Genomic DNA, 115,343 nt, shown 5'->3' with positions numbered 1-115,343 from the left:
CGGTCGCCATGTTGATAAAGTAGCGTTCGTCATTGACCTTCGCCAGATCGATCGGCACCGCACGGCCTTTCGTCGCCAACAGCAGCGCCTGTTCCGGTATCAGCGGAATATTGCAGGCCACGGCGAAGTCATTGGCGGTGCCCAGCGGCAGTATGCCCAGTGCCGGGCGGCTGCCCGCAGGCAGCGCCGTCAGCGCGGCGGCCACTTCGTTGATGGTGCCGTCGCCGCCGCCGGCAATCAGCGTGGCGACCCCCAGTTGGCAAGCTTCCTTCACATAGCGCGCTGCGTCACCCTGTTCCCAGGTAACGCGAACGTGCAGGGTCTGGCCCTCATCCCGCAGCTTCTGCACCGCAAGGCGAACGTCTTCGTTGCCTGCGCCTTTGCCATTAATGATAAGAAGCGCTGACGTGTGTTGACTCATTCCCTCTCTCCCGGCTGACCAATGCTTTGGACTGAAAAAGATAAACTACAAGCGGAGAGCAGACCATCAGAATATTCAGTTAATTCTGATTATCGTCAGCGGGCCAATGATTATTTCTGCATATTTGGCTTAATTTAAGATATAGGTGCGGTATCAGCAGCGAGTTATCGTTAATGGTTTAATTAATCGATGTGATTGGGTATTTATATGGAAATGCGGATTGGCGTGTTATTAAAATAGATAACGCGACAATTTTAACTGTCGAAAAATATTAGGGTTTCATCTGCGGGTATTTTGACGGCACCAAAGAAAAAGCCAGCCCAAGGGAGATTGGACCGGCTAAGGAGGTGGTTCCTAGTATTGCTATGCAAATATTTTTCATTCTTGGTTTTAAGCAGGCTGATGGTAACCAAGCTGCGCGGTAATTGATGTGATCCAATTCTAATATTTGCTAAAAATCGCCACCTAAGGGTGGCGATGGGTGTTTTTACGCGGCGGGACTCTGGGTGTCCGGTAAATTGCGGATCAGCAATGCGTAATTGAGATCGATATCCTGTGGGATCGGCAAATAAACGATGTGCCCGTTGCCCGGTGCCACGTCGATCGCTTCGCCTTTTTTATTTTGCATGCTCTCCAGGGTAAACAACACGTTACCGCCGGGGGTCATCATCTCCACGCCGTCGCCGATCATAAACTTGTTTTTCACGTCCACTTCCGCCCAGCCGTCGCGCCTTACGCCGGTAAATTCGCCGACGAACTGCTGGCGTTCGGACAGCGAGGAGCCGTAATCGTAATTTTGCTGCGCCTCATGCACGTGGCGGCGCAAGAACCCTTCGGTGTAACCGCGGTGCGCCAAACCTTCCAGCGTGGTCAGCAGCGAGGGATCGAACGGCTTGCCTGCGACCGCATCGTCAATGGCGCGACGGTAAACCTGTGCGGTGCGCGCGCAGTAGTAAAACGACTTGGTGCGGCCTTCAATTTTCAGCGAATGCACGCCGAGTTGAGTCAGACGCTCTACGTGCTGGATGGCGCGCAGATCTTTCGAGTTCATGATGTAGGTGCCGTGTTCATCTTCAAAAGCGCTCATGTATTCATCCGGCTTTTGCGCTTCGGAGAGCATGAACACCTTGTCGGTCGGCGCGCCGATGCCCAGCGTCGGTTCGACGGTCTGCACCGGAATTGGCTCATGCAGGTGCACGATGTTGCCGGTGTCATCCTCTTTGCCTTCTTCCGCCTTGTACTGCCAGCGGCAGGCGTTGGTGCAGGTGCCTTGGTTGGGATCGCGCTTGTTGATGTAACCGGACAGCAGGCAACGGCCTGAGTAGGCCATGCACAGCGCGCCGTGGACGAAGATTTCCAGCTCCATCTCGGGGACCTGGCTGCGGATCTCGGCGATCTCCTCCAGCGACAGCTCACGCGACAGGATCACGCGCGTCAGCCCCATCTGCTGCCAGAACTTCACCGTCGCCCAGTTGACCGCATTGGCCTGCACCGACAGATGAATGTCCATCTGCGGGAAGGCTTCGCGCACCATCATGATCAGGCCGGGATCGGACATGATCAGCGCGTCCGGGCCCATATCGATCACCGGTTTAAGATCGCGCAGGAAGGTTTTCAGCTTGGCGTTGTGCGGCGCGATGTTCACCACCACATAGAACTTCTTGCCCAGCGCGTGGGCTTCGTTGATCCCCTGCGCCAGATTCTCGTGATTGAATTCGTTGTTACGCACCCGCAGGCTGTAACGCGGCTGGCCGGCATAAACCGCATCGGCGCCATAGGCAAAGGCGTAACGCATGTTTTTCAGCGTTCCGGCCGGGGAGAGAAGTTCCGGTGTAAACATAATGAGTCTCGGTCTGATTTCAGGTCAGTATACCCGTGTCTTTCAAACTGCAGCGTTGTTGACCGCAACATGAAAGCCAGTGGGTATAACGCACCACCAAATGGCGCAGTAAAAGCGGGGGATTGTAGCGGCAGAGCGGCAAAAAATCAGCAGTTAACCGGATTTATTACAGGGGGATTGATCCCGGTCATAAGAAAAGCGCGCGATGGCGATCATCGCGCGCCGGGTGACGAAGTTACGCGCTTAAATCGCGGACGTCGGTGCTTGGGCCGTTCTTGATCACCGACTGAATGCCGTTTTTCGCGGCAGTTTCAGAACTGTACATTTCACTGACGCCGATCACCTGATGGTTCTTGGCTTTCAGTACAAAGTAAGGTTGATTGCTGGTGCTGTGTTTCAATTCATACTGCGCTTCCTGGGGGGAGTTGGTTTGCACCGAGGCAATGCCATTCTCCGCCGAGGCTTTGCTGGCGTACATCTCACTGCCCAAAATGATTTCGCCATTACTGGCTTTCAGGTTGAAGTGGTATTGCCCATTCTTTGCTTTTTTCAGCTCATAGTGACCGATTGCCATGGTTCCTCTCCTGTGGGTTCCGATAAGTGATGTAAGTGTAGCCAATAGCTTGAAATTGAGCGGCTAATAAACATCCTTTGCGCAGCATAGCTTAAAAAAGACGCAATTTTTTTGCGTTGGCGTTGAATTTCATCAGCAAGGGGCGCCAAAGCACGGGAAGCTAATGGCGATCCCGATGCCCAAATTGCGTAGCTTGCCGCACATTGGATAACGCGGTATTCCGCTGAAGGGCATTGCGCGTTATTGCGCGTTAAGGTTTGCCGCATTGCAAAACAATGCGATTAAAAAACAAGCGAAGCATTTGGATATCGACGCTCAACAGGCATATTCTTGGAAAGGAATTCGTCAAAAGGAGTCAGGGATGGAAAGAAACGCAAAGCAGTTTAGAGACGGCAAAAGCCAGGTTAACCCGGATAATTGGGATTTATTGCTGGCAATGATCGCCAAAACAGAGATGCCCCATGATTTTCTGACGGCTGAGGAACACCGGCAGGAGGTTGTTGACCGCGACCCTTTTCGGAGCGCGGCCAGTTAACCTTCCTTATAGCCCGTTTATCAGCCGACAAGGTTCGGATTCCCAGCGATAGCCCACGCCGTAGACCGAGCGAATAAACGACTTTTCACCGTCGATCAGCTCCAGCTTGCGCCGCAGGTTTTTGATGTGGCTGTCGATGGTTCGGTCGGTGACTACCCGGTAGTCGTCATACAGATTGTTCAGCAACTGCTCACGCGAGAAGACGTTGCCCGGCTGGCTGGCCAGGGTTTTCAACAGGCGGAATTCCGCCGGGGTGAGATCCAGCATCTGGCCTTGATAGCTGGCCTGAAAGCGCGGTTCGTCGATATGCAACTGCGTTTCTTCCTGCTGGTTTTCCAGCGGCCGATAGCAGCGGCGTAAAATGGTTTTCACCCGAGCCACCACTTCTCGCGGGCTGTAAGGCTTGCAGATGTAATCGTCCGCGCCAATCTCCAGCCCCAGCAGGCGATCAATCTCCTCAATCTTCGCCGTTACCATCACCACAGGGACATCGGTAAAACGGCGCAGTTCGCGGCATACCGTCAACCCGTCGCTGCCCGGCAGCATTAAATCCAGCAGGATCAGCGCCGGGGAGTGTTCATGCACCGCCGGCACCACCTCGCTGCCGTTGGTCAGCCAGTGGGTGGCGTATCCCGCGGCCTGCAGATAGTCCACCAGCAGTTGGCCCAGCTTGGGTTCGTCTTCAACAATCATGATTTGCAACGGCTGATTCTGGGATTCCATCATGGCGCCTTATTCATTATCGGGGTGGCAAATTCTACTGTAATCCGCACGCCGCCCAAAGGCGAGTGCGCAGCAAAGATCCGGCCATTGTGGGCTTCCACGATGTTTTGACAGATCGACAGCCCCAGGCCGGAACCGCCGCTGGCGCGGTTGCGCGAGCCTTCGGTGCGGTAGAAGCGTTCGAAAATGCGCGCCAGCTGTTCGTCGGTGACGCCCGGCCCGCTGTCCTGCCAGTAAAGCCGCAGCCGGCCCGGCAACTGTTCTGCGCCAAGCTCCAGCTTACCGCCGGCGTCGGTATAGCGCAGGCTGTTCTCCAGCAGGTTGTTGAACAACTGATTGAGACGATCGGGATCGCCGAACAGCGGCGCCTGTTCCGGCAGCAGGGTGACGATCTCAAGCCCTTTGGCGCGAAAACGTTCGCGGAAGGTGGCGACCGCAATTTGCAGCAAATGTACGCAGTCGACCGACGATTTACGGTAGGCCAGTGCGCCGAGATCGGACAGCGACAGTTGATGCAGATCGTCCACCAGCTTGGTCAGGGTGGTAACTTCCGCCTGCAGCGAGCTGAGTGAAGCCTGCGTCGGCTGGCGCACCCCGTCCTGCAATGCCTCCAGTTCGCCGCGCAGTACCGCCAGCGGGGTGCGCAGCTCGTGCGACACGTCGGCCATAAAAGCGCGCCGCATCTGCTCGTTCTTTTCCAGCGAGGTGGCGAGCTGATTGAAATCCTGCGCCAAGCGGCCAAGCTCATCCTGGCTGTCGACGGTCACGCGGGTGCTGAAATCACCGGCCGCCAGCCGGTGGGTGCCGGCGACCAGCCGTTTGACCGGTGCCAACAGCCCGCGCGACATCAGCCAGGTCACCGCCGCCGCCAGCAGCGTGGAGAGTGCGACTATCATCCAACTGGTGCGTTTTTGCTGCTGATCGAAATTGATATCGGTATTGCGGGTCAGCCGCTCGACCGGCGTGGTGATCACCCAGCCGACGATTTCGTTGTTGTAGCGGATCGGGTGGCGCGGGCCTTCTTTGGGCACCGGGCCGGAATGCCCCACCAGCCGGTTGAATTGATTGTCCACCACCCAAAACTGAGTACGCCAGCCTTTGGGTGGCAGATTATGGCTGCTGTCGCTGTTTTGTTCGAACGAGCGCATGATCTGGAAAACCACCTGATCGTTATTGCGCAGGAAAGCCCAGTTGCCGTGTTGGCTGTACTGCTCTTCCAGCGCTTCGCTCAGCATGTTGGTGCGCTGCTCGTTGCTGTGCTTGATGTAGTCGATGAAGCCGCGTTCAAAGCTGACGCGCACCCCCCAATGCATGGTGATCAACACCAGCATGCAGGTGGCGAAGATGGCCAGGAACAGTTTCCCGGTAATGCCTATTCTCATTTTTGTAACCTCGTTGAGCCGGTGCCCGGCTCTTTGGTCAGCGTACGGTTTGGCGCGCTATCCGGCGGCACGCGGGCAAAGGCCAGCGCGGGCAGGGCGATGATTAGCGCCATACAGCCGTAGCTGTAAATAAATGCGCTGTGTATCGCCGGGCTGTCGGTGACCACCTGGTGATGGGCAAAGCTGCCAATCAGGATCCCGGCGATGCTGACGCCGAGGCTCATGGACAGCTGCATCACCATCGACAGCAGGCTGTTGCCGCTGCTGGCCAGGCGGTCCGGCAGATCTTTCAGCGTCAGGGTATTCATTGCCGAGAAGCGCAGCGAGTTGACCATGCCCTGGAAGAACAACACTACCGGCAGCAGCCAGATCCAGCCGATCATCGCCACCAGCGGGAAGCTCAGGCTGATCAACGCCAGCATCAGCGTGGCGGCCACCAGCACGTTACGGTAACCGAAACGGTTAACCACCCGCACCACGATGCGTTTCATCCCCATGCTGCCGATAATCATCGGGATCATCATCAGCCCGGCGTGGAACGGGGAAAACCCCATGCCCACCTGCATGAACAGCGGGGTCATAAACGGCAGCATGCCGCTGCCGATACGGCCCAGCAGGCTGGCGGTCAGCCCCACCTTGTAGGTCTGGGTTCTGAACAGCCGCAGGGAGAACAGCGCCCGGCTGTTACCGCGCGCATGCCACCAATAGCCTGCCAGCGCCGCAATGCCCATCGCCACCAGCCCGGCGATAGTGGCGATGGACAGCCCCATGCCTTTGTGGCCGTCGAGCGCCAGCGTCAGCGTCGCCATCCCGATCGCCAGCATGATAAAACCGCCGATGTCGAAGCGCCGGGTCTGCATGCGGTAGTTGGGCATCAGCAGCAGCGTGGCGATGGCGCCGGCAATGCCGACCGGGATATTGATCAGGAAAATCCAGTGCCAGCTGGCGTACTGCACCAAAAAACCGCCCAGCGCCGGCCCCATCAGCGGGCCGATTTGGCCGGGCAGGGTGACGAAGGTCATCGCCGCCATATATTGCTCGCGCGGCACGATCTTCATCACCGTCAGGCGGCCGACCGGCACCATCATCGCGCCGCCGATGCCCTGGATCACCCGCGAGGCGATCAGCTCATTCAGGGTCTCCGAACGGGCGCACAGGATCGAGCCCAGGGTGAACAGCACTATGGCGCTGAAGAACACCCGCTGCACCCCAACCCGGTCCGCCAGCCAGCCGCTGGCGGGCAGCATCACGGCCACCGTCAGCACGTAGGAGACGATCACCGACTGCATGCGCAGCGGGTTCTCCCCCAGGCTGACGGCCATCGACGGCAGGGCGGTGTTGACGATGGTGGTGTCCAGCGTCTGCATAAAGAAGCCGAACGCCACGATCCAGAGTTGCCACTGTACTGAGGCGGTGCGTTTTATGATCATCAGTCAACCGGGTTAATCATTAGTGAGGCAGCGGATCCAATTTCTTGCCGCGCCGGAACTTCATCTGCAGCCGGTCAAAATACAGATACACCACCGGCGTGGTGTACAGCGTCAGCAACTGGCTCATGATCAGACCGCCGGCGATGGTGATGCCGAGCGGCTGGCGCAGCTCCGCGCCGTCGCCGCTGGTCAGCACCAGCGGCAATGCGCCGAACAGCGCCGCCAGCGTGGTCATCATGATTGGCCGAAAACGCAGCAGACAGGCCTGGAAAATGGCTTCTCGTGCGCCGATGCCACCGTTGCGCTGCGCATCGAGGGCGAAGTCGACCATCATGATGGCGTTCTTCTTCACGATGCCGATCAACAGCATAATGCCGATCAACGCGATCAGGCTGAAGGGGGCGCCAAACAGCTCCAGCGCCAGCAGCGCGCCTACCCCGGCGGAAGGCAGGGTCGACAAAATCGTCAGCGGATGAATATAGCTCTCGTAGAGTACGCCGAGCACGATATACACCGTGGCGATCGCGGCGGCGATCAGGAACAGCTGGGATTTCAGCGTGTCCTGGAATACCTGCGCGGTTCCGGCAAAGGCGCCGCGCACCGTGGACGGCACACCGAGCGCCGTTATGGTGCGTTCCACCGCGGCGGTGGCATCTGACAAGCTGCCGCCGTCCGGCAGATTAAAGGAGATGGTCGAGGCCGCCGACAGCCCCTGATGGTTGACCGACAGCGGCGCATTGGCCGGCTGCCAGCGGGCGAAATAGGACAGCGGGATCGCCTTGCCGTCTTTGTTTATCACGAACATCTTGTCCAGCGAGCTGACGTCCTGGGTATAGGGCGGCGCCACTTCCATCACCACCTTGTACTGATTGAGCGGCTGATAGATGGTGGAAATCTGCCGCTGGCCGAAGGCGTTGTTCAGCAGGGCGTTGGCGTCGGAGACCGAAATGCCGAGCCGTGCCATGGTTTCACGGTCATAGATCAGATCCATCTCCGAGCCTTTGTCCTGTTGGTCGGAGTTGACGTCCGCCAGCTCCGGCAGCGCGGCCAGCGCGGTACGGATCTTCGGCTCCCATTCGCGCAGCGCGGCGAGATCGTCTGCCAGCAGCGTGTACTGGTAGCTGGCGTTGGATTGCCGGCCGCCGACGCGGATGTCCTGCACCGCCATCAGGAACAGGCTGGCCCCCGGCTCTTTCGCCAGCCGGGCGCGCAGCCGGGCGATCACCTTCTGCGCGTCATCGCTGCGTACCGAAAGCGGCTTCAGCGAGATAAACATCGACCCGCTGTTGGTGCGCGAACCGCCGGTAAAACCGGTGACGTTTTCCACGTCCTTGTCTTCGCGCACGATCTTCATGAAGTCTTCCAGTTTGACGCGCATCGCCTGGAAGGAAATGCTCTGGTCGGCCTGGATAAAGCCCATCAGGCGGCCAGTGTCTTGTTCCGGGAAGAAGGTTTTCGGGATGCTGACATACAGCCAGACGTTGAGCGCGATGGTGGCGAAAAATATCGCCAGCACCCAGCGCGAGTGGCCGAGCACCCAGTTCAACGAGCGGCCGTAGCCCTGTTGCAAGGCCAGCAACATTTTGCCGAAGCCGCGAATGCGCCGCTGCGCGCGCGCCGGCTGGTGGCGCAGCAGGTAGGCGCACATCATTGGCGTCAGCGTCAGCGAGACGATCAGCGACAGCCCGATCGACACCGACAGGGTGACGGCGAACTCGCGAAACAGCCGCCCGGGCAGGCCGTCCATCAGCAGCAACGGGATAAACACCGCCACCAGCGATACGCTCATCGACAGCACGGTAAAGCCGACCTCCTGCACCCCTTGCAGCGCGGCGTTGAGCGGTTTCATGCCGGCCTCGACGTGGCGCGAGATATTCTCCAGCACCACGATGGCGTCATCGACCACAAAACCGGTGGCGATGGTCAGCGCCATCAACGACAGGTTATTCAGGCTGAAGCCGCACAGGTACATGGCGGCGAAGGAGCCGATCAGCGACACCGGCACCGCGACCGCCGGGATCAGCGTGGCGCGGCCGGAGCGCAGGAAGATGAACACCACCAGGATCACCAGGCCGATGGCGATCACCAGCGACTGCTCCACTTCCGCCAGCGAGGCGCGAATGGTCGGCGAACGATCCTGGGCGATATTCAGCTGGATTGACGCCGGGATACTGTCCTGCAACGTCGGCAACTCGGCGCGAATGCGATCGACGGTTTCAATGATATTGGCGTCCGGCGCACGGCTGATCGCCAGAATAATCGCCGGTTTGGCATTGGTCATGCCGGCGTTGCGTACGTCCTGTACCGAGTCTTTGACCTCGGCCACATCCCCCAGCCGCACCGCCGAGCCGTTGTTGTAGTGGATAATCAACGGCCGATAGGCGTCGGCGGTTTTCAGCTCGTCATTGGCCTGGATCTGCCAGCGCTGCTGCGGGTTTTCCACCGATCCCTGCGGCCTGCGTACGTTGGCGCCGCTGATGGCCTGGCGCACGGCGTCCAGCGATACGCCCTGGTTGAACAGGGCGGTCGGGTTCAACTCCACCCGCACCGCAGGCAGCGAGCTGCCGCCGACCGAGACGTCGCCCACGCCTTCGGTCTGGGCGATTTTCTGTGCCAGCTTTGTGGAGGCAAAGTCGTACAGTTGGCCCTGGCTGTAAGTCTCCGACGTCAGCGTCAGGATCATGATCGGCGCGTCGGACGGGTTGACCTTACGGTAACTCGGGCGGTTCGGCATGCCGGTGGGCAGCAGGCTTTGTGCGGCGTTGATCGCCGCCTGCACGTCGCGGGCGGCGCCGTTGATATCGCGATTGAGATCGAACTGCAAGATCACCCGCGTGCTGCCCAGCGAACTCATCGAGGTCATCTCATTGACCCCGGCAATCCGCCCCAACGCACGCTCCAGCGGTGTCGCCACCGATGAGGCCATGGTTTCCGGATCGGCGCCCGGCAGTGAGGCGCTGATCGAAATCACCGGGTAATCGACCTGCGGCAGCGGCGAGACCGGCAACAGGCTAAAGCCAATCACACCGCTGATGGCTATCGCCAGCGTCAGCAGCGTGGTGGCGACCGGCCGGTAGATGAACAGGGCGAAGAATTTCACGGCAACTCCTGCGCATCGGGCTGGCGACGGGTATTGCGCGCCAGTTTGTCAAACAGCAGGTAGATCACCGGCGTGGTGAACAGCGTCAGGATCTGGCTCATCACCAGCCCACCGACCATACAAACCCCGAGCGGGTGACGCAGCTCAGCGCCGGCGCCGGTGCTGAGCATCAGCGGCAGCGCGCCAAGTAATGCCGCCAGCGTGGTCATCAGGATCGGCCGGAAACGCAGCAGGCAGGCCTGATAAATCGCGTCGTACGGCGTCATGCCCTGCTCACGTTCGGCGGCCAGCGCGAAGTCGATCATCATGATGGCGTTTTTCTTCACGATACCGATCAGCAAGATGATGCCGATAATGGCAATCACGTCCAGCTCGCTGCCGGCCATCATCAGCGCCAGCAGCGCGCCGACCCCGGCGGTCGGCAGGGTGGAGAGAATGGTCACCGGGTGAATAAAGCTCTCGTACAGCACGCCCAGCACGATATACATCGCCACCACCGCCGCCAGGATCAGCCACAGCGTGCTGCCCAGCGCCGCCTGGAACGCCAGCGTCGCGCCCTGGAACTGGGTGGTGATGTCTTTCGGCATGTTGAGGTTTTTTTCCGCCAGGGTGATGGCGTCTACCGCTTCGCCCAGCGAATGGTTGCCCGCCACGTTAAACGAGATGGTCGCCGCCGGGAATTGATCGAGATGGTTGACCGACAGCGGCCCGAAGCGCTCTTCGATTTTGGCGAGAGTGCTCAGCGGCACTGTGGTGCCGTTGCTGCTGGTCAGGCGGATATCGTTCAGCGCCGCCAGCCCCGGCGTGGTGCTGACATCGTGCTCCAGCACCACGCGATATTGGTTGGCCTGGGTGTAAATGGTCGAGATCAGCCTCTGGCCGAAGGCGTTGTACAGCGCGTTGTCCACGTCGCTCATGCTGATGCCAAGGCGCGAGGCCGAATCGCGATCGACATTCACGTAAGCCACCAGCCCTTGATCCTGCCAGTTGCTGCTCACGTCCGCCAACTGCGGCGTCTGCTTGAGTTCGGCCATCAGCTGCGGCACCCACAGGCTGAGATCGTCCAACGACATCGCCTGCAAGGTAAACTGGTATTGCGTGCGGCTGACCTGGGTGTCGATGGTCAGATCCTGTACCGGCTGCAGATACAGCTTCACGCCGGGGAACTGTGCGCTCTGCTGTTGCAGGCGGGCGATGATCGCCGGAATGCGTTCACTGCGCTCGCTCAGCGGTTTAAGGTTGATCTGCAAACGGCCGCTGTTGAGCGTGGCGTTGCTGCCGTCGACGCCGACGAACGACGTCAGGCTTTCCACCGCCGGATCTTTGAGGATTTCCGCCGCGACCTGCTGTTGGCGTTCGGCCATATTGCTGAACGACACCGTCTGCGGCGCTTCCACCGTGCCCTGAATAATGCCGTTGTCCTGCAGCGGGAAGAAGCCTTTCGGGATCAGCAGGTACAGCAGCACCGTCAGCGCCAGGGTGCTCAGCGCCACGCCGAGCGTCAGCCACGGGTGGTTCAACACGATTTTCAGCCACTTGCCGTACTGCGCAATCACCCGGTCGAAGAAGCGCTCGGAGGCGGCGGAAAACCGGTTCTGCTTGCGCAGCGATTCGTGGCTCAGCATGCGCGCGCACATCATCGGCGTCAGCGTCAGCGACACCACGGCGGAAATCAGGATCGCCACTGCCAGCGTTACGGCGAACTCGCGGAACAGCCGGCCAACGATGTCCCCCATAAACAGCAGCGGAATCAATACCGCCACCAGCGAGAAGGTCAGCGAGATGATGGTGAAGCCGATTTCGCCGGCGCCTTTCAGCGCCGCATCGAGCGGTTTTTCGCCCTTTTCGATATAGCGCGAGATGTTTTCGATCACCACGATGGCGTCATCGACCACAAAACCGGTGGCGATGGTCAGCGCCATCAACGTCAGGTTATTGATCGAGAAACCGAGAAAATACATGGCGGCAAAGGTGCCGACCAGCGACAGCGGTACCGCGACGCTCGGGATAATGGTGGCCGGCACGTTGCGCAGGAACACGTAAATCACCATCACCACCAGCGCGACCGCCAGCAGCAATTCGAACTGCACGTCGTTGACCGAAGCGCGAATGGTGGTGGTGCGATCGGTCAGTACCTTGACGTCCACCGACTTCGGCAGGCTTTTGATCAGCTGCGGCAGCATTTCGCGAATGCTGTCGGCGGTGGTGATCACGTTCACGCCCGGCTGGCGTTGAATGTTCAGCACTATTGCCGGCTGTTTGTTGGCCCAGGCGGCCAGGCGGGTATTTTCCGCCCCCTGCTCGATGGTGGCGATATCCTGCAACCGAATTGCCGCGCCGTTTTGGTAGGCGACAATCAGCTGGCGGTAGTCGTCGGCGGATTTCATCTGATCGTTGGCGGAAAGCGTCACCGAGCGCGTCGGCCCGTCCAGGCTGCCTTTGGCGGAGTTGACGTTAGCGTTGCCGATGGCGGTGCGGATGGTTTCGCTGTCCAGACCGTAGGCGGCCACCGCCGCAGCGTTGAGCTTCACGCGCACCGCCGGCCGCTGGCCGCCGGAGAGGGTAACCAGACCTACGCCGGTCACCTGGGAAATTTTTTGCGCGACACGGGTTTCCACCATGTCTTCAACCTGGGTCATCGGCATGGCGGTCGAGGTGACGGCCAGCGTCATGATCGGCGGATCCGCAGGGTTGACCTTGCTGTAAATCGGCGGGTAGGGCAGATCGCTCGGCAGCAGGTTGGTAGCGGAGTTGATCGCCGCCTGCACTTCCTGCTCGGCGACGTCGAGCGGCAGCTCGAGCTGGAATTGCAGCGTGACCACCGATGCGCCGCCGGAGCTTTGCGACGCCATTTGTTTCAGGCCGGACATCTGGCCAAACTGGCGCTCGAGCGGGGCGGTAATGGCCGAGGTGACCACGTCCGGGCTGGCGCCGGGATACAGTGTGACCACCTGAATGGTCGGGTAATCCACCTCCGGCAGGGCGGAAACCGGCAGGGAGCGGTAGCCGATAATCCCCGCCAGCAAAATAGCCACCATCAACAGCGTGGTGGCGACCGGGCGCAGAATAAACAGGCGGGAGGGGCCACCGGCGTTAGGTGGCATCGCCTGCATCAGGATTTCCTCTGTGCGAGCGGCTTGCTGCCCGGCGTGGCCGCAGCCGGGGTGGTCTGCGGTGTCACCACTTCAACCTGCATGCCTTCGGTCAGGCGATCGATGCCGTCGGTCACTACGCGGTCACCGGCGTTCAGGCCGGCGCTGATGACCACTTGTCGGCTGTCCTGCACGCCGGTGGTCACGCGGTGCTTGCTGACCTTGTTGTCTTCGCTCAGGGTCCAGACGAAGTTGCCTTCGTTGCCCATCTGCAACGCGGCGGTCGGGATGACAATCGCGTTATGCAGGGTAGCCACCTTCAACCGGGCGTTGACGAACTGGTTCGGGAACAGCGCATCGTCTTCATTGGTGAAACGCGCCTTCAGCTTGATGGTGCCGGTCGTGGTGTCAATCTGGTTGTCCAGACTCAGCAGCGAACCGGTCGCCAGTTGAGTCTGGTTGGTGCGGTCCCAGGCTTCGACGCTGACCGGACCGGCTTTTTGAGCCTTGAGCAAATCGCCGATATTGCCTTCCGGCAGGGTGAACACCACGTCGATAGGGTGGGTCTGGGTGATCACCACGATGCCGGTGGTGCTGCCGCTGGTGATGTAGTTGCCGACATCCACCAGTTTCAGGCCGACGCGGCCGTCAATCGGCGCGGTGATGCGGCTGTAGGTGATTTGCAGTTTGGCGCTGTCGACCGAGCCCTGATCGGCTTTGATCGCGCCTTCGGTTTGTTGCACCAACGAGAGCTGGGTATCCAGATCCTGACGTGAAACCAGGTTGGTTTTCGCCAGTTGCTGGTAGCGCGCCAGATCGCGCCGGGCGTTGGCGAGCGTCGCCTGATCTTTTGCCAATTGCCCCAGAGCCTGCGTCAGTTGCACTTCAAACGGACGCGGGTCGATTTCGACCAACAAATCGCCGGCTTTGACCTGTTGGCCTTCGGTAAAGTGGACGGCCATCAGTTGGCCGTCGACCCGGCTGGTGACGGTAACGGTATTGGCGGCGATGGCGGTGCCCAACCCGGAGAGATAGCGCGGTACCGTCTGTTCGGTGGCGGTGGCCGCCTGTACCGGCGACATCGGCGCGCCGCGTCGGCCACCCGCTGCGGCTTTGCCGCCACCGGCGTGAGGTGCGGCAGAGGCCGTATCTGATGCGGGAACAGCAGTATTGAAGTGACGCCAAATCAGAACGGCGGCAATGACCACTATCACCACAACCAGCAGGCGCGGCAGCAGTGAACGACGTTGGGTTTTTGCATTCATGGTGGCGAAAATCATCTCCAAAAGGCAGGGGTGCGGGCACTCATTGCCACAAAAGTTACACTCCTTACAGAATACTAGTTTAGCCAGTAAAGACGGCATAAAAATGAAGGAAATATGGAGGAAGCGTCAGTATCATCTAAATATATCCGTCATCTTTCAAACCGCAGCGTTGTTGGCTGCACGCAGTTATTCGGCCCATCCATGGGCCTCCCCCTTACGGGGCCGCTGCAAGCAGCGTTCAAATCTGCTTCCGGTAGATTTGTCACCCCAATCACTTACCTAAGTAAGCTCATGGGGACTAATGAGCCTCATCCCTGAGGCCCACCCTTCGGGCAGCACAAGTGCTGTTCAAATCGGTTCCCGACCGATTTGTCCTGCGCTTGCCGCCTGGCTGCAATTTGAAAGCTATAGGATATAAATTGACTATGTTTATAAGTGAGTTATTCCGGCTTATAGCCAATGCGTTTTAACGCTTTCTTGATTCTGCGCTAATAATTACCCTGCAAATTATTTATCCCATGGAGCATGCAATGAGCAAAAGAGAATTGGGCCGTTCGGGCATTCAGGTGCCGGCATTGACCTTCGGCGGCAATGTGTTTGGCTGGACGGCGGATCGCGAGACGTCATTCAGCCTGTTGGACGCGCTGGTGGAAAACCAGCTCAATTTCATCGATACCGCCGACGTCTATTCGAGCTGGGCGCCGGGTAATCAGGGTGGGGAGTCCGAGGCCACGATTGGCGAGTGGCTGAAAAAAAGCGGTAAACGCGACCAGGTGATTATCGCCACCAAGGTAGGCAAGCCGATGGGCGAAGGCAAACAGGGGCTGTCGCCGCGCTACATCCGACAGGCGGTGGAAGATTCGTTGCGCCGCCTGCAGGCCGACTATATCGATCTCTATCAATCGCACGACGATGACCGGGACACGCCGCTGGCGGAAACCCTGGCCGCGTTCGATGCGCTGATCAAGGCCGGTAAGGTGCGGGCGATAGGCGCTTCCAACTATCAGGCCGATCGCCTGGAAGAGGCGCTGAAAGTGAGTGAGCAGGAAGGGCTGGCGCGTTACGAAACCCTGCAACCGGAATACAACCTGTACGCGCGCGAAGGGTTCGAAAAAGAGCTGGCGGCGGTGACGCAACGCCATGGCCTGGGGGTGATCAACTTCTTCTCGCTGGCCAGCGGCTTCCTGACCGGCAAATACCGCAGCGCGCAGGATGAGGGCAAGAGCCAACGCGGGGACCGTATTGTGGCGCAATATCTCAACCCGCGCGGTTTCCGCATTTTGGCCGCGTTGGATCGGGTGGCGGAAAAACACCGCACTTCGCCGACGCAAGTCTCGCTGGCCTGGTTGATCGCCCGGCCGGGCATCACTGCGCCAATCGTCAGCGCCACGTCGTTAAAGCAGCTGGATGAGCTGATCGCCGCTACCCGGCTGCAACTGGATGCCGATGATATTAAGGTGCTAAACGAAGCCAGCGCCGGGTAATAGGGATTACTGGACGGTAATTTTGCTCTATCCTGAATGGGTCAATGTGATCCATTCAGGGAGCAGTAATGCAAAGCGATATTATCAACGATCTTGCCGCGCTGGAGCAGCTGTACGGCAAACCCGCCGCGCCGTCGATATTTAAAGAAGTCAGTTACATTCATCCGGTCTACCGCCCCTTTATCGAAGCTGCACCTTTTGCCGCGTTGTCCACCGTTGGGCCTGATGGGATGGACGTTTCCCCACGCGGCGATCCGCCCGGTTTCATTCATATCGAAGATGAGAAAACCCTGCTGCTGCCGGACCGGCGCGGTAACAACCGTATCGACAGCCTGCGCAATATCTTGCACGACAACCGGGTGGCGCTGCTGTTGCTGATCCCCGGTATCGGCGAAACGCTGCGGATTAACGGCCGTGCGGAGATTGTTGTGGCGCAAGAGGTGCTGCAGCGCTTCGCCCACCGCAAAATGCTGCCGCGCTCGGTGCTGCGCATTCATGTGGAAGCGGTGTTTTTCCAGTGCAGCCGGGCGATATTGCGCTCAGGGCTGTGGGACGAAGCCAGCCACCTTGAGCGTTCGGCACTGCCCAGCACCGGCAACATTCTGGCCGAAGTGAGTAAAACGCAGTTTGACGGCGACGAGTACGACAGCGCACTGCCGCAGCGGCTGCGGGATACGCTGTATTAGCGCGGCGTGGCGCTTAACAACGCCAGCAGCCGGGCGAGGCAACTTTCCACCGGCTGGCCGGCGGTATCGATGCGGGCCACCGGCGTGGCCCAAGGCGTATAGTCATGATCGATAACGCTCTGCCAACCGGGGAGTTTCAGCCCGGCGATATCCCCGTCGCGGGTTTCCACCCGGCGGCGGTGTTCGGCGCTGTCGGAACAGTAGACTTCAATATCAAAGCAAGCGGTGCTGGCGCGTTGCGCCACGCCATGCCAGGCGGCCCGCGTCACCGGCAGCGGATTGACCGAGTCGGCAATCACCCGGTGGCCCAAACGCAGGTTGTCTTCGGCCACGCCATAAGCGGCAAAGTAACCGGCCGGCCCAATGTCGCCCGCCAGCATGCCGCTGTTGCGGATCGCCTGTTCAAGAGTGTCTATGCGCAGATGAATGGCTGGTAGCCTGGCCGCCAGCGCTCGCGCCAGTGTGGTTTTACCGCTGCCCGGCAGCCCGGAAAAAACGATCAGCATTGCTGTGCCCGCCATTGTTGCTGTCCCAGCCGATACACTACATGGTTTTGCAGCGGATGGCCCTGCGGCAAACGCGGGTGCAGGAAGCTTTCGCCGTTGAACGCCATGCCGATACGCGCCATTACCCGACGCGAAGGCTGATTGACGGCGGCAGTAAAAGACACCACTTCATCCAGTTGCAGCGAATTAAAGGCGGTAGCCAGTACCGCCCTGGCCGCTTCGCTGGCGTAGCCGTTGCCCCAATGGGAGGCCGCCAACCGCCAGCCGATTTCCACGCAGGGGGAACAGGGCAGATCGTCCGCCCGCCTCGCCAGCCCGACAAAGCCGATAAAAGGCGCGCCGCCTTTCACTTCCACGGCCCAAAAGCCCCAGCCGTGCAGGCGCATGAACCGGCGGATGTTGTCGGCCTGCGCATCGCTTTGCTCGGCTGTCATCACCGAGGGGAAATACCGCATGACTTGTGGATCGGCGTTGAGGGCGGCAAAAGCCGGCAGGTCTTCGTCGCGCCAGGCGCGCAACCGCAGCCGAGCGCTTTCAGGGGTGAGTATTTCAGACATCACTGGCCTCCAATGGCCGGGGTGCGGCAGGCCGCACCCACGGGCAATTAACGGAACAGCGTTTGCGCCCAGCGCGCCAGCCCGGCGGTAACCGAGCCGAAGTCGTTGCCGCCGACGATAGGAATGCCAGGCAACTGTTGTTGCAACGCGGCGCGCAGCAGCGGTGAGCGTGCGCTGCCGCCGGTGAGGTAAATCACCTCCGGCGCGGTCTGGCTGCTGGCCAGCGCGGCACTGACCTGTTCTTGAATGCGCAACAGCGGCTGAGAGATAGCGTCGGCCAACTGATCCTGGCTGATGGTTTCCGCCAGTTCCGGTTGGACGAACGCCAGCGGTGCGTGGGTGGTTTGCTGTGCGGACAGGGCGATTTTACTCTCCTCCGCCGCGCGCACCAAACGGTAGCTTAACCGTTGTTGGTGTACTTTCAGCAGGCGCTTGACCTTTTCCGGATCGGCGGCGTCGCGGATCAGATCCCGCAGCATACGGCCGTTGGCGGCGCTGTAGAAATCGATCTGCGCCGGCACGTCGTTGGTGGCTACCGCGTTCCAGTAAGGCAGCGCAGGCAGGGCGATGCCCTTTTCGGTTTCGCCGCCCATGCCGAACAGCGGCATCAACTGTTTGAACGCCAGCATGATGTCCAGATCGTTACCGCCGACGCGGCAACCGCTGTGCCCCAGCAGGCTCTGCTGGCGATCGGCGCGATCGCGCCATTGCGGCCCCATCAACAACACCGAACAGTCGGTGGTGCCGCCGCCGATGTCCACCACCAGCACGGTCTTCTCTTCGTTCAGCGTGGCTTCGAAGTCCAGACCTGCCGCTACCGGCTCGAACTGGAATTCAATATCCTTAAACCCGGCGCGTTCGGCGGCGCGCTGCAAAATGCCCTGCGCCTGCCGGTTGGCGTCTTCACCGCCGATGCCCTGGAAGTTGATCGGGCGGCCAATGACCGCCTGGCTGATGCTGCTTTGCAGCACGTTTTCCGCCTGGCGCTTGATGTGGAACATCATGGCGCACACCAGGTCTTCGAACAGCGCGATCTGCTGCGGCTTCAGGCCGTTGGCGCCGAGGAAGGATTTCGGCGAGCGGACAAAATAGACTTCTTCCGGATCTTCAACGTACTGCGCCAGTGCCTGCAGGCCAAACTGCACGCTGTCGTTGCCGACCGGAATGTCCTCTTCGCGGTTGTAGTTGATGGCCCTGCGCAGCAACTGTTGGTTCTCTTCGCTGCCGGTCGGCACCTGCCAGTGGCGGTGCAGGCATTCGCTCACCGCTTCGCGCGTCGGTGCGCACAGCATCGACGGCAGGTAAGGTTCGTTGTTTTCCAGCGCCAGCAGCTCGGGGCCGTTATCTCGCATCACTGCGACGGAACAGTTGGCCGTTCCGTAGTCAAATCCAATAAACATGTCTTTTCTCTAATCCCCATGCCAATGAAGGGGGGCGACTTTACCCGAGTCCCGGCCCCTGGGCAACGTATGCGCGCTTAACTGACGAAAAATTTAGCGGGGCGGGCGGCGCTATGCTTAACTTAGGCTTCCTGTCTTAATGTCCGAATCCCGCACGTCAGCGCGCCAGCCGAGTCGCATAATGAACAAAAAACTGACCCCGAGCGTTGCCATGAAAAACCAGCAACAGGCCCTGTATGACGCACTGAGTGCGCGCGATCGAAAATTTGACGGCCGCTTTTTCGTCGGCGTGTCGTCGACCGGCATCTATTGCCGACCGGTGTGCAGCGCCCGCACGCCGAAAATCGAAAACTGCACTTTTTATCCCAGTGCGGCGGCGGCGGAACTGGCGGGGTTTCGCCCCTGTCTGAAGTGCCGGCCGGAGTTGGCGCCGGGATTGGCGCTGATCGACCTAGGCAATCGTTATGCGCAGGTGGCGGTGCAACTGATTGAGCAGGGCTATTTGTCCGAACACAGCTGCGAGCAACTGGCGGCGCGGCTGGGGATTTCCGATCGCCACCTGCGGCGCATCTTTGCCGATCAGTTTGGCGCATCGCCGATTGATTACGCCCAGTCACATAGGCTGTTGCAGGCCAAGCGGCTGCTGGCGGATACCGATTTGCCGTTGAGCGAGGTGGCGTTTGCCGCCGGTTTCGGCAGCCTGCGGCGGTTTAATGAATTGTTCAAGGCGCGCTACCGGCTGATCCCCTCCGCGCTGCGCAGCAACGGTAGCCGCAATGAGCGCACCGTCGCCAGTGGGTTGGTGTTTCATCTGGCTTATCGCCCGCCGTATGACTGGCCGCGCATGCTGGGTTTTTTACAGACGCGTGCGGTAAGCGGTGTGGAAAAAGTGCAGGATAAACAGTATTTGCGGTCGATCGCCGTCACCCTGGGCGGGGTGGAATACCGTGGTTGGGTCAGCGTGCTGCCGGAAGAGGCGCGTAACCGGGTGCGGGTAGAAATTGCGCCTTCGCTGAGCCGGGTGACCACCGAGGTGCTGCGGCGTATCCGCCAGCTCTTCGATTTGGACGCAGCCCCGGATCTTATCGCCAATGCGTTAGGGGCATTAGCCGCCGATGCGCCGGGCTTGCGGCTACCCGGCTGCGTCAACAGCTTCGAACAGGCGACCCGCGCGGTGCTGGGGCAACTGGTCAGCGTGAATATGGCGGCCACCTTTGCCGGGCGTATGGCCGAACGCTGGGGCACCGCGCTGGAACAACCTTACGACGGCATTACCCATGTGTTTCCCAGTGCTGAACGGGTGGCTCAATTGCAGCCCGAAGATTTGCGCCCGCTGGGGGTGCAGCTCAAACGCGCGGCGGCGCTGATCGCCATTGCACAGGCGGTCACCGAAGGGCGATTGCAGTTGGATAACGTGCTGGATATAGAGCAGGGGATCAAGGTGCTGACCGCGCTGCCGGGTATCGGCAGTTGGACGGCGAGCTACATCGCCATGCGAGCCTGGTCATGGCCGGATGTATTTTTAACGGGGGATTATCTGATCAAACAGCGTTTCCCCGGCATGACGCCGCGCCAGATTGAGCGCTATGCCGAACGCTGGCGGCCGTGGCGTTCCTACGCCACGCTGCATTTGTGGCATAACGACGGCTGGGCACCGCTGACAGAGGCTGCCGGGTAGGGTTACTCTTTTGTGGCGATAAGCGCCAGCAGGCTGCTGATGCCTTCGCGCATCAGAAAGCTCAGCAGCTTTTCGCGTTCGCTTTGCGTCAGGTGGTAGTAATACTCAATCCACACGGCCAGCGGCGGCTGGCGTTCCACCTGGTAGGCAGCCGGTTCTTCTTGCAGCATCAGCAAGCTGCGAGCGCCGATGGGCAGGCTGTCGATATGGTATTCCACGGCTTTGCCCTGTATGCCTTCTCGGCGGCGGCTGATCCAGCCTTCGCGCCGGGCTTTCAAATTGATTCCCTGTGGTGAGGTGGGTAATCCTGCAATGCCTGTAAGCTCCCTGGCGGCGAACCACTCATTTTTCATAGCCATAATCCCTGGGCAATCGTACGCAAAGACGGTGCTCTAAACGGCCTGACTGGCGTTTTTGATCGCCGTCCGGCGATGTCATGTTATTCAAACGATTAATCTTTACCCATTAGTTATACCATTAACTCAAGCTTGGCTAAGCAAAAAAGATCGGCAGGGGGCGTGCGGCCGATGATAAGGCCGCAGTCTGAAAGGCAGGGGAAAGGCCAGGGTTAGCGGATGCCGAAATAACCGCTGCTGAGCAGCTCCGACAGCGGCAGTTCCAGCGCCACGGTGTCGCCGTCGACCAGATCGACGCCGATGGCCTGCAGCGTATTGAGCGTGATCGGCTGGTGCGCCGGGCCGGCCAGCGTCTGGGCCTGTACCCGGTGAGCCGCGCTGTTGAGCATGGACACCATCAGCTCGTCCATCTGATTGCAATGCACGTTGGTGATAAAGCGTTCGTCGATGCGAATATAGTCAATCTTCTGGCCGTGCAACTCGTCGAAGGCATTGAGGTCGTGACCAAAACCGTTGACGATCAGCTTGCAACCCAGCTGCTGCAACTGGTGGATAAAGGGTTTGCAGATGGCCGCATGCTCGAGTAGCGCAGCGTCATCGACCATCAACAGCAGGGCTTCAGGCTGCAATGGGGAAGCGCCGAAAGTTGTCAGCAGATCGCGCTGGAATTGCGCATCGAGCAGGCTGTCGGTCGCCAGCGGCAGCGCCACTGACAGACCCTTGCGGCTAATGTCGGCAGCGTGCTGCGTCAAAATTTGCCCGATGATCCAACGATCCAGTTCCTGCAGCAGATCGTAAAGCTGTGCGGCGGCGATAAATTCGTCGCGGGTCAACGACCGGTCGTCCAGCGGCATGACCTGCAATTTCAGTTGATAAAAACAGACCGCCTGCGGCGTTTTAGGCGGCGCCACGGCCGTGACGTTCAGCACCAACTGCCCCTCGGCGATGATGGTTGTCACTTCCTGCCGCGTCAGCACTTGATGCTGGCGCTCCTGCATCGTTTTCTGGCGCGCTTCGTAGAGGTAAACCTGGCCGCGACCGCGATGTTTGGCGGTATAACAGGCGATATCCGCCTGCGCCAGCAGTTCGCCGCTATTGCCGCTGGCAGCATCGATATGGGTGATGCCTGCGCTGGCGCCGACGTGATAAATTTTCCCTTCCCAAAAAAACGGGTGTTGGCTGATATGGCTAACCAGTTGTTGCGTCAGGGATTTGGCCTGTTCCCGTTGGCAGTCGAACAGGATCAAGCCAAATTCATCGCCGCCGAGCCGGGCCAGGCAATCGCTGTTGCGCAGGTGATGTTTCATCAACTGGGCGATATCCCTCAGCAGCGCGTCGCCTGCGGCATGGCCGGCACTGTCATTGACCGCCTTGAAGCGGTCGAGATCGAGGAAGACCAGCGCATGCTGCTGCTTTTCACCGGCACCAGCGATGGCGGCTTTCAGGCGCTTCTCAAAGCTGGTGCGGTTTGGCAAGCCGGTCAGCGCGTCGTGCGAGGCGCTGTAACTCAGTTTCCGCATCAGTTCACGGGAGGCGGTGACGTCTTGCAATACCATCACTGCGCCCATCACTTCGCCGTCCACCGTTTTCAGCGGCGATACCGACTGCTGAATGTCGAAATGGTGCCCGTCACGGCTGTGCAGCACTAGGGCATAATCTGTCGATAACGCCCGGTTTTCCTGCAGGCAGCACTGGATCGGGTTTTCCACTTCCTCGCCGTCTTTGCCGTTGGTCAGGCGCACCACGCCGGCGATAGGCATGCCGATCGCCAGGCCCAGCGGCCAGCCGCACATCTGTTCGGCCACCGGGTTCATAAAGGTGATATGCATTTCATCGTCGGTGGAGATCACGCCTTCGCCGATGGCGTCTAGCGTAATGTGCAGGCGCTCTTTTTCTTCGTGCAGCGCTCCGGCGAGGTTTCTGACCTCCGTCATGTCGATGTTGGTGCCGATCATGCGCAAGGGGAGGCCCTGTTCGTCCAGAATGACGTTGCCCTGGCCACGAATGTGGCGCACTTTCCCCTGGCGGGTGAGCAGCCGGAATTCCAGAATGAACGGCCGCGGATGTTCCAGCAACGAGGCGATCTCGCGATCGGTGCGCTCGCGGTCCTCCGGCAGCAGCAGCGTGCGCCACAGCGACAGCGTCGGCGTCTGGTCCGGGCTAAGGTCATAAAGCTCATACATGCGTTTGTCCCAGGTGAGGACTTCGCTGTGCATCATCCATTCCCAAACGCCGACGCCGCCTACCTGATTGGCCAGCGTGATGCGCTCCACCAGCCGATGGTTTTCCGCTGCGGTGCGTTTCAGTTCGCTGATATCTTCCACCTGAGAAATAAAATACAGCGGCAGTCCTTCGGGATCGCGTACCAGCGATACCGCCAGTAGCGCCCAGACGTGCTCGCCGTCGCTGCGAATATAACGTTTCTCCAGGGTGTAGCTGCTGATATGGCCGTCGAGCAGGTCGCGCACTTGGGTCAGATCGGCATCCAGATCGTCCGGGTGGGTGATTTCCTGGAACGTCAGCCGATGCAGCGCCTCTGGCGTATAGCCAAGCAGTTTGCACAGCGCCTGGTTGACCTGCAGCCATTTCCCTTGCGGAGACACCAACGCCATGCCGATGGCGGAATATTCCAAGGCGTTGCGAAAGCGGGTTTCGCTCTCGACGATATGCCGTTTTTCCTCGCGGAACGCGTGCATCACCATCGCCATCGAATGCGCCGGGATCAAAATCAATAAAATGGGCAGGTAAATCTCGATGTTGCTAAGGGGGGTTAGAGTCAGATGGACATGCAGCAGCCCGAACGAGATCATCATGGTGACCATCAGCGTGGTGCAAAAACAGATGATGAAGGCTTCCAGCCGCGGCAGCGCGATTGCCGCCCACAGCAGCGGCAGAATAACGAAGGTGAACGGGAAGGGCAGGTAGCTCAGCGCCAGGTAGCTGAAGGCCTGCGCCCCCATCAGCGTCAGCAACAACGAGAACAGACTGAGCGTCTCCAGCATGCGGCGGCGATACGCCAGCCCGATCGGCGTCAGCGACAGCACGCCAACCGCTTCCGAAATAAACCAGGTGCTGAATGGGTACCAGAACGGTTGTCCGGGGTCAGGGGCCCACCAGGCGGCCAGCAGGGCGCTGAACAAGGGGGTGAAAATCACCGCGCAGACCACGAATTTAAGCCAACTGACCAGGCCGTTCAGCGGATCGTCCGCCGACAGCAGGCGGCGCAGCAGCAGCGTGCTGACCACGGCTTCCAGCAGGTTGAGCAGCGCCAGCTTGGCCGGCAGCCAACTGTAGCCGAAAAGGGTAAAACTGGCTGCCACGATGGCCAGCCAGAATGCCAACAGCGGCAATCCCCACAGCTTCGTCGGTAGCCGGTACAGTGCCACGATGATGGCGGCGGTCGGGAACCACAGCGGGGTAAAATGGCTGGATTCACGGGACAGCAACAAGCTCAGCAGCGCCAGGACAAAAACCGCCAGCGTCGCCAGCAGCGTCTGTGTCAGCCAAGTGCCTTTACGCGGGGTGACGTGATTGGGTACGCTAATATCCATAGATAACCTTATCGTGGCATCTGTCACTGAACGAGGTCATGACGTGGATGGAATGAGACGATTTATTGGAAAATGTTAGTATAACGCGGCAATAAAACCTACCGAATCAGGCTGTTTTAGTGAGTGGACGCAAAAGCCGGCGCAGGCGCCGGCGATAAAGGGTCAAAGCAGGAACAGCGTCGCCAGGCCAAGGAAGATAAAGAAGCCGCCGGTGTCGGTCAGCGCGGTGATCAAGACGCTGGAGCCCACTGCCGGATCGCGCCCCATTTTGATCATGGTCATCGGGATCACCACGCCCATCAGCGCCGCCACCAACAGGTTGAGGATCATCGCCAGCGTCATTACGCCGCCCATCGCCCAGTCCCCGTACAGCAGCCAGGTGACCACTCCCATGATGCCGCCCCAAACCACGCCGTTGATAATCGCCACCCCCAGCTCTCTCAACATCAGGCGGGAGATATTACCGACTTCGATCTGGTGCAGCGCCAGCGCGCGGACGATCATGGTGATGGTCTGGTTGCCGGTGTTACCGCCGATACCGGCGACGATCGGCATCAACGCCGCCAGCGCCACCAACTGCGAAATGGTGTGTTCAAACATGCCGATGACGCGCGAGGCGATAAACGCGGTGCACAGATTGATAGCCAGCCATGCCCAGCGAGTTTTTACCGCTTTCATGACCGGGGCAAACACGTCCTCGTCCGGGCTCAGGCCCCCCATGCGGCGCAGGGTGGTGTCGCTTTCCTCGTTGACCACGTCAACGATCTCTTCAATGGTCAGGCGGCCCATCAGCTTGCCCTTGGCGTCGACCACCGGGGCGCTGATCAGGTCATAACGTTCGAACGCGCTGGCCGCCGCCTCGGCTCTGTCTTCCGGCAGGAAGCGGGTGGGATCGCTGTCCATCACGTCCTGCACCGGGGTTTCCGGGTCGTTCAGCAGCACGGCGGTCAGCGGCAACTCGCCCAGCAGGGTATTCTTGCGATCGGTGACAAAGAGTTTGTCGGTAGCCGCCGGGATGGTTTTACGCAAACGCAGGAAACGGTGTACCGCCCCGAGCGTGACGTCCGGACGCACCGTGACCAGCTCAAAATCCATCATCCAGCCCACGGTGTCCTTGCCGTAGTGGATCATCTCGCGTACCTGCGCGCGCTGATCAGGCTCCAGCGAGGTCAACAGGCGGCCCATCAGGTTACGCGGCAGATATTGCGCCAGATAGGCCTGCTCATCGACGTCCAGCGTTTTGATCGCCTTGAGCAGGTCTTTATCGCTCATCTCTTCGATCAGGCTGTCCCACACAGGTTCGGCCACTTCCACCAGCGTCTGGCCGCGCTTGCCGTTGCCTACCAACCGCCACAGCGCCAGGCGTTCGTCTTGCGGCAGGGCTTCCAGCAGGTCCGCGAGGTCAGCGGCGTGCATATCGTCCAGCAGGCCGGTGATTTCGGCGGTCTGGTTCAGCAATTCGGTTTTGCTGAGCGCATTTTCATCCCCCGGCCGACCAAGAATGCCATCGACCAGGTCTTTATTGTTTAACAGCAGCGAAAGAATGCGCTGGCGATATTCAGCGACTTTTTTAACGTTATGCGTTGCGACTGACATGGTATTCCTTACTGGCACTCAGTAGTCCTCACAGACAATCTCTACCCAAGATAGAACATAGTGAATGCAGGCGTCATTTTTATGAAATGGATGCAGGCGCTGAGGAATAAGTAAGGGGCCTGGCATACCCAACAGGCGTTGGCCGGCGGCAGGCTGCTTAACTATTCGGTTGCCCTGAGTGTTGATGGCTTCTTGCCGTTTCAGGGGGAGCCGTCCCGGTTTTCTTGGCGGATCTCCGTGGTGCCCTGAACGGGGGCGAGCTTTTTTTCCTGATGATGGGGAACCGCAACCACGGCGGCATACAGCAGGCGGCCGACTAAAATGATAAAGCTGATCAACAGCACTATCTTTGTCATCTGTCCGGTGGTTTTTTTACGCATATATCACCCGGCATGCCGGTTTCCTGTGCTATCTGGTGTTGGGAATTGTAACCGGAATTCCAGGAGGGGATGACAAAAGTTGTCCATTTATTTCCGGCGTAAGCCGCCGGGCATTTCATCGTCGTTTAGGGTAGGGATTCAGCCGCTTCGGCGTTTAACGTGCCCCCACCGCAGGGTGGGGGCGACGGACTCAGGCAGAGCGTTTCTCGTCCTGCGAGCCTTCTTCTTCAATCATCAGTTTCCAGCCCACTACGTCGTTCCAGTAGGCTTGCTCACGTTCGAAATCCAGCTGTACCAGGTTGTTCAGCGCCAGATAGCCGGCCGGGAAGCGCAGCGTCCAGTGGTTATCGTCGGTGCTAAGACGCAACGTCTCCGGCGTAGTGGTCGACTGGCGCTGGTTGTTGAGCAGGGTGCTCAGGCGCAGCAACTGGATCAGCGGCAGATAATACTTTTTCTTGAACAGGTTCAGGCGCGGCAGCTCTTCGAGCTTGATGCCCTTGCGGTGGAAACGCACCAGCGCCGCCAGCAGCAATTGCTGTTCCTGATGGAAACCCGGCAGGTTGGTGTTCTGCAGAATATAAGCCGAGTGACGATGCATGCCGCTGTGGTTGATGCTCAACCCCACTTCATGCAACATCGCCGCCCACTTCAACAGCGCTTCCAACTGCGGATTCGCCAGCTTGGGGTTTTGCGCCGTCCACTGTGCATACAGCAGCTCGGTGGTTTCGAGCACGCGCTTGGCCTGTTCACGGTCAATATTGTAGTGATCGGCCAGGCTTTTGGCGGTGCGGCTACGGATATCCTGATGGCGGAAACGGCCTTCCATTTCGTACAGCACGCCTTCGCGCAGCGCGCCGTCGGAAAGGCGCAGATCGCGGATCGCCAGCGCATCGAACACGCCGCACAAGATCGCCAGACCCGGCACAAACACCGACTGACGGTCTTCGGACAATCCCGGCAGGCTCAGCGCGCTGAAGTTTTTAAACTGCAGCACCTGTTCCGCCAGCATCTCCAGCCGCTCCAGGGTGATCAGGCCGTCTTTTTCGCCCATCTCCACCAGCACTTCATGTGCGGCCTTGATGGTGCCGGACGCGCCAAGCGCATACTGCCAGCCCTGAATGCGGTATTGCCAGGCCAGGGTCTCGAGCTTCTGCGCCGCCGCCAGGCGTGCGCGCTTGAAGTTGTTCTTGCTGATTTCACCGCCCGGGAAAAACTGTTGGGCGAAGCTGACGCAGCCCATGCGGCGGCTTTCCGCCAGCAGCGGTTCAAAGTCTTCGCCGATCACCAACTCGGTGGAGCCGCCGCCGATGTCGATCACCAGCTTGCGGCCTTTTTCCGGCTGCGTGTGTTCCACGCCCATAAAGATCAGGCGCGCTTCTTCCTGCCCGGCGATGATTTCAATCGGATAGGGGATCACCTTGGCCGCGCGTTTGAGGAACACTTCCGCGTTAATCGCCTGGCGCAAAGTATGGGTGCCGACGATGGTGACGTTATCCGCCGGAAAGCCTTGCAGCCGTTCGGCGAACAGCGCCAGGCAGGCAAGGCCGCGTTCTATTGCCTCTTCACTGAGCACATTGTTGCTGTCCAATCCATCGGCGAGGTGGACCCGCTGTTTTAAACGGCCCAATACCTGTAAGGCGCCGTTGACGACGCGGGCAATCACCATGTGGAAGCTGTTCGACCCAAGGTCGATGGCAGCGATTTCCTGCGGTTTGTTCGTTGCAGTGCTTTTTAGCGGCATAGTGGCTGGCCTACTGTCCTGGTTGTTCCAGAGCTTTTAAATACTCATAAATGGCAACCTGAGCGCGCACTTTACGGCGGTTGCCGCGCGGTACGTACTGGTTGCTCAGTTCTTTATCGAGGTAGCGTGCCTTGACCGTGTCGCTGAACAGGATTTCCAGAATATCCAGAACCCGTTGTTTCAGCGTTGGATCCAACAGCGAGACCGCCACTTCTATACGGTAATCTATGTTACGGGTCATCCAGTCGGCAGAGGACAGATAGACCAGTTTGTCACCTTTGTTGTCGAAAACGTAAACCCGATCGTGTTCCAGATAGCGGTCGACGATGCTGATTATCTGAATATTGTCACTGATCCCCGGCAGGTTGGGAATCAAAGAACACATACCCCGGACCAACAGGCGGATTTTTACGCCGGCGCCGGAGGCGGTATATAACCGATCTACCAGCCCTTTATCCACCAGATTGTTGATTTTCAGCATAATGCCGGCCGAGTGCCCGGCCTGGGCGTTGGCGATTTCCTGATCGATCAATTCGTACAGCTTCAGGCGCGAGTTCTGCGGCGACACCATCAGATTGTCGAAGGTAACCGGCCGGTACGGGTTCTCGATAAAGTTGAACACCCGACGCACTTCATTGGTGATGCGCGAGTCGGCGGTCAGCAGTGAATAGTCGGTGTAAATACGCGCGGTTTTCTCGTTAAAGTTACCGGTACCGATATGAGCATAGCGCACAATATCGTCGCCTTCACGGCGCGAGATCAGGAACAGTTTGGCGTGAATTTTCAGCCCTGGCGCAGAGAAGATCACGTGCACGCCGGCTTCGGTCAGGCGTTTGGCCCAGTGAATATTGGCCTCTTCATCAAAGCGCGCCTGCAGTTCCACCACCACCGTGACCTTTTTGCCGTTGTGCGCGGCGTGGATCATCGACTCGATAATGCGCGAGTCTTTCGCCACGCGGTAAATATTGATTTTGATCGCCAGCACGCTCGGGTCGAACGACGCCTGGCGCACCAGCTCCAGCACGTGCTCGAAGGTATGGTATGGGTAGTAGAGCAGCACGTCCTGTTCGCGGATGGCGTCAAAGCCGTTGCGGAATTTATCGAACCAGATGTGGCGCAGGCGCGGCAGCGGTTTATTGACCAGGTTGGCCTTACCGACGTTCGGGAAGCCAATGAAATCTTTAAAGTTATGGTAGCGGCCGCCGGCGATCACCGAATCATAGTTGGAGATGCCGAGCTTGCCGCGCAGCAGTTCCACCATTTCGTTCGGCATGTCGCGCTGATAAACGAAACGCACCGGTTCGGCGGTGAGGCGTTGTTTCAGGCTGGAGGACATCAGCTCCAGCAGGCTGGATTCCATTTCGGTCACCAGGTCATATTCGGCGTCGCGCGTCATTTTCATCGAATAGGCGTTGAGCGCATCGTAATCGAAGAAGCCCTTGAAGATATCGTCCAGGCAGTAACGCAGAATGTTGTCCAGCAGGATCATCGGTTTGCGGCGGCGCGGCGCTTCCGGCGGCAGGTTGACGAAGCGCGGTACCTTATCGGACGGGATCTCCAGCAACGCGTATTCGATGCGCGTACCGCGGATAATCTCTACCGCCAGATAGGTGTAATCGTCTTTCAGGAACTGCACCAGATTGGTGTCGTGGTTGATCAGGATCGGGGTGATGTGTTGGCGCAGATGCTGCTTGAAGTATTGGCGCAGCCAGGACTGCTGGTTCTCCGACACCTGACGTTCGTTGATCAAGAAGATCTGGTTGCGTGCCATTTCCAGCAGCAGATCGTTATACAGGCTGTCGAATTCCTGATCGGTTTTTAATACCTTGGCCTGGATCTTCTTCAGCAAATGACGTGAAGCGCCGCCGGATCCTTGCTCTTCGCTGATCAGGATGCGCCGCTTGAGATCGGCAAAGCGGACCTTATAGAACTCGTCGAGGTTATTGGAGTAAATGCCCAGAAAACGCATGCGCTCAATCAGGGGATTGCTCTTATCTGCGGCTTCCTGCAACACGCGTTCATTAAAGGATAACCAGCTTAATTCTTTTTCGATGTAGAGCTTTTCCTGACCCATTGCCACTCCAGTTCAATTTTAGAAAAGGACCCGGGACGCCCCCCCAAAGCCCGTACTCTGCGTTGTCGGGCTTGAACGTAGCCCGGCTATGTCCTGCACCCTCAACCTTGATGATGGGCTTTTGAGTCCGCAGCGGCACCGGGACACAGCCTATTGTCCTTCATCATTATTGCGAGAGATTGACAGGAAAGTCCAACATATCCATTGCGTTGGCACGGGGCATTTTGCGGTATAAAAAATATTTTTGCGGCGTTGAAGCCGCTGGTCAATATTGTCCGATATAAAATCTCGAATATTAACCCTTGTTATTTGCTATATGACCGGTATTTTCATCATATTTCAGAAATATACTTGGCATACAGTGGGTTTTATTAGTTGAATAATCCAATTAATAGGTGAGGAACTTTGTCATGCAAACGTCACAAAACTGACATAAGATGCCCGGTTATTCTATGGCGCAAGCCTGATTACATCAGCGACAGCGAGAGACATGGCACAGACTACGGTAAACCAACATCCCCGGGATCGCCTGCGCGCGCGCATCGACCGGAGCGTGCAGGCGGCGGTGACCGTCAGCGGGCTGCTGGTGCTGATGACGCTCATGCTGATCTTCGTTTACCTGCTGTTTGCGGTGCTGCCGCTGTTCAAACCGGCGGCGATGGGCAAGGCGCAGCCGCTGGCGATCGCAGCTTCTGCACCGGCGCTGGCGTTGGGCATGGATGTGCAGCAACGCATCGGTTATCGCATTGATGCGCAGGGCGTGGGCCAGTTTTACCGTTTGACGCCGCAAGAGGGCGCGAAGGCCGGCGAACTGCTGGCGCAGCAACCGGTGCTGGCCAAACCGACGTTGCTCGCCCAGGCTGCGGGCGAACGCGACCTGTTTGCTTTGGCGCAGGCCGATGGCCGGTTTATTGTCGCCAGCGCGGACTTTGCCGCGGCGGGATCGGCGGTGCCGCAGTGGGCGTTTCCACTCGGACAACGGCCACAGGCGCTGGATCAACGGGGCCGGCCGCTGACGCTGCTGACGCTGGCCGAGGCGCGGCGCGGCCAGTACTTGCTGGCCGGCGTCACCGACGATAACCGGTTGGTGTTTGGCCGTTTCGGTAACGAACACCCGCCGCAGTTGAGCGCAAGCGCACTGGACCGTGCGCCGCAGCAGATCGTGCTGACCCCGGACGGGCGCCAGTTGTACCTTTTGACGGATAACCGCCTGGCGCGTTACCAGATTAACGGCACGCAGCTGCAACTGAAAGAAACCCGCATCCTCGGGGAGCATTCGCCTTATCAGCTGACGGCGTTGCCCGGCGGCAGTGCGCTGTTGATCGAAGCGGCTGACGGCAGCGTGCGCGAATGGTTCGACGTGGAAAAGAACCAGCGCTGGCAACTGACGCCGGTGCAGCATTTCGAACACAGTGCCGAATCGCAAGATTTGCTGGTGGCCGAGCCTTATCGCCGGGTATTCGCTACCCTGCGGCCCGATGGCGGTTTCTCACTGTTCTCGAGCATTCAGCCGCAGCCGTTGCTCAACGGCAGGCTGAGCAGTGGCGTTCGGCAGATGGCGTTCTCCCCGAGCGGCGACGGCCTGCTGCTGGAAACGGCGCAGGGCTGGCAGCACTACGCGATTGATAACCCTTACCCTGACGTGACCTGGCGTTCGCTGTGGCACAAGGTGTGGTATGAGAATTACCCTGAGCCGGCCTACGTGTGGCAATCGACCTCCGGCGAGGACAGCTATCAGGCCAAATTCAGCCTGATGCCGGTGATTTTTGGCACCTTCAAGGCGGCGAGTTACGCGATGCTGTTCGCGATCCCGCTGGCGCTGGCGGGGGCGATTTACACCGCTTATTTCATGTCGCCCGGGCTGCGGCGGGTGATCAAACCGGCTATCGAGGTGATGGGCGCGTTGCCGACGGTGGTTATCGGGCTGGTGGCCGGCATCTGGCTGGCCCCGGTGATTGAACATTATTTGCTGGCGGTGCTGTCGCTGCCGGTGCTGCTGGCGGTAGCGGTGTTGGCCTGTGGCGCAGTGGTGAACCGATTTGCGCCGCGGCGGTTACCGCCAGGTTTCGATCTGCTGATCCTGCTGCCTTTGATGCTGCTGGTCGTCTGGCTGACGTTCAGCGTTGGGCCGTGGCTGGAAGTGAAACTGTTCGGGGAACCGCTGCATTTCTGGCTGGGCGATGATTATGACCAGCGCAACGCGCTGGTGGTCGGCGTAGCGATGGGATTTGCGCTGGTGCCGATTATTTTCTCGCTGGCGGAAGACGCCTTGTTCAGCGTGCCGGCCACGCTCAGCCAGGGATCGCTGGCGTTGGGGGCGACCCAGTGGCAAACCGTGATGCGGGTGGTGCTGCCTTCGGCCAGCGCCGGCATTTTCTCGGCGCTGATGATAGGGTTTGGCCGGGCGGTGGGCGAGACCATGATTGTGTTGATGGCCACCGGCAATACGCCGATTATCGACGGCAGCCTGTTCCAGGGCCTGCGTGCGCTGGCGGCCAATATCGCGATAGAAATGCCCGAGGCGGTAGCCGGCAGCAGCCATTACCGGGTGCTGTTCCTGACCGCGCTGGTGCTGTTTATTTTCACTTTCGTGTTCAATACGCTGGCGGAGGCGGTTCGTCTGCGTCTGCGTAAACGCTATACCCTGAATCAGGAGGCGCCATGAAGCACTGGGTGAAAAGCGGTTCGCCGTGGATTTGGCTGACCGCCGGTTCGGTGACCGTCAGCCTGCTGGCGTTGCTCGGTATCATGTTGCTGTTGGCCGGGCAGGGGATGCGCTATTTCTGGCCCAGCCCGGTTTACCAGTTTGAGTTGAATCAGAGCGCGGCCGGCCCGGTGATGATGATCGGCGAGCTGTACCAGCAGCAAAGCCTTCCCCGCCGCCAGTTGCAGGAGTCCGGCGTTGCGTTGCCGCCGGGGAATGCGCAGAACTTCGAACGCTATCTGATCAAAGTCGGCAACCGCGAGAGCGAAGGGCAGGATTTCCGCACGTTGCTGGCCAGCGATATCCTGCGGCAGAGTACGCCGCGTGATCTGCTGGTGCTGGAGCGCAACAGCAACGGCACCGCTTATGGCTATTTGGCGGGGATGCTGGAAGACGGGCAGCCTTTGACCGGGCGCAATATCAACCAGGCGCTGCAGCAGCGTTTGCCGCAGATCGCCGCGCTTTCGCGGCAGGCGCACGACATTCAATTTCGCGATATGGCGCGCATCAACCAAAGGTTCGATGCGCTGCGCCTGCGCGAAAAGAGCCTGCAGCGCGATGACAAGCTCGACGCTCGTTCGCAGGCCTCCATCAGGGCTGAAAGGCTGGAGTTGCAACGCCGGTATCGGCAGTTGTCTGACCGGCTGGAAGGGCTGAACCGCGATCGCCAGCGCGATGCGCTGCTGCTGCGTGACATGCACGGGCAGGTTCATACCATTGCGCTCAGCCAGGTGCGCGATGCCTGGTATCCCAATGCAATGAACACCACCCAGAAGCTGGTGCACTGGGCCGAGCAGGTAAAGAAATTCCTCAGCGACAGCCCGCGTGAGGCCAATACCGAAGGCGGCGTGTTCCCGGCGATTTTCGGCACCGTGCTGATGGTGATCCTGATGTCGATAGTGGTGATGCCGTTTGGCGTGATCGCCGCCGTTTACCTGCACGAGTATGCCGGCAATAATTTGCTTACGCGGCTGATCCGCATTGCGGTGGTCAATCTGGCCGGCGTGCCGTCGATTGTTTACGGCGTGTTTGGCCTGGGGTTCTTCGTTTATATGATTGGCGGTACCCTCGATCAGCTGTTTTACCCGGAGTCGCTGCCCAACCCGACCTTCGGTACGCCTGGCGTGCTGTGGGCGGCGTTGACGCTGGCGTTGCTGACGCTGCCGGTGGTGATCGTCGCTACCGAGGAGGGGCTGTCGCGCATTCCCGCCACGCTGCGCCAGGGATCCTTGGCATTAGGTGCCAGCCGTGCGGAAACGCTGTGGCGTATCGTTTTGCCGATGGCCGCGCCGGCGATGATGACCGGCCTGATCCTGGCGGTGGCGCGCGCCGCCGGGGAAACGGCGCCGCTGATGTTGGTGGGTGTGGTGAAATCCGTGCCGGTGCTGCCGGTGGACGATATTTTCCCGTATCTGCATCTGGAGCGGAAGTTTATGCATCTGAGCTTCCAGATTTACGATATGGCCTTCCAGAGCCCGAGCGTGGAAGCCGCCCGGCCGCTGGTGTTCGCCACGGCGTTTTTGCTGGTGGCGATTGTGGTGGGGTTGAATCTGGCGGCGATGGGCATCCGCCATTCGTTGAGGGAGCGGTACAGAGCATGGTCGCAGTAACAATGACGTTATTTCTGGGGAGTGCGTAATGGGTTTGATGACGCCAGGCAGTTTGCCCCGGCTGGATGTCCAGCATCTTGATGATGAACATACCGCGCTGGCGGTGAACGGCCTCAACCTGTTTTATGGCGAGAAACAGGTACTGCACAATATTTCGCTGCGTATTCCCAAGCACCGCGTTACGGCGCTGATCGGCCCTTCCGGTTGCGGTAAGTCGACGCTGCTACGCTGCTTTAACCGCATGAACGATTTGGTGGATAACTGCCGGATCGAAGGTGAGCTGCAACTCAACGGGCAGGGCATTTCCGGCACGCAGATCGACGTGGCGGCGCTGCGGCGGCGGGTCGGTATGGTGTTCCAGCGCCCGAACCCGTTCCCGAAGTCGATTTATGAAAACGTGGTCTATGGCCTGCGGCTACAGGGCGTGCGCGACCGGCGGATCCTGGACGAGGCGGTGGAGCGTTCGCTGCGCGCCGCAGCGCTGTGGCATGAGGTCAAGGATCGGTTGCGCGAGAATGCGTTCCGCCTTTCCAGCGGCCAGCAGCAGAGGTTGGTGATTGCGCGGGCGATAGCCATTGAGCCGGAAGTGTTGTTGCTCGATGAACCGACCTCGGCGCTAGATCCGATCTCCACCCTGACCATCGAAGAGCTGATCTCCGCGCTGAAACAGCAGTACAGCGTGGTGCTGGTTACCCACAACATGCAGCAGGCGGCGCGGGTGTCCGATTACACGGCGTTTATTCACCAGGGGCAACTTGTGGAATACAACGCGACCGACGATATCTTTACGTCACCGCGTCAGCGCCGCACCGAGGATTATATTACCGGGCGTTACGGTTAAGGATTGTTGGGCGCAGTTCAATGCTGCGCCCCGTTCCACTGGAGCTCGTTAGCTTCAATGCCCTTTAGTTCATTACGCCGCTCGTCCTGCCGCTCCTTCACGGTTATCCCCTGAACTTTCGCTATTTTCTGCACTTTGAATAAAAACAATTCTCATTCGTATGGACGAGAAGGGATAAATGTTTATAATTCGCTAATCTATGTAAATTATCGTAAATGGATGTTTTTAAATGTGTGCATGGAAGCTATGCATCTGGGCTTTGGTGTTTATGGCCAGTGTCGGGCGTTTTCATTGCGTTCAGGCAGCGGAAATTGCCAGCCCGGTCGACCGCGACAGCATTACCCAACAGCAAAAAACGTTGCTGGAACAAGCGCAGCAGCAGCGTGAAGCACTGCAAAGCAATGTCGCGTTGCCTGCATTACCGCTGCCTGTGGAGAGTGCGGGCGAGGGAACCTGCCACAACGTGCAACGCATTGTATTTCAGGGGGCGGAACACCTCTCCTGGTCGGTGAAAGAAAAACTGGCAAAACCCTACCAGGGCCGTTGCCTGACTTTGAACCACATCAATCGCCTGGTGCGAGAAACCACCAATGCCTATCTGCAACGCGGCTATATCACCTCGCAGGCCTTCCTGCAGGATCAGGATATTGCCGGCGGTACGTTGATCGTCAGCGCCAATGAAGGACGTGTGGAATCCATTACGCTTGATGGAGAAAACACGCTGGCGTTACGAATGGCGTTCCCCGGCAGGGCCGGTGAGGTATTGAACCTGCGGGATATTGAACAGGGGATGGAACAGCTCAATCGGTTGCTCTCAAAGCAGGTGAGCATCGATATCCAGCCTGGAACGCATTCTGGTTATTCAAACGTGGTATTGCGGCGCAGTTCCGCGCGTTTGCCCGTTGCACTTTCTTTTGGTGCAGACAACAGCGGCCAGAAAAGTACGGGCACCGGGCAGATGAATGCCGGCATAACGTTGGATAATCCGTTGCGCCTTGCCGAACAGTGGTCATTTTCTGCGGCACGTAACAGCGATTTCAGCCATAGCCATCGCAGCCGCAGCCTCAACGGCGGCGTGACCTTGCCCTACGGCTACTGGCTATTCAGCTATCAATATGCCTGGAATGATTTTTTCCAGAACGTGCCGTTCAATGGCGACGCTTACCGCTATAAGGGAAATAGTCAAACCCAGCGTTTGGGTGCCAACCGCACGCTGTTGCGGGACGGTTCGCGCAAGTTTTCTGTCGACATAGGGCTGACGCGCAGGCGTACAGAGAACCAACTGGCGGGCGAACGTCTGGCTATCAGCAGCCCGACGCTCAGCGTATTTAGCCTCGGCGGGAATTACAGCGCGGTCGCCGGGCGCGGCTATCTGACGCTGAACCCGACGGTAAGCCACGGCCTACGTATGTTGGGTGCCACCACGGATGACCCGGAGCATACCAGTGCGCCGCGCAGCGAGTTTCGCAAACTTAGCCTCAGCGCCAGTTACTTCTATCCTCTGACTCCCTCTTTGTACTACCTGACATCAGCCTACGGGCAAACTACACCGGATAACCTGTACTCCAGCGAGCGCGTCTCCGTTGGCGGGCAGTATTCGGTTCGCGGCTTCAAAGAGCAATACCTGACCGGCAATCGCGGTGGGTACTGGCGTAACGAGCTCAACTGGCAATGGATGACGCAACCGGGGCTGGGGGACCTCTCTCTGATTGGCGCGTTGGACACCGGCTGGGTGCAGGGGCGCGCCGGGCAAATCGACGGTGGAAACGTCAGTGGCGTGGCGCTGGGCGCTTTGCTGAATGGGCGATGGTTCAATCAGTCGTTCACCGTCGGTAAACCCCTGAAGCACCCTGGCAGCTTGCAACCGGATCATTGGGTGGCCTACTGGCAAGCCGCCTTCACGTTATAACGTCAGCACAGGGTAAGACGCCCGCAGATGTCTAAAACCAACATCATTTCAAAGGAGTGAATAATGGATAAGCTCAACCACCCGTTACCCCGGAGTATCAGCTATCTGCTGATTTATCTGACGGCGCTGCAGCCATTGCACCCCGCCTTTGCCGCGGGTATCAACGCCGCTAACGGCAACACTCAGGTGGTCATCAAACCGGGTAACGTACCGGTGGTGAATATCGCCACGCCGAACGGTGCGGGCATTTCTCATAACACCTATAAGGATTTCAACGTCGGGGCTCCGGGTGCTGTGCTGAACAATGCGACACAGGGCGGAAAAACGCAGCTAGGTGTCGATATTATCAACGGCAACCCTAACCTCAAGGGTAAACCGGCCGATTTGATCATCAACGAAGTCACCGGCGGCAGCCGTTCCGAACTGCAGGGCAAGCTCGAGGTGTTCGGCAACAAGGCCAACGTGATGATCGCCAACCCCAATGGTATCAGCTGCGACGGTTGTGGTTTTATCAACGCTCCCGGCGTCACCCTGACTACCGGTAAACCGCAGTTCGACAAGCAGGGCGCGCTGGAAGCGCTGGAGGTGAAAAAGGGTGGCGTCACCATCGGCGGCAAAGGGCTGGACGGCAACAGCGCCGACTACGTCGACATCATCAGCCGCGCTACCGAACTGAATGGCAAGATCAACGCCAATAATCTGTCGCTGACCCTGGGGGCTAACCGCGTCAGTTTCAAAGACGGCACCATCAAGCCTATCGCCGGCGAAGGCGCTAAACCTGTGCTCGCGGTGGACACCAAAGCATTGGGCGGCATGTATGCCAATAAGATCCGTCTCGTGGCCAATGAGGATGGGGTCGGGGTCAACCTAAATAATATCAATAGCATGCAACGGGATGTCACACTTACCGTTAATGGACGTATTGAACTGGGACAAGCGCATGCACAAACGGATTTGAACGTCAGTGCCAGAGAGGTTCATATTGCCTCCGGCGTTAAGGTCCGTGGCGAACGCGACGTGACGCTGGCTGCCGATACGCTCAACAACAACGGCAATGTGACTGCACACCGAGATATGCGGGTGTTTGCCGACAAGGTGCGCAATGTTGAACTGCGTGACGGAGACAACACGGCGTTGCACAGCAACAACACTTTATGGATCCAGAAGGATGCGCAGGGCAATAAGGCGACTAGCGTTGAGAACCGCTCGGCGAAGATACTGACCAACAGCGGTGATTTGGTTATTAGAACTGAGAGTCTGAATAACGTTCGGAATGAAATGAGCGCGGGCTGGAGAAATATCCCCGGGGATTCAAAGGCATTTAATAAATCATCCGTTGGCAGTTACTACGACACACGGCAAGGGGTGGATGCTGTTGTGCGACTGGAACCTGAATTGAAGGATTTTGGTATTGGCAGTTGGTTTGGGGAAATCAATCTATCAAAAAACGATAAGGTTAATGTCGGACGGGATGACTATGTGATCACTAAATCACAGGTGCCGGGTGTGATCAGCTCGGGTAGTAATGCTTATATAAACGCGACGTCTCTCTGGAACGATCAGTCCAATATTAATGCAGCCAAAGACCTGATACTGACGGGGAAAGACTTTACCGTAAAGAGTTTGCAACTTGGCCAAAAAGATCTGTATTGGCAATTAGGTTCTTCTACTTTTGGTGTCGGTAGCATAGCCCGTGATGAAGATGCTCCTCCAGGTGACTGGGATCTGTTAAACGTTACTGAAAAAGCTGCATATACCAGGCAGCAGGAGTTACTGGCATGGAAAGATAAGGGGCATCAGAAATCGTCAATTACCGCTGGTAATAACCTGACTGCGGATTTTAACGGCGGAATTCATATAGATACACCGTTGCCGTACGACGTGAAAACCAGTGAGGCTGTGGTTTCAACTCGTCCAGACACGTTAGTCGCGAAAAATATTCTGCTGCATGCCAATACGATCGGCAATACCGATGCTATCCGGGCAAGCGGTGATATCACTCTTATTGCCGAAGATAGAATTAATCTTGGTCAAGGTGTACTAAACGCCGGAAATAATGTGTCCATGACGGCGGTGAATAATATCGATGCCTGGCAGAGCGAGGTGAAAGGAAAAAACGTCACTCTGTTGACGAAGAATGGTGAGATCAAGTTCCACACCAGTCAGGGACCGCATTATTTCCAACCGGACGGTTCGCATTGGATGGGGGGGCTGGAAGCCAGCGGCGATCTGACGTTGAATGCAGGCAGCACCATCACACTTCTCAATACGCGTTTGGCGCCACAGAGCCGTAACATCGCTATGACGGCGAATGGCAGCATTACGTTGGACAGAGACTTCTCCTGGTTGTGGTACAAACCGTTTTCACCGGCTATTTCTCCCACTCCGGCCAAAGAGCTGGCGCTGTTTAACCAGATGTTGGCGGTAGGGCAAATGAGTGCTAGTGGTTCTGTGCTGCTTAATACTGGAGGTTACCTGGCTCTACGGGGGGCTCAGATTAAAGCGGCCAAGGATATTACGTTACTGGCTGGCCATAACGCCGATCTCAATTATCGTGGGTTGAATGAACGAGTTAATTATCTTTTTCACTCAAACAGAACTCCTGAGTTAGGCAGCAAAGTGCACGCCGGGGGCAATCTGCTGATTAACTCTGCGCGTGATCTCGGGACTCAGGGTGGCACTCTCTCTGCCAATGGCAACATCACGTTGCTGGCCGGGCAAAACCTGTGGTTGGCGGCGGCTGGTTACTCTGCCATCGATGCGGTTAACGATAATAACAAAGACGATCGTCATCTGGTCACGACCCTTAACGCAGGGAAAAATTTTACTGCTGCGGCCAACAATCAGTTACTGACCTACGGCACCAAACTCACCTCCGGCGGTAACATGACCCTGACCTCGGGCGGAGACATGCGCTTCGAGGCGGTGCAAAATCATACCTACCGCGAGGGCAACAAGGAATTTACCGAAACACGAACCCAGCAGGGTACTGAACTGAATGCCGGTGGCCTGATGACGGTGATTTCCGGTGGCAGCATTTTATTCCAGGCCACCAAACTGGTGGTTAAGGGATTGGGTGCCAACTGGAGGCCGCCGGTCGCGGTGACTGACTGGGGCCAGCGCATTGCGGTAGCTGAACAACAGATTCAGAATGCGCAGCGGCAGATTAACCAGGCACAGCAGGACAAAAAGAATGCTGAGCTTGCTGTTGCTCAACGCGTATCTGCTGTTCAGCAAGCAGAAGCCGCCGTTAGAGAAGCAGAAAACGGGCGCGACGAATTTATTAGCAATAATCCACCTCACGAGTATGGAAACGGTTGGTCAGCGGAGGTGGGGAGTTGGAAAAAATTTGTTACACAGCGCGAGAATGAGCTTGCTACGGCGAAAAATAGCCTCGCAGCGGCCCAAAATGACGTCATTCTGGCTACCCAGCGTATCAATCAGGGTAACAACGGTAAAAACGAAGCGCAAAATCGCCTGACTGCTGCGCGTCAAGAGGCGCAACTCAAGGAGCCGGATGAGGCTCGTCAGAGGGCTGAGGTCAACGCGTATAACCAGGCCGAAGCCATGCGAGCCGGCAATATGGATATCGCCGCCAAGGGCGGTTATCTCTATGCTCAGGCGATGGAAGAGTCCAGCCACTACGAGAAAACCGAGAAGAAACGCAAATGGTGGGGCAAGAAAACCGAAGTTAAGCAGACTCGCCATGATGTAGCCAATAAGGTCACCGAGTTTACTGCCGCCGGCAACATCAACCTAATGAGCCGCGACGACAGCACCTATGAAGCCAGTAAAATCGCCGCCGGGCAGAATGCTCGATTAACCAGCCCATATGGGCAGGTCAACTTCCGTGCCGTAAAAAATACCTCCTTCGAGCAAACGATCAGCAACTCGAAAGGTTTCTTCATCAAGCAATCCAATAAAGGCTATGAAGACAACAAGTGGGTGCTGCCGAGCATTCATACTGGCGGTACGCTGACCGTTGATGCGGCAAAGGGTGTTAGCGCCGACGTGAAGGCGAAAAACGGCCAGGCGCTGCAAAGCGCGATAGATGCGCTGGGTAATACGTCGGGCACCACCTGGGTAAAAGACCTCAACAAACGCAACGACGTGCAGTGGAATATCGTCAAGGACGCCTACGACAGTTGGGACTACAAGAGCCAACACTTGAACCCGGCGGTGGCGGCGGTGATTGCCATTGCAGCGGCGGCAGTGACTGCGGGCAGTTCGCTCACGGCGCTAGCTGCCAGCAATGTTGCCGGGGCCATTGGTGGCGGTGCAGTGACCAGTGGTGCGGTGACGGCCGGGATGTCGTCGCTTGCCTCTCAAGCGGCAGTGGCATTGGTGGAAAATCAGGGCAACCTATCGAAAACCCTGAAAGTGCTGGGCAGTAACGAAAGCGTCAAGGCGACCGCGACCGCCATGGCGATTGGCGGGGCGCTCAACGGTTTTGACAGCGCGATGGGTTGGAGCAAGGACGCAGCGGGCAAACCGCTCAACCCGAACAACGTCAAGCTGCCGCAGCTGAGCAACGGCGACTGGAGCAAGGTGGCGCAGCGGGTGGCCGGGCAATCGGTCATCAGCTCCAGCTTGAACACCACCATCAATGGCGGCAGCTTCAAAGACAACCTGACCAATGCGCTGCTGGCGAATATCGGCAGCCAGATTAATGCTGAAGGGGCGAAGCTGATTGGGGATAACGGCGAAGTATTGGGCGTAGTCGGTAAATCTGTCAGCCATGCGGTGGTGGCGGGCGTGGCGGCGGAAATCGGACGCGGTGACGGTAAAGGCGCGGCGGCAGGGGCGCTGGCGGCGGAGCTGGCTGGCGTGATTATCAATGACAATCTGGTCAAGAATGAAGGCTGGCAGGAACAGCAGGCACAGATTAGTCGCGTGGCCGGTGCTTTTGCGGGGGCTTTAGCGACCGGTAAAGCTGGCGGAGCCAACAGTGGTGCTAATGCTGCTGAAATTGTTGAGCGCTTTAACCGTCAGCTTCATCAAGATGAATTGAAAGCGATTAAGGAACTTGCTAAGGGCGATAAAGAAAAAGAGGCTCGGTTGCTGGCAGCTTCATGTCGTAAGGTGAGCTGCACCAATCAGGAGGCGTTAAGTTCCGAAGAGCGACAGCAATTTGAAGCGCTGATGAAGAAGTACCCTTTCACGAGGGAAGAAGATGGAGTTATCGCCAACTATTGGGTGCAAAAGGAGCGACAGCGTTTCGGCAACTATCCGGCGTTTGCCGGCTATGACAGCGAAAAGTTATTCACGTATGATTTGGGCGACCAGATAACCGACGGCCAGCTGTTTGCTCGCAACCAGCAGATAGAACAAATCAGCAAGTTGACCGGTTGGTCGCCGGACTGGGTGAATGCCTCGGTGATGGCGGTTTCTATCGCCAGTACGTTTGCCGGTATGGGTAAAGCAAACGTCGGCAACCAATACCTGTCATCCAAATTGGTAGGCCCAGCCAGTACCTGGAAAGGGTATTTGGTCAATGAGAAGACTGTTCAGCAGGCTGCTACATTCAAAAACCAGGTTACAGAACTGAGGACTGGTCTACCATCAGCCCCGAAACGCAGTGGTAACGTTGCAGTGGCCAGTATTGATATATCTGGAATGCCAAAGACACTTGCAAGCCATAATCTCATAGACGTTGCAGGTAAGGGTTTTGTTGGGATGGGAAAAGAAAATTTCAAATATGAGACTGTTCTCACTGATGATGGTAGACATGTAGCAAGAAATATAGACTCCGAATATAAAATATTGGATAACTTAGCCGATAGATTAGGTAAAAACTATTCCGTAAAAGGCTCTGTTACTATTTTCACCGAAAAGCCTGCGTGCGAAAGCTGTTTAGGCGTTGTTAAACAATTCGAGAGTAGGTACCCTGGAGTGAAAATTGAAGTTTTGGACAATAACGGTGTGCGTTTGATTCCGGGAAGAGGTAAATAATAATGAATGTGATGAGTTATGATGAAATAAGAAGTAGCTTTGCCTATTCAAGTTACGCTTATTGCAGAAATATACTTAACCTACTAAAACGTGGTGGTAGTAATTCGGTTTGTGATACATCTGAACAGGCGTTTGCGTATGAGTCATTAGAAGGTTCGTTTGAAGAACCAATAGAATGCCTCATGCTCGAGCTAGTAACGCTCATCTTTATGGCTGGTAGATGTAGTGATAAAACAGTAAAGTTCCACACAGATATCATATTAAAAATTTTATCCGCAAATGATTTATCCGAAATGCTTAAGGATGTAACTGAAGATGACAAAAACGAAATTTTAAACGATCTTCGATTGCTTGGCTTGATCGATAAGCCTGAATAAAAGGATGCCCGTGTGGATCTATGTGTTTTGTCTAACGTCTGGATCCATGACAACGGCTATGAAGATTGGACCTGATCCGCACACAGAAACGGCTCTTCGGAGCCGTTTTCTCTTGATGTTGTACCCCATATAAACGCCGATAGGACGCGGCGGGCAAACCGCTCAACCCGAAAACGTCAAGTTGCCGCAACTGAGCAATGGCGATTGGAGCAAGGTGGCGCAGCGGGTGGCCGGGCAATCGGTCATCAGCTCCAGCTTGAACACCACCATCAATGGCGGCAGCTTCAAAGACAACCTGACCAATGCGCTGCTGGCGAATATCGGCAGCCAGGTTCAGGCCGAGGGCGCCAATCTGATTGGCGATAACGGCGAGGTATTGGGCGTAGTCGGTAAATCTGTCAGCCATGCGGTGGTGGCGGGCGTGGCGGCGGAAATCGGACGCGGTGACGGTAAAGGTGCGGCGGCTGGGGCGCTGGCGGCGGAGTTGGCCGGGGTGATTATGCAAAGCACGCTGTTTGAACCGGCCAATCTCAATGAAAAGGAACGCCAGCTCTACCGTCTGCAGGAAGCGTTAAACGGCAATGAAGTAAAAGAGCAAACGGCACGAGTAATCGGGGCTTTGACCGGGGCGTTGACAACGCATACACCGGAAGGCGCCTACAGTGCTGCGGACAGTGCACAGTCGGTTTATCGCTACAACATGACCGAACATATGTTGATGCAGTACGCATTGGATAATCAGAAAGATATCCTTGCTGCCGATAAAGGCGATGCAGCGGCGGCAAAACGTGTTGTGGCTCGCCGGGAAGCAGCAGCCATTGTGGCAACTGTTGGTGGTGGCGGTCTGGTACTTGCCGCTGGGGGGATGACGCTGGTGGGAGCTGCGCCAGAATTGGTTCTGGCAGCACGATTGGCTATTGCCGGTTGCAAAACCAACCCCGCACTTTGCCTGAATCAGGCTGGGATTTATGCGGCAGACATTGTGGCACCGGAAGCGATAATTGGAACGGGAGCCGTCACTACCGGCAGCACGCTGATCCTGGGAAAAACCGAGGATAGCGTTAAGAAGCTGACGCAGCAGTTGGTGAAGACTTCAGACGAGTTGTATAAAACAAAAAATTTCAATGCTCAACCGGTTGCCGATTTTATCAAAGGCGAAACGGCTGCGGGTACAAACTTGTCAACGAAGACCGCGGATTATCTGCGAGATATTCAGAAGGTTAATACTGATCAACTGGTCAAGGTATTTGATCCTAAGCAGGGGGAGAGTAAGTTAAATGTGTTTGGGAGACAGTTTGAGCAGGTACTAGAAGAGGGGGGGAGCAACAAGCAAGGTAATGTGAAGGTGTTCGCCACTGAGAATTTATCGAAACAAGCAATCTTCGATTACGCACAGTCACTGACGGGGGGAAAACCATTGTTAGAGGTAAGAACTGACGAGCTTTGGACCGTTGTCTTGAACGAGAAAACGGGTGAGAAACTAACCCTTAGGAAAATTTCAAGCAGTAAGGTAGATACCAAAGCACGTTGGACAATTGATATCCTTGGTAATGAACAGTTGAGTGAGCTTCAAGGTAAAGTAAAGAAAAGAATAGAAATCAAGTTTCGGTGAGGGTTTCCATGTTGTATAGCGACGATAAATACAAATTGTTTAGTGAGGAGTTAGAGGGGTCATCTATTGGAACCGTATGGTCAGCTATGAGAGCTGATAACTTTGATAGAGAAACATTATCTTATGAGGAGAAAGTAGCCTACTTTTTAGAAATTATTCAGCTTCTTATGAAAGATGGGAAAATAAAATTAGGCAAACACGGTCAATTCCTGGAAGGCAACATTGAAGATCAGGTAACACGTTACAAAGCTGCATTCCCCAAGACGGAAGAGGAATGGAAAGCCAAAAATGAAGACATTTGGTTTTATCATGAGGATTGCCCAGGTGGAATCGTCTGGATTCATGACAGCGGCTATGAAGATTGGACTTGACCTGTACACAGAAATGGCTCACCGGAGCCGTTTTCTCTTGATGTTGTACCCCATATAAACGCCGATAGGACGCGGCGGGCAAACCGCTCAACCCGAAAACGTCAAGTTGCCGCAACTGAGCAATGGCGACTGGAGCAAGGTGGCGCAGCGGGTGGCCGGGCAATCGGTCATCAGCTCCAGCTTGAACACCACCATCAATGGCGGCAGTTTCAAAGACAACCTGACCAATGCGCTGCTGGCGAATATCGGCAGCCAGGTTCAGGCCGAGGGCGCCAATCTGATTGGGGATAACGGCGAGGTATTGGGTGTAGTCGGTAAATCTGTCAGCCATGCGGTGGTGGCGGGTGTGGCGGCGGAAATCGGACGCGGTGACGGTAAAGGTGCGGCGGCAGGGGCGCTGGCGGCGGAGCTGGCTGGCGTGATATTGGGCGATAATATCATCAAGCCGGATGAGTGGCAGAAGAAATCGGAACAGCAGGCGCAGATGGCGCGAGTTCTGGGAGCAGCCGCTGGCGCAGTCTTCACCGGCAAGTCTGATGGTGCTTACAGTGGTGCCACCGGTGGTGAGAATGTGTTCCGATATAACTATCTCAGCCACAAACAACAAGAATTGATGGAGAAGGATTTGGCGGCCGCGAAATCGCCGCTCGATAAAGCGGTGGTGTTGGCGAACTGGGGAATAACGAGCCATACCCAGGATGGCGCCTTTGCGGCGGGTGTAGTCTCCGGCATCCCGGTTGAAATCAGCGATACGGTGGATGGTTTGGTCGCCGTGGCCAGCAATCCACGCGAGGCCGCGGATGCATTAATAGCTCTGATAAAGAACGATGAACGCTTCTCGATTATTGGCGAAAGTGTGAAACAGGAATACCTGGGGCGGGTCGAAACATTCAAGACGAAGTACGAACATGCCGGCGTGGATGGCGCTTTTGGCGCAGGTCTGGAGTTTGGTAAACTGACGATGGCTGGGCTAGGGCTGTTTGCTGGAGCCGCCGGCGCAGGTAAGCTGGGTGTAAAAATAACTAGTAACACGCTTAAAGCTACTTCCAAAGCTGCCGAGAAAAACACATTAATTGCTTTAGATCGCATGCCAAAAAGTGAGACGAAACTTCCGTGGGACTCTTGGCAAAATTATCCGAAAAAAACAGTTGGTGGACATCAATACGCACGTATAGGTGATCGTCTTTACTCTCAACATGCTGTTGACCGAATGCAACCAACAAGCTTAGGTTCCCCGGCAGGAACCATTGGACCTGGAAAAACCGTTTCTCCCAATATAGTTGAGCATGTAATTAAAACAGGTGTTACTGAAACAAGCATATCTAATGGTATTCAAAGGACAATTTATCGGGCTGGTGACATTGGTGTGGTTACTGAAAACAATGGTAACATAATAATCACAATCCTTCGCAGGAGTGAAAAATGAGTGAGTGGATTTATCCCGATGTAATTAAAAAACTTAGGTTTTCCTGTGTGGCCTTTTTAGAAGGAAAACTACCTGTGGCTGAAATTCAATCAGAAATAGATAACGCAGGTAACAGTATTGTAGCGATAGAGGAAAAATGGTTACGACAGATGCTACTTGATGCGGAAAGCGATATTGAACTTTTAATCTTCACTATTGACAATGAAAAATTGACAGCAGCTGTCACACCTATCGTACAGAATATTATCAAGGCAATAAGTTAGGACATGGATTAGCCCCTATTTCCGCAACGTGCTATGCATCATAAAATAGGCACCTGATACCGTTTATGAAGGTTGTGGCCCACGTATGGAAACGGCTCTGAGGAGCCGTTTTTTCTTGATTTTTTATTCCACATAAACGCCGACATATCGCATCGGGTGATGGCTATCCTCGGCTAGCTGACGCCGCGACTGGAGATCATCGACTATGCCCAATCGTTGGCTGGTGGAGTTCCGCTTCAGGAAATTACCACAGCACCAGGCCGCTATTACGCTGTGTTGAGCAATGGAAGCACAGTAAACCTTAGAGGTGTGTCAAAAAGTAAGGATGAAACCAAGGCACGTTGGACTCTTGAGATTATAAAAAATGAGCAATTTAACAGTCTGCAAGGGAAAGTGAAGAAACCTGTTGAGATCAAATTTAGGTGAATTATATGCGAATCGGAAAAGAAGAGTTTATAGAATATAAGGATGTCTTAGAGGGGCATTCTTTAAGTGCATTATGGTATGTGACTCCTCCAGAGGGGTATTCTGAAAAAAACTTCACCTTTGATCAAAGGAAATAGTTTTTTCTTCTGCTTTTGCGAATGCTTCTGGAAGATGGAAAAATCAAACTCGCAGCACATGACTCCTTTTTAGACGGTAGTTTCGATGAGCAGATAACTCGATTTCGAGAGGCATTACCAGCTACTGAAGAAGATCTCATCCACGGGCTCTGGTTTACTTTCGAAGAATGCCCTGGCGGGATAGTCTGGATCCATGAAAACGGATACTTAGACTGGACCTAACAACTTTGCAGAGACGGCTCTTCGGAGCCGTTTAATTTATTCAGAACAACGACACAGAAACCGCTTAACCCGAACAACGTCAAGTTGCCGCAACTGAGCAATGGCGACTGGAGCAAGGTGGCGCAGCGGGTGGCGGGGCAATCGGTCATCAGCTCCAGCTTGAACACCACCATTAATGGCGGCAGCTTTAAGGACAATCTGACCAATGCCCTGTTGGCCAATATCGGCAGCCAGATTAATGCCGAAGGGGCGAAGCTGATTGGCGATAACGGTGAAGTATTGGGCGTAGTCGGTAAATCTGTCAGCCATGCGGTGGTGGCGGGCGTGGCCGCAGAAATCGGCAAGGGTAATGCTAAAGGCGCGGCGGCCGGGGCGCTGGCGGCGGAGCTGGCTGCAATCACATTGGGTGATATTTTTACAGAGCCGGCAACGCGGGACGCTAAAGTGCAGTCTGCTGGGCGTATTATTGGCGCGGTAACCAGTGCAGCTATCACTAACTCTGCCAAGGGAGCCAGCAGTGGAGCCTCCGCTGCTGAGAATGTGCTGGTTTACAATTTCCTGATGCATGATGAACCGGCAAAAATGGCGAAGAAGCTTGCCGACTGCAAAGGTAATAGCGGTTGTGAAATCAATGTTCGCCGGGAAATGGCACAATTGTCGGCGAAAAATGAAAAAAGTTTTGAATCCTGTCGGATTTCGGGCAATGGGGACTGTATCAACGATATGTTATTGGGGATCTCTGATGCAACTGGCTTCAGGGAACTGGGTCTCCAACTGGGATTTGATATTGCTTCGCAGGCTATAAAAATTTCCTTGCTGATATTTTTCATTGTTTCATATTTAATTGATGGTATAGAAATGGTTTCTCTAATGTCGGGTGCTATTTTTGTGGTTGGTCGATAATTTTATTGATATGTTGATAGTTGAAGCTTTAACTTGCTTATTGTTTTTTCATGTATTTATTAGGTAAATGGATGTTTATTTTTATATAAGGAAAAATATAATCATGGATATCGATTCAAGTTATATTAGAGATATTATAATTCCAACCTTAACCTTATTAGTGTCAATCGCGATCCCCTTTGGGAAATGGTGGTTCTCACGTAGATTAAGAGGCCGTGATAACCGGCGTAGCCGACAATTTGATGTCGTCAGCAATGTTAAACGATTCTCTGTGTTGTCACACATCCAAACATTGCGGGATAAGCCGCAGGACGGCATGGTGCTGCTGCAAATCAAAGCGCTTTATGAAAGCATCGGGATTCGTTTGCCTGTGTGGGCCGCGGACCAACTGATGGACTATCTTGGCCGTGCATCATTGCCGTTGAATAGCCTCTCTCTGAACTGTTTTTTACGACGTGTTTCGCTTACCTCAGTCAAGAGTGGTGTCTTTTCCCTGGATGCCAACCGGCTGCGGCGCCAGCGTATCGGGTCTGTAGTCTTTCTGATTGTTAGTGCGTTGGCGGTCACTTACGGCTTTTATGTCACTGTGCTTCCCTTGAGTGAAAGTGAGGCTACCACCAGCAATACTTCTTGGTTTTTATTCTTCTTCGTTGCCTATGTTGCGATGGCAATTTTCGTCGTAGTCTGGTCAATTGACGAATTGAGTTCTCTGGGACAAGCCAATGATTTCTGGCAGGAATGGCAACCTCACTTGTACCAAACGGAAGTGGAGTATCAGGTGCGATGTCTGCATGAGCGTAGCGCTACGACAGCGGATAGCGAGCCTGTTTTAGAACCAACGCCCATCAAAGACATGCTGCCTGTCAGGAAATCGCAGCGGGGGTGGCTAATGCGCCTGCTGGGTAAGAAGAAGTGAAAAGATAAGATGTGCCGATAACGGGTAAGGGGCCTATCGCTGATATGACCCCTTTTTGATAACGGCGTCAGTCGTTAGTAGTCATTGCGGATGCGAATAGCCTCCTCCACCCAATCGGCCAGGTTTTCTTCGATGTACTCGTAGACTTTGGTGCTTGTTGAGTAGGGTGGATCGTAGGCTTTAGCGATCGCAGAGAGCTTGTTCTCGCCCAGCTTGATGTAATCCAACGGGTTATTACCTTTAGCTGCCTGCTTGCCGGTGCTGTCCTTCAGGTTGTGGATGTAGACCACCAACACCCCCATACCTTTTTTCCAGGCTTCGCAAATCTCGTGATTGATCCATTTGCGATTTGCCGTGTCTTCACCGGCTAGAACAATAATGCAGCTACGGTTGGTCAGTTGAGTTTGGATCCAGTCGGCAATAGCGGCGTCACCGCCTTTTGTGACCTCCTCCCAGTCGTTATCCCTGGCTGGCGGGTTACCTTCCAGGCTGCCTATGCTGCGCACTTGCGAAACGCGCCAGTTGTCGGGCTGGTAGTGGAAACTGTAAAAGCATCTTCTGGTCATGAGGGATTCTCCTTGGCAATGATATCGATGAGTTCCAACAGGCGCGTTTTCTTCTCTGCCAACTTTCCCGGCTCATTGAGCTGGTCCAGCAGCGCCATGGCAGCGGGATTGCGGTGATAAAAGGTGTCGGTCATTTCCTCCTTGATGATTTGATAGAGAACAGCGGATACGTAGCCGGTGCAGCCGACCGGAATGCAGATGCAACCTTGTTCGTTGGCGATGGCGAACTCTTTCAGCAGGCCATCGGCATCGGTCAATGCACCCTGAGCGTCTTTTTTGTTGCCGAATAAAAAGACGGCAATGCCGCTGAGTGAGATCATGCGCTGACGGTACTCATGCCAGAGTTCAGGCAGCGCTGTGCCGCCGCTGGCAAACTGTGGAAAGGGGCGCAGGATGAGTTGGCTTTCGGTTATTTTTCCCTGGCTTCCATAGATAGCTTCCAGCGCACCATTGATCACCGCCGTCCCTATGCCCCAGCCAAAACCGTTAACGATACGGAACTGTTTGCGGATAAGCTGGCCCGCCAGGCGGTGCAGGCATTGAATAGATTCTTCACGCGTATAAGGTGCGTAGCTTTCAGCGCTGCCTGAAATGAATACGGTGCTTTTCTTGAACTGAGTTTCGATGGCCAACAGCAGGCGAGTTATGTCTTGATAATCATCTACCAGCAGCGTTTGGATGCCGTAACGGCGCAGATCGTTGATCATCAGCGTTTGCTTGCGGCTGTTGTAATCGCATGCGGCCTGATCCTCACTGCCGTTATCGCCGAGTTGAACCCTGCGCATGACGCAATAATGGTTTCTGTTCCCCTCACCATGTTGCATATAGAGACGGCTAAGGACGTATTGCAGGTTGGGATCTTCGAAACTGAATCCGATAAACAGAAAGGTCTTGGCGGTGAGTTCCGCCATCAGCATATTGATAAATGGCGCGTGAGAGCGAGGATAGGCTTCATATTGCTGCCGGGTGATAATGGCTTCGTTAGGCGTTCTGTAATCACCATGCATCTTGTATAAAACTACATCACGTTTGTGAATATTGTTGGTCAGGCCGATGGGTGTGGTTTTGATATCGCATACGCGGTTATAACGGGCATAGGTTTTTTCGAAAAGATCGTCGTAGTTGGTGGTCCAAAGCGACGAAATGGGTAATCGGGCGATCGCTCGATGATTTTCCGTTTCCTGCGCCTGTTCGGCAAACTCGGTGACAATCTTCTGATTGATTTTATGCCGATTACCTTTTTCATTGAGATGAAATTGTGCCAGTGAAATAAGATCGCTTTCTTTCTCAATATCCAGTTCCAGCTCGTAGGCGATATCGCTGATAAGCTCTTTCCAACTGACGAAACCAGCAGGGATGGATAAACCGGCGCCGGCAAACAGAGCGGCGGAGCCCGCTTTGATGTCATTAACATAATCACGAATAAACAACTCTATATCGCGTGAGAACATGTAGGTTCCTTCCTGTGAATAACGGTTTTTTATTTATTTACGGGTATTTATTTGTTTGGTGAATATAGTTATTTTCATGCTGATAAATACATTAGCGGAATATACAAATTAAGTAAAATTAAAAACCATTCATTGTGTGAATATAATAATGGTTTTTTGAATATAAATTAATATTAAAAGTAATAGGTGAGTGAGCGTCAGGCAGTTGCATTATTATGAATGAATCGAACGGGTATTTGATCGTTAATATTGGCGAAGGGTATAAATAATTATGCCGGTTGCCTAATCAGCGGCGACCGGCATTATATTTCCCTATTTAACCAGCGGCTTATCGCCAGGCGTTTTGAACTTCGCCAGATACTGCGGCTGGAAGATGCACATGCGCAGCACGGTGCGGTATTCGCCGTTAACGAAGAATTCGTCAATCAGTTCGCCTTCCACTTCGAAGCCCAGCTTGCTGTAGATGTGGATCGCCTTCGGGTTTTCTTTGTCGACGATCAGATACAGCTTGTACAGGTTCAGCACCGAGAAGCCGTAATCCATCGCCAGTTTGGCGGCGGTACTGGCGTAGCCTTTGCCCTGATGGGCCGGATCTATGATGATCTGGAATTCTGCGCGGCGGTGGATGTGGTCGATCTCCACCAGTTCCACCAGCCCGACCTTGGCGCCTTCGTGGGCGATGATAAAACGCCGTTCGCTCTGATCGTGGATATGTTTGTCGTAGAGATCGGAAAGCTCGACAAAGGCTTCGTAAGGTTCTTCAAACCAATAGCGCATCACGCTGGCGTTGTTGTCCATCTGATGGACGAACGCCAGATCATCCCGTTCCAATGGACGTAGCCTGACGCTGGTAGTGCTGGACATGTGTGTTCCTCTATGTCGTGAAATTGTGCAAAGTATAACGTCAGGGGCTTGATTGCGGCGAAAAAAAACGACGCCGTGAAAGGCGCCGTTTAGACGGTGTTCAGAGTACAGCGATCAGTCCGCTGCGTGCCCTTGTTCCGGCAGGCGTTCGCCGTCCAGCCAGGCGGCGTTATCACGCATCGCCAGCCGGCCTTCGGCAAACCAGTTCACCACCAGCGGGTAAATGGTGTGTTCCTGGGTTTGCACCCGTTCAACCACCTCGTTTTCCTCGTCGCCGGGGAAAATCGGTACCTTGGCTTGCAGGATCACCGGGCCGCCGTCGAGCTGTTCGGTCACGAAGTGCACCGAGGTGCCGTGTTCGCTGTCACCGTTGTCGATGGCCTGGCGGTGAGTATGCAGCCCAGGGTATTTCGGCAGCAGGGAAGGGTGGATATTCAGCATGCGGCCTGCATAGCGCTGCACGAACTGCGGGCTGAGAATGCGCATATAGCCGGCCAGCACCACCAGATCCGGCTGATACCGGTCGATGGCGTCTGCCAGCGCCGCGTCAAACGCCATGCGGTCGGCAAAGGCCTTGGCATCCAGCGCATGGGCGGCAATGCCTGCCGCTTCTGCGCGTTGCAGGCCATAAGCCTGCGCCTTGTTGCTGAACACCGCCACAATGTCGGCGGCAATCCGGCCCTGCTGGCAGGCGTCAATCAGTGCCTGGAGATTGCTCCCCTGGCCGGAGACCAACACCACGATCTTTTTCATCAGTTGATGACCACTTGTTGTTCGTCGGAAGATGCGGTCAGTTTACCGATCTTCCACGCTTTTTCACCGGCTGCGGTCAACAATGCGATGGCTTGTTCAACGGATTCTTCCGGCAGTGCGATTACCATGCCCACGCCACAGTTAAAGGTGCGGTACATTTCGTGGCGGCTGACGTTACCTGCCTGCTGCAGCCAGCTGAATACCGCCGGCCACTGCCAGCTTGATTCGTCGATCACCGCCTGCATGCCTTCCGGCAGCACGCGCGGGATATTTTCCCAGAAGCCGCCGCCGGTCAGGTGAGCGATGGCGTGCACGTCGATTTTCTCGATCAGTTCCAGTACCGATTTTACGTAAATCTTGGTCGGCTCCAGCAGGTGGTCAGCCAGCGGTTTACCTTCCAGGTCGGTGGTGGTTGGATCGGTATTGCTGACTTCCAGGATTTTGCGCACCAGCGAGTAGCCGTTGGAGTGCGGGCCGGAAGCGCCCAGCGCGATCAGTGCGTCACCGGACTGCACTTTGCTGCCGTCGATGATTTCGGATTTCTCGACCACGCCGACGCAAAAGCCGGCCACATCGTAATCTTCGCCGTGGTACATACCCGGCATTTCGGCGGTTTCACCACCCACCAGCGCACAGCCGGACTGCTTGCAGCCTTCGGCGATGCCGGTGATGACGCTGGCCGCGGTGTCCACGTCCAGTTTGCCGGTGGCGAAGTAATCCAGGAAGAACAGCGGCTCAGCGCCCTGTACCACCAGGTCGTTCACACACATTGCGACCAGATCGATGCCGATGGTGTCGTGGCGTTTCAGGTCCATCGCCAGACGCAGCTTGGTGCCTACGCCGTCGGTACCGGAAACCAGGATCGGCTCGCGGTATTTCTGCGGCAACGCACACAGGGCGCCAAAACCGCCCAGACCACCCATCACTTCCGGGCGGCGGGTCTGTTTAACTACACCTTTGATGCGGTCTACCAATGCATTGCCAGCATCGATATCGACACCTGCGTCTTTATAGCTGAGAGAGGTTTTGTCGGTCACTGCGCGATCCCCACGACGGTTTGCGGTTTGAATACGGTGCATCCGGCGTTGATACCGGAATAAGGCGCGGCAATTCTAACAGCGCAGGCAAACGTTTGCGAGTGGCTTGTGAACCAGCTCCGTTTTTTCGTCATCTATACTGTTATTCGAACTTTAGTTGATCCCGATCGGGCTATTGTGGGTGGCGCGGCCGGTAAAAGGAGTTATAATCCCGCGATTTTTTTGGCCGTCAACCACCTTAATAGGAGAAAAATGATGAAGATCGTTGAGGTGAAACACCCGCTGGTGAAACACAAGCTTGGTCTGATGCGTGAACATGACATCAGCACCAAACGCTTCCGTGAGCTGGCTTCTGAAGTGGGTAGTTTGCTGACCTATGAAGCGACCGCCGATCTGGAGACGGAAAAAGTCACCATCGAAGGCTGGTGTGGGCCGGTTGAAATAGACCAGATTAAAGGGAAAAAAATTACCGTTGTGCCGATCCTGCGTGCAGGTCTGGGCATGATGGAAGGGGTGCTGGAGCACGTCCCGAGCGCGCGTATCAGCGTGGTTGGCGTTTACCGTGACGAAGAAACCCTGGAGCCGGTGCCGTATTTCCAGAAGCTGGTGTCCAATATCGAAGAGCGTTTGGCGCTGGTTGTTGACCCGATGCTGGCTACCGGCGGTTCGATGATCGCCACTATCGATCTGCTGAAGAAAGCCGGCTGCAACAGCATCAAGGTGCTGGTGCTGGTTGCGGCGCCGGAAGGGATCGCCGCGCTGGAGAAAGCGCATCCGGACGTCGAATTGTACACCGCCTCCATCGACCAATGTCTGAACGAGAAAGGGTACATCGTGCCGGGCCTGGGTGATGCCGGCGACAAGATATTTGGTACCAAGTAACAAATTTAGCCGACTTTAATGAGTCGGCTTTTTTATGCTCTTCGTCTTTCAAGCGACAGCGTCGCTGGCTACGGGCATGGATAAGTTCCTGAGGCTTATTCCCCTTGCTGCCTGGCTGTAACTTGAAATTCATTGAGCATATATCACGAAGCTTATACAACCGATAACGACTCAGAGGCCCCCCATGACCCGTCGCGCCATTGGCGTCAGCGAACGCCCGCCGCTATTGCAGACCATTCCGCTCAGCTTCCAGCATCTTTTCGCCATGTTTGGCGCTACCGTGCTGGTGCCCATTCTGTTCAAGATCAATCCGGCGACGGTGCTGCTGTTCAACGGCGTCGGCACGCTGTTGTATCTGTTTATCTGCAAGGGCAAGATCCCGGCCTATCTCGGTTCCAGCTTTGCGTTTATCTCACCGGTACTGCTGCTGTTGCCGCTGGGTTATGAGGTGGCGCTGGGCGGTTTCATCATGTGCGGCGTGCTGTTTTGCCTGGTGGCGCTGATCGTCAAAAAAGCCGGTACCGGCTGGCTGGATGTGATATTCCCGCCGGCGGCGATGGGGGCGATTGTTGCCGTTATCGGCCTGGAGCTGGCGGGCGTGGCGGCCAACATGGCGGGCCTGCTGCCGGCCGACGGCACCAATGCGGATACCACTACCGTGACCATATCACTGGTGACATTGGGCGTGACCATCCTGGGTTCTGTGCTGTTCCGCGGTTTTCTGGCGATAATCCCGATCCTGATTGGCGTGCTGGTGGGGTATGGGCTGTCGTTCTTTATGGGCGTGGTGGATTTGACGCCAATCCGCGAGGCGCACTGGTTTGCGCTGCCGACCTTCTACACCCCGCGTTTTGAATGGTTCGCCATCTTCACCATTTTGCCGGCGGCGCTGGTGGTGATCGCCGAACATGTTGGGCACCTGGTCGTGACCGCAAATATCGTGAAGAAAGACCTGCTCCGCGATCCGGGCCTGCATCGCTCGATGTTTGCCAACGGCATCTCGACGGTCATCTCCGGTTTCTTCGGCTCAACGCCGAACACCACCTACGGCGAGAATATCGGCGTGATGGCCATCACCAAGGTTTACAGTACCTGGGTGATCGGCGGCGCGGCCATTCTGGCGATTCTGCTTTCCTGCGTCGGCAAGCTGGCGGCGGCCATTCAGGCGGTGCCCGTACCGGTGATGGGCGGCGTTTCACTGCTGCTGTATGGGGTGATCGGGGCGTCCGGCATTCGCGTGCTGATTGAATCCAAAGTGGATTACAACAAGGCGCAGAACCTGATCCTGACTTCGGTGATCCTGATTATCGGCGTTAGCGGCGCCAAGGTGCATATCGGCGCGGCGGAGTTGAAGGGCATGGCGCTGGCGACTATCGTCGGTATCGGCCTCAGCCTGCTGTTCAAGGTCATCAGCCTGTACCGCAAGGAAGAAGAGGTGATCGACGCAGCGGATGAATCGGCACAACGGAAATAAATAAAAACGGGCAGCCAAAGGGCTGCCCGTTTCGTTAATGCGTCATCCGTTAACTGCGGATTTTACGGTAAACGAACAGCACCACGATAGCGCCGATCACCGCCACCACGAAGCTGCCGAAATTGAAACCGTCAACTTTGCCATAACCAAAGAAGGTGCTGATATAGCCACCGACCACGGCACCGACAATACCCAACACGATAGTCAGAATAAAACCGCCACCGTCTTTGCCTGGCATGATCCACTTGGCTAAAATACCGGCGATGAGGCCGAAGATAATCCAGGAAATAATACCCATTTACTGCTCCTTACTTTGCTTTTGAGACTCGATTTCTATTACTGCTGCTTGGCCGGCGGGGTGTTTTCTGTCCCTACAGCGTTGGCATCATTTTTTAATTCTTCCGCTTTGTTCTCAGCGCTGTTTTTAATGGCTTCGGTTTTCGCTTTGGCTTCTTCGGTCAGATCCTTGGCGCCACTAATGGCATCGTTTTTAATGGATTTAGCCTGCTCGACCAACTGTTGGCTTTGCTGGGTGGCGTCATTCTTGATGGCGTCGGCTTTGGCCTTGGCATCGTTGGTGATCGCTTCCGCCTGCTTGGACGCGTCCTCTTTAATGGCTGAAGCCTTGTCTTTAAGCTGGTCAGCCTGAGTGGACGCCTCTTTTTTGATGTCCTTGGCGGTAGCTTCCGCTTTATCGGTCAGATCGTCCGCTTTTTTCTGTGCGGCGTCTTTCATCTGCTCTGCGCTGTCTTTGGCTTTCTCAAGATTGGCGTCGACTTTGGATGAATCATCACAGCCGGCAACCAACAGCCCAATGATTGAGGCCAAAAGCACTTTATTCCATACTTTCATTGTCTATGTCCTTGTAGAAACCTTGTTTATGGTGACTGCATTTCGCCTTTCTATACTAGGATAATCCTTGGATAAAATACAAATTTCACCCGCAATGGCAATGCGTTGGCTTGTCGCCAGTGGGGCCCGTTGCTCACTATTGCGGCATAAAATCCTACCGGTTCAACAGAGCCCGCTTTTTGTGATAGACTTACCGCGTTTTCCTGCCAGTTTTGGTTGAGGTGCTTCCCTGAATACGCCGGCACAGCTGTCACTGCCACTTTATCTTCCCGATGATGAAACTTTTGCCAGTTTTTATCCGGGCGAGAACCCATCCCTATTGAGCGCGATCCAGTCCGCCGTTCGTCAGGAACATGGCAGTTATATCTATTTCTGGTCTCGCGAGGGCGGTGGGCGCAGTCACCTGTTGCATGCGGCCTGTGCGGAGCTTTCACAGCGCGGTGAAGCGGTAGGCTATGTCCCGTTGGATAAGCGCGCCTATTTCGTGCCTGAAGTGCTGGATGGCATGGAGCAGTTGGCTCTGGTGTGCATCGACAATATCGAATGCATCGCAGGCGACGAAGAGTGGGAAATGGCGATCTTTAATCTCTACAACCGCATTCTGGAAACCGGCCGCACGCGCCTGTTTATTACCGGCGATCGCCCGCCGCGCCAATTGAACCTCCATCTGCCTGACCTGGCTTCGCGCCTCGACTGGGGGCAAATCTACAAGCTGCAACCGCTGTCGGATGAAGAGAAACTGCAGGCTTTGCAACTGCGCGGTAAACTGCGTGGGTTTGAACTGCCGGAAGACGTAGGCCGTTTCCTGTTGAAACGGTTGGATCGTGAAATGCGCACGTTGTTTACGACGCTGGATCAGCTCGATCGCGCCTCTATCACCGCTCAGCGCAAGCTGACTATCCCATTCGTCAAAGAAATTCTGGGGCTGTAGAAAATATTGAGCGCGATAAATATCGCGCTCAAGCGTGAATTTAAAGAATCTCCAGCACCTGCTCCGGCGGCCGGCCGATACGGGCTTTGCTGCCATTGACCACGATAGGGCGTTCGATCAGCTTCGGATGCTCCACCATTGCCGCCAGCAATTGCGCTTCGCTCAGGGTTGCATCCGCCAGCTTCAGTTCTTTGTACAGATCCTCTTTTTTACGCATCAACTCGCGTGCGGAACTGAAACCCAATTCCTTCAGCAGTTTCTTCAGCTCGTCTGCCGACGGCGGCGTTTCCAGATACAGCACCACTTCAGGCGTTACGCCATGCTGTTCCAGCAGCGCCAGGGTCTCGCGGCTCTTGGAACAGCGCGGGTTGTGGTAAATAGTGACGTTTTTCATTTAATTCATCCTTATGAAAATCAGCCGCGCTGGTACTGGCGGAAACGTTCTTGCAACTGGCGCAGCTGGTCGATGCGCGCATCATAACGCGCCTGTTTCAGGCTGCCGAGTTTTTGCAGCGAACTGGCGTTGCTGAGCAGGCCGATCGCCTGATCGAGGCGGCCGGTTAGCGCCAGGCTTTCGGCGCGGGCGGACAGCTCTTCATCGCGCAGCCCCTGTGCGGCACTGGCCTGGGCCAGCAGATCCCAGGCGTTGGGATCGTCGGGGTGGGCGAAGGTGTAGCGGTTAAGTATTTTTGACGCCTGCGCCGGCTGGTTGCCTTCCACGTAGGCGTTGGCCAGATTGAGCTGCAGCACCGGGTTGTTGCTCTGTGCTGCGTTGGCGGCCTGTAGCCGCGCAATGGCCTGCGGCGCGCGTTTCTGACCGAGATCGATGTCGGTCATCAGATCGAGCAGCCAGACGTTTTTCGGATCTTGCGTCAGCAGCGGCAGCAGGATGTTACGGGCGTCGTCGTATTTTTTCGCTTCATAGAACAGGATGGCGCGGCCGTATTTGGCGGCCACCTGTTCGCGTACGTTGCCTTTGCTGTAGGCGTCGAGCAGTTCTTCATTCAGGCTGTAGCCTTCGGTGCTGTACATGCCCAGCGAACGCACCTTGGCCATCAGGTAATCCTGTGTGGACTGCACCAGGTGCTTGGGCATTTGGTTGGCGCGGTTGCGCGCATCGGACAGGCGGCTGTCGGGCAAGGGGTGTGTCAGCAGCATTTCCGGCGGCTTGGAAGCATAGCGCGATTGGTCGGACAGTTTCTGCAAGAAGTTGGGCATCGCTTCCGGATCGAACCCGGCGCGTTGCAGCACCTGAATGCCGATACGGTCGGCTTCCTGCTCATTCGATTGGGTAAAGCTGATCATGCCCTGCTGGGTGCCGGCCAGTGTGCCGCTCAGCGCCGCCATGCCCATGGTCGGGTTGGCCATCGCCAGCAGGATCGAGCCGAGAGCGCCTACCCAGGTCAGCGGGGCATTGCGCTGCTGATCTTCCATCGCCCGCGCCAGATGGCGCTGGGTAACGTGCGAGATTTCATGCGCCAGCACCGAGGCCAGTTGGCTTTCGTTGTCGGTTTCACGGAACAGGGCGGAGTGCAGCACCACGTTGCCGCCAAAAAAGGCGAAGGCGTTGATTTCGTCGTTGCGCACCAGATAGAAATGGAACGGCGTACGCACCGAATAGGCGCTCGCCACCAGCCGGTTGCCCAACTGGTTGATGTATTGAGTTAGCAGCGGATCGTTGATCAGGGGCGCGCTGGCGCGTAACTGGCGCACATAGAAATCCCCCATCGCCAGCTCCTGGCCGATGCTCAGGGTGCCGCCCGCAGAGGTGCCCATGTCCGGCAGTTGATCCTGGGTTTCCGCCTTGGCCGGCGCCATCGCCGTGGCGTTGATCGCGCCGAGCAACAGTACTGCAATCGCTGTTTTGGTCAACCGGGTGGTCATAGTCAGGCCTTTCCCTTAAATAGTCATCTCTAAGACGTCAGCATCACATAAGAGTTCTTCTTCCGTGCCGGGCTCGCCAAAACAATCAGCGCGAAAGTGCGGTGGCTCACAAAACGGCGCACTGCGGCGCCGTTTAAACAGATCACATCATAGTCAGCCGCTGGCGACAATGAAACTTCCGTCAGGGAATAACCGGGCAAAAAAGTTTTATTTTTCATTTCTGAACCCCCGCTTTTATCTCGTTCTTCCCGCCGCTCCCTTTTCGATTGATCCAGGCTTTACGATAAAACGAGGATTAAGTTTGTCCGCGTTTTATTGACAAAACAAACGGAGACTCATATAGTCTGTGTTATTGAAGGCCACATCATACTGAAGACTCAAAAATGGCGTACATCACAACCAGCGTTGAATATGGTATCCACTGTTTGCTCTGGCTGGTCGGCGATAACCAGCGCGCCCTAAGCAGCCGTGAGCTGGCGGAATTGCAGGGCGTTTCCCCCAGCTTCCTCGCCAAAATTTTTCCCAAGCTCGAAAAGGCGGGGATAGTTGCGGCCAGCGAAGGGGTGCGCGGCGGCTACCGGTTGGCGCGCCCGGCGGATGAAATCAGTTTCCTGGAAATCATCGACGCCATTGAAGGGCACAAACCCTTGTTCGACTGCCAGGAAGTGCGTGGCCGTTGCGCCGTATTCGACAATTCGCCGCCCGACTGGGCGGTTTCCGGCAAATGCGCGATCCACGCGGTGATGCTGCAGGCGGAAAAAGCCATGCGCGACGCTCTGGCGGCGCAGACTCTGGGCGCCGTTGCCACGCGTTTTGGCCGCAAGGCACCGCAAGGCTTCTTCAGCGAGGTGAATATCTGGATCGATGAACGCATGACCGGGCGCACCACCCGCAGCGGCAAACCGGCGCGCACCAAGCCCTAACGTCGCCGCAGTACTTCCCTGAAAAGACTCTTTTTCCCGCCTCTCCGGAAGAGGCGGGGGCCCTTCTGCGCCCTGTTGACGGGCGGCGGAGCGGCGCCGTTCGTCCGGAAAACGTCACGGGCAGCCTGAAGGCCCGGTTATCTATCTTTGAAGGAGTAAACCAATGACGCAGAAAATAGTGATCGCCGGTTCGGGGTTTGCCGGGTTTTGGGCTGCCGTTTCCGCCATGCGCGCCATCGCGCTTGCCGGCAAAACCGGGGAGATTGAGGTGACGATGGTATCGCCGACGCCAAATGTCACCATACGACCGCGCCTCTATGAGGCGGTGCTCGAAAACATGAACCCGGACATTTCCTCCCAGCTTGCCGCCGTCGGCGTGCATCATCTGGCGGGTCTGGTGGAGCAGGTTGATACCGCGAGTCAATCGTTGACGGTTCGACAGGCCGACGGGCAAAAAATCTCCCTGGGTTATGACCGCTTGGTACTGGCGACCGGCAGCCGGTTGTTCGTTCCTGCGGTGCCGGGGTTTGCAGAATACGGTTTCAACGTGGATACGCTGGAAAACGCGCAGCGCCTGGATAGCCATTTAAAAGCGTTGACCGATAAAGCGGAAACCTCGGCGCGCAATAGCGTGGTGGTGGTCGGCGGCGGGCTGACCGGGTTGGAAAGTGCCGCCGAGATGCCAATGCGGCTACGCGACATTTTGGGCAGCCAAGCGGATATTCGCGTGGTGATTGTTGATACCGCGTCAGAGGTCGGAGCCGGAATGGGCGCCGAATCCGCCGCGGTGATCCAGCAGGCGTTGGCCGAATGCGGCGTCGAGTCGCGGGCCGGGGTGCGCGTCACGGCGATGGATGCGGACAGCGTTACGTTGTCGAACGGCGAACGCATCGCGACCAACACGGTGATACTGGCTGCAGGCATGCGGGCGAGTCCGCTCACCGAGCAGATCCCCGGCGAACGCGACGGCAGCGGGAGGGTGATCGGCGATGCGTTCCTGCGTGCACCTGCGGCGGCGGGCGTCTTTGTGACCGGGGATACGGTGAAAGCAGCGACCGACGATTGCGGCAACTACAACCTGATGTCCTGCCAGCACGCCATGAGCCTCGGCCGCGTTGCCGGCCATAACGCGGCGGCAGAACTGACGGGGCTGCCGGTACACCCTTACAGCCAGCCGAAATATGTCACTTGTCTTGATCTCGGCCCTTGGGGGGCGCTCTACACCGAAGGGTGGGATCGCCAGGTACGCTTCACCCGGCAGGAGGGCAAAAAGATTAAGCAGGAGATCAATACGCAGTGGATCTACCCACCGGCGCCGGACCGCGATGCGCTTTTCGCCGTTGCCAATCCGGACTTTGTGATTGTGCCCTGAGCGGCATATGGGAGCGGAGACGCTCCCGTTTTATTGCCGGTTTCCCGAGGGTAAAAAAGAACGCGGCCCAATTCCGGTTTTTATCCTCGGCACCGTTATCGCTCCAGCCACTCGATCGCCAATTCGCGCGCTTCATCCAGGCCGATATCCCGGCCTTCGCGGGTAATCGCCGTTTTTAGCTCATTAATCACGTCCGCTTTTTGCGTTTCACGCTCCTCATTGGCCAATGCCAGGAACGCATCGCCTACCACCGTGCAGATGCCGATGTATAAGGCTTTTGAATCCTCGAAACCGCTGCTCATGACTGTTTCCTCTTGGGGTTGATTTGAATCTACAACGGCAGAAAAGGCCGGTCTTGCACCACGCTTTTCATGACCAGCGTGGAGGTAAGGCGCTGTACGCCGGGCAGGGCGGAAAGCCGTTCGTCGTAAAGCCGCTGAAAAGCCGGCAGATCGCGGGCGATGACGTGCAGCAGATAGTCGGGGTCGCCGAACAGCCGCTGCGCCTGGATGACCTGGGGAATGTCCAGCATGGCATTCTCGAAGGCTTCAACGGCCTGGCGATCCCCTTCCCGCATAGTGACAAACACCAATGCAGAAAAGTTAAAGCCAAGGCAGCCGGGATCGAGATGTGCGCGGTAGCCCCTGATCACCCCAGATTGCTCCAGAGCGCGTACCCGGCGATGGCAGGGGGAAACGCTGAGCCCGATCCGGTCAGCCAATTCGGTAACGGAAAGACGCCCATCGAACTGGAGTTCAGCAAGGATTTTGCGGTCGATCTTATCCATTTGGAATAATTTCCCTCAATCTGCAATTTATACGCAAATAATTGAAACCACATTCTAACAACTTGGGGATATTCTTTTCAATAATTGAACAATTTTAGACATTCCTGGCTTTTGGAGCCGGAAAGCCGTGTCCTGTGGAGGAGAGTGAAATGATAAAACGGATAAGCCAACGCACCGCGCTTCGGTGGCCGCAAAAGGCGTCGCGCATATGACGCCGGCTATTTTCGCCGCCTTCTGGGCGGTATCCATGCTGTTTGTCATTACGCCGGGGCTGGACTGGGCGTACATCATATCGGCAGGCATACGCGGACGGGTGGTGGTGCCTGCGGTGGCGGGCTTGCTGTTGGGGCATCTGATGGCGATAGCGATCGTGGCGGCCGGCGTGGGTGCGCTGGTGGCGGGCAATCCGCTGGCCCTCACGGCGCTGACCCTGATTGGCGCGGCTTATCTGTTGTGGATCGGTTTTAACATGCTGCTTTATCCCTCCGCGCCCAACGCGGGTGAAGGGCAGCCGTCCGGCTCCTGGCTGCGTTGGGCCGGTAAAGGGATATGCATCAGCGGCCTGAACCCCAAGGTTTTTCTGTTGTTTTTGGCGCTGTTGCCGCAGTTCACCGATGCCAATGCCGCCTGGTCGATTCCGATGCAGATCCTCGCGTTGGGCCTGTTGCATCTGGTGAGTTGCGGGCTGGTTTATCTGCTGGTGGGATGGGGGTCGCAGTCCCTGTTGCAGACACGTCCGCAAGCCGCCCGTATCGTCAGCCGCATTTCCGGCGCTGCCATGTTGTTTATTGCCATCGGTTTGCTCGCCGGGCAGGCCTTCAAATAAAAAGGGGGGAATGTGACTTCCCCCCTTCGATGCAGACTCGTTAACGGCGGGTCTATTAAGCCGTTAGCTGGCCGTGGCGTGAGTTACGCGAACCGGCACCGATTTATAAGACGGGGTGCCGCTTTCCTTGTCGATATAATCCAGCGGAACCAGCACGTTCGCTTCAGGATAATAGGCCCCGACGGAGCCTGGAGCGATGTTGTAGGAGATCACCGTGATATTTTCCAGCCGCAGTTTGCGCCCGGCCACCACGGTTTCGATATCCACCAGATCACCATGTTCCAGGCCCCGCTTCTCGAGATCGATGTCGTGCATGAACAGAACATCGCGACGGCCAAATACGCCTCTATAACGGTCATCCATTGCGTAAATAGTGGTGTTGTACTGGTCATGGCTGCGCAGGGTGATTAGCCGCAGCACGTCGTCGCCCTGAACCTCGGCGTCTTCTTCTACGCCGCTGAACACCGAGAACATGGCTTTGCCGGTTGGCGTCGGCCATATGCGCTCGGTTGGCGGCAGCGGCATGCGGAACCCACCGGGTTGTGCGATACGCTCATTGTATTTATCGAAACCGGGAATGGTTTTTTCAATCAGATCGCGAATGATGCTGTAATCGGCCACCAGTTCCATCCAGGGCACCTTACTGTCTTGCAGGGTTGCCTTGGCCATACCGGCGACGATCGCCGGCTCTGAAAGCAGGAACGGGGATGCCGGTTTCAGTTTGCCGGAAGAGGCGTGCACCATCGACATGGAATCCTCCACCGTGATCGACTGGCGACCGCTGTCCTGCATATCCAGTTCGGTACGCCCCAAGCAAGGCAGGATGTAGGTTTCCTTGGCTACCAGCAGGTGTGAGCGGTTCAGCTTGGTGCCGAGATGGACGCTTAAATCCAGCGATTTCATCGCCGGGAAGCACAGATCCGGGTCCGGCAAGGCCACGGCGAAGTTACCGCCAAGGCAGATCAGCGCTTTGGAGGTGCCTTCCACCATGGATTGCATGCCTTTTACCGCATCATGCCCGTGCTCTTTCGGGGCGACAAAGCCGAACACGTTTTCCAGATTGGCCAGGAACTCTGGCGAAGGCTTTTCAGTGATGCCGACGGTGCGGTTGCCCTGAACGTTGGAATGGCCGCGCAGCGGGCAAATCCCTGCACCGGGCTTGCCGATGTTGCCGCGCATTAACAGCAGATCGGCAATCAAACGTACGTTTGCCGTTCCTTTGTTGTGCTGGGTAATGCCCATGCCGTAAGTAATGATCGTGGCTTTGGATTTCGCATAGGCCAGCGCTACCTGCTCCAGATTTTCCTGAGTCAGACCGCTCTCCGCTTCAATGTCTTTCCACGGGGTGGCGGCCAAATCCGTGGCGAATTGTTCGAAACCCTGGGTGTGTTCGGCAATGAAATCACGATCGATAACGTTGCTGCCCGCGCCCTGAGCGGCGTCATATTCCAACAGCGCCTTGGCGATCCCTTTCAATGCGGCGGCGTCGCCGCCGGCTTTAACCTGATAGTAGGTTGAAGCGATATTGGTGGAGCTGTAGGTCGCCATCTCGATAACGTTTTGCGGATCGGCAAAGCGCTCGAGCGCGCGTTCACGCAGCGGGTTGAAGACGATAATCGGTATCTGGCGCCGCGCCAGTTCGTGCAGGGTTCCCATCATGCGCGGGTGATTGGTGCCCGGGTTATGGCCAATGGAAATCACCAGTTCGGTATTGTCGAAGTCATCCAATGACACCGTGCCTTTACCGATACCTATGGATTGCGGCAGGCCAACGCTGGTCGGTTCGTGACACATGTTGGAGCAATCCGGGAAGTTGTTGGTTCCGAATTCACGGGCAAACAGTTGGAACAGGTAGGCGGCTTCATTGGAAGCGCGGCCAGAGGTGTAGAACTCAACCTGATCCGGCGACTGCATGCCGCGCAAGACTTCGCCGATGCGCTTGAAGGCATCCTCCCATTCGACCGGGCGCAGCGTATCGCTGGCGCTGTCGTAAACCAGCGGGTGCGTCAGACGGCCGTAGCCCTCCAGCTCAAAATCCGTTTTTTCCAGCAGGGAAGTCACGGTGTTGGCCGCCAAAAACTCCGGCGTTACCCGCTTGCTGGTGGCTTCCCAGGTGACCGCCTTGGCGCCGTTTTCGCAGAACTGGAAGGTCGAGTGGTGCTCTTTGTCAGGCCAGGCGCATCCGGGGCAGTCGAAGCCATCCGGTTGGTTGGTCCGCATCAGCGTGGCCGGCGCTTCGAAGGTTTCCATTTGCGTTTTCACGGCGATAGCCGTCGCTTTCAAGGCACCCCAGCCACCTGCCGGCCCATCATAGGGCCTTATTCCGGGAACGGCGCGTTTCTTCTTCATCATATGAACTCCTACCGCCCCTGAGTGGGCGATATCTTATTGAGACCAGGTCTATTCGGTGTTCCCCTCGAGAGGCGGGATAACCGACAACTATTATTGCGGCCTGATAATGGCTACGTGCGCTTTGCCATTTCTCTGTCTGCGCCGGTGGCCAGACGGAGCGGGTGCTCAGGCGGCAATAAATCTTTTGCGGGTGAGTCACCGGGCGTGAAAAAGACGTCCGGTAACTTCACGCCCAATATTTCGCCGCCGCAAGACGGCTTTTTCACTTATGCCTGCGGCTCCGCGGGCGTTTGCGGCCCAGCCTGAGTAACAGGCGGTTCTGGTGTTGCCGGTGGGGCTGGATTCTCCTTGCTCGTGGGGATAGGTTTGTTAAACACGACCTTGTCAGTTGTTTGATCATAGCCAATCTCGACGCTGTCGCCCGACTTCAGGTTGTCGCCAAGAATTTCCTTCGCCAATCGGGTTTCCACTTCCTGGCGGATCCTGCGTTTCAATTCACGGGCGCCGAAGTCAGGCTGATAGCCCACGTCCACCAGGTGTTCCACCAGCGAATCGGCAATATTGAGGGTGATATTCTGAGCCGCCGCCGTGCGCGTTAAATGCTCAAGCTGGATATTCACGATTAAACGAATGTTTTCCTGAGACAGGGAGTTGAACACGATGACTTCATCGATGCGGTTCAGGAACTCAGGGCGGAAGTGTCCCTTGAGCACTTGCATCAATTCATCGTGAATCGCCTTGTCTGACTTGCGTTCCGCCTCCGGCAGCGAGGCGTTATTCATGATCACCGCAGAACCGAGGTTGCTGGTAGCAATGATGGTGGTGTTGCTGAAATCGACCACGCGCCCTTTACCGTCCGTCAGGCGGCCATCATCGAATACCTGCAGCAGCACGTTGTAGACGTCCGGGTGCGCTTTCTCGATCTCGTCGAGCAAAATTACACTGTAAGGGCGGCGTCTTACACGCTCGGTCAACTGGCCGCCCTCGTCATAACCCACGTACCCCGGAGGGGCACCGATCAGGCGGGCTACGGCATGGCGCTCCATGTATTCCGACATGTCGATACGGATAATGGCCTGTTCGTCACCGAACACCGTTTCGGCGATGGCCTTGGCCAGCTCGGTTTTGCCGACGCCGGTAGGGCCGAGGAACAAGAAGGTGGCGATAGGGCGGTGTGCCTGGCTCAGCCCGGCGCGCGACAGGCGTACGGCGTCGCTGACGGCCTCGACCGCGTCATCTTGCCCGACCACGCGTTCACGCAGTTTGTCTTCCATATTGAGCAGTTTTTTCCGCTCTTCCTGGGTTAACTCGGTCACCGGGATGCCGGTCAGGCGCGACACCACTTCAGCGACGGAAGACAGGGTGACTTCCAGCGTCTCTGACCCCGTTTTGCGCTGCCAGGCTTCCGTTAACTCATCAAGACGCGCACGTTTGTCACTAATTTGCGTCTCGAAGCTTTTAACGTCGTCAAACTTTTTACGGGAAGACGCCGAGTCTTGCTCGCGTTTCAGGTGGGCGATTTCCGCTTCCAACTCCTGAATATCAGCCGGCCGGGAGGTGGCGGAAATGCGGACGCGGGCCGCCGCCTGGTCAATCAGATCGATGGCCTTGTCCGGCAAGAAGCGTGACGTGATATAGCGATCGGACAGTTCGGCCGCAGCGACGAACGCTTCATCAACAAAGGTCACCTGATGGTGCGCTTCCAGCTTGTCGCGCAGGCCACGCAAAATGACGATGGTCTGGTCGACGGTCGGTTCCGGTACTAAAACCGGCTGGAATCGGCGTTCGAGCGCGGCATCTTTCTCGATATGCTTTTGGTATTCATTGAGGGTTGTGGCGCCAATCAGGCTCAGTTCACCGCGCGCCAGCGCCGGTTTCAGCACGTTGGCAATGTCCAGGCCGCCTTCGCCGCCGCCCTGACCGGCACCGACAATGGTATGGAGTTCGTCGATAAACAAAATCAGTTCGGCATTTTTCTCGCTGACCTCATCAATCAACTGTTTGGCGCGTTCTTCAAATTCGCCGCGGTATTTTGCGCCCGCCACCATGGAGTTGATATTCACTTCGACCAGGCGTTTGCCCCGCAGCACTTCAGGCACGTCACCTTTGACAATGCGCTGCGCCAGCCCTTCCACTATGGCGGTTTTGCCCACGCCAGGTTCGCCGATCAGCACCGGGTTGTTTTTCTTGCGGCGGGCAAGCACCTCAATGGTACTTTCAATCTCCTGCGCGCGGCCGAGCACCGGATCCAGCTTGCCCTGGCGCGCCATTTCAGTCAGATCGCGGCCAAACTTATCCAGCGTTGGCGTGCCCGTCGGGGTGTCGATGCGGCCGTCTTCCGCACCTTTCCCCACAAGCTTCACCACTTTCTGTCGCAGAGCGGCTGGGGTGACGCCGTATTTTTTCAACAGGGTACCGGCAATGCTGTCCGGCACTTCACTGAGCCCGATCAGCAAATGCTCCGGGCCAACGTAGGAATGGCCCAAATCGCGGGAGACCTGAAAAGCGTACATGAAGGCTTTTTTCAGCCGTGGGGAGACCGTCATGTCTTCCAGAGTGGCGCCGGTTTCGGCGGCCCCCTTGTAAGCATGCTGGTCAATGTAGGCCTTGATGTCCTGCGGCGACAATTTGAGTTCCGTCAGCAGGGCGGAACAGACATCGGTATCCGCCAACACATACAGCAGGTGCTCGGTATCAAGTTCACTGCGGTGCAGTTCATACGCTTTTTCTGCCGCGCGTTGCAGCAGCTCAAGCGTTTGTTTGCTGAAGGCGTCGGTGGCATCGACGGATTCGCGCGGGACTTCCGCAGAAAACCCGGACGCTTCTTCCGCCGCTTCGTCTTCCGTTAACTCATTAAAGAAACGCGATAAGGCACCGCCGCCACCCAACAGGGAGTCGAAAGGATTGAGAATATTTTGGTGGCGCGTCAATTGCCGGTAATCGTAATCACAGATTGCAATGGATTTCCTCTGACCATTTTGCATTACTGTCACACGGCCCGATGCCGGGCGGGCATGACAAATATCACATAAAATAGGCATGGTGAATTAACTCCTATCAAGTTAAAGCGATTTAACTTCAATAAAACAGGCGTTTTGGAAATGTCTGTTATTTATTTAATCTTGTCGGATTAAATAATGGCGTTAACGAATTTGATGCCGACTCCTTATTGGTGGTGAGTTAAGGCATCGTTTTCACAATGCCGGTTTGCAAAATGAAATGCATTCAGCATTTTCAGTAAAATGCTGGATGCGTTACTCTTTTATGACATTTTAATAATGGGGGCCGGCCGTGACGTCAATGACTATTGGGCGGCACACTGCGCGTCGACAAGGCTTCTAATAATGTCAGCGATGGAATAAAGAATAATCCGCCGGTAACGGCATGGCTGAAATCCAGTAAACGATCATAATTACCCGGTGGAAGGCCAATAATCATATTTTCAAGCATTTGTTCGATCGGCGCCGGGGAGCGGGCATAGCCGATAAAGTAGGTGCCGAACTCGCCCATACCGGGTCTGCCGAACGGCATGTTATCGCGCAGGATCTTTACTTCGTTGCCGTTCTCATCTTCCAGCGTGGTGAGGGAGCTGTGGGATGAGGAAGGTTTTACGTCGGCATCCAGCTCAATGTTGGATTGTTTATGGCGGCCGATAATGCCCTCTTGCTGTTCAACGGTCAGTGCATTCCAACCTTTCATATCATGCAGATACTTCTGCACCAAGGCGTAACTGCCGCCGGCAAAGGCACGGTCTTCCTCACCCACTACGGTGAAGTCGATGGCTCCGTGGCCCTCAGGGTTTTCGGTACCGTCGACAAAGCCGATCATGGCGCGTTGATCGAAATAACGGAAACCCTGAACTTCATCCACGACGGTGACGGCATCGCCGAGTTTATTCAGCAACTGGGTCGCCAGCTCAAAGCACAGATCCATTTCTTCGGCACGAATATGTAAGAGAATGTCACCGGGCGTAGCGACGGCGACACGGCCGCCGGATCCTATTTCACGAAAAGGATGCAATTGCGCCGGGCGCGGAAGGCCGAAAAGCGTATTCCAGGCGGTGGAACCGAATCCGCAGACGCATGACAGCCGCCCATCCGGCGATCTTTTCGCTACCGAGCGCACTACCGCCGCCACGTCGGCACACCAGTTACGTACGGTGGCGTGGTGTTCCGGCGTGTTTGTTATTGTCGCGACAATGAAGATGGCACTGCGCGTAACAGGGCTAAAAACTGCCTGTGAATCATCATAATACGTGCTCATAAGTCGTCTACCATCCAGTAAAGGTTAAATATGATATTTAAAAAGCAACAATAACTGATGTAAAACGCATTAAATATAGAGCTACCTTTTTTACTTTGCATTGTCAATGTTGAAACAACCTTTCCAAATAGCATATCAAAACTTAACAAGGTGCGTGATAGATTGTATCTATTGCGCAATAAAATTAACCAATTTGACGAAATGTTATTGGCAGGTAAAATTAATTCACAAGGCGAGGGAAACTGAGAAAAACCAAGGGAAAATTAGCTGAGAAAAAAGGGCGGTAAGTTCGGAAGACATGCCGTTAAAATTTAAAATAAAATCATCTGCGTCGCTGAGGCGCGTCGAGGCTAATTAATTAGCCCGGTTCTAACCATGTTCGTGCCCATAATCCAACCCTTGGGGCACCCGCAGGCCTGTTTGGTTAAAAAGTACGGCCAGGAAGTTAAATAATTACCGGCATTAAAAAATTACGGTATGAGGTTTTCCTCATTTTTTGCGTGGCTCATGTAAAAGTGGTGGCCAGCTTTTTAATGGATATCGTGCAGTGACCTGGAATAGCAATATAACTCATGGTTTATAAACTTATCAAAATGGTGATACACAGGGGTGAACAATGTTGGGATTAGATGCCTTCCATTTAGCGAGGATACAGTTTGCCTTTACTGTCTCCTTTCATATTATTTTTCCGGCTATTACCATCGGGCTCGCGAGTTTTCTGGCGGTGCTGGAAGGTTTGTGGCTGAAAACGCGTAATGACACCTACCGTGAGCTTTATCATTTTTGGTCGAAGATATTTGCGGTCAATTTTGGTATGGGGGTGGTGTCAGGTCTGGTAATGGCTTACCAGTTTGGCACCAACTGGAGCGGTTTTTCGCAGTTCGCCGGCAGCATTACCGGGCCGTTATTGACCTATGAAGTGCTTACCGCTTTCTTCCTGGAAGCCGGTTTCCTCGGGGTTATGCTGTTTGGCTGGAACCGGGTAGGGCGCGGGCTGCATTTCTTTGCGACCTGCATGGTCGCGCTGGGGACGCTCATCTCGACCTTTTGGATCCTGGCTTCGAACAGCTGGATGCACACGCCGCAAGGCTATGCGATCGAAAACGGCATTGTGGTGCCGGTCGACTGGCTGAAAATTATCTTTAACCCGTCATTCCCTTACCGTTTATTGCACATGTCTACCGCCGCTTTCCTGGCCAGCGCCTTCTTCGTCGGGGCATCGGCTGCTTGGCACCTGCTGCGGGGCAATGATTCGCCGGCGGTGCGCAAAATGTTCTCCATGGCGCTCTGGATGGCGCTGTTTGTCGCCCCGATTCAAGCGGTTATCGGCGATGCTCACGGCTTGAATACCCTGGAGTATCAACCGGCGAAAATTGCCGCCATTGAAGGCCATTGGGAGAACAAGCCGGGTGAAGCCACGCCGCTGGTGCTGTTCGGCGTGCCGGATATGGAACAGGAAAAAACCCGTTACAAGCTGGAAATTCCTTATCTGGGCAGCCTGATCCTGACGCACAGTCTCGACAAGCAAGTACCTGCGTTGAAAAGCTTCCCTAAGGAAGATCGCCCGAATTCCACCATCATCTTTTGGTCGTTCCGCGTGATGGCCGGTTTGGGCATGCTGATGATTCTGCTTGGCGTCGTCAGCGCATGGCTGCGTTGGAGAGGCCGTTTGTATCAGTCGCGTCCTTTTTTGTGGTTCGCGTTGTTAATGGGGCCTTCAGGCCTGATTGCGTTGTTGGCCGGGTGGTTCACCACTGAAATCGGTCGTCAACCCTGGGTGGTCTACGGGGTGCAACGGACCCGCGACGCCGTTTCCGCGCACGGTGATATGCATATGACCTTCAGTCTGCTGGCCTTTATCGCGGTGTATTGCTCGGTGTTCGGCGTTGGCTATATGTACCTGATGCGTCTGATCAAGAAAGGCCCGGGGAGCGACGATACGCATGGCGCCGTTGTCGACGGCACGCCGGCTCGTCCGCTGTCTGCGGTTCAGGATCCTTTGAACAAGCCGGAAGGGAGAAACTAACATGGGCATCGATCTTTCAATTATTTGGTTCACCATCATTGTATTCGCCACCCTGATGTACATCGTGATGGATGGTTTCGATCTCGGGATTGGTATCCTGTTTCCGTTCAATAAGGACGCCACCGAACGCGACATGATGGTCAATACCGTGGCGCCGGTCTGGGACGGCAACGAAACCTGGCTGGTGTTGGGCGGCGCGGCGCTGTATGGCGCTTTCCCGCTGGCCTATGCCGTTATCACCGATGCGTTGTCCATTCCGCTGACCGCGATGCTGATTGGCCTGATCTTTCGCGGCGTGGCGTTTGAATTCCGCTTCAAGGCCACGCCGGAGCATCGTCCGTTTTGGGACAAGGCGTTTATTGTCGGTTCGATCCTGGCGACCTTCAGCCAGGGGGTTGCCGTCGGGGCAATATTGAATGGCTTCGAGGTCACCGGCCGCGTCTACAGCGGTTCGGCACTGAGCTGGCTGGCACCGTTCCCGCTGTTCTGCGGCCTCGGCCTGGTGGTCGCCTATGCGTTATTGGGCTGCACCTGGCTGATTATGAAAACGGAAGGGGCCTTGCACCGCAAGATGTCCGAGCTGGCGATCCCCTTGACGCTGGTGCTGCTGGCCGCCATTGCCATCATCAGCATCTGGACGCCGTTAGCGCACCGAGATATTGCCGCGCGCTGGTTCACCGCGCCGAATATTTTCTTGTTCCTGCCGGTGCCGCTGTTGGTTCTGGCCTTTGCCTGGGGCATCGTGCGGGCGGCGTATAACCGCCGGGCCAGCTATGGTCCGTTCCTGATGACCCTGGGCTTGATGTTCCTTGGTTTCAGTGGCCTGGGGATCAGTATTTGGCCGAATATCATCCCACCGTCGATCTCCATCTGGCAGGCGGCATCACCGCCTCAAAGCCAGGGCTTTATGCTGGTCGGCGGGTTGCTGATTATCCCGGTCATCCTGGCTTACACCTGCTGGAGCTATTACGTGTTCCGCGGAAAAATCAAACCGGACGAAGGTTACCATTGATCGATAACGTTGCCAGGAGACGAATATCATGAAACCTGTAACAGACAGCCACCCGGCCTTTTGGCGGCGCTTGATGTGGATGATGGCCATTTGGGCCGCCAGCGTGCTGGCCCTCGGCGTAGTGGCATCGGTATTTAAACTGCTGATGGTCGCAGCCGGCATGAAGTCTCACTGAAAAAACAAGCAGCCAGGCTATGGGGTTAACAGATAGCCTGGCTTTGCTTTTCGGTCAGCCTCGGGGCAATCAACAGCAACGCCATTATTTTCCGCTCTGACACTTAAGTCATAAGTGCCTGATGATTTCTTGTTACCGCTCATTTGGAAGGTATTGCAGATGTCGACATTTACCGATCCCTGGGAACGTAAGTTCTATTATTTGCGGCTCTCCATTACGGATGTGTGTAACTTCCGTTGCAGCTACTGTTTGCCTGACGGGTATCGTCCCACCGGGGGCAACAACAAAAGCTTTCTGACGTTGGATGAAATTCGGCGGGTTACGCGGGCTTTTGCCGCCTGCGGCACGGAAAAGATCCGTCTGACCGGTGGCGAACCCTCACTGCGCAGAGATTTTGTCGAGATCATTGAAACCGTCAGACAAAACCCGGAAATCAGCAATATTGCCATGACCACCAATGGTTACCGCATGGCGCGTGATGTGGCGCGTTGGCGGGCCGCTGGGCTGACGTCCATTAACGTCAGCGTGGATAGCCTGGACGCCAACCAGTTTCACGCCATAACCGGCCAGAACAAGTTCAGGCAGGTCATGGACGGCATTGACGCCGCCTTTGCGGCGGGGTTTGACAAGGTCAAGGTCAATGCCGTTTTGATGCGCGGGATCAATCATCATAGCCTGCAGACGTTTCTTGACTGGATTAAGCATCGCCCGATTCAACTGCGTTTTATCGAACTGATGGAAACGGGGGAAGGGCGAGACCTGTTTCGCCAACATCATATTTCGGGAGAGGTGATCCGCGAACGCCTGGTCGCCATGGGGTGGCAGCGCCGGGAACAAGAGCGCAGCGCAGGCCCGGCTCAGGTATTTTTCCACCCGGATTACCAGGGGGAAATCGGCCTGATAATGCCGTACGAAAAAAACTTCTGCGCCAGTTGTAACCGGCTGCGGGTTTCCGCAACGGGGAAGTTGCACCTGTGCCTGTTTGGTGACGGCGGCATTGGCTTGCGTGACCTGTTGCAGGCCGACAGCAGCCAGCAAGAGTTGCAGGAGCGTATTGCGCACAGTTTATTGCAGAAAAAGCAAACGCATTTCCTGCATCAAGGGAATACCGGCATCACGCAAAACCTGTCGTTTATCGGGGGGTAAATTTTACTGGAGAAAGACCATGACCACACGGGGGGATCATGATTGACGTTTTATTCTTTGCTCAGGTACGTGAGCTGATCGGTTGCAACCATCTGCAACTCCCTGCCGACTACGCCACGGTGGCGACGTTACGTCAGGCGCTGTCGCTAAAAGGCGACCGTTGGGCACTGGCGCTGGAGGGCGATAAACTTTTGGCTGCGGTAAACCAAACGCTGGTGCCTTTCGATCACCCCTTGAATGCCGGTGATGAAGTGGCCTTTTATCCGCCGGTAACCGGGGGTTGAGATGCAAAACAAAATCATCGTCGATACCGAGAGTTTTGATATCGCACGGGAACATCAATGGCTATCAGCCTCAGAGACCGAGGGCGCTGTGGTCACTTTCGTCGGCAAAGTAAGAAACAATAATCTGGGCTGTGATGTCAATGCCCTGACGTTGGAACATTATCCCGGCATGACCGAAAAGTTGTTGGCGCAGATTGTTGATGAAGCCCGCTTCCGTTGGCAACTGGGGCGGGTGGTCGTGTTTCATCGCATTGGCGAGTTGCGGGCAGGCGATGGCATCGTTTTGGTCGGCGTCAGTAGCGCTCATAGAGCCGACGCCTTTCTTGCCGCAGAATTTATTATGGATTATTTGAAAACCAAAGCGCCATTCTGGAAAAAGGAATCAACGCCGCAGGGCGAACTATGGGTTGCCGCAAGGGATAAAGATTGCGTGGCAGTTGAACGTTGGTAGTTATCTGAACATTTGATTCCCATCAGGCTTCGGCACGGTGTACACCGTGCCGAAGAGCGGCGTCAGATCAGATTGAAATAACGGTCGGGTTTGAGCAGGGCAGGCAGAGGTTTTTGATTGTTCATTTCCATCAGATTACGTTCGATGGTATTGCAGATGGCATTCAATGGCAGATCATTGGCGCTGGTACCAAAGGGGTCTTCCAGTTCTTCGGCCAGTGAGTCCCAGGATAAAAAGGTATAGGAAATAAACACGGAAACGAACGGCGTCATGTAATGCAAATCAGAAACCAGCGCAAACGGCAGCAAGGAACAGAATAAATATACGGTGCGTTGCAGGATCAGCGTGTAGGCGAAAGGCACCGGCGTGTTGGCTATTCTTTCGCAACCGCCGAGAACATGTGCGAGTTCATCCAGTTTATTATCGAGCATTTTATAGGTGACGTCGCTTAATTTACCCGCCAGACGCAATTTGCCAATCTCATCGCCCAATAATAACAAGACTCTGTTAGTGGGCATTGGGCTGGCGATGATCTCCGAGAAAGCCTCTCGCGGTAAAATGCGATATAAGTCAGCCGTGGGATCGGTGTTTCTTAATTGGTGCTTCAAACTCCAGCTAAACGCAATAAGATATTTTGCTATTTCTTCATGATTTTTTTTATCTTCCGGAAGCAGGTTTTTTAATTGTCTCAATAATGTGCGCTCCGCTATCAGCAGGGTTCCCCATAACATTCGCGCTTCAACAAAGCGGCTGTAGCTGGCGCTGTTGCGAAAACCCAGAAAAATAGCGATGGCGATCCCCAACAGGCTGAAGGGGGCAATGGTGAGATGTATGCCAAGTTGTTCATACCATTGATAAATGATGATGGCGACAATAGACATGAGGATATTTAAAAACAGGCGGAAGGTGATTTTTGACAACACCGAACCGTGCCAGTCAAACAGGCGGAGAAACCAGTGTTGGTTTGGGCGAATAATCATGGGTTTACTACTCCCTGGTAGCTTACTTTTGGCTGTGATTGTTTTAGTGATGAATAATGATCATGGCCGATAATATGTAACAATATATGAGATTTTCTCATTGGCAAGTGAATGTTTACTGTATGACATAGGGCGATGATGATCAGACTCTCTGAGTCGGTGTTTAAATTATCTGATTTATTTATTCAATAATCAATACATCCAAAAAATAATTAAGATTGTGCTGCTAAGATAAATAAGAGTTATTGAATGACCCGCCGTTTTTACGCCCCGTTTTCGTTTAATGGCCGTGACGCGGGGGCTAAATGAGAATAAAGAGTATTTTCTGCCGACGGAATGCCCTGCGCGTTGCCGGGATGTGCGGATTGCGATTCGTCTCGGTTTAAGGATACGCTTGCCCTGGGCTCTGGTATTCTTATGGAGCGTGTTGTGAGTTGGGTGTTCTCCGGAACGGCAAATCCAATCCGTTTGGTGTTGAAGCACAGCGAGCTCGTCGGGTACTTTGCGTGTTGGCGTGCCCAAACCTGTACCCCATTCATTTCATGAAAAGACCAACCCCAGGAACCGCAATGCCTGCCAGTCAAACCTCTAGGAGCACTCTCTGATGCTGGAGATGTTATTACAGTGGTACCGTCGTCGCTTCACCGATCCGCAGGCTATCGCCCTGCTGGTGATTCTGGTCGCCGGGTTCCTCATTCTCTATTTTCTGCATGGTATTTTGACGCCGCTGCTGGTGGCCATCGTGCTGGCGTATCTGCTGGAGTGGCCGACCGCGCGGCTGCAGCGTATCGGCTGTTCGCGCAACTGGTCGGCGAGCCTGGTGATGATCATGTTCGCCGGCATCGCGATGCTGCTGGTGTTTGTGGTGGCGCCGACCGCCTGGCAGCAGGGCATCAACCTGATGACCGATCTGCCGGGGATGCTCAATCAATTCTATAACTTTGCGGCGACGCTGCCGAAGCGTTATCCGGCGCTGGTCGATGCCGGCATCATCGATATGATGGCGGAGAATCTGCGCGGACGGTTGTCGGGCATGGGGGAGTCGGTGGTGAAATTCTCGCTGGCTTCACTGGTCGGGCTGCTGACGCTGGCCATTTACCTGATTCTGGTGCCGATGATGATGTTCTTCCTGCTGAAGGACAAAGAGCAAATGCTCAACGCGGTGCGCCGCGTGCTGCCGCGCAATCGCGGGTTGGCGGGCCAGGTGTGGATCGAGATGAACCAGCAGATCACCAACTATATCCGCGGCAAGGTGCTGGAGATGGTGATCGTCGGCGTGGCGACCTATCTGGTATTCGTTATTTTGGATATGCGCTATTCGCTGCTGCTGGCGGTGCTGGTCGGTTTCTCGGTGCTGATCCCTTATATCGGCGCGGTGTTGGTGACCATTCCTGTGGTGGTGGTGGCGATGTTCCAATGGGGCGTCGGCGCCGATTTCTGGACGCTGATCGTCGCCTATCTGGTGGTGCAGGCGCTGGACGGCAACCTGTTGGTGCCCATTTTGTTCTCCGAAGCGGTCAATCTGCATCCGCTGGTGATTATTCTGTCGGTGATTATCTTTGGCGGACTGTGGGGCTTTTGGGGCGTGTTCTTTGCTATCCCATTAGCCACGCTGGTGAAGGCGGTGATACACGCCTGGCCGGATGAACTGCGGGTGGAAACGGAACAAGATTAAGCGGAAATGACGAAGCGCAGCAGGCCGCTGCGCTTCGTGAGCATTATTGCTGCAGGTAACTCAGAACGATGTCGTGATGATTGGTGGTTTTGAAATCATCAAACACTTTCTCGACTTTACCCTTGGTATCAATCAGGAAGCTGATACGGTGAATGCCGTCATAGGTTTTCCCCATAAAGGTTTTTTCACCCCAAACGCCGAACTGCTGCGCCACCTGATGATCCTCATCAGATAACAGCGTGAAATTTAACAACTCTTTCTCGGCAAAACGCGACAGCTTCTCTGGTTTATCCGTGCTGATGCCCAGCACTTCGACACCCGCTTTTTTCAAGTCATCCATGTTATCCCGCAGACCGCAGGCCTGAACGGTGCAACCCGGCGTCATCGCCTTCGGATAAAAATAAACAAGCACTCGCTGTCCCTGGAAGTCGGCCAAATTAATTTCCTCACCGTCCTGGTCAGGCAAACTAAATTTCGGCGCTGTGTCACCGGCTTTCAATGGGCTCATCACTACTCTCCATCTTTCTCATCATGCTGTGGATAGTTAACAACGCTAATACTGCCTTGTGCGTTCAATTCTGTACATAGGTGATGGAAGGCTTGCTCAATATTTGATGCATCCGCGTTGCCGGGGCTGTGCGCGGTGATCTGAATGTAAAGCTGCGGCGGCAGGTGACCTTCCGCCGGTTGGGTTCTGGACACCAGCTCGGCAATGTTCATCTGGCTGGAGTCGAACAGATCGGTGAAGCGTTCAATGATGTGCGGCGAGTCTTTCACCTCAACCTGCACCCACACCGTGGCCGGCATCGGCGGCCTTTCATGCGAATTGGTGCGTTTCATCACAATCAGCAGCTCCATCTCCGCGCCTTTTTGCGGCAGAGTGGATTCAATCAGGGTAATCGCGTTCCAACTGCCGGAAAGCAGCATGATGAAAGTGAACTCCTCACCCAGCATGGCCAGACGGCTATCTTCGATATTGCACCCGCAGCTGCTGACGTGGCGGGTGATGGCATTGACGATTCCGGGGCGGTCGGCGCCGAGCGCGGTAATCACGAGATAGTGTTCATCTGGCTTAGGCAAAATGGATCTTCCTGTCGTGCTCAATGGGGTTACCATGGTAAACATAAAAAAAACCGCCTGCCAAGCGCTTACAACGCTGTTGTTTGCTTGCTTTTGGATAGGTAGCAAAAGTACCATGAGTGACTTGTTTGTGGAGGGGACGGCCAATGTTTACGGGAAGTATTGTTGCACTGGTTACGCCGATGGACGACAAAGGTGCTGTCGATCGTGCGAGCCTAAAAAAACTGATTGATTATCATGTAGCCAGTGGGACCTCGGCCATTGTTTCCGTAGGGACGACCGGCGAGTCCGCAACGCTTGCCCATGACGAGCACGTTGAGGTGGTATTGCAGACGCTGGAACTGGCCGCGGGCCGCATTCCGGTGATCGCCGGTACGGGCTCCAACGCCACCGCCGAAGCCATTTCGCTGACCAAAAGCTTCGAAAACACCGGCGTAGTAGGGTGCCTGACGGTAACGCCTTACTACAATAAGCCGACCCAGGAAGGGCTGTACCAGCACTTCAAGGCGATTGCCGAAAGCACCGAGCTGCCGCAGATCCTCTATAACGTGCCTTCACGCACCGGTTGTGACATGCTGCCGCCGGTGATTGCGCGTTTAGCAAAAATTAAGAATATTGTTGCCGTTAAAGAGGCAACAGGGAACTTAAGTCGTGTAAGTCAGATCCAAGTGCTGGTTGATGATGAAGATTTCATTTTGCTGAGCGGCGATGACGCCAGCGGTCTGGATTTCATGCAACTGGGCGGCAAAGGGGTGATTTCCGTGACGGCCAACGTGGCGGCGCGTGAAATGGCGCAGCTTTGCACGCTGGCAGCGCAGGGCAACTTTGCTGAAGCACGCCGCCTAAATCAGCGCTTGATGCCGTTGCATCAGGATTTGTTTGTAGAAGCAAACCCAATTCCGGTGAAATGGGCCTGTAAGGCATTGGGATTGATGGCAACCGATACGATGCGTCTGCCTATGACGCCGTTGACCGACGCTGCTCGTCCGATCGTTGAGCGCGCGTTAAAAAGCGCCGGTTTGCTGTAACTCTAAGGGAAATTTGATGGTTTATTCATTGCAAAAGTCGACGGTAGCAAAAGTCGTGGGTATTTCGCTGGTTATGATGCTGGCCGCCTGTACCACCGATCAGCGTTACAAACGCCAGGTCAGCGGCGATGAGTCTTATCTCAACGCGTCGGAGCTCAAACCGTTGAACGCGCCGGCCGGTATGATCCTGCCGGTGCAGAGCGGGAATTATGATGTTCCGGCAACCACGCAGAAAGGCGGCGTTGGCAAGCAACTGGATATTCGCCCACCTGTGCAGCCGTTGGCGTTGCTGAGCGGTTCACGCGCGCAGTATGCCGGCGACAGCGGTACGCTGCTGCTGGAAAACAGCCCGCAGAACCAGAACCTGTGGTCACGCGTCGTCAGCATGTTGCAGACGAAAAATATCGCGATTGCCTCGCGTCAGGACGCCGGTCAGACCCTGACTACCGACTGGGTGAAATGGAACCGTCTGGATGAAGACAACCAGTACGAAGGCCGCTACCAGATCAGCGTGCAGCAGCAGGGTTACCAGCAGGCGCTGGTGGTGAAAACCGTCGGTTTGCAGCAGCAGGGTAAAACCGAGCAGATTACCGATCCTTCCGAAGTGCAGCGCTACAACGGCATGATGATGAACACCATTGTTGAAGGCCTGGACAAGCAGGACAACCTGGTGAGCAGCCAAACCGCTAACCGCTTCGGCGCGCTGGACGTGCAGAGTGGCGCGGATGACACCGGCTTGCCGATGTTGGTCGTGCGCGGTCCTTATACCGTAGTGTGGGATCGCCTGCCTGCGGCGTTGGAAAAACTGGGGATGAAAGTGGGTGACCGCAGCCGTCCGCAGGGCACCGTCGCCGTGACCTACAAATCCCTGAGCGGTAGCGACTGGGATGCGTTGGGCGCCAAGGATCCTGAACTGACCGAAGGCGATTACAAACTGCAGGTCGGTGATTTGAACAACCGTACCAGCCTGCAATTTATCGATCCGAAAGGGAAGCCGTTGACCCAGTCGCAAAACGACGGGTTGGTTGCGGCATTCCAGGCTGCGTTCAGTAAAACCAGCGTTAAATAACTAAAAAAGGGGCTGGGGCCCCTTTTTGTTTTATCGGCACGGTATCGTTTGCGTTCCAGGTTTGGCACAATATACCCATCATTCTTGAAGCTACAGCTGTGTTGGCTGCGTGCACTCACCCCAGTCACTTACTTGAGTAAGCTCCCGGGGATTCCTGCCCTTGCCGCCTTGCTGTAACTCCAATTATTTTGGGTATATCACACCTGTGTGTTGAAGCGTTTTTAAAACAATTCTTTATTGGAGTATGTAAGATGCAAAAGCTAGCTGAGTTGTATCGCGGAAAGGCAAAAACCGTCTACACCACCGAAAACCCCGATCTGCTGGTGTTAGAGTTCCGCAACGATACGTCAGCACTGGATGGTCAGCGCATTGAGCAGTTTGATCGCAAGGGCATGGTGAACAACAAGTTCAACCATTTCATCATGAGCAAACTGGAAGAAGCCGGCATTCCGACGCAAATGGAACGCCTGCTGTCCGACAACGAAGTGCTGGTGAAAAAGCTGGACATGGTGCCGGTCGAATGCGTGATCCGCAACCGCGCCGCCGGTTCGCTGGTGAAGCGTTTGGGCATTGAAGAAGGCCTGGTGCTGAACCCGCCGCTGTTCGACCTGTTCCTGAAAAACGATGCGATGCACGATCCGATGGTCAACGAATCCTACTGCGAAACTTTCGGCTGGGTGAACAAAGAGCATCTGGCGCGCATGCGTGAGCTGAGCTACAAAGCGAACGACGTGCTGAGCAAGCTGTTTGACGACGCGGGCCTGATCCTGGTCGACTTCAAGCTGGAGTTCGGTCTGTTCAACGGCGAAGTGGTGCTGGGCGATGAGTTCTCGCCGGACGGCAGCCGCCTGTGGGACAAAAACACCCTGGACAAGATGGACAAAGACCGTTTCCGTCAGAGCCTGGGTGGCCTGATTGAAGCCTACGAAGAAGTTGCGCGCCGCATTGGCGTGAAACTGGACTAAGCGTCCTCCCGCAATACGGGGCTATCCTGCCGGAGCGCCCCGTCATTTATTCATTTTCCCTTCCGTCTGCATTTCCAGAAAAATTCTACATTTCCCACCTCGTTAACCATTTATAATGGCAATCAGTGGGCTAGTTTCCTACGATTATTAAAAACCTAATCTGGAGTTTACTTATGCGTTGGCAAGGGCGTCGGGAAAGTGACAATGTTGAGGATCGTCGCGGGGAGTCTTCAGGTCTGGGCGGCGGCGGGGGCTTTCGCGCGCCAATCGGCGGCAAAGGCGGCATCGTCATTTTGGTGGTGGTGCTGGTGGCCGGCTATTACGGCATCGATCTCTCACCGCTGTTGAACGGCGGTGACGTTAGCCCGCAAACTCAGCAACAGAGCGCCAGCATCAGTCCAAAAGACGATGAGTTGGCCAAGTTTACCTCGGTAGTGCTGGCTTCTACCGAAGATAACTGGAAAGAAGTTTTCCAGCGTATGGGCAAAACCTATCAACCGCCCAAACTGGTGATGTATCGCGGCGTGACGCGCACCAACTGCGGCACCGGCCAGTCTGCGATGGGGCCATTCTATTGCCCGGGCGATAAAACGGTGTATATCGATCTGTCGTTCTACCAGGATATGAAAACCAAGCTGGGCGCCGGCGGTGACTTTGCGCAGGCCTACGTGGTGGCGCACGAAGTCGGCCACCACGTGCAGAACCTGCTGGGCATTGAGCCTAAAGTGCGTCAGATGCAACAGGGCGCCAGCCAGGTTGAAGTGAACCGCCTGTCGGTAAAAATGGAACTGCAAGCAGACTGCTTTGCCGGCGTTTGGGGCAAATATGCCGAGAAGCAGCAGATGCTGGAAGAGGGTGACTTGCAGGCGGCATTGAACGCCGCGCAGGCGATCGGCGACGACCGTTTACAGCAGCAGGGCCAGGGGCGCGTAGTGCCGGACAGCTTCACCCACGGCACCTCGCAACAGCGTTACACCTGGTTTAAACAGGGCTTCGACAGCGGCGATCCGAACACCTGCAACACCTTCGCATCCCGTTGATATACCCTGCCGGAGCCTGACTCCGGCATTTTTTTAGGTGAGAACATAGCCTTGCTACAGGCAATGCAACAACTCATGCGGCAGCAGGGCATCAGGCGCCTGCTGGTGCTCAGCGGTGAGCCGCAATGGTGCCGCCAACAAGCGCAACAGCTGGCTGCAAGCCTGCCGGGCGACTGGCCGTGGGTGGGAGAAAACCCGCCAACCGGCTTGCAACCTCTGGCGAGCGGCGCGGTGCGAACCCTGTTGGGCCAAGAGCGGCTGCATGCGGTGTTTGACGCGACAATGGGCCTGGATGTTGAAGCCTTGGCGGCGCTGGCGGGCACGCTGCGCGCCGGCAGTTGGCTGTTGTTGCTGACGCCGCCCTGGCGTGAATGGCATCAACAACCGGACGCCGACAGCCTGCGCTGGAGCGATTGTCCGCAGCCTATCACCACCCCGTATTTTATCCGTCATCTGCAACGCCATCTGGCGGCGGACAGCGAAGTCACGCTCTGGCGACAGGGTGAGGCGCTGGCGTTGGCGGCATTGCCGGAGCGCCCGCCCTGGCAGGCACCCGATGGCCACCCCACTGCAGAACAGCAAAGGCTACTGGAGCGACTGCTGAATGCCTCGGCGGGCGTTTGGGTGCTGACCGCGGCACGGGGGCGCGGCAAGTCAACGCTGGCAGGCATGCTGGTGGCGAATACGCCGCTCACCTGCTGGATGACCGGGCCGAGCCGTGCCGCCACCGACGTCGCCGGCGAATGGGCGCAGGGGCGAGCGCAGTTCTGGGCGCCGGACGCGCTGCTGGCGCATTGCCGCGAGCATGACGTCAGCAACGTGGGCTGGCTGCTGGTGGATGAAGCGGCGGCTATTCCAGGTCCGCTGTTGCAGCGGTTGGTCAGTTATTTCCCCCGTGTCTTGCTGACTACCACGGTACAGGGCTATGAAGGCACCGGCCGGGGATTTTTGCTGAAGTTTTGTGCCGGGCTACCTTCGTTCCGGCCGTTAGCTTTACAGCACCCCATGCGCTGGGCCGCGGGCGATGCGCTGGAACGGGTGATAGATAATGCTCTGTTGTTCAATGAACAACCGGAATGGCAGGCGACCGCGCAGGCTGCCAGTTTCAGCCTGGTCGAACAGAACGCGCTGTGCGCCGATCCCCAACGATTGGCGCGCTTTTACGCTCTGCTGAGCAGCGCCCATTACCGCACCACGCCGCTCGATCTACGGCGGCTGATGGATGCACCCGGCATGCACTTTGGCGTGGCGCAGGTGGAAGAAGACGTGGTTGGCGCGTTGTGGCTGGTGGATGAAGGGGGCCTGAGTACCGAGCTGGCGCATGAGGTTTGGGCTGGCCGACGGCGGCCGCGCGGTAACCTGGTGGCTCAGTCGCTGGCGGCGCATGGCGGCCAGTGGTGGGCGCCGACGCTGCGTTCGCGCCGCATTACCCGCATTGCGGTGCTGCCCGCCTTGCGCCAACAGGGCATTGCCCGCAGCCTGATCGCGCAGCAGCGCCAACGGGCGCAGGGGCTGGACTTCCTTTCGGTCAGTTTTGGCTACACCGAACCGCTGTGGCGTTTTTGGCAATCCTGCGGTTTTGAGCTGGTGCGCATCGGCAGCAAGACGGAGGCCAGCAGCGGTTGTTATACCGCCATGGCCATCCTGGCGTTGAGCGAGCAGGGTGAGGCGCTGCGGCATGCGGCGCATAAGCACCTGGCGCGCGATTGGCGCTGGTTGCAGCAACGGGTTGATCTGCAACTGGAGATCACCGGCGATGACGGCGATACGCAGTTGAGTGAGGACGACTGGCGTGAACTGGCCGGATTTTCCTTCGCCCATCGGCCGCTGGAGGCCAGCCTGGGCGCGCTGCAACGCTTGCTGCTGGCGAGCGGCCTGCCGCTGCCCGCGCTGCGCGGGCATCTGCAACAGCAAAGGACGACGGCAGACTGCGTGACGCAGTTTGGTCTCAGTGGCCAAAAAGCCTTGCTGCGCCACTGGCGGCACGAGGCGGCGCAGGCGCTCGAACAGCTGGATGCGCAGCACTGCCTGCGCTGGCGCAACTGGGCACAATCGCAGTCATTGCAATAAATCGACAATGTTGTTCAATAAAACCCGATTTTCCTGATGTCTCGACGGCGTATAGTAGGCGCCAACGGCCCGGAGCCTCCGGGCGACATCTGATGAAGACGAGGAGTCACCATGAAACATGAGCATTTCGTTGTCCAAAGCCCGGCAACACCGGCGGTACAGCTGATCTTGCTGTTTCACGGTGTCGGCGATAACCCGGTGGCAATGGGCGAAATCGGCAGCTACTTCGCCAAAGATTTCCCGCAGGCGCTGGTCGTCAGCATTGGCGGCCCCGAGGCTTTCAATAACGGCAAGGGTCGCCAATGGTTCTCGGTGCAGGGCGTGACCGAAGAGAATCGCGCCGAGCGCATTGCACAGGTCATGCCGCAGTTCGTCGAAACCGTGCGGTACTGGCAGCAGCAGAGCGGCGTCGGTTACGCCGGGACCGCGTTGGTCGGTTTTTCTCAGGGGTCGATCATGGCGCTGGAAGCCTTGAAAGCGGAAGCTAAACTGGCCGGCCGCGTGGTGGCCTTCAGCGGGCGCTTTGCCAGCTTGCCGGAGCAAGCTTTCGGCGAAAGCGTCGTGCATTTGATCCATGGCGAAGAGGATGCGGTGATCGCCGTGCAGCACGCCAAAGCGGCGGCGGAACGGTTGCAGGCCATCGGCGTGGATTTCACGCTGGACGTGGAGCAGGGCGTCGGGCATGGCATCAATCAGGGCATGATGAATAATGCCCTCGAGCGGTTGCACTACTACGTACCTCAACGCTACTGGGATGAAGCGCTGTTTGGCAAACGCGGCGATTTGATCGCCTTTCGTTAATATTCTCCCTGACGGGCGCGGCTATGCTGCGCCCGCTGTCATTGCGGCATCACCGTAACCTGAACGTCCAACTGGTGAGCGCCCCCGCCAAAAATAATGCCGTGCATCGGGCTGACATCGCCGAAATCGCGGCCCCAGGCCACGGTAATGTGCTGGGTATCGGCCAACACATTGTTGGTCGGATCGATATCTACCCAGCCATAGGGCGGACAATACACCGACACCCAGGCGTGAGAGGCATCGGCGCCAATCATTCGCTCCTCCCCCGGCGGCGGCTGCGTGAGGATATAGCCGCTGACATAGCGTGCCGCCAACCCCAGCGAACGCAGGCAGGCAATTTGCAGGTGAGCAAAGTCCTGACAAACCCCTTTCTTCTCCCGCAACAGGGTTACTACCGGCGTGGCGATGGTGGTGGCCGTCGGATCAAAGGTAAAGTCGTTGAAAATGCGCCCGGTAAAATCCAGCAACGCCGACAGCAGAGGCCGTTCCGGGGTAAAGCTCGGCAGGGCGTAGTGGCTCAGTGCGCTATCGATGGGAATAAAAGTGGAAGGAAACAGGTATTGAATGGGATCCAGCACTTCGGTTCCCCCATTGGCCAACTGTTGGCGTACCCGCTCCCAGGACAGGCTGTTTTCCGCCACCCACTGCGCGGCGTGCGGCAGGACCAGCACCTGCGAATCCACCCGGACGGTCAGTTGGGTATGCGGGGTTCGCAGAGCGAATTGCACCAGGTGGTTGCCATAAAAATCGTCCAGTTCAAACCATTCATCGGGCTGCGGATCGACCTGGATCCGCGAAGCGTGACACTGTTGCCAGGCCAGATTGCGCGGCGACAGCCGCAACAACTGGCGCGAATGCGGCACCGGCAGGCTGTATTGGTATTCGGTCACGTGACTGACGCTATAGCGGCTTCCGTCGGCGGGCGTGAGAGATTGGCCGGCAGTTTGAGTTTGGCTCTGGCTCATTCGTCGTTTCCCGTGCTGTAGTGGGGGCCATGGTTGAAGAAGCGCAGGCCAATCTGATCGGACAGCCGGTCCAGCGCCAGTTGCAACTGCGACACCGATTCTGACAAGGGTTGCAGGCCGCCGGCAAACCCGGCGTTACCCAGGCCGGCAATTTTCTCCGGCAGATCGAAAATGGTCTGATCGGTAAAAGGCCCGAACTGGTCGGTCAGTTTTTTCAAGTACTCCACCAGCCCCTTGAGCAGGAACATCACCGAGCGCGGATTCTCCTGGCTGGTCAACAACAGCGGCAGGGCGGTGACCAGCTCCGGCCGTTGCGGATAACTGGAGCGGTAGGTGATGGTGCTGTCGCACAACTCCAGCCACCATTCCAGCCCGGCGTCGCGCACTTCGTCATCGTCCAGCACCAGCGTCAGCATATGCGTCACCTGTTGCAGGCGTTCCAGCCGACGGCCAATACTGAGGAAACGCCAGCCCACGTCACGCGTCATGCCGTCCAGCGCAAAACCGGAGAGCGCCATCATATGCCCGATCGCCTGATCGAGAAACGCCAGCGCCTCCGCCAGGTTCCAGCGCTGGGCCTGATGGCGCTGTTCCAGATCCTTGGCCAGCCGGTTGAGGATATGCCAGTTGTCCAGCGAAAGCCGCTCACGCAACTGAAAACCGATACGCAGCAGTTGCTGCAACGTGCCGGCAAACCCCTGAGAGATTTCCGGGTTGAACAGCGCTTCCAGCAGCAGGGTGTTCAACTGTTGCGGCGCCAGTTCTTCAAGCGGAGAGGCTTCGTCGTTCGGCAACAGACCGTAGTGCAGGCAAAGCTGCATCACGGCCTTATGCTGCTGTTCGCTGCCTTCGTCTTCGTCGAGCCGCAGGGTGAGGGTGATACGCAACAGGCGAGCGATGTTGTCGCAGCGTTCGGTATAGCGGCCCAGCCAGAACAAGTTTTCAATCATCCGCGTCGACAGCCTGTGGCCGCTCGGCGGCAACTCTTGCCTCAGCACGCCGGGCCGTGGCGGCGGTGCGGAAGGCGGTGCCAGCACCCAGGTATCCTTGCTGCCGCCGCCCTGCTGCATGGTCACGATCTGGCGGCTGTTGGGGCCGGAGATGCGTGTCAGGCCGCCGGGCATCACCCGGTAGCCGTCCGGGGTGGCGACGGCGAATACCCGCAGGCAGGTGGCATGGTTTTGCAACTGGTAGGGCGGGCGCGGGGACAGACCCGGCGCCTGCGACAGGCCGATCAACTCCTGGGCGACATAGTTGTAAGGGCGTGCGCGGATGCGTTCCTTTAGCTGAGCCAGCTCGGTGGCGCTCAGATCGCCGGCGATGCAGGTCCTGATGCGCAACTGCGGGAAAGCGCCTTTGACAATCAGGTTAGGCAGGTTTTCCAGCACCGTTTCCCGTGCGGTGCTTTCCCCACACCACCAGGAAGCGACCGAAGGCAACAGCAGCGGCTGCCCGAGGATCTGTTGGCTGAGGTTTGGCAGAAAGCCGTACAGCGCGCCGGTTTCAATCAGGCTGGAACCGAGCGCATTGGCGATCAGCACCTGGCCCTCTCGCGCCGCCTGGATCAGCCCCGGAATGCCCAGCGAAGAGTCGGGACGCGCCTCCAGCGGATCGCAGAAGTCATCATCCTGCCGCCGTAAAATCACATGCACGCGCTGCAGGCCGTCCAGGGTTTTCAACCAGACGCGCCCCTGGGACACCATCAGATCCTGGCCTTCCACCAGCGGGAATCCCAGATGCCGCGCCAGATAGGCATGCTCGAAATAGGTTTCATTGTAAGGGCCGGGGGTCAACACCACGATGTGCGGGGCTTCGCCATCACCGGCGGCGAACGGCGCCCAGTGGCGCAGGCTCTGTTGCAGCGTGCGGAAAAAGGTATTCAGCCGCTGCACTTTCAGGTCCCGGAACTGTTCCGGGAAGGCGCGGGAAATCACCGTGCGGTTTTCCAGCGCGTAGCCGGCGCCGGAAGGGGCCTGGGCGCGATCGGCCAGCGCCCACCAGCGGCCATCGGCGGAACGGGCCAAATCGACGGCGTACAGATGCAGGTAAACGTTGCCCGGGCAGCGAATGCCGTGCGCCGGGCGCAGAAAACCGGCATGCCCATGTACCAGCGCAGGCGGCAGCAGGCCGTCGCGCAGCAGGGTCTGCTCGCCGTACACGTCGGCCAGAATACGGTTCATCAGTTCCGCACGCTGGACAATGCCGGATTCTATCTGCTGCCATTCGTCGTGAGGGATAATTTGCGGCAGCAGGTCCAGTTCCCAGGGGCGTTTAACCCCTTGCGGATCGGCGTAGACGTTATAAGTGACGCCGTTTTCGAAAATCTGGCGCGCCACGTGGTTGAGGCGGCTTTGCAGCTGTTCGTCCGGATAGGCGGCCAGCTCGGCGGCAAAACGCTGCCAGTGCGGGCGAAAGGTCGCCTCGCCGGCAAACAGCTCGTCATAGTGCGCTTGCGAGTGGCGATAGCGGGTAAATAGTGATTGCGGCATAGGCATTGCATTCCCGTTTTCCATGAGGCCTTGCGACGGCAACTCCCTTGCGGCGCAGGCCGGCACCTTCCTGGTACCGACTTGCGCCCTCCTCGGTATCGAACCCCTATTTCCAGCGCAAATCGAGCGTGAACGGGAAGTTCGGATTGCGCGTCTGGGGTTCGATGGTTAACTTTCCTGGCGTATGACCCATTTGCAAGAAACGCGCCAGCCTGCGGCCCTCCGCCTCATAGGCGTTGATCGGGTGGGTATCGTGGCTGCGTCCGCCCGGATGGGCGACGTGGTACTGGCAGCCGCCCAGCGAACGTTGCATCCAGGTGTCCACCAGTTCCACGGTCAGCGGCGCGTGTACGCCAATGGTGGGATGCAGGCTGGCTGCGGGTTGCCATGCCCGGTAGCGAACGGCGCCGACCGCCTCGCCGACGTTGCCGGTGGGTTGCAGCGGCACCGGGCGGCCGTTGACGGTCACCTGGTGGCGGTCGTCATTAAACCCGGTGACTCTGATCTGCAGACGCTCGACGGATGAGTCAACATAGCGCACGGTTCCGCCGCTTGCACCTTCTTCGCCCATCACATGCCAGGGTTCCAGTGCATGATCGATTTGCACCTGGACGCCGTCGGCGGAAAATTCGCCATGCTGCGGGAAGCGGAAGGCAAAGTGTGCGTCGAACCAGGTGGCTTCAAACGGGTAGCCAAATTCACGCAGTTCGGCGAGCACGTCGTTAAAGTCCTGACGCACAAAGTGCGGCAACATGAAGCGATCGTGCAGTTCGGTGCCCCAACGGCGCAGCCGCTCCGGTTGATAAGGCTGTTGCCAGAAACGGGCCAGCAACGCCCGCAGCAATAACTGTTGGGTGAGCGACATCCGGGCATGCGGCGGCATTTCAAAAGCGCGCAGTTCCAGTAGCCCAAGGCGGCCGCTGGGGCCATCCGGCGAATAGAGTTTGTCGATGCAGAACTCCGCCCGGTGGGTATTGCCGCTGGAGTCGATCAACAGGTTGCGCAGCAGGCGGTCGATAAGCCAGGGTTGCGCTTCCTCGCCCGGTTCCGGGAAGCGGCTAAAGGCGATCTCCATTTCATAGACCGAGTCGTTACGCGCCTCGTCAATGCGCGGTGCCTGGCTGGTCGGGCCGATAAACAGGCCCGAGAACAAATAGGACAGCGACGGGTGGTTATGCCAATAGCCGATCAGGCTGCGCAGCACGTCCGGGCGGCGCAGGAACGGGCTTTCCGCCGGGGTGGCGCCGCCCATCACCATATGGTTGCCGCCGCCGGTGCCGGTATGGCGGCCATCGATCATGAACTTTTCGGTGGTCAGGCGCGACTGGCGCGCGGCGTCGTACAGGAAGGTGGTCTGCTCCACCAGTTCGCCCCAACTGGCCGCCGGCTGAATGTTGACTTCGATGACGCCGGGATCGGGGGTGATGCGAAAACAGGTCAGACGCGGGTCAGAAGGCGGTTCGTAACCTTCCAGCACCACCGGAATGCCCAGCGAGAGCGAGGTGGCCTCAATGGCCTCCACCACCTGCAGGTAGTCTTCCAGCGTGCGCGTCGGCGGCATGAACAGATAAAGAATGCCGTTGCGCGGCTCGGCGCACAGCGCGGTGCGGGTAATCCAGTCCGCTGACTGTTTTTGCTCCGGGCGCTGGGTTACCGGCTGAGGCTGGGCATGGTCGGCTGCGGATGAATGCGGTTGCAGCCGTTGGCGGTAGGCCGGCAGCGTCGGGAAAGACTGATGCGGATCGGCGCTGTGAATGTAGGGATAGTCGCTTTTATGCACCCAGGGTTGGGAATCCAGCGGCAGGCGGTAACCCAGTGGCGAATCGCCCGGCAGCAGGTAGCAGTGCTCGCTGCGCAGGAACCAGGAACCGCTTTGCCACGGTTGGTTCTCTTCTCTGGCCAGCGGCAGAACGTGGCCGATGATAGCCCCCAGACCTTGTTCAAACACCTTGTGCAACCGCGCTCGCTCCAGCGGATCTTCCAACCGGGAATCCGACGGATCGACGTTGTCCGGCAGACGCCGTTCGCGCCACAGGTAGTAGAGCGGGTCTTCATAAGCCGGGAAGATATGCTGACCGGAAACCTCCAGATACTGCGCGACGCGTTGCAGGAAATCCGCCGCCTGCCCGGTGGTGACCGCAGAAGGTTCGCGTTCATCGGCAAACATGGCCGGATCGGCCAGCGGCTCACCGTCCCGGCGCCAGAAGCAGTTGAGCGACCAGCGCGGCAGTTGCTCGCCGGGGTACCATTTGCCCTGACCAAAATGCACCAGCCCGGCGGGGGCGTAGCGCTCACGCATACGCTGGAACAGCTCGGCGGCACGCAGGCGCTTGGTTGGCCCCAGAGCGTCGGTATTCCATTCATCGCCGTCAGGATCGTCGACGGCGACGAACGTCGGCTCGCCGCCCATCGTCAGATGAACGCCGTTGGCCTGCAAATCGCTGTCAATCCGATAACCGAGCGCGTCGATGGCCTGCCATTGTTCCTCGCTGTAGGGCTTGGTCACACGCGGCACTTCGTCCACGCGGGCGACGGCCATCAGGTGCTCAAATTCGCATTCGCACTCATCAATCGCGCCGCTGATGGGGGCGGCGCTGGAAGGTTCCGGCGTGCAGGCCAGCGGGATGTGTCCTTCACCGGCAAACAACCCGGAGGTGGGATCCAGACCAATCCAACCGGCACCGGGCAGGTAAACCTCGGTCCAGGCGTGCAGATCGGTAAAGTCTTCCTCCGGCCCCGACGGGCCATCCAGCGATTTGACGTCCGGCGTCAACTGAATCAGATAACCGGACACGAAGCGAGCGGCCAGCCCGAGGTTGCGCAGGATCTGTACCAGCAGCCAGGCGGAGTCGCGACACGAACCGCTGCGCAGGGTCAGCGTCTCTTCCGGCGTCTGTACGCCCGGTTCCATGCGGATGGTGTAACCGATGTGTTGCTGCAACTGCTGGTTGATCGCCACCAGGAATTCCGCGCTGCGCTGGGCTTCATCGGGGATACCGCTCAGGTAGCTTTCCAGCTCGGGGGTCAGCGGCTGGCAGTGCAGATAGGGCGCCAGTTCGATTTTCTGCTCTTCCGAATAGCAAAACGGAATATGTTCCGCCTGCGGCTCCAGGAAGAAATCGAAGGGGTTAATCACCGACATTTCAACCCGCATATCCACTTCCACGCGGAAGTGGTCGGTTTTTTCCGGGAACACCAGCCTGGCCAGGTAGTTGCCGTTAGGATCCTGCTGCCAGTTGATAAAGTGATTTTCCGGGGTCACTTTCAGCGAATAGGCCAGAATGGAGGTACGGCTGTGTGCGGCAGGGCGCAGGCGTATGACTTGGGGACCCAGGTTGATGCGTCGGTCGTAGCGATATTCGGTAACGTGGTTTAGCGCAATATTAATAGCCATAAGCTCGAGCCTCAGAATAGGGGAATCTGAAATCGGGTCACATCAGTCTGCTGATGCCATGCTGTAGCCGTTACCGTGGAGGGTGGTGCTTTGGTTAACCCCCGTCTGTATTCAGACCGTTTTAACTGCTGGGAGTGTGATGACCATCACGTTAACCAATTAGGGTTAAATCTAGAGGCAATTTTTTGAGAAGTCGATTCTTTTTTCTGCGGGAAAGAGGAGAAAATGAAGCGCCGCCCTCGGGGGACGGCGCACACAGGCGGTTAAGGTTTTTTCTTCGGCCAGTTGTCGTCTTCGTCGTCCCACTGGGCGTTATTATCGCGGTGTGGCGGCAATTCCGGCTTATCGGCGAGGTAACGTTTTACGTCGACGCGACGCAGCTCTTTGATCCCGCTGATGATCATCCCGGCTAAAATCAGCAGGATAATCCACCAGTAGTCAGCTAACCATTGCATGTTTACTCCTTTCCTTCACTGCGTATGAAACGTGAAAATATCGCGGGCAGATGGCGTTCAAGCCATTCGGCACCGGCAACGTCCTTATTTTGCCAAGCGGCCAGCAGCAGCGCAGGCGTCAGCAGATGCTCGGCTTCCTGCGCCAGCGGCCGGTAGCTCAGATGCCAGGGTTCTACCGCCACGCCGTCGCCGTCTTCGGTAAACGGGCGGTAAAAGCCAAATTCTGCCATATGTTCCGTCATCCACTGATTGAGCGGATAAAAGTAACCGCCTTCCTCATATTCCCACGGCTCCAGCTGCAGCTTTTGCCCTTCCGGCAACAACGAAGGGTCGTACACGTCCAGATCGCTGCCCCAGTGATGGCGGCTGGCACCCGGCAGGGCGGACCAGCGCAGGATCGCTTCGCAGCGTTCGGCGGCGGACAGCGTCTCGATATCGATCGGTCGACTGTCTTTATCTAATACTGGGCGCTCGCCGCAGAATTTGCCATTCCAGATCGCCAGTTGCCGATCGAAATCACGAAATGTGCTGGCGGGTTGCAGATCGAACCCGGCCGCCAACGCCGCCTGCTGCATGGCGAGGAACGCGGTCACCGCTGCGGGTTGCAGGCGATGGTGACCGCTCAGCGGCGCCAGGTGTTCGGTCGAGAGCCCGGTCAGCATGGTGGGCGTGATCATGCGACCAACTGCTCCATGATGCGCTGATACATGCGGCTCAGCAGTTGCAAATCGGCTGCGTGCACGCATTCATTGACCTTATGGATGGTCGCGTTGACCGGCCCCAGTTCAACCACCTGCGCCCCCATTTGGGCGATAAAGCGGCCGTCCGAGGTCCCGCCGGTGGTCAGCAACTGCGGCGTCAGTTCAGAATAGTGTTCGACGGCGTTAACTACCGCGTCCACCAGAGCACCGCGCGCGGTCAGGAACGGCTGGCCGGACAAACGCCATTCGATGCTGTAGTTCAGTTGATGCCGCTCCAGCAGCTCTTCCACGCGCTGTTTTATCGTCGCGTCGGTTGACTCGGTGCTGAAACGGAAGTTGAACTGGACGAACATCTCGCCCGGGATCACGTTGTTGCTGCCGGTGCCGGCCTGTACGTTGGCGATCTGCATGCTGGTCGGCGGGAAGAACTCGTTGCCGCGATCCCACTCGGTCGCCACCAGCTCATTGAGCGCAGGCATGGCGCGATGCACCGGGTTATCCGCCAGGTGCGGATAGGCGACGTGGCCCTGAATGCCGTGAATGTGCAGGTTAGCGGTGATCGAACCGCGGCGGCCGTTCTTCACCACGTCGCCGACGCGTTCGGTGCTGGACGGCTCGCCGACCAGGCAATAATCCAGGCGCTCGTTGCGCGCCATCAGCGTTTCCACCACTTTCACCGTGCCGTGAGTGGCGCTGGCCTCTTCGTCGGAGGTGATCAGGAACGCCAGGCGGCCCCCATGATGCGGGTTGGCCGCCACAAAGCGCTCCGCCGCCACCACCATCGCCGCCAGCGAACCTTTCATGTCCGCCGCGCCGCGGCCATACAGCATGCCGTCGCGAATGGTGGGTTCAAACGGCGGGTTGTCCCAGCGTTTTTCATCGCCGGTGGGCACTACGTCGGTGTGGCCGGCAAACGCCAGCGTTTGCCCTTCGCCGCGCCAGGCCCAGAAGTTCAGGGTGTCGCCGAAGGGCATCGGCTCAACGGTAAAATCAATCGCTTCCAGACGTTCAATCATCAGCGCCTGGCAGCCTTCATCGTGCGGGCTGAGGGACGGGCGTTTGATGAGCTGTTGAGCCAGTTCGATAACCGGGCAAATCATGCTGTAACCTCAGAAATAAATTGCTGGTAGCCTTCGGCGCTGAAGCCGAGCAGGGCATGCCCCTTGCCGTCGTCCAGCAGCGGGCGTTTGATGATTGCCGGCTGCGCCAGCATCAGCGCGATGGCCGCATCGGCATTGTCGCAGGCGTTGCGCTGCGCTTCATCCAGCTTGCGCCAGGTGGTGCCGCGGGTGTTCAGCAGCGGTTCCCAGCCCAGACGTTCGACGAACCCGCGCAACTGCTGTTCATCCAGCCCGTCGGCGCGGTAGTCATGAAATTGATAAGCCACGCCTTGCTCTTCCAGCCAGCGGCGCGCTTTTTTGATGGTGTCACAATTTTTGATGCCGTACATGGTCAACGTCATGGAATAAGAACCTTCTCTGCAACCCAACACCGGCATGGCGCCAGTGGTAAACCGCCGTGGCGGTAAAATGAAAACCAGCGCCCAGCATGCCGAAAAATGGCGGGGAGTTCCACCGTCCAATGGTCCGAAAACCAGGGAAAGGGCGAAAAAATTCGGGCTGCATTCAGTACGGCGATCTGATTGCGGCTACCTGGGATCCGGCTTGGGGGGCCGCGTGGGGAAATGCAGCGGCATCTTGATGACGAACACCTTATAACTTTGACCCGCGGCAATCACTCTCTGGTCTGGCGTAATTTATACTCCAGACTTTTTTTAACCATCGGCCATTCATGGTCGATGATCGAGAAAACCACCGTATCGCGATAGCTGCCATCCGCATTTTTCTGGTGGTTTCTCAGCACGCCGTCTTGCTTGGCGCCCAAACGCGCGATAGCCGTTCTCGATGCGTGATTGTGCCAGTGGGTGCGAAATTCAACGGCAATCACCGCCAGCGTTTCGAACGCATAGCCGAGCAGCAGGCGTTTGCACTCGGTGTTGACGGCGGTTCTCTGGTGGCTTTTGGCGTACCAGGTATAGCCAATTTCAACGCGGCGGTTGTGCCCATCGGCATTGCAAATGCGGGTGGTGCCGACAATCTTTTGCGTGTCGTTATGTACTACGACAAACGGCAGCGCCCGCCCGGCGACCTGTTCGCTCAGGGCGAAATCGACATAATCATCGACGGTGCTTTCGTTGGGCGCCGAAGTAAACCAAAGTTCCCAGAGGCGCCCATCGGCGGCCGCCTCCACCAGCGCCGCCGCATGTTCTTTACGCAGCGGGATCAGGCTGACGGTTTTGCTTTTCAGCTCGGTTTCGATAAGCCAGGATGAGTCGGACATTTGCCTCTATTTCCCCTTGTGTTCACATTTCGCCGTTTTCACGCGACCAGTGTTTCATCTCTTCGCCAATAAAATAATTGACCAGGTCGCGATACATTTTTTCTATCACTTCCGGGCTTAAGCCCTGCTCATCGGCCCAGACTCTTCGTTGTTGCAGCATGGCTTCGAAGCGCTCTTTGGCTCGTACCGCATCGGGGCTGGTTTTGAATTTGGCGGCGGCCTTCACGTAGGCAAAGCGCTGGGCGATCAATTTAATGATGTGTTCGTCCAGCATGTCGATTTCCGCGCGGATATCGCCCATGCCCGCACAATCTTGCGGAGAAAGTTTGTTCTCGATAATCACTCTGGGTTTCCCTTGTTTTACTGCACATAGCCATTTTGTTGCAGGCGATCCAACGCCGGGCCTTCGGCATAGACCATGCCGGTAGTCAGCTCGCGGAAGTGGTACTTTTTATAGAATTCCAGTTTGTCGGGCACCGAATAGATAAACACTTTACCGAGCGGCGCCAAATCCTGCATGACCCGATCCATCAGCAGCCTGCCCAGACCGCGGCCCTGATAGTGGGGATGGATAGCCACGTCGGCGAGGTAAGCTACCGAGGTCATGTCGCTGATGGCGTGGGCGGTGGCCACCAGTTCGCCGTCGAGGTAACCCCAATAGCAAAACTGGCTGTGCTGATAAACGCGCTGCAGCTGATGCGGATCACGCTGGCCCAGCCCGGCGGCGGCCAACAACGCGGCCAATTGCGACCAGTCGATGCGGTAGCGGTTTGGGTCGGTCACCATCTCCATGCTTCTCTCCTAGCCGATGCGGTCCAGATCGGCGGCGTATTGACGGATAGCGCGCTGATAGCTGCTGATGTCGCGATACGAGGAGGTTTCCGCCAACAGCAGCAACAGATCGGCCACCGCCTGTTTGGTTTCCCCCAGGTTGTACAACGTCATGGCGCGGAACAGGGTGAGCTCCTTGGCCTGCGGGAATTCGGCCAGCCCATTGTCGAAGGCGGCCAGCGATTGCTGATACAGCCCGAGTGCGCGGTAGGTGCTGCCCAGACCAAGCCAGGCCTCCTGCCGCTGCGCCGCCGGCAGAGTGCGCGCCAGCGCGGAGAGGTAGCAGGGGATCGCCTGCTGTTCAAATCCCTGCACGTCATACAGGCAGGCCAATTGGTAATGCAGCGCGGCCTCTTCCGGTTTTTGCAGCAACTGTTGCCGTGCCAGTTCGGTCGCTTCCTGATAGCGGCCCAGCTGTTTCAATTGTTCGATAGTCAGCGTAGGGGACATGTTATGGCCTCAGAAAAGTGGAGGGTTTTCTCCCCTTGGCACGCTACTACGGAAGAATTCATCCTACAAGAAATATAGGCATCAGAACGTGGTCGGCCCCGTTATCCGGGGCCGGTTTTTATTGCGGGGCGATCAGAACTCGTGCTTGAGCGTCAGCATCAGGTTACGCGGCTCACCATAGTTACGGGTGCTGTAGAAATTCACCTGCGAGTAGTATTTCTCGTCAAAAACGTTGTTCAGGTTAAGCTGCACTGAAGTCTGCGGCGTCAGTTTGTATCGCGCCATCGCGTCGATCAGCACATAAGACCCTTGCTCGGCCTTACGTTCCACAAGCTCGCCGTTGTTGGCCCCGGTGACGTTGGCGTAAATGCCGCTCTGCCAGCGCGCGCCGCCGCCCAGCGTCAGATCGCGCAGAGCGCCCGTCAACTGATAGGTGGTGAACAGGTTGATGCGGGTGCGCGGCTGCTCGGTGTTGAGATTAACCTTGTCCTTATCTTTCAGTGAGAAATGCGTGATGCCGAGCTGGGCGTTCCAGCCCTGCGCCAATTCACCGCTCAGTTCGAACTCAACCCCTTTGCTCGTCGCGCCCTGGCTCTCATGATAGGTCTGTTGCAGCCAATCCAGATTGCGGGTGTTCTCGTCCAGCACCCCAAGTTTATCCTGCGTGATGCGGAAAGCCGACAGCGAAACGTTGAGCCGGTCATCCAGCAGCGCGGCCTTGATACCCACCTCTTTATTCACCCCTTCAATCGGCGCCAGGTAGTGGCCGCTGCTGTCGAGCAGGCTTTGGTCCTTGAATATGTCGGTGTAGCTGGCATAGGCAGAGACCTGTTCAGTCAGCTTATAGACGGTTCCCACGAACGGAGTGACCTTGTTCGCGATGTTGGTCGTGGTGTTTTTAAAACTGTTGAAACGGGCACCGAGCACCAGATCCAGCCGATCCGTCAGCGAGAAGTCGGCGCTGCCGTAAATGCCGAGCTGCCGCGTGCGGTAATCCATTTGCGGCATTTTATCCGACCATTCAGGCTCGCCCTGACCGCCGTTCCAATCCCGCAGGCTACCGCTGAACTGCTGCGAGTAGGTGGCGCTGCGATAGGTGCTGTAGCTGTGCTGCCAGGCAGAGGAGTTGCCCACCACAAACTTGTGGCTGCGGCCCAGCAGAGCGAAATCCCCGTTCAATTTCATGTCTACCGCATGTTGATCTCGATAGCCTTCATAGCGCCCGGCATAAGGGTTTGAAGGTTTCACTGACCAGGTTGCCGGATCGATCAGCTCGCCGAGGCTCATCGCCATTTTGGCATCGAAAGCCTGGCGGCTGTGGGTATAGTTGACCACGCCTTTCCAGCTGTTATCGAACTCATGTTCCAGCGTGGCAAACTGGGTGCTCAGGGTGGTATCCCAGCTCGACCAGTCAGAGGCGCCGTTATAGTGCCGATCCCAGTTAATTTCACTGCCGTCGCTGAACCAGCCTGTCGGCAACGCACCGCCCCAGGTGGAGGCTTTCGGCCTGTTTTGCTGATAATCGGCCCCCAGACGCAGCAGGGTATTGCTGCTCAGATCGGCCTCCAGCGTGCCGTAGACGGTGCCTTTGCGCTCCTGATGCCGTTCCATAAAGGAGCGGCCGCGTTCGCCGGCCGCGGCGATACGTACTCTGACGGTGCCTTCGTCATTGAGCGGCGTCCCGACATCAACCGTGGTCCGGTAGCGGTCCCAGGAACCTGCGGAAAGTTCGGCACGGGCAAAAGGCGAAAGGCTGGAGGCTTTCTTTCTGACCAGGTTGATGGCGGCGCCCGGATTACCGACGCCGTTCAGCAAACCCGCAGCGCCCCTGACAATCTCCACGTGATCCAGCGTGATCGCGTCAATCTCCGATTCTCCGCCGGAATAACCGGAGTCAAAGAAGGTGGGGACGCCATCGTATTGGTAGTTATCAACGCTGAAACCACGGTAGTTGAACGAGGAGCGTTCGCTATCGTAATTGCTTTCGCTGACCCCGGTGGACCAGCGCAGGATTTCCTTCAGCGACGTCGCGTTGAGATCGTCCATTTGCTGGCGAGTTATCACCGAGACCGACTGCGGCGTATCCTTGATGCTCAGCGGCAACCCGGTCGCCGTGGTCATCTGTTTGGTGGTATAGGAGCCGGTGTTCTCGGTGCTGCCGTCATCGCTAAAGGGCGAGGCGACCACCTCAAGGGTATCTTCTTTCTGAGTGCGGGCGGTCTGCTCGGTATCCGCCGCTTGTGCAACCATGACCGGGAGGCACAACAGCGCTCCCCCGGAAAGGCGAATCATAAAATTAGCCATGGATAAGTCTCACAGTCCGCCAAGGTTGATCTTAATCAGATAGTCCTGCTTCTTCTCCATCTCTTCCTTGGACTGCTTGATGCTGGCGAAGAGCGTATTGCCGTCTGCGGACAGCGCGAGGCTATTGGGCAAGGCGGTGGTAGTGATGCTGTTTTTCACCTGGTAGCTGTTGCTGTCAACGATGCTGATGCGCTTGGCTTCACGGTGGCTGATGTAGATCTCACTGCGGGCAGGGTTGAACAACACCGCCAGGGAATTGATCACGTCAATCTGGTGCAGGATTTTCCCGCTATTCACATCGACAACCAGCACCTTAGGCAGATCGGGATCGGTGATGAAAGCGCGGCCGGTTTTGCTGTCCAGACTGATGTTGAGGAAGAAGTGTTTCTTGGCGGGTTCAACCACCACGCGTTTCAGGATTTTGTGGCTGGCGGTGTCCAGGGTGATCAGTTCGCCGCCGCCGTTGACGCAGTAGAGACGGCCACGTTCGCTGTCCAGCGCCATGCCGGTCGGGTATTCGCCCATGTTGCTCAGGGTGGCGATTTTCTTCCGATTGGCGGTATCGATAACCCACAACACGCCTTTTTTCGCGGTGCCGGAGACATACAAACGCTGGTTTTTCTTGTCGAGCACCATCTCGCGCGTTGGCGTGAACTGGTCTTCTTTTACGCTTTCATCGAGCTGAATGGTGGCGAGTTCTTTGCCTGTCTGGGTGTCGATCACCGTCACCGATCCGTCCACGGTATTGCCGATATACAGCAGATGCCGTTGTTCATCCAACGCGGTGGCGAAGGCGCGGCGTTGGGTCTGAATATTGGCGTCGGTGGCCAGTGTGGCCGGGTTGACCCGATAGACGATACCGGTGTTTTTCCCTTTGGCGAATGAAGGCGTAGAGGCGGCAAACAGGGTGTTGTTTTCGCCGTCAAAAGCCAGTTCGTACAGGCCATATCCTACCGGTTTGGTCTGGAAATGGCTTTCGGGCAGTTCGGCTGCCAGCGTTGAGCAAGACAACAGCAGCAGGGCAGACGTCAGGGCGCTGAGAGAGAAACCTTTGGTGGGGGCGAACAGGGGCATGGACATAGACATTCCTTTACATCAATTTACGATTTATTGATGCTAATGATATTGATAATTAATATCAATATCATTTAATTAATCATTGATGTGTATTGATATTACTTATTGAAATTAAATTATTTTTCTTTGGTTTTAGGATTTTGTGTTCCGGTTGTTACGTCTTTTTTCTGCTTGTTTATAAGATGTAATGATTTTCATTTCGTTTTTATTGCTGGCAGATATCCGCTATATTCGCCCGGCTTTTGTTAAGAACTGTAAATAAAAATACAACATTCAGAAGTGGGTACAGCGCCGTGCGCAGTGGCTGCCAAGGCCGTGCCCGCGCTCTACGTTTGCCGCATTGGGCGCTCTGTGAGCTACAACACCAACCGGAAACAGGCTCGATTAGGAACAGTGATGATTTATCAACAATCCATGGGAAAACGCTCCAGCATCGCGACGGTCATTGCTTTGGCATTGATGGGCGCGCCTCAGGTTTACGCGCAGGAAGAGGGGGCGAATATCCGCAGCTTGAAGGACGCCGCTACAACCTTGGCTTGCGCGTAGATTTCTAAACGTTTTTGAGCGATTTACCCGGCCGCTGGCCGGCAGCGGCCGGTATTTTACGGCGCAGCACCGGCTTTTATGCTTTCTGCACGTGTTGGCGATGACGCTTATCGCAACGGGGAATATGCCGAAATGCCCTTGGGTAGGATTAATACGAAAATGTGCGCCAACCCCGGTTTCCGTGGCCGGCATCGTTCCCGAAAGGCTTCACTTGCTCAAAAAACAGGCGTAGAATTCGCTTCGTCTAATAATTGAGGTTGTAAAGTATTATGGTTGATCGTGAGTTAGGAAACTGGAAAGACTTCATCGATGAGATGTTAGGCAACTGACACTGCGCTGAAGCTGAGAACAAGGTTGGTTTATTTGTCGGTATTTGAAACACCTTGGGAGCGACATTCTCGTTCAAGATAAAGCAGCATCGGTTTGCCGATGCTGCTTTTTTATGCCTGCTATTCCGCGTTTTCCGCGTTTGCCGCCGGCAAGGGTTTACCCGGGAAGCGGCGCCGCACCAGCACAAAGAACAACGGCACGAAGAAGATCGCCAGCAGGGTGGCGGATATCATGCCGCCCATGACCCCGGTGCCGACCGCATGCTGGCTGCCGGAGCCGGCACCGCTGCTGATGGTCATCGGCAATACGCCGAAGATAAAGGCCAGCGAGGTCATCAAAATCGGCCGCAGGCGCATGCGTGAGGCCTCCAGCGTGGCGGACATCAAATCCTGCCCTTTGTGATTCAGCTCGTTGGCGAATTCGACGATCAGAATGGCGTTCTTCGCCGACAACCCGATGATGGTCAGCAACCCAACCTGGAAGTAAACGTCATTCTCCAGCCCGCGCAGCCAGGTCGCGGCGACGGCGCCAATCACCCCGAGCGGCACCACCAGCATCACCGAGAACGGAATCGACCAACTCTCGTACAGCGCAGCCAGGCACAGGAACACAATCAGCAACGAGAGAGCGTACAGCGCAGGCGCTTGTGAGCCGGAGAGCCGTTCCTGATAGGACATGGCGGTCCATTCCAGGCCGAAGCCGGTCGGCAGTTGGCTGACGATTTTCTCCATTTCGGCCATGGCGGTGCCGGTGCTGACGCCTTCCGCCGCCTCGCCGACGATCTCCACCGCCGAGCTGCCGTTGTAACGCTCCAGGCGCGGGGAGCCATATTCCCAATGTGAGGTCGAGAAGGCCGAGAACGGCACCATGCCGCCTGCGCTGTTGCGCACATACCATTTGTCGATATCGCCAGGCAGCATGCGGAACGGCGCGGCGGCCTGCACGTACACCTTTTTCACCCGGCCGCGATCGACAAAGTCGTTGACATAGGTCGAGCCCCAGGCGGTGGACAGCGTGTTGTTGATGTCATCGACAGCCACGCCGAGCGCTTGCGCCTTGCGTTGATCAATATTGATTTGCAACTGCGGGCTGTCGTCCAGGCCGTTATGGCGAACGCGAGCCAGCAGCGGGTTGTCCCCCGCCAATTGCAGCAGTTGGTCGCGCGCCGCCATCAGCTTGGCGTGGCCCAGCCCGGCGTGGTCTTCCAGCTCCATATCGAAGCCGGCGGAGTTGCCCAGGCCGGTAATCGCCGGTGGGCTGCTGGCAATCACCCGCGCCTCGTTAATCTTGCTGAACGCATGGGTGGCGCGTTCGATGATATCGAAAGAGGTATTGGCGCCGGAAGTGCGCAGATCCCAGTCTTTCAAACGGATAAACATGCGCGCCACGTTCTGCCCGTTGCCGCCCGGCCCGGCACCGATGGTGGAAAACACCGACAGCACATCCTGCTGTTCTTTGGTCAGGAAGTAGTGCTCGACTTTTTCCACCACTTTGGCGGTCTGTTGCAGGGTAGAACCCGGCGGCAATTGCACCTGTACGGTGAATACCCCGCGGTCTTCCTGCGGCAGAAACGAGCTCGGTAGCTTGATGAACAGCAGCGCCATGCCGGCGAGCAGCAGCAGATAAATCGCCATATAGCGCAAGCTGAAATGCAGCACGCGCGCCACGCCGCGCTCGTAGCGATCGGCATTGCGATTGAACATGCGGTTGAACCAGCCGAAGAAGCCGCGCTTGCCGTGGTGATGGCCCTTGGCGAGCGGCTTGAGCAGCGTGGCGCACAGGGCAGGGGTCAGGATCATCGCCACCAGTACCGACAGCACCATGGAGGACACTATGGTGATCGAGAACTGGCGATAAATCGCGCCGGTGGTGCCGCCGAAGAACGCCATCGGGATAAACACCGCCGACAGCACCATGGCGATCCCGACCAGCGCGCCCTGGATCTGCCCCATGGATTTACGCGTGGCCTCGCGCGGCGGCAGGCCTTCTTCGCTCATCACCCGCTCGACGTTCTCCACCACCACGATGGCGTCATCCACCAGCAGGCCGATCGCCAGCACCATGGCGAACATGGTCAGGGTATTGATGCTGAATCCGAAGGCGGAAAGAATGGCGAAGGTGCCCAGCAATACGACCGGCACGGCGATAGTGGGGATCAGCGTAGCGCGGAAGTTCTGCAAGAACAGGTACATCACCAGGAACACCAGCACAATGGCTTCCAGCAGGGTTTTCACCACGTCTTTGATGGAGGCTTTAACGAACGGGGTGGTTTCATAGGCGACCTTCGCCTCCAGCCCGTGCGGGAAATACTGCGACAGCTCGGCGATTTTGTCCTTCACCAACTGGTCGGTCTGCAGTTCGTTGGCGCCGGAAGCCAGCTTGATGTTCATGCCGGCGGCCTGCATGCCGTTATAACGGCTGAGGAAGTCATAGTTTTCGCCGCCCAGCTCGATGGTGGAGACATCGCCCAGCGTCACCAGCGAACCGTCCTGATTGACCCGCAGGGTGATTTGCTTGAACTGTTCCGGCGTCTGCAGTTGCGACTGGGCGTTAATGGTGGCGTTAAGCGCCTGCTTGTCGACGGACGGCGTGCCGCCGAGTTGACCGACCGCCACCTGGGCGTTCTGGGACTTGATGGCAGTTACCACGTCCTCAGTCGTGAGCTGGTAACTGGTCAGTTTGTTGGGATCGAGCCAGATGCGCATGGCGTACTGCGAACCGTAAACGTCCATGCTGCCCACGCCGTTGATGCGGCTGAGCGGATCTTGCAGATTGGACACCAGATAATCGGCGATATCCTGTTTGTCCATGCTGCCGTCGGTCGAGACGAATGCCACCATCATCAGCGTGGTATCACCGGATTTTGATACCGTTACGCCCTGAGTCTGCACCGCCTGCGGCAGCCGTTTAATCGCCGCCTGCAACTGGTTTTGCACCTGCTGCATCGCCTCGTTGGGATCGGTGCCGGCCTCAAAGGTCAGCGTCACCGTGGCTCGCCCGGTGTTGGTGCTCTGCGACGACATATACATCATGTTGTCCAGGCCGGTCATGTTCTGTTCGATAATCTGGGTAACGGTATTTTCCAGCGTTTGCGCTGAGGCGCCAGGGTAAGTGGCGCTAATGCGAACGTTCGGCGGCGCGAGGTCCGGATACTGTTCGACGGGTAGGGAAAAGATCGCCAAAGCGCCGGTCAGGCAAAGAATAATTGCCAAAACCCAGGCGAAAATCGGGCGATCAATAAAAAAATTGGCCATGCAGCGCGAACCTCGTTATGACTTGTTCTATCTTTAAGACGCATCTGGATTGCGTTTACCAGCGGCTGGGAAGGATTCCGGCGTTACTGCACTTTACTCGCGAAGGGGAAGTAAAGCGTGGAGAAAAAAAGGAGATAATGTAAATAACGGTAGTAGTAGAAACCGGCAATGACGTCCCGACGACAGTGAAAAGCATCATTAAGACAATTTTATGACTATCAAGGGCCTGGCCGATCAAGGTTCCCGGAAAATAATCAGGACTCACCGCAAAGCAGGAGCTTGGCATGGAAATTAACCCGGTATTTGCCCGACGCCTTTATCTGTGTTGGCTGATCAGTCACAGTGAGCGGCCGAACGTTCCGCGTCTGATGGAAGTGACCGGCTGGCCGCGTCGTACTCTGCAAGACGTGCTGAAAGCCTTGCCTGGCCTGGGGGTGGAGTTGCAGTTTGTGCAGCAAGGCGTGCGCAATAACGACGGTTTTTACCGGTTGGAAAACTGGGGGCCACTCAACAAGAGCTGGATCCACCAGCATCATCAGACGCTGCTGGCCGCCATCGAGTAAACTTTCCCCGGCATGCCGGGGGAAGCATCATTGACTTTTGTGTTCCAGATACATCACCGTCGCCGCCACGCGTGAACGGACGTCCAGTTTGCGCAGCATGTTGCGGATATGCACTTTCACCGTTTCTTCGGAAATGTGCAGTTGTGCCGCCACCTGTTTGTTGGACATACCGCGCGCCACTTCCTGCAAGACGTCCAGCTCGCGTTCGGTCAGTTCGGCGAAGGGATCGTGTTGTTCGCTGCGGGATGACAGATAGTCCGCCACCGCATCGCTGATCACGTTCTGGCCTTCCGCCGCCGCGCGAATATGTTCCAGCAGCTGTTCCGGCTCACTGTCTTTCAGCAGATAACCGTCGGCGCCGGCGTCGATCAGCGCATAGACGTCGCTGCGCGAATCTGAAACCGTCAGTACGATGATGCGCGCATCTATGCTCTCATTGCGCAGCGCTTTCAACGTGTCCAGGCCGGACAACCCTTTCATATTCAGATCGAGCAGGATCACGTCCGGCGTATGCTGCAACGCGAGGGCAATGGCCTCGTTGCCGTCGCTGGCTTCGGCCACCACGGTAAACCACGGGTCCAGCCCCAGCAGCTGTTTGATGCCGCGGCGCATCAGAGGATGGTCGTCGACGATCAATACTCGGTAATTCTTCATCACCATGACATATGCTCCCTGTAGCGAGTAAAGCCACTCAAACACGCTGTGCAGCGCGCTTCACAGTGGGACAGACTCTTATAAAATAGTGGCAATCAACGCCGAAATAGCCCTCATCTCCGCCTAAAAGGTCACGAGGGGAGGAATGGCCCCGATTTATGGCGGAAATGTCAAACGGACTTCCGTGCCCTTGGGTTCACCTCGCTGGATGAGCAGCGTGCCTCCCAGCCGCGCGGCGCGTTCGCTCATGATGCTCAACCCATAATGGCCTTCCGGCTCGCTCAGGCTGGCGATGCCGCAGCCGTCGTCAACAATGCTGATGGCATTATCACCGCTCGCGGTGACCTCGCAACGGATCACTATCTCCCGTGCATCGGCATGTTTGATGGCGTTGACCACCGCTTCGCGCACAATCTGCAGCGCATGCACCTGTTGTTGGGCATCGAGCGCCTGGGAGGAAAGCCGACAGTGTAACTGAATCCGCGCGCCGGTTAGAACCTTTAATGGTGCCAGCAATTGGTGCAGCGCGGCGTTCAAATCGGCCTCCTGAATGTTCAGGCGGAAGGTGGTCAGCAACTCGCGCAACTGGCGGTAGGCGTCGGCCAGCGCGCGGTCAAAATCGTTAATGATCTCCTGCGCCTGCGGTGAACCGCCCGCCAGAGTGCGTTTCAGCAACGTCAACTGAATGCGCAAAAACGACAGCGCCTGGGCCAATGAATCGTGCAGCTCGCGGGCGATGGTGGCACGCTCTTCCATCAGCAAAAACTGCATGTGCTGTTTCTGCGCGCGATTGAAATAAACGCCGCGGCTCAGCATGTTAGCCACGCTTTGCATCAAATGCGGATGCGGCGGTTGATCCTGGTGCTGCCAGCAAAGTTCCCCCAGAGGTTTACCGTCCTGAACGATGGTAAGCCGCTGCCAGGCCTGCGTTGGCGACGGCGTGCCGCTGGTCAGTTGCCATTCGCTGAGGCTGTCCGCCACGTTCAGCCGGATGCAGAGCAACTGCTCGCTCTGGCGCACGATGTGCAGGACCTGCTCAAAGGCCTGCCGGCCAATTTGCCGCACGCTCAGCGCCTGTGAGCAGTTGTAGAGCACTTCGAGCGTCTCGTTCGCCTGTTGCAAACGCTGGGTTTTCTCCTGAACCTTTAACTCAAGAGACTGATACAGCTTGGCCAGATCGTCCGACATGGCGGCAAAGGCCAGCGACAGCACGCCCAACTCGTTCGGCAGCGCAATATCCAACTGCGGGTGGTGAAAATCCCGCTGTTGCACGCGCTGGCTGGCATCCACCAGATGTTTCAGCGGCGCCACGACCTGGCGGCGCATAAAGCGAATGCAAAACAGCACCAGCCCGATAATGGCGATATAACCCACCACGCTGATGGTCGCCACTATGGCCAGCTTGAGTTCGGAATAGCGTTGCAGCGCTAAAACGAAATGGTCAATCTGGTTAACGTAACCGGCGACGTTGGCCTGATAGTCTGCCGACTGCCCGGCCTGGATCTGCCGCGCCAGCCGCTGCCAGGTTTGCTGCAGCGACAGATATTTCTCACGGACGTCGGCAGGCACGTAAAAACGATCCAGCTTTTGCAGCGCCGGGGCCTGCAGGGAGTGTTGATATTGCTGCAGATGCTGATCCAGCCCCGTAGCCTGTCGGGTGAGATCGTAAGCCAACCGATAACTCTGCATGCGCAGCGAACCGGCGATATTTATCGCTTCGGCGTCACGCAGGCTGCCGGCGACGGTAGTCAACGCCAGCCCGGTGGAGATCACGGACAAAATAACGATGCAAAACAGCGCCTTGGCCAGGCTGCCGGTCACTGAACGTTTAACAAGCAATCACGGATCCTTTTCTCACGGGCGATGCGCATCGTCAGGTTTCATTCGAAAGCAAAATTATAAGTTTTGCAACTAAAATTCGCCGGGTTTTATCTCAAGATGTAAGCAACGGAAAAAACGCGCGTTGTATAATTAAATAGATAACGAATCAGCGAAAAGCGGGCGGCTAACTGCCCTTAAGCACAGTAATAGATTGATCTGGCGCAAGCTACCCCCGCATTTACCCCTTTAGGGTGATTATATACCCCTCGGACTCCTCTTATTTTACCCCCGTATTTTTCAGGGTTTTAAATCCATAGGCTATAGCCGCTGCCCGCAAACTGGCGTGTGGGCATGTTTGCAACCTCAAGGATAAACAGCATGACCGTATTGTCGCGGCGCAGGCTGCTCGGCGGACAATGGCGTCTCTCTTCGGCGGCGATCCGCCCCCCGTGGTCGCATCAAGAATCCCTTTTCATTGCCGGTTGCACCCGCTGCCAGGCCTGCATTCGTGCCTGTGAAAGCGGCGTGCTGATCGGCGGCCGCGGCGGCTTTCCCGAGATTGATTTCCAGCGGGCGGAATGCACGTTTTGCGGGCGTTGCGTACAGGCCTGCGAAGCGTCGCTGTTTCGCCCGCTGGCGGAAACCCCTTGGCGGCAATATGCGGCGTTTGGCGCCGATTGCCTGGCGCGCAGGGGCGTTGAATGCCGCAGTTGCCAGGACAGTTGCGAGCCGCAGGCGATCCGCTTTCGGCCGCGGCTGGGCGAGATGGCGCAGCCGATGCTGGATACGGCGGCCTGCAACGGCTGCGGCGCCTGTGTCGCCGGCTGCCCGGCGAATGCCGTCACCCTAATCCGGAGCGAAAACAATGAATAACGAATGGCACGTAAGCGGGCTGGTGGTACAGGCCCGGCCGGAAAACATTCCGCGGCTTGTCACGGCGCTGCTGGCGATCACGGACACGGAAATCCCGGTGCAGGATCGTCCGCAGGGCAAGCTGGTGGTCGTGATGCAGGCGGCTTGCTCCCAGGCGCTGCTGGAAAAAATTGAGTCGGTGCGCAATCTGGACGGCGTGCTGGCGGTATCGCTGGTTTATCACCAGCAGGACTTGCAAGGTGAGGTAACGCCATGAAACTCAGTCGTCGAGACTTCATGAAGGCTAACGCCGCGGTGGCCGCTGCGGCGGCGGCCGGGCTGACTATTCCAACGGTAGCGCAGGCGGTGGCGGGCAGCGCGGATGCCATCAAATGGGACAAGGCGCCCTGTCGCTTCTGCGGCACCGGCTGCGGTGTGCTGGTCGGTACCCAAAATGGCCGTATCGTCGCCTCGCAGGGGGATCCGGATGCGGCGGTCAACCGTGGGTTGAGCTGCATCAAAGGCTATTTCCTGCCGAAAATCATGTACGGCAAAGATCGTCTGACCCAGCCGCTGCTGCGCATGAAAGCCGGCCAGTACCATAAAGAAGGCGAGTTCACCCCCGTCAGTTGGGAACGGGCTTTCGACATCATGGCCGAAAAATTCAAACAGGCTTTGAAGGAGAAGGGGCCCGACGCAGTGGGTATGTTCGGCTCCGGCCAGTGGACGGTGTGGGAAGGCTATGCCGCCGCCAAACTGTTCAAAGCCGGGTTGCGCACCAATAACCTGGATCCGAACGCCCGCCATTGCATGGCTTCGGCGGTGGTGGGCTTCATGCGCACCTTCGGCATGGACGAGCCGATGGGCTGCTATGACGATATCGAGCAGGCTGACGCCTTCGTGCTGTGGGGCTCCAACATGGCGGAAATGCACCCGATCCTGTGGTCGCGCATTACCGATCGCCGTTTGAGCAACGAGAAGGTCAACGTGTCGGTGCTGTCGACGTATGAGCACCGCAGCTTCGAACTGGCGGATAACGGCATGGTGTTCACGCCGCAGACCGATCTGGCGATCATGAACTACATCGCCAACTACATCATTCAAAACAACGCGGTAGATCAGGATTTCCTCAATCGGCACGTCAATTTCCGCCGGGGAGCGACGGATATCGGTTACGGCCTGCGCGCGACCCACCCGCTGGAAAAAGCGGCGAAAAACCCAGGTTCGGATGCCTCCGAACCTATGAGCTTCGACGGGTACAAGGCTTTCGTGGCGGAATACACGCTGGAAAAAGTCGCCAAAATGAGCGGCGTGCCGGAAGACCAACTGGAAGCGCTGGCGAAGCTGTATGCCGATCCGAACATCAAGGTGGTGTCGTACTGGACCATGGGCTTCAACCAGCATACGCGCGGCGTTTGGGCCAATAACCTGTGCTACAACCTGCACCTGTTGACCGGCAAGATCGCCAAACCGGGCTGCGGGCCGTTCTCGTTGACCGGCCAGCCTTCCGCTTGCGGCACCGCGCGCGAGGTAGGCACCTTTGCCCACCGTCTGCCCGCCGACATGGTGGTCACCAACGAAAAACACCGCCAGACAGCCGAGCAGAAATGGCAGTTGCCGGCCGGCACCCTTCCGGCAAAGGTCGGGCTGCATGCGGTAGCGCAGGACCGTGCGCTGAAAGACGGCAAGCTGAACGCTTACTGGGTGATGTGCAACAACAACATGCAGGCCGGGCCGAACATCAATGAGGAACGGATGCCGGGTTGGCGCGATCCGCGCAACTTTGTGGTGGTGTCGGATCCTTATCCGACCGTCAGCGCCCTGGCCGCCGACCTGATCCTGCCGACCGCCATGTGGGTGGAGAAAGAGGGCGCTTACGGCAACGCGGAGCGCCGCACCCAGTTCTGGCGCCAGCAGGTGAAAGCGCCGGGCGAGGCCAAATCCGATCTGTGGCAACTGGTGGAGTTCGCCAAGCGTTTCACGGTGGAAGAGGTGTGGCCGGCGCAACTGCTGGAACAAAACCCGCAATACCGGGGCAAAACGCTGTACGACGTCCTGTTCGCCAACGGCGAGGTGAATAAATACCCGCTGACGGAAATCCCGGCGGACCAGCTCAACGACGAAGCGCGCGCCTTTGGCTTCTATCTGCAAAAAGGGTTATTCGAAGAATATGCCGGCTTTGGCCGTGGCCACGGTCACGATCTGGCGGCGTTCGATATGTACCATCAGGCGCGCGGCCTGCGTTGGCCGGTGGTCGACGGCAAAGAGACGCTGTGGCGCTACCGCGAAGGTACGGATCCTTATGTCAAAGCGGGGGAAGCGGTGCGTTTCTACGGCAAACCGGACGGCAAGGCGGTGATCTTCGCGCTGCCGTTTGAACCTGCGGCGGAAAGCCCGGACGGTGAATACGACCTTTGGCTGTCTACCGGCCGGGTGCTGGAACACTGGCATACCGGTTCGATGACCCGGCGGGTGCCGGAGCTGCATCGCGCCTTCCCGGAGGCGGTGCTGTTTATTCATCCTCTGGATGCCAAGAGCCGTAATCTGCGCCGTGGCGATAAAGTCAAAGTGTTGTCGCGCCGTGGCGAGGTGATCAGCACGGTCGAAACCCGTGGCCGCAATCGTCCGCCGCGTGGGTTGGTGTATATGCCGTTCTTTGATGCCGCGCAGTTGGTGAACACCCTGACGCTGGACGCCACCGATCCGCTATCGAAAGAGGTCGATTTCAAGAAATGCGCGGTGAAGCTGGAGAAGGTGTGAGTGCGCCTCGGTGCGTTCGACCCCCATTTTATTACCCGGGAGCCAAATAAAAATGAAAAGCCCTGTCGTGAAAAAGACGCTTGTCCTGTGGGCGGCGGCGTTGTCGCTGGCGTTTGCCGGCCTGGCCTTTGCCGCCGGCGATGTCGATCTCAGCCAGTCGCCGGAGGTCTCCGCCACCGCCGTCGGGCCAATCTCCACGCCTAAACAGCAGGAACGGATGGCGCTGAACTATGTCAATCAGCCGCCGATGATCCCGCACAGCGTGGACGGTTATCAGGTCAGCAAAAACACCAACCGCTGCCTGCAGTGCCACGGGGTGGAGCATTACCGCACCACAGGCGCGCCGCGTATCAGCCCGACGCACTTTATGGATCGTGATGGCCGGGTGCTGAGCGACGTCGCGCCGCGCCGTTATTTCTGCCTGCAGTGCCACGTGCCGCAAACCGATGCGGCGCCGATTGTCGGCAATGATTTCCAGCCCATGCCGGGCTTTGGGCGCTAAACGGAGGCCTTATGGCAGAACCTGATCACACCCCGACCGAAAAAAAAGCCGGCCCGTTGCTGCGGCTGTGGCGCTGGTGGCGCAGGCCCAGCCGCCTGGCCTTGGGCACGTTGTTGTTGCTGGGTTTTGGCGCCGGGATTATCTTCTGGGGCGGTTTTAATACCGGCATGGAAGCGGCGAATACCGAGCAGTTCTGTATCGGTTGCCACGAAATGCGCGAAAACGTGTATGAGGAATACATGGGCACGGTGCATTACAACAACCGCAGCGGCGTGCGCGCCACCTGCCCGGATTGCCACGTGCCGCACGAGTGGGCACCGAAAATGCTGCGCAAACTGAAGGCCAGCAAGGAACTGTACGCCAAGGCGTTCGGCCTGATCGATACGCCGCAGAAGTTTGACCAGCACCGATTGGCGATGGCCAGCAACGAATGGGCGCGGATGAAGGCCAACGATTCGCAGGAATGCCGCAACTGCCATAACTTCGAGTATATGGACTTCACCGCGCAGAAAACCGTGGCGGCGAAGATGCATGACAAGGCGGTAACCGAAGGCAAAACCTGTATCGATTGCCATAAGGGCATCGCCCACAAGTTGCCGGATATGCGCGACGTCCCCAACGGGTTTTAAACCCTTCAAGACCCATAGCCCCGCCGCTCTCCCGGAGCCGCGGGGTTTTTTGTTGCAAATCCGTTGTCGCTTGGGGACTCAATCGCGGTATCATTTTTGCGATCCAGCTAACGGAAAAGAAGAAGGGTTCATGTCGGCGAAAATTGAGAATGTGAAAAAAGAGCTGCTGTCGAATAACTGGTATGTGCTGCACAAGTACACCTTTGATTTGAAGCGCAAGGATGGCGGTTCCGTTCAGCAGATGCGCGAGGTATACGATCGCGGCAATGGCGCCACCATTTTGCTGTATAACCGCGCCAAGGGTACGGTGGTGCTGACCAATCAGTTCCGCATGCCGACCTACGTCAACGGCAACGACAGCGGCATGCTGCTGGAAGCCTGCGCCGGCCTGCTGGACGCCGATTCCCCGGAGCAGTGCGCGCGCCGTGAAGCGGTGGAGGAAACCGGTTTTCAGGTCGGTGACGTGAAGAAGATTTTCGAGGCCTACATGTCGCCGGGCGGCGTGACCGAGATCGTGCATTTCTTTATCGCCGAATACCATGACGATGAGCGCCGCGCTGCCGGCGGTGGTATCGAAGACGAAGATATCGAAGTAGTGGAGCTGCCGTTCACCGAGGCGGTGGCGATGATCGCCGACGGCAGGATCAAAGACGGCAAAACCATTATGCTGCTGCAATACCTGCAAATTCACCGAATTATGGCATAAAAAAGCCCGGCAAATTTGCCGGGCCTGGCGTCGTCATGTTCAGGGCGGAATAAGCCGCCCCTGCCGTGACTTACTTCAGCAGCGCCTGCGCCTTGGCCACCACGTTGTCCACGGTGAAACCGAACTCTTTGAACAGCTGGTCTGCCGGAGCCGACTCGCCAAAGGTGGTCATGCCCACGACGGCGCCGTTCAGGCCCACATACTTGTACCAGTAATCCGCGATACCCGCTTCCACCGCCACGCGCGCCGTAACCGAAGACGGCAGCACCGATTCACGGTAGGCCGCATCCTGCTTGTCGAACGCGTCGGTCGACGGCATCGACACCACACGCACTTTGGTGCCCGCGGCACTCAGCTTGTCTGCCGCTTCCACCGTGATGCCCACTTCCGAACCGGTCGCAATCAAAATCACTTCCGGCGTACCCGCGCAGTCTTTCAGCACGTAGCCGCCGCGGTACACGTTCGCCAGTTGTTCGGCGGTGCGTGGCTGCTGGGTCAGGTTCTGGCGCGAGAAAATCAGCGTGGTCGGGCCGTCGTTGCGCTCGATGCCGTACTGCCAGGCAACCGCCGATTCCACCTGGTCACACGGGCGCCAGGTGCTCATGTTCGGGGTCACGCGCAGGCTGGCGATTTGCTCGACCGGCTGGTGCGTCGGGCCGTC

At 56.9% G+C, this 115,343-nt stretch carries 95 protein-coding genes and 3 pseudogenes (1 of these 98 running past the window's edge); 45 read left to right on the top strand and 53 right to left on the bottom strand.

Features of this window, described 5'->3' with window-relative positions:
• From yegS to ACTJJ1_RS19315, 3 genes are all read right to left on the bottom strand, one after another.
• Positions 1–421, bottom strand: the 5' end (the start) of a protein-coding gene (yegS, locus tag ACTJJ1_RS19325; RefSeq protein WP_166729158.1) for a lipid kinase YegS. 479 nt of this gene lie to the left of the window's left edge; the window shows 421 of its 900 coding nt (coding positions 1–421); it begins with the start codon at positions 419–421; its stop codon lies beyond the left edge, outside the window.
• A 487-nt stretch (positions 422–908) separates the two neighbouring features.
• Positions 909–2,261, bottom strand: a complete 1,353-nt coding sequence (trhP, locus tag ACTJJ1_RS19320; RefSeq protein ID WP_004951966.1) for a prephenate-dependent tRNA uridine(34) hydroxylase TrhP — start codon at positions 2,259–2,261, stop codon at positions 909–911.
• Between the two features lie 235 nt (positions 2,262–2,496).
• Complete coding sequence (locus ACTJJ1_RS19315; RefSeq protein ID WP_004951963.1) at positions 2,497–2,835, bottom strand: YegP family protein; 339 nt, start codon at positions 2,833–2,835, stop codon at positions 2,497–2,499.
• Positions 2,836–3,100: 265 nt separating this feature from the next.
• Here ACTJJ1_RS19315 and ACTJJ1_RS19310 point away from each other — a divergent pair, with 265 nt between their 5' ends.
• The gene (locus ACTJJ1_RS19310; RefSeq protein WP_202290641.1) at positions 3,101–3,370 is read left to right on the top strand and encodes a hypothetical protein; all 270 of its coding nucleotides are present in this window, start codon (positions 3,101–3,103) and stop codon (positions 3,368–3,370) included.
• A gap of 6 nt (positions 3,371–3,376) precedes the next feature.
• On the opposite strand, the gene baeR is transcribed toward ACTJJ1_RS19310, so the two are convergent.
• Genes baeR through ACTJJ1_RS19280 form a run of 6 tightly spaced genes read right to left on the bottom strand, consistent with a single transcriptional unit; the run spans position 3,377 to position 14,362 of the window.
• Positions 3,377–4,093, bottom strand: a complete 717-nt coding sequence (baeR, locus tag ACTJJ1_RS19305; protein ID WP_122288723.1) for a two-component system response regulator BaeR — start codon at positions 4,091–4,093, stop codon at positions 3,377–3,379.
• Positions 4,093–5,475 carry a two-component system sensor histidine kinase BaeS gene (gene baeS, locus ACTJJ1_RS19300; RefSeq protein WP_202290617.1) on the bottom strand — a complete coding sequence of 461 codons (1,383 nt, stop codon included), beginning with the start codon at positions 5,473–5,475 and terminating at the stop codon, positions 4,093–4,095. Before baeS ends, baeR begins: the two co-directional genes overlap by 1 nt.
• Positions 5,472–6,905, bottom strand: coding sequence for an MFS transporter (locus tag ACTJJ1_RS19295; protein WP_440834906.1), 1,434 nt, complete (start codon positions 6,903–6,905; stop codon positions 5,472–5,474). The genes baeS and ACTJJ1_RS19295 overlap by 4 nt, the downstream gene beginning before the upstream one ends.
• Positions 6,906–6,924: 19 nt before the next feature.
• The gene (mdtC, locus tag ACTJJ1_RS19290) at positions 6,925–10,005 is read right to left on the bottom strand and encodes a multidrug efflux RND transporter permease subunit MdtC (RefSeq protein WP_440834904.1); all 3,081 of its coding nucleotides are present in this window, start codon (positions 10,003–10,005) and stop codon (positions 6,925–6,927) included.
• A complete protein-coding gene (locus ACTJJ1_RS19285; RefSeq protein ID WP_409443732.1) occupies positions 10,002–13,118 on the bottom strand; it encodes an MdtB/MuxB family multidrug efflux RND transporter permease subunit in 3,117 nt (1,038 codons plus the stop codon). Before ACTJJ1_RS19285 ends, mdtC begins: the two co-directional genes overlap by 4 nt.
• Positions 13,118–14,362 (bottom strand): MdtA/MuxA family multidrug efflux RND transporter periplasmic adaptor subunit, encoded by a 1,245-nt coding sequence (locus ACTJJ1_RS19280; protein WP_440834902.1) that lies wholly within the window; start codon positions 14,360–14,362, stop codon positions 13,118–13,120. Before ACTJJ1_RS19280 ends, ACTJJ1_RS19285 begins: the two co-directional genes overlap by 1 nt.
• 530 nt (positions 14,363–14,892) lie before the next feature.
• Between ACTJJ1_RS19280 and ACTJJ1_RS19275 the strand changes: the two genes are divergently transcribed.
• Together ACTJJ1_RS19275 and ACTJJ1_RS19270 are read left to right on the top strand one after the other, a co-directional pair.
• A complete protein-coding gene (locus tag ACTJJ1_RS19275) occupies positions 14,893–15,846 on the top strand; it encodes an aldo/keto reductase (RefSeq protein ID WP_440834900.1) in 954 nt (317 codons plus the stop codon).
• 68 nt (positions 15,847–15,914) lie between these two features.
• Complete coding sequence (locus ACTJJ1_RS19270) at positions 15,915–16,532, top strand: pyridoxamine 5'-phosphate oxidase family protein (RefSeq protein ID WP_004951944.1); 618 nt, start codon at positions 15,915–15,917, stop codon at positions 16,530–16,532.
• On the opposite strand, the gene ACTJJ1_RS19265 is transcribed toward ACTJJ1_RS19270, so the two are convergent.
• From ACTJJ1_RS19265 to yegD, 3 genes are read right to left on the bottom strand one after another with little or no spacing between them, the layout of a single operon-like run.
• On the bottom strand, positions 16,529–17,038 hold the full coding sequence (locus tag ACTJJ1_RS19265) for an AAA family ATPase (RefSeq protein WP_440834898.1): 510 nt from the start codon (positions 17,036–17,038) through the stop codon (positions 16,529–16,531). The genes ACTJJ1_RS19270 and ACTJJ1_RS19265 overlap by 4 nt on opposite strands.
• Entirely contained in the window at positions 17,032–17,595 is a 564-nt protein-coding gene (locus ACTJJ1_RS19260; protein ID WP_004951942.1) for a GNAT family N-acetyltransferase, read from the bottom strand. The genes ACTJJ1_RS19265 and ACTJJ1_RS19260 overlap by 7 nt, the downstream gene beginning before the upstream one ends.
• A 47-nt stretch (positions 17,596–17,642) precedes the next feature.
• Positions 17,643–18,995, bottom strand: a complete 1,353-nt coding sequence (gene yegD, locus ACTJJ1_RS19255; protein ID WP_004951941.1) for a molecular chaperone — start codon at positions 18,993–18,995, stop codon at positions 17,643–17,645.
• 181 nt (positions 18,996–19,176) lie between these two features.
• Between yegD and alkA the strand changes: the two genes are divergently transcribed.
• Positions 19,177–20,673 (top strand): DNA-3-methyladenine glycosylase 2, encoded by a 1,497-nt coding sequence (gene alkA / locus ACTJJ1_RS19250; protein ID WP_440834895.1) that lies wholly within the window; start codon positions 19,177–19,179, stop codon positions 20,671–20,673.
• 2 nt (positions 20,674–20,675) lie between these two features.
• Here the strand turns inward: alkA and ACTJJ1_RS19245 are convergent, their stop codons facing one another.
• The 6 genes from ACTJJ1_RS19245 to ppk1 all read right to left on the bottom strand — a co-directional run bounded on the left by ACTJJ1_RS19245 (position 20,676) and on the right by ppk1 (position 30,371).
• Positions 20,676–21,026, bottom strand: coding sequence for a DNA-binding protein (locus tag ACTJJ1_RS19245; protein ID WP_004951938.1), 351 nt, complete (start codon positions 21,024–21,026; stop codon positions 20,676–20,678).
• Between the two features lie 215 nt (positions 21,027–21,241).
• Positions 21,242–24,580 carry a diguanylate cyclase gene (locus ACTJJ1_RS19240; RefSeq protein ID WP_440834893.1) on the bottom strand — a complete coding sequence of 1,113 codons (3,339 nt, stop codon included), beginning with the start codon at positions 24,578–24,580 and terminating at the stop codon, positions 21,242–21,244.
• A 162-nt stretch (positions 24,581–24,742) separates the two neighbouring features.
• Positions 24,743–26,176: a magnesium transporter gene (gene mgtE, locus ACTJJ1_RS19235; RefSeq protein ID WP_004951933.1), complete on the bottom strand. Its 1,434-nt coding sequence runs from the start codon at positions 26,174–26,176 to the stop codon at positions 24,743–24,745.
• Positions 26,177–26,376: 200 nt separating this feature from the next.
• Positions 26,377–26,556 (bottom strand): YfgG family protein, encoded by a 180-nt coding sequence (locus ACTJJ1_RS19230; protein ID WP_004951930.1) that lies wholly within the window; start codon positions 26,554–26,556, stop codon positions 26,377–26,379.
• Between the two features lie 190 nt (positions 26,557–26,746).
• Positions 26,747–28,297 carry an exopolyphosphatase gene (gene ppx, locus ACTJJ1_RS19225; RefSeq protein WP_004951928.1) on the bottom strand — a complete coding sequence of 517 codons (1,551 nt, stop codon included), beginning with the start codon at positions 28,295–28,297 and terminating at the stop codon, positions 26,747–26,749.
• Between the two features lie 10 nt (positions 28,298–28,307).
• Positions 28,308–30,371, bottom strand: coding sequence for a polyphosphate kinase 1 (ppk1, locus tag ACTJJ1_RS19220; protein WP_004951925.1), 2,064 nt, complete (start codon positions 30,369–30,371; stop codon positions 28,308–28,310).
• Between the two features lie 490 nt (positions 30,372–30,861).
• Between ppk1 and ACTJJ1_RS19215 the strand changes: the two genes are divergently transcribed.
• The 13 genes and pseudogenes from ACTJJ1_RS19215 (at position 30,862) to ACTJJ1_RS19155 (ending at position 50,040) form a co-directional block, all read left to right on the top strand.
• Entirely contained in the window at positions 30,862–33,036 is a 2,175-nt protein-coding gene (locus tag ACTJJ1_RS19215; RefSeq protein WP_440834890.1) for an ABC transporter permease subunit, read from the top strand.
• Complete coding sequence (gene pstA, locus ACTJJ1_RS19210) at positions 33,033–34,685, top strand: phosphate ABC transporter permease PstA (RefSeq protein WP_409443729.1); 1,653 nt, start codon at positions 33,033–33,035, stop codon at positions 34,683–34,685. Before ACTJJ1_RS19215 ends, pstA begins: the two co-directional genes overlap by 4 nt.
• A 28-nt stretch (positions 34,686–34,713) precedes the next feature.
• Entirely contained in the window at positions 34,714–35,526 is an 813-nt protein-coding gene (gene pstB, locus ACTJJ1_RS19205) for a phosphate ABC transporter ATP-binding protein PstB (protein WP_006316912.1), read from the top strand.
• Positions 35,527–35,755: 229 nt separating this feature from the next.
• The gene (locus ACTJJ1_RS19200) at positions 35,756–37,435 is read left to right on the top strand and encodes a ShlB/FhaC/HecB family hemolysin secretion/activation protein (protein WP_440834887.1); all 1,680 of its coding nucleotides are present in this window, start codon (positions 35,756–35,758) and stop codon (positions 37,433–37,435) included.
• 63 nt (positions 37,436–37,498) lie between these two features.
• Positions 37,499–43,387 carry a DUF637 domain-containing protein gene (locus ACTJJ1_RS19195; RefSeq protein ID WP_440834885.1) on the top strand — a complete coding sequence of 1,963 codons (5,889 nt, stop codon included), beginning with the start codon at positions 37,499–37,501 and terminating at the stop codon, positions 43,385–43,387.
• A gap of 2 nt (positions 43,388–43,389) precedes the next feature.
• The gene (gene imm2 / locus ACTJJ1_RS19190) at positions 43,390–43,764 is read left to right on the top strand and encodes an Imm2 family immunity protein (protein ID WP_241921845.1); all 375 of its coding nucleotides are present in this window, start codon (positions 43,390–43,392) and stop codon (positions 43,762–43,764) included.
• A 143-nt stretch (positions 43,765–43,907) separates the two neighbouring features.
• Positions 43,908–45,376: pseudogene (locus tag ACTJJ1_RS19185) on the top strand (DUF637 domain-containing protein); the annotation flags it as partial.
• 8 nt (positions 45,377–45,384) lie between these two features.
• Positions 45,385–45,747, top strand: coding sequence for a DUF596 domain-containing protein (locus tag ACTJJ1_RS19180; protein WP_062790324.1), 363 nt, complete (start codon positions 45,385–45,387; stop codon positions 45,745–45,747).
• A gap of 68 nt (positions 45,748–45,815) precedes the next feature.
• Positions 45,816–46,316: pseudogene (locus ACTJJ1_RS19175) on the top strand (DUF637 domain-containing protein); the annotation flags it as partial.
• An 853-nt stretch (positions 46,317–47,169) separates the two neighbouring features.
• Positions 47,170–47,436 carry a hypothetical protein gene (locus ACTJJ1_RS19170; protein ID WP_062790318.1) on the top strand — a complete coding sequence of 89 codons (267 nt, stop codon included), beginning with the start codon at positions 47,170–47,172 and terminating at the stop codon, positions 47,434–47,436.
• A 584-nt stretch (positions 47,437–48,020) separates the two neighbouring features.
• Positions 48,021–48,221, top strand: coding sequence for a DUF596 domain-containing protein (locus tag ACTJJ1_RS19165; RefSeq protein ID WP_440834883.1), 201 nt, complete (start codon positions 48,021–48,023; stop codon positions 48,219–48,221).
• Between the two features lie 57 nt (positions 48,222–48,278).
• Positions 48,279–49,019 (top strand): annotated as a pseudogene (locus ACTJJ1_RS19160) (DUF637 domain-containing protein); the annotation flags it as partial.
• Between the two features lie 208 nt (positions 49,020–49,227).
• Positions 49,228–50,040: a hypothetical protein gene (locus ACTJJ1_RS19155; protein ID WP_440834881.1), complete on the top strand. Its 813-nt coding sequence runs from the start codon at positions 49,228–49,230 to the stop codon at positions 50,038–50,040.
• A gap of 74 nt (positions 50,041–50,114) precedes the next feature.
• Here the strand turns inward: ACTJJ1_RS19155 and ACTJJ1_RS19150 are convergent, their stop codons facing one another.
• The 5 genes from ACTJJ1_RS19150 to purM all read right to left on the bottom strand — a co-directional run bounded on the left by ACTJJ1_RS19150 (position 50,115) and on the right by purM (position 54,711).
• Positions 50,115–50,606, bottom strand: a complete 492-nt coding sequence (locus tag ACTJJ1_RS19150; protein ID WP_004951901.1) for a TIR domain-containing protein — start codon at positions 50,604–50,606, stop codon at positions 50,115–50,117.
• A complete protein-coding gene (locus tag ACTJJ1_RS19145; RefSeq protein WP_004951900.1) occupies positions 50,603–52,057 on the bottom strand; it encodes an SIR2 family protein in 1,455 nt (484 codons plus the stop codon). The genes ACTJJ1_RS19150 and ACTJJ1_RS19145 overlap by 4 nt, the downstream gene beginning before the upstream one ends.
• A 312-nt stretch (positions 52,058–52,369) precedes the next feature.
• Positions 52,370–52,921 (bottom strand): spermidine N1-acetyltransferase, encoded by a 552-nt coding sequence (speG, locus tag ACTJJ1_RS19140; RefSeq protein WP_004951898.1) that lies wholly within the window; start codon positions 52,919–52,921, stop codon positions 52,370–52,372.
• Between the two features lie 114 nt (positions 52,922–53,035).
• Entirely contained in the window at positions 53,036–53,674 is a 639-nt protein-coding gene (purN, locus tag ACTJJ1_RS19135) for a phosphoribosylglycinamide formyltransferase (protein ID WP_440834878.1), read from the bottom strand.
• On the bottom strand, positions 53,674–54,711 hold the full coding sequence (gene purM, locus ACTJJ1_RS19130) for a phosphoribosylformylglycinamidine cyclo-ligase (RefSeq protein ID WP_006316901.1): 1,038 nt from the start codon (positions 54,709–54,711) through the stop codon (positions 53,674–53,676). Before purM ends, purN begins: the two co-directional genes overlap by 1 nt.
• Before the next feature lie 255 nt (positions 54,712–54,966).
• Between purM and upp the strand changes: the two genes are divergently transcribed.
• Both upp and uraA read left to right on the top strand, forming a co-directional pair.
• Positions 54,967–55,593: a uracil phosphoribosyltransferase gene (gene upp, locus ACTJJ1_RS19125; RefSeq protein ID WP_006327216.1), complete on the top strand. Its 627-nt coding sequence runs from the start codon at positions 54,967–54,969 to the stop codon at positions 55,591–55,593.
• 184 nt (positions 55,594–55,777) lie between these two features.
• Complete coding sequence (gene uraA / locus ACTJJ1_RS19120; protein ID WP_004951890.1) at positions 55,778–57,067, top strand: uracil permease; 1,290 nt, start codon at positions 55,778–55,780, stop codon at positions 57,065–57,067.
• A 49-nt stretch (positions 57,068–57,116) separates the two neighbouring features.
• Here uraA and ACTJJ1_RS19115 read toward each other — a convergent pair whose 3' ends face one another.
• Together ACTJJ1_RS19115 and ACTJJ1_RS19110 are read right to left on the bottom strand one after the other, a co-directional pair.
• Positions 57,117–57,365 carry a GlsB/YeaQ/YmgE family stress response membrane protein gene (locus tag ACTJJ1_RS19115; protein ID WP_004951888.1) on the bottom strand — a complete coding sequence of 83 codons (249 nt, stop codon included), beginning with the start codon at positions 57,363–57,365 and terminating at the stop codon, positions 57,117–57,119.
• 38 nt (positions 57,366–57,403) lie between these two features.
• Positions 57,404–57,919, bottom strand: coding sequence for a cell envelope integrity/translocation protein TolA (locus ACTJJ1_RS19110; RefSeq protein WP_004951886.1), 516 nt, complete (start codon positions 57,917–57,919; stop codon positions 57,404–57,406).
• Between the two features lie 229 nt (positions 57,920–58,148).
• On the opposite strand from ACTJJ1_RS19110, the gene hda reads away from it, so the two are divergent.
• Positions 58,149–58,850: a DnaA inactivator Hda gene (hda, locus tag ACTJJ1_RS19105; RefSeq protein ID WP_013814077.1), complete on the top strand. Its 702-nt coding sequence runs from the start codon at positions 58,149–58,151 to the stop codon at positions 58,848–58,850.
• 40 nt (positions 58,851–58,890) lie between these two features.
• Here the strand turns inward: hda and arsC are convergent, their stop codons facing one another.
• From arsC to ACTJJ1_RS19090, 3 genes are read right to left on the bottom strand one after another with little or no spacing between them, the layout of a single operon-like run.
• Positions 58,891–59,244: an arsenate reductase (glutaredoxin) gene (gene arsC, locus ACTJJ1_RS19100; RefSeq protein WP_440834875.1), complete on the bottom strand. Its 354-nt coding sequence runs from the start codon at positions 59,242–59,244 to the stop codon at positions 58,891–58,893.
• A gap of 20 nt (positions 59,245–59,264) precedes the next feature.
• Entirely contained in the window at positions 59,265–60,734 is a 1,470-nt protein-coding gene (locus ACTJJ1_RS19095) for a beta-barrel assembly-enhancing protease (RefSeq protein ID WP_004951876.1), read from the bottom strand.
• A gap of 29 nt (positions 60,735–60,763) precedes the next feature.
• Positions 60,764–60,952, bottom strand: coding sequence for a hypothetical protein (locus tag ACTJJ1_RS19090; RefSeq protein ID WP_006327204.1), 189 nt, complete (start codon positions 60,950–60,952; stop codon positions 60,764–60,766).
• A 165-nt stretch (positions 60,953–61,117) separates the two neighbouring features.
• Between ACTJJ1_RS19090 and ACTJJ1_RS19085 the strand changes: the two genes are divergently transcribed.
• Complete coding sequence (locus ACTJJ1_RS19085) at positions 61,118–61,657, top strand: RrF2 family transcriptional regulator (protein ID WP_004951873.1); 540 nt, start codon at positions 61,118–61,120, stop codon at positions 61,655–61,657.
• A gap of 163 nt (positions 61,658–61,820) precedes the next feature.
• Positions 61,821–63,029: an NAD(P)/FAD-dependent oxidoreductase gene (locus tag ACTJJ1_RS19080; protein ID WP_440834872.1), complete on the top strand. Its 1,209-nt coding sequence runs from the start codon at positions 61,821–61,823 to the stop codon at positions 63,027–63,029.
• A gap of 95 nt (positions 63,030–63,124) precedes the next feature.
• Here ACTJJ1_RS19080 and ACTJJ1_RS19075 read toward each other — a convergent pair whose 3' ends face one another.
• Positions 63,125–63,331: a DUF2767 family protein gene (locus tag ACTJJ1_RS19075; RefSeq protein ID WP_004951869.1), complete on the bottom strand. Its 207-nt coding sequence runs from the start codon at positions 63,329–63,331 to the stop codon at positions 63,125–63,127.
• A gap of 29 nt (positions 63,332–63,360) precedes the next feature.
• On the bottom strand, positions 63,361–63,816 hold the full coding sequence (locus ACTJJ1_RS19070) for an Lrp/AsnC family transcriptional regulator (protein WP_004951866.1): 456 nt from the start codon (positions 63,814–63,816) through the stop codon (positions 63,361–63,363).
• 208 nt (positions 63,817–64,024) lie between these two features.
• Here ACTJJ1_RS19070 and ACTJJ1_RS19065 point away from each other — a divergent pair, with 208 nt between their 5' ends.
• Positions 64,025–64,642, top strand: a complete 618-nt coding sequence (locus ACTJJ1_RS19065; RefSeq protein WP_208904320.1) for a LysE family translocator — start codon at positions 64,025–64,027, stop codon at positions 64,640–64,642.
• Between the two features lie 63 nt (positions 64,643–64,705).
• On the opposite strand, the gene ACTJJ1_RS19060 is transcribed toward ACTJJ1_RS19065, so the two are convergent.
• From ACTJJ1_RS19060 to ACTJJ1_RS19050, 3 genes are all read right to left on the bottom strand, one after another.
• Positions 64,706–66,994, bottom strand: coding sequence for an FdhF/YdeP family oxidoreductase (locus ACTJJ1_RS19060; RefSeq protein ID WP_004951861.1), 2,289 nt, complete (start codon positions 66,992–66,994; stop codon positions 64,706–64,708).
• 266 nt (positions 66,995–67,260) lie between these two features.
• Positions 67,261–70,035 (bottom strand): AAA family ATPase, encoded by a 2,775-nt coding sequence (locus tag ACTJJ1_RS19055; protein WP_440834869.1) that lies wholly within the window; start codon positions 70,033–70,035, stop codon positions 67,261–67,263.
• Positions 70,036–70,291: 256 nt separating this feature from the next.
• A complete protein-coding gene (locus tag ACTJJ1_RS19050; protein ID WP_202290629.1) occupies positions 70,292–71,257 on the bottom strand; it encodes a Dyp-type peroxidase in 966 nt (321 codons plus the stop codon).
• Positions 71,258–71,873: 616 nt separating this feature from the next.
• Between ACTJJ1_RS19050 and ACTJJ1_RS19045 the strand changes: the two genes are divergently transcribed.
• The 6 genes from ACTJJ1_RS19045 (at position 71,874) to moaE (ending at position 76,351) form a co-directional block, all read left to right on the top strand.
• Positions 71,874–73,283 (top strand): cytochrome ubiquinol oxidase subunit I, encoded by a 1,410-nt coding sequence (locus ACTJJ1_RS19045; RefSeq protein ID WP_013814067.1) that lies wholly within the window; start codon positions 71,874–71,876, stop codon positions 73,281–73,283.
• 1 nt (position 73,284) lies between these two features.
• Positions 73,285–74,295 carry a cytochrome d ubiquinol oxidase subunit II gene (gene cydB / locus ACTJJ1_RS19040; RefSeq protein ID WP_062789548.1) on the top strand — a complete coding sequence of 337 codons (1,011 nt, stop codon included), beginning with the start codon at positions 73,285–73,287 and terminating at the stop codon, positions 74,293–74,295.
• 28 nt (positions 74,296–74,323) lie between these two features.
• Positions 74,324–74,470 carry a DUF2474 domain-containing protein gene (locus ACTJJ1_RS19035; protein ID WP_006327183.1) on the top strand — a complete coding sequence of 49 codons (147 nt, stop codon included), beginning with the start codon at positions 74,324–74,326 and terminating at the stop codon, positions 74,468–74,470.
• Positions 74,471–74,629: 159 nt separating this feature from the next.
• Entirely contained in the window at positions 74,630–75,616 is a 987-nt protein-coding gene (moaA, locus tag ACTJJ1_RS19030; RefSeq protein WP_440834865.1) for a GTP 3',8-cyclase MoaA, read from the top strand.
• 38 nt (positions 75,617–75,654) lie between these two features.
• Positions 75,655–75,900, top strand: coding sequence for a molybdopterin synthase sulfur carrier subunit (gene moaD / locus ACTJJ1_RS19025; protein WP_004951848.1), 246 nt, complete (start codon positions 75,655–75,657; stop codon positions 75,898–75,900).
• A 1-nt stretch (position 75,901) separates the two neighbouring features.
• Positions 75,902–76,351, top strand: a complete 450-nt coding sequence (gene moaE, locus ACTJJ1_RS19020; RefSeq protein ID WP_004951845.1) for a molybdopterin synthase catalytic subunit MoaE — start codon at positions 75,902–75,904, stop codon at positions 76,349–76,351.
• Positions 76,352–76,413: 62 nt separating this feature from the next.
• Here moaE and ACTJJ1_RS19015 read toward each other — a convergent pair whose 3' ends face one another.
• Positions 76,414–77,331 (bottom strand): bestrophin family protein, encoded by a 918-nt coding sequence (locus tag ACTJJ1_RS19015; protein ID WP_004951843.1) that lies wholly within the window; start codon positions 77,329–77,331, stop codon positions 76,414–76,416.
• Positions 77,332–77,935: 604 nt separating this feature from the next.
• On the opposite strand from ACTJJ1_RS19015, the gene ACTJJ1_RS19010 reads away from it, so the two are divergent.
• On the top strand, positions 77,936–79,006 hold the full coding sequence (locus tag ACTJJ1_RS19010) for an AI-2E family transporter (protein ID WP_440834862.1): 1,071 nt from the start codon (positions 77,936–77,938) through the stop codon (positions 79,004–79,006).
• A 43-nt stretch (positions 79,007–79,049) separates the two neighbouring features.
• On the opposite strand, the gene bcp is transcribed toward ACTJJ1_RS19010, so the two are convergent.
• Positions 79,050–79,514, bottom strand: coding sequence for a thioredoxin-dependent thiol peroxidase (gene bcp, locus ACTJJ1_RS19005; protein ID WP_006316879.1), 465 nt, complete (start codon positions 79,512–79,514; stop codon positions 79,050–79,052).
• A 2-nt stretch (positions 79,515–79,516) separates the two neighbouring features.
• Entirely contained in the window at positions 79,517–80,122 is a 606-nt protein-coding gene (locus ACTJJ1_RS19000; protein ID WP_196229885.1) for a glycine cleavage system transcriptional repressor, read from the bottom strand.
• A gap of 110 nt (positions 80,123–80,232) precedes the next feature.
• Between ACTJJ1_RS19000 and dapA the strand changes: the two genes are divergently transcribed.
• The 6 genes from dapA (at position 80,233) to ypfH (ending at position 87,059) form a co-directional block, all read left to right on the top strand.
• A complete protein-coding gene (gene dapA / locus ACTJJ1_RS18995; protein ID WP_004951829.1) occupies positions 80,233–81,114 on the top strand; it encodes a 4-hydroxy-tetrahydrodipicolinate synthase in 882 nt (293 codons plus the stop codon).
• A gap of 16 nt (positions 81,115–81,130) precedes the next feature.
• Entirely contained in the window at positions 81,131–82,183 is a 1,053-nt protein-coding gene (bamC, locus tag ACTJJ1_RS18990; protein WP_004951828.1) for an outer membrane protein assembly factor BamC, read from the top strand.
• Positions 82,184–82,434: 251 nt separating this feature from the next.
• Complete coding sequence (purC, locus tag ACTJJ1_RS18985) at positions 82,435–83,148, top strand: phosphoribosylaminoimidazolesuccinocarboxamide synthase (RefSeq protein ID WP_020828051.1); 714 nt, start codon at positions 82,435–82,437, stop codon at positions 83,146–83,148.
• A gap of 173 nt (positions 83,149–83,321) precedes the next feature.
• Entirely contained in the window at positions 83,322–84,188 is an 867-nt protein-coding gene (gene ypfJ, locus ACTJJ1_RS18980; RefSeq protein WP_004951822.1) for a KPN_02809 family neutral zinc metallopeptidase, read from the top strand.
• Positions 84,189–84,263: 75 nt separating this feature from the next.
• Positions 84,264–86,258 (top strand): tRNA(Met) cytidine acetyltransferase TmcA, encoded by a 1,995-nt coding sequence (locus tag ACTJJ1_RS18975; RefSeq protein ID WP_440835054.1) that lies wholly within the window; start codon positions 84,264–84,266, stop codon positions 86,256–86,258.
• Between the two features lie 111 nt (positions 86,259–86,369).
• The gene (ypfH, locus tag ACTJJ1_RS18970) at positions 86,370–87,059 is read left to right on the top strand and encodes an esterase (RefSeq protein WP_440834858.1); all 690 of its coding nucleotides are present in this window, start codon (positions 86,370–86,372) and stop codon (positions 87,057–87,059) included.
• A 38-nt stretch (positions 87,060–87,097) separates the two neighbouring features.
• On the opposite strand, the gene ACTJJ1_RS18965 is transcribed toward ypfH, so the two are convergent.
• The 13 genes from ACTJJ1_RS18965 to yncE form a co-directional block, all read right to left on the bottom strand.
• A complete protein-coding gene (locus ACTJJ1_RS18965; protein ID WP_004951814.1) occupies positions 87,098–88,024 on the bottom strand; it encodes a transglutaminase family protein in 927 nt (308 codons plus the stop codon).
• Positions 88,021–90,513 carry a circularly permuted type 2 ATP-grasp protein gene (locus ACTJJ1_RS18960; RefSeq protein ID WP_440834856.1) on the bottom strand — a complete coding sequence of 831 codons (2,493 nt, stop codon included), beginning with the start codon at positions 90,511–90,513 and terminating at the stop codon, positions 88,021–88,023. The genes ACTJJ1_RS18965 and ACTJJ1_RS18960 overlap by 4 nt, the downstream gene beginning before the upstream one ends.
• A 106-nt stretch (positions 90,514–90,619) precedes the next feature.
• Positions 90,620–93,907 carry a transglutaminase family protein gene (locus ACTJJ1_RS18955; protein ID WP_208904317.1) on the bottom strand — a complete coding sequence of 1,096 codons (3,288 nt, stop codon included), beginning with the start codon at positions 93,905–93,907 and terminating at the stop codon, positions 90,620–90,622.
• Between the two features lie 263 nt (positions 93,908–94,170).
• Positions 94,171–94,362, bottom strand: a complete 192-nt coding sequence (locus ACTJJ1_RS18950) for a YpfN family protein (protein ID WP_004951808.1) — start codon at positions 94,360–94,362, stop codon at positions 94,171–94,173.
• A gap of 2 nt (positions 94,363–94,364) precedes the next feature.
• Positions 94,365–95,039: a M15 family metallopeptidase gene (locus ACTJJ1_RS18945; RefSeq protein ID WP_004951807.1), complete on the bottom strand. Its 675-nt coding sequence runs from the start codon at positions 95,037–95,039 to the stop codon at positions 94,365–94,367.
• Positions 95,036–96,163: a succinyl-diaminopimelate desuccinylase gene (gene dapE / locus ACTJJ1_RS18940; RefSeq protein ID WP_440834853.1), complete on the bottom strand. Its 1,128-nt coding sequence runs from the start codon at positions 96,161–96,163 to the stop codon at positions 95,036–95,038. Before dapE ends, ACTJJ1_RS18945 begins: the two co-directional genes overlap by 4 nt.
• Positions 96,160–96,525, bottom strand: a complete 366-nt coding sequence (locus ACTJJ1_RS18935; RefSeq protein WP_037431537.1) for an ArsC family reductase — start codon at positions 96,523–96,525, stop codon at positions 96,160–96,162. Before ACTJJ1_RS18935 ends, dapE begins: the two co-directional genes overlap by 4 nt.
• Before the next feature lie 272 nt (positions 96,526–96,797).
• The gene (locus ACTJJ1_RS18930; RefSeq protein ID WP_440834851.1) at positions 96,798–97,403 is read right to left on the bottom strand and encodes a GNAT family N-acetyltransferase; all 606 of its coding nucleotides are present in this window, start codon (positions 97,401–97,403) and stop codon (positions 96,798–96,800) included.
• A 22-nt stretch (positions 97,404–97,425) separates the two neighbouring features.
• Positions 97,426–97,746 carry an isochorismate lyase gene (locus ACTJJ1_RS18925; protein WP_006327153.1) on the bottom strand — a complete coding sequence of 107 codons (321 nt, stop codon included), beginning with the start codon at positions 97,744–97,746 and terminating at the stop codon, positions 97,426–97,428.
• A 17-nt stretch (positions 97,747–97,763) separates the two neighbouring features.
• Positions 97,764–98,195, bottom strand: coding sequence for a GNAT family N-acetyltransferase (locus tag ACTJJ1_RS18920; RefSeq protein ID WP_440834849.1), 432 nt, complete (start codon positions 98,193–98,195; stop codon positions 97,764–97,766).
• Between the two features lie 9 nt (positions 98,196–98,204).
• Entirely contained in the window at positions 98,205–98,684 is a 480-nt protein-coding gene (locus ACTJJ1_RS18915) for a tetratricopeptide repeat protein (RefSeq protein WP_004951799.1), read from the bottom strand.
• Between the two features lie 132 nt (positions 98,685–98,816).
• Positions 98,817–100,988, bottom strand: coding sequence for a TonB-dependent siderophore receptor (locus ACTJJ1_RS18910; protein ID WP_122289631.1), 2,172 nt, complete (start codon positions 100,986–100,988; stop codon positions 98,817–98,819).
• A gap of 9 nt (positions 100,989–100,997) precedes the next feature.
• The gene (gene yncE / locus ACTJJ1_RS18905; RefSeq protein WP_440834846.1) at positions 100,998–102,068 is read right to left on the bottom strand and encodes a 7-bladed beta-propeller protein YncE; all 1,071 of its coding nucleotides are present in this window, start codon (positions 102,066–102,068) and stop codon (positions 100,998–101,000) included.
• Between the two features lie 393 nt (positions 102,069–102,461).
• Between yncE and ACTJJ1_RS18900 the strand changes: the two genes are divergently transcribed.
• On the top strand, positions 102,462–102,611 hold the full coding sequence (locus ACTJJ1_RS18900; protein ID WP_440834844.1) for a hypothetical protein: 150 nt from the start codon (positions 102,462–102,464) through the stop codon (positions 102,609–102,611).
• Between the two features lie 269 nt (positions 102,612–102,880).
• Positions 102,881–102,940 (top strand): protein YpfM, encoded by a 60-nt coding sequence (ypfM, locus tag ACTJJ1_RS18895; protein WP_100396732.1) that lies wholly within the window; start codon positions 102,881–102,883, stop codon positions 102,938–102,940.
• Between the two features lie 120 nt (positions 102,941–103,060).
• Here ypfM and acrD read toward each other — a convergent pair whose 3' ends face one another.
• Positions 103,061–106,195 carry a multidrug efflux RND transporter permease AcrD gene (gene acrD / locus ACTJJ1_RS18890; protein WP_122289038.1) on the bottom strand — a complete coding sequence of 1,045 codons (3,135 nt, stop codon included), beginning with the start codon at positions 106,193–106,195 and terminating at the stop codon, positions 103,061–103,063.
• Positions 106,196–106,479: 284 nt separating this feature from the next.
• On the opposite strand from acrD, the gene ACTJJ1_RS18885 reads away from it, so the two are divergent.
• On the top strand, positions 106,480–106,758 hold the full coding sequence (locus ACTJJ1_RS18885) for a winged helix-turn-helix domain-containing protein (protein WP_004951791.1): 279 nt from the start codon (positions 106,480–106,482) through the stop codon (positions 106,756–106,758).
• Between the two features lie 27 nt (positions 106,759–106,785).
• Here the strand turns inward: ACTJJ1_RS18885 and narL are convergent, their stop codons facing one another.
• Both narL and narQ read right to left on the bottom strand, forming a co-directional pair.
• Positions 106,786–107,418, bottom strand: a complete 633-nt coding sequence (narL, locus tag ACTJJ1_RS18880) for a two-component system response regulator NarL (RefSeq protein WP_004951788.1) — start codon at positions 107,416–107,418, stop codon at positions 106,786–106,788.
• Between the two features lie 150 nt (positions 107,419–107,568).
• Positions 107,569–109,251 carry a nitrate/nitrite two-component system sensor histidine kinase NarQ gene (gene narQ / locus ACTJJ1_RS18875; RefSeq protein WP_006327142.1) on the bottom strand — a complete coding sequence of 561 codons (1,683 nt, stop codon included), beginning with the start codon at positions 109,249–109,251 and terminating at the stop codon, positions 107,569–107,571.
• A 360-nt stretch (positions 109,252–109,611) separates the two neighbouring features.
• Here narQ and napF point away from each other — a divergent pair, with 360 nt between their 5' ends.
• The 6 genes from napF to nudK all read left to right on the top strand — a co-directional run bounded on the left by napF (position 109,612) and on the right by nudK (position 114,682).
• Positions 109,612–110,106 carry a ferredoxin-type protein NapF gene (napF, locus tag ACTJJ1_RS18870; protein ID WP_440834840.1) on the top strand — a complete coding sequence of 165 codons (495 nt, stop codon included), beginning with the start codon at positions 109,612–109,614 and terminating at the stop codon, positions 110,104–110,106.
• Entirely contained in the window at positions 110,099–110,362 is a 264-nt protein-coding gene (napD, locus tag ACTJJ1_RS18865; protein WP_020453913.1) for a chaperone NapD, read from the top strand. The genes napF and napD overlap by 8 nt, the downstream gene beginning before the upstream one ends.
• Positions 110,359–112,845 (top strand): nitrate reductase catalytic subunit NapA, encoded by a 2,487-nt coding sequence (napA, locus tag ACTJJ1_RS18860; protein ID WP_440834838.1) that lies wholly within the window; start codon positions 110,359–110,361, stop codon positions 112,843–112,845. Before napD ends, napA begins: the two co-directional genes overlap by 4 nt.
• A 52-nt stretch (positions 112,846–112,897) precedes the next feature.
• A complete protein-coding gene (gene napB / locus ACTJJ1_RS18855; RefSeq protein WP_004951775.1) occupies positions 112,898–113,347 on the top strand; it encodes a nitrate reductase cytochrome c-type subunit in 450 nt (149 codons plus the stop codon).
• Positions 113,348–113,358: 11 nt separating this feature from the next.
• The gene (gene napC / locus ACTJJ1_RS18850) at positions 113,359–113,976 is read left to right on the top strand and encodes a cytochrome c-type protein NapC (protein WP_037433454.1); all 618 of its coding nucleotides are present in this window, start codon (positions 113,359–113,361) and stop codon (positions 113,974–113,976) included.
• 130 nt (positions 113,977–114,106) lie between these two features.
• Entirely contained in the window at positions 114,107–114,682 is a 576-nt protein-coding gene (nudK, locus tag ACTJJ1_RS18845) for a GDP-mannose pyrophosphatase NudK (protein ID WP_006327138.1), read from the top strand.
• A gap of 70 nt (positions 114,683–114,752) precedes the next feature.
• Here the strand turns inward: nudK and ACTJJ1_RS18840 are convergent.
• Positions 114,753–115,343 (bottom strand): transketolase-like TK C-terminal-containing protein (locus ACTJJ1_RS18840; RefSeq protein ID WP_440834835.1); only part of this gene is annotated, 591 nt, incomplete at its 5' end.

This window comes from Serratia sp. 22264, assembly GCF_052045345.1.
Taxonomy (GTDB): Bacteria; Pseudomonadota; Gammaproteobacteria; order Enterobacterales; family Enterobacteriaceae; genus Serratia; species Serratia plymuthica.
Note: the sequence above shows the minus strand (reverse complement) of the source record. Positions and strands in the feature narration are given on the sequence as shown.

Excerpts from the sequence above, each read along its gene's own strand:
- pstB (WP_006316912.1), top strand. The coding sequence starts at position 34,714 with ATGGGTTTGATGACGCCAGGCAGTTTGCCCCGGCTGGATGTCCAGCAT.
- pstA (WP_409443729.1), top strand. The coding sequence starts at position 33,033 with ATGAAGCACTGGGTGAAAAGCGGTTCGCCGTGGATTTGGCTGACCGCC.
- ACTJJ1_RS19115 (WP_004951888.1), bottom strand. The coding sequence starts at position 57,365 with ATGGGTATTATTTCCTGGATTATCTTCGGCCTCATCGCCGGTATTTTA.
- napB (WP_004951775.1), top strand. The coding sequence starts at position 112,898 with ATGAAAAGCCCTGTCGTGAAAAAGACGCTTGTCCTGTGGGCGGCGGCG.
- ACTJJ1_RS18955 (WP_208904317.1), bottom strand. The coding sequence starts at position 93,907 with ATGGCTATTAATATTGCGCTAAACCACGTTACCGAATATCGCTACGAC.
- ACTJJ1_RS19015 (WP_004951843.1), bottom strand. The coding sequence starts at position 77,331 with ATGATTATTCGCCCAAACCAACACTGGTTTCTCCGCCTGTTTGACTGG.
- ACTJJ1_RS19215 (WP_440834890.1), top strand. The coding sequence starts at position 30,862 with ATGGCACAGACTACGGTAAACCAACATCCCCGGGATCGCCTGCGCGCG.
- ppk1 (WP_004951925.1), bottom strand. The coding sequence starts at position 30,371 with ATGGGTCAGGAAAAGCTCTACATCGAAAAAGAATTAAGCTGGTTATCC.
- ACTJJ1_RS19170 (WP_062790318.1), top strand. The coding sequence starts at position 47,170 with ATGAGTGAGTGGATTTATCCCGATGTAATTAAAAAACTTAGGTTTTCC.
- baeR (WP_122288723.1), bottom strand. The coding sequence starts at position 4,093 with ATGGAATCCCAGAATCAGCCGTTGCAAATCATGATTGTTGAAGACGAA.
- ACTJJ1_RS19110 (WP_004951886.1), bottom strand. The coding sequence starts at position 57,919 with ATGAAAGTATGGAATAAAGTGCTTTTGGCCTCAATCATTGGGCTGTTG.
- ACTJJ1_RS19065 (WP_208904320.1), top strand. The coding sequence starts at position 64,025 with ATGACGCCGGCTATTTTCGCCGCCTTCTGGGCGGTATCCATGCTGTTT.
- ACTJJ1_RS19045 (WP_013814067.1), top strand. The coding sequence starts at position 71,874 with ATGTTGGGATTAGATGCCTTCCATTTAGCGAGGATACAGTTTGCCTTT.
- ACTJJ1_RS18930 (WP_440834851.1), bottom strand. The coding sequence starts at position 97,403 with ATGTCCGACTCATCCTGGCTTATCGAAACCGAGCTGAAAAGCAAAACC.
- acrD (WP_122289038.1), bottom strand. The coding sequence starts at position 106,195 with ATGGCCAATTTTTTTATTGATCGCCCGATTTTCGCCTGGGTTTTGGCA.
- ACTJJ1_RS19260 (WP_004951942.1), bottom strand. The coding sequence starts at position 17,595 with ATGTCTGAAATACTCACCCCTGAAAGCGCTCGGCTGCGGTTGCGCGCC.
- ACTJJ1_RS19010 (WP_440834862.1), top strand. The coding sequence starts at position 77,936 with ATGCTGGAGATGTTATTACAGTGGTACCGTCGTCGCTTCACCGATCCG.
- bcp (WP_006316879.1), bottom strand. The coding sequence starts at position 79,514 with ATGAGCCCATTGAAAGCCGGTGACACAGCGCCGAAATTTAGTTTGCCT.
- ACTJJ1_RS19035 (WP_006327183.1), top strand. The coding sequence starts at position 74,324 with ATGAAACCTGTAACAGACAGCCACCCGGCCTTTTGGCGGCGCTTGATG.
- cydB (WP_062789548.1), top strand. The coding sequence starts at position 73,285 with ATGGGCATCGATCTTTCAATTATTTGGTTCACCATCATTGTATTCGCC.
- ACTJJ1_RS18900 (WP_440834844.1), top strand. The coding sequence starts at position 102,462 with ATGATTTATCAACAATCCATGGGAAAACGCTCCAGCATCGCGACGGTC.
- ACTJJ1_RS19155 (WP_440834881.1), top strand. The coding sequence starts at position 49,228 with ATGGATATCGATTCAAGTTATATTAGAGATATTATAATTCCAACCTTA.
- ACTJJ1_RS19050 (WP_202290629.1), bottom strand. The coding sequence starts at position 71,257 with ATGAGCACGTATTATGATGATTCACAGGCAGTTTTTAGCCCTGTTACG.
- ACTJJ1_RS19270 (WP_004951944.1), top strand. The coding sequence starts at position 15,915 with ATGCAAAGCGATATTATCAACGATCTTGCCGCGCTGGAGCAGCTGTAC.
- ACTJJ1_RS18965 (WP_004951814.1), bottom strand. The coding sequence starts at position 88,024 with ATGAGCCAGAGCCAAACTCAAACTGCCGGCCAATCTCTCACGCCCGCC.
- ACTJJ1_RS19095 (WP_004951876.1), bottom strand. The coding sequence starts at position 60,734 with ATGACCACCCGGTTGACCAAAACAGCGATTGCAGTACTGTTGCTCGGC.
- ACTJJ1_RS18960 (WP_440834856.1), bottom strand. The coding sequence starts at position 90,513 with ATGCCGCAATCACTATTTACCCGCTATCGCCACTCGCAAGCGCACTAT.
- napA (WP_440834838.1), top strand. The coding sequence starts at position 110,359 with ATGAAACTCAGTCGTCGAGACTTCATGAAGGCTAACGCCGCGGTGGCC.
- ACTJJ1_RS19055 (WP_440834869.1), bottom strand. The coding sequence starts at position 70,035 with ATGCCTATTTTATGTGATATTTGTCATGCCCGCCCGGCATCGGGCCGT.
- alkA (WP_440834895.1), top strand. The coding sequence starts at position 19,177 with ATGAACAAAAAACTGACCCCGAGCGTTGCCATGAAAAACCAGCAACAG.
- speG (WP_004951898.1), bottom strand. The coding sequence starts at position 52,921 with ATGTCCAGCACTACCAGCGTCAGGCTACGTCCATTGGAACGGGATGAT.
- ACTJJ1_RS19245 (WP_004951938.1), bottom strand. The coding sequence starts at position 21,026 with ATGAAAAATGAGTGGTTCGCCGCCAGGGAGCTTACAGGCATTGCAGGA.
- napC (WP_037433454.1), top strand. The coding sequence starts at position 113,359 with ATGGCAGAACCTGATCACACCCCGACCGAAAAAAAAGCCGGCCCGTTG.
- ACTJJ1_RS19060 (WP_004951861.1), bottom strand. The coding sequence starts at position 66,994 with ATGATGAAGAAGAAACGCGCCGTTCCCGGAATAAGGCCCTATGATGGG.
- ACTJJ1_RS18975 (WP_440835054.1), top strand. The coding sequence starts at position 84,264 with ATGCGGCAGCAGGGCATCAGGCGCCTGCTGGTGCTCAGCGGTGAGCCG.
- trhP (WP_004951966.1), bottom strand. The coding sequence starts at position 2,261 with ATGTTTACACCGGAACTTCTCTCCCCGGCCGGAACGCTGAAAAACATG.
- napF (WP_440834840.1), top strand. The coding sequence starts at position 109,612 with ATGACCGTATTGTCGCGGCGCAGGCTGCTCGGCGGACAATGGCGTCTC.
- narL (WP_004951788.1), bottom strand. The coding sequence starts at position 107,418 with ATGGTGATGAAGAATTACCGAGTATTGATCGTCGACGACCATCCTCTG.
- ACTJJ1_RS18935 (WP_037431537.1), bottom strand. The coding sequence starts at position 96,525 with ATGACGTTGACCATGTACGGCATCAAAAATTGTGACACCATCAAAAAA.
- ACTJJ1_RS19280 (WP_440834902.1), bottom strand. The coding sequence starts at position 14,362 with ATGAATGCAAAAACCCAACGTCGTTCACTGCTGCCGCGCCTGCTGGTT.
- purN (WP_440834878.1), bottom strand. The coding sequence starts at position 53,674 with ATGAAAAAGATCGTGGTGTTGGTCTCCGGCCAGGGGAGCAATCTCCAG.
- ACTJJ1_RS19295 (WP_440834906.1), bottom strand. The coding sequence starts at position 6,905 with ATGATCATAAAACGCACCGCCTCAGTACAGTGGCAACTCTGGATCGTG.
- ACTJJ1_RS19265 (WP_440834898.1), bottom strand. The coding sequence starts at position 17,038 with ATGCTGATCGTTTTTTCCGGGCTGCCGGGCAGCGGTAAAACCACACTG.
- ACTJJ1_RS19240 (WP_440834893.1), bottom strand. The coding sequence starts at position 24,580 with ATGGATATTAGCGTACCCAATCACGTCACCCCGCGTAAAGGCACTTGG.
- ACTJJ1_RS19165 (WP_440834883.1), top strand. The coding sequence starts at position 48,021 with ATGCTTCTGGAAGATGGAAAAATCAAACTCGCAGCACATGACTCCTTT.
- ACTJJ1_RS19085 (WP_004951873.1), top strand. The coding sequence starts at position 61,118 with ATGGCGTACATCACAACCAGCGTTGAATATGGTATCCACTGTTTGCTC.
- dapE (WP_440834853.1), bottom strand. The coding sequence starts at position 96,163 with ATGATTTGCCCGGTTATCGAACTGGCTCAACAGCTCATCAAACGCCCG.
- ACTJJ1_RS19180 (WP_062790324.1), top strand. The coding sequence starts at position 45,385 with ATGTTGTATAGCGACGATAAATACAAATTGTTTAGTGAGGAGTTAGAG.
- ACTJJ1_RS19075 (WP_004951869.1), bottom strand. The coding sequence starts at position 63,331 with ATGAGCAGCGGTTTCGAGGATTCAAAAGCCTTATACATCGGCATCTGC.
- mgtE (WP_004951933.1), bottom strand. The coding sequence starts at position 26,176 with ATGTCAGTCGCAACGCATAACGTTAAAAAAGTCGCTGAATATCGCCAG.
- moaA (WP_440834865.1), top strand. The coding sequence starts at position 74,630 with ATGTCGACATTTACCGATCCCTGGGAACGTAAGTTCTATTATTTGCGG.
- ACTJJ1_RS18950 (WP_004951808.1), bottom strand. The coding sequence starts at position 94,362 with ATGCAATGGTTAGCTGACTACTGGTGGATTATCCTGCTGATTTTAGCC.
- ACTJJ1_RS19200 (WP_440834887.1), top strand. The coding sequence starts at position 35,756 with ATGTGTGCATGGAAGCTATGCATCTGGGCTTTGGTGTTTATGGCCAGT.
- purC (WP_020828051.1), top strand. The coding sequence starts at position 82,435 with ATGCAAAAGCTAGCTGAGTTGTATCGCGGAAAGGCAAAAACCGTCTAC.
- ACTJJ1_RS19230 (WP_004951930.1), bottom strand. The coding sequence starts at position 26,556 with ATGCGTAAAAAAACCACCGGACAGATGACAAAGATAGTGCTGTTGATC.
- yegD (WP_004951941.1), bottom strand. The coding sequence starts at position 18,995 with ATGTTTATTGGATTTGACTACGGAACGGCCAACTGTTCCGTCGCAGTG.
- ACTJJ1_RS18885 (WP_004951791.1), top strand. The coding sequence starts at position 106,480 with ATGGAAATTAACCCGGTATTTGCCCGACGCCTTTATCTGTGTTGGCTG.
- ACTJJ1_RS19145 (WP_004951900.1), bottom strand. The coding sequence starts at position 52,057 with ATGTTCTCACGCGATATAGAGTTGTTTATTCGTGATTATGTTAATGAC.
- napD (WP_020453913.1), top strand. The coding sequence starts at position 110,099 with ATGAATAACGAATGGCACGTAAGCGGGCTGGTGGTACAGGCCCGGCCG.
- ACTJJ1_RS19285 (WP_409443732.1), bottom strand. The coding sequence starts at position 13,118 with ATGCAGGCGATGCCACCTAACGCCGGTGGCCCCTCCCGCCTGTTTATT.
- uraA (WP_004951890.1), top strand. The coding sequence starts at position 55,778 with ATGACCCGTCGCGCCATTGGCGTCAGCGAACGCCCGCCGCTATTGCAG.
- moaD (WP_004951848.1), top strand. The coding sequence starts at position 75,655 with ATGATTGACGTTTTATTCTTTGCTCAGGTACGTGAGCTGATCGGTTGC.
- ACTJJ1_RS18915 (WP_004951799.1), bottom strand. The coding sequence starts at position 98,684 with ATGTCCCCTACGCTGACTATCGAACAATTGAAACAGCTGGGCCGCTAT.
- ACTJJ1_RS19090 (WP_006327204.1), bottom strand. The coding sequence starts at position 60,952 with ATGAAAAATAAAACTTTTTTGCCCGGTTATTCCCTGACGGAAGTTTCA.
- ACTJJ1_RS19275 (WP_440834900.1), top strand. The coding sequence starts at position 14,893 with ATGAGCAAAAGAGAATTGGGCCGTTCGGGCATTCAGGTGCCGGCATTG.
- ACTJJ1_RS19080 (WP_440834872.1), top strand. The coding sequence starts at position 61,821 with ATGACGCAGAAAATAGTGATCGCCGGTTCGGGGTTTGCCGGGTTTTGG.
- ypfH (WP_440834858.1), top strand. The coding sequence starts at position 86,370 with ATGAAACATGAGCATTTCGTTGTCCAAAGCCCGGCAACACCGGCGGTA.
- ACTJJ1_RS18945 (WP_004951807.1), bottom strand. The coding sequence starts at position 95,039 with ATGATCACGCCCACCATGCTGACCGGGCTCTCGACCGAACACCTGGCG.
- upp (WP_006327216.1), top strand. The coding sequence starts at position 54,967 with ATGAAGATCGTTGAGGTGAAACACCCGCTGGTGAAACACAAGCTTGGT.
- imm2 (WP_241921845.1), top strand. The coding sequence starts at position 43,390 with ATGAATGTGATGAGTTATGATGAAATAAGAAGTAGCTTTGCCTATTCA.
- ACTJJ1_RS18920 (WP_440834849.1), bottom strand. The coding sequence starts at position 98,195 with ATGGAGATGGTGACCGACCCAAACCGCTACCGCATCGACTGGTCGCAA.
- moaE (WP_004951845.1), top strand. The coding sequence starts at position 75,902 with ATGCAAAACAAAATCATCGTCGATACCGAGAGTTTTGATATCGCACGG.
- ACTJJ1_RS19315 (WP_004951963.1), bottom strand. The coding sequence starts at position 2,835 with ATGGCAATCGGTCACTATGAGCTGAAAAAAGCAAAGAATGGGCAATAC.
- ypfJ (WP_004951822.1), top strand. The coding sequence starts at position 83,322 with ATGCGTTGGCAAGGGCGTCGGGAAAGTGACAATGTTGAGGATCGTCGC.
- ACTJJ1_RS19000 (WP_196229885.1), bottom strand. The coding sequence starts at position 80,122 with ATGGTAACCCCATTGAGCACGACAGGAAGATCCATTTTGCCTAAGCCA.
- ACTJJ1_RS19150 (WP_004951901.1), bottom strand. The coding sequence starts at position 50,606 with ATGACCAGAAGATGCTTTTACAGTTTCCACTACCAGCCCGACAACTGG.
- nudK (WP_006327138.1), top strand. The coding sequence starts at position 114,107 with ATGTCGGCGAAAATTGAGAATGTGAAAAAAGAGCTGCTGTCGAATAAC.
- yncE (WP_440834846.1), bottom strand. The coding sequence starts at position 102,068 with ATGTCCATGCCCCTGTTCGCCCCCACCAAAGGTTTCTCTCTCAGCGCC.
- ACTJJ1_RS19070 (WP_004951866.1), bottom strand. The coding sequence starts at position 63,816 with ATGGATAAGATCGACCGCAAAATCCTTGCTGAACTCCAGTTCGATGGG.
- dapA (WP_004951829.1), top strand. The coding sequence starts at position 80,233 with ATGTTTACGGGAAGTATTGTTGCACTGGTTACGCCGATGGACGACAAA.
- ppx (WP_004951928.1), bottom strand. The coding sequence starts at position 28,297 with ATGCCGCTAAAAAGCACTGCAACGAACAAACCGCAGGAAATCGCTGCC.
- ACTJJ1_RS19195 (WP_440834885.1), top strand. The coding sequence starts at position 37,499 with ATGGATAAGCTCAACCACCCGTTACCCCGGAGTATCAGCTATCTGCTG.
- baeS (WP_202290617.1), bottom strand. The coding sequence starts at position 5,475 with ATGAGAATAGGCATTACCGGGAAACTGTTCCTGGCCATCTTCGCCACC.
- bamC (WP_004951828.1), top strand. The coding sequence starts at position 81,131 with ATGGTTTATTCATTGCAAAAGTCGACGGTAGCAAAAGTCGTGGGTATT.
- ACTJJ1_RS18910 (WP_122289631.1), bottom strand. The coding sequence starts at position 100,988 with ATGGCTAATTTTATGATTCGCCTTTCCGGGGGAGCGCTGTTGTGCCTC.
- arsC (WP_440834875.1), bottom strand. The coding sequence starts at position 59,244 with ATGAAAAACGTCACTATTTACCACAACCCGCGCTGTTCCAAGAGCCGC.